Below are 94,157 nucleotides of genomic sequence, written 5' to 3'. Positions count from 1 at the left end.
CTATATCAGGACTAGTCAGTGTCATTCAGACTACTTGATCTGGATATTGTTGGTGACGGAGGTGACGCCTTTCACGCCGCGGGTGATTTGCACTGCACGGCTGGCTGAGGTCGGGCTGGAAACGAAACCGCTCAGCTGAACGCGGCCTTTAAAGGTCTCTACGTTAATCTCGGTAGATTTCAGCGAGTCATCCTTCAGCAGCTCGGACTTGACCTTAGTGGTGATCACCGTGTCATCAATATAGCCGCCGGTGCCTTCCTGAGTTGCCGTCGGGGCACAGGCGCTGACTGAGATAGCCACAACGGCCGCAATGACCATACCGGTTAAAACTTTAAACAACTTCATTATCTTCTCCCTGTCATTCAATGATTGGCGAAAGCCGGATGTACAGAATCACTCTGCTTCAGAAGCTTAGCCCTGTGCAGAAAAAATTCCAGCTCTGGAGGTAATAAGGAGTGAAAAAATAATGCCTTACCCGGTCGGATAAGGCATTCAGGCGGTATTAACGCGTGGCGGCCTTCAGGGCGCTGACGAACGACTTCAGTTCGGCGAGCATCACCGGCGGATTATCAACGTTCTTCTCAATGATTTTCACGATAGCGGAGCCGGAAATAGCCCCCGCAGCGCCAGCGCTCAGCGCTTCTTTTACCTGGCCCGGTTCTGAGATACCAAAGCCCTGCACCGGCGGCGCGGCGTGATATTCACGCAGCTTGTCAACCAGGTGCTGTAACGAGTGGCTGACGCCGCGAGTTTCGGTGCCGGTGACGCCAGCACGCGACAGCAGGTAGGTATAGCCCCGGCCGTGCGAGGCAATTTCACGCAGCAAATCATCACTGGCATTCGGTGGGCAGATAAAGATCGGCGCGATGTTATGACGCAAGGCGGACTGACGGAAAGGGGCTGATTCTTCCACCGGCACATCAGCAATCAACACGGAGTCGACGCCAGCCTGCTGGCAGCGGGCATAGAAGTTATCGATGCCGTTGGAAAACACCAGGTTGGCATACATCAGCAGACCAATGGGGATATCCGGGTATTTCTGGCGAATCGCGGCCAGCATTTCGAAACAGTGTGACGGTGTCACGCCAGCCGCGAAGGCGCGCAGGGCAGCGCCCTGGATGGTTGGGCCATCGGCCAGCGGATCGGAGAAGGGTATCCCCAGTTCCAGGGCATCTGCTCCCCCTTCGACCAGCGCATCAATAATCTGTAAAGAGAGCTCTGGAGTCGGATCGCCAAGCGTAACGAAAGGAACAAAAGCGCCTTCTTTCGCGGCATCAAGACGTTTAAAAAGCTGATCGTAACGCTCCATCAGATTTCTCCCTTAGCTGTCAGAATATCGTGAACGGTGAAAATGTCTTTATCGCCGCGACCGGAGAGATTGACCACCAGAAGCTGCTCTTTTTCCGGGGCTTCCCGCATCATTTTTAACGCGTAGGCCAGTGCGTGAGAAGACTCCAGCGCCGGAATGATGCCTTCGCTACGGCAGAGGATCTTGAAGGCGTCCAGCGCTTCATCATCGGTGATCGAGACATATTCCGCCCGCCCAATGCTGTTGAGATAGGCATGTTGCGGGCCGACTGAAGGGAAGTCCAGACCGGCAGAGATCGAGTAAGACTCTTCAATCTGTCCATCTTCGGTCTGCATCATCGGTGACTTCATGCCGAAATAGATGCCTAAGCGACCATGCTTGAGCGGCGCGCCGTGTTCGCCGGACTCAATGCCGTGACCGGCCGGCTCCACGCCTATCAGGCCGACGGACGCCTCGTCGATGAAATCAGCAAACATGCCGATGGCGTTTGAGCCCCCGCCTACGCACGCCACAACGGCATCCGGCAGACGACCTTCCTTTTCGAGGATCTGCGCTTTGGTCTCTTCACCGATCATGCGCTGGAATTCGCGGACGATTGTCGGGAACGGGTGAGGGCCAGCGGCAGTACCGAGCATGTAGTGCGAGTTAGCATAACTGGCGGACCAGTCGCGCAGGGCTTCGTTGCAGGCATCTTTCAGCGTGGAGGAGCCGCTGTGCACCGGGATCACCTCTGCACCCATCAGCCGCATTCTGAAGACGTTAGGCGACTGACGCTCGATATCCTTGGCACCCATGTAGATCCGGCACTTCAGCCCCAGCAGCGCGCTGGCGAGCGCCGAGGCTACGCCGTGCTGACCGGCGCCGGTTTCGGCGATAATCTCCGTTTTGCCCATGCGCTTAGCCAGCAGTGCCTGGCCTAACACCTGGTTCGTTTTGTGCGCGCCGCCATGCAGCAGGTCTTCACGCTTCAGGTAAAGGCGAGTTCTGGTGCCCGCCGTGAGATTTTTACACAGCGTCAGCGCCGTCGGGCGTCCGGCGTAGTTTTTCAACAGGTCGGTAAATTCCGCCTGGAACGCCGGGTCGCTCTGGGCGTTGACGAACGCTTCTTCCAGCTGGCGCAGGGCTGGCATCAGGATTTGTGGCACATACATGCCACCGAACTCGCCGAAATAGGGATTTAATAACGTCATATCGCTTCTCTTTTCGCTACGAGGCAGCCGTGGCTGCCTCAACGGTCAGTACGCCTTCAGCGTGTTAAACACCGAGGCAATCTTCGAGGCATCTTTAATTCCAGGCGAGCTTTCCACCCCGGAATTGAAATCCAGACCGGCACAGCCGAGCTGCGCGGCTTCAACGCAGTTATCAGCCCCCAGGCCACCGGCTAACAGCACGTTGTCCAGCTGCTGTCCTTGCAGCAAAGACCAGTCAAAGCGCTGACCGCTGCCGCCGTTGCCGTTATCAAAGACGTAACGATCGACCTGTTGCCAGTCGCGGGCAGGAAGCGTTTCTTTAATGCTGAACGCTTTCCAAATCTGCACGTCGGCCGGAAGCTCAGCGCGCAGCGCCGCCACAAAGGCCCGATCTTCATCACCATGAAGCTGAACGGCCCTCAGCTTCAGCGTGTTGGCATAGGTGACAATGTCACTTATGCTGCTATTGCGGAACACGCCGACGTACTTGAGCGGCGCGCCGGCCATCACCTGACGGGCTTTCTCCGCGTCAAGCTGACGAGGGGAGCCTGCAGCGAAGATCAGGCCGCCGAATATCGCGCCGGATTGATGGGCGATGCGGGCATCTTCAGCGCGAGTCAGGCCGCACACTTTGTTGTCTCCAAGGATCACCCTGCGCACGGCGGCGGAGAGGTCATCTTCGGCCATCAGCGCCGAACCAATCAGGAAACCGTTGGCAAACTTGCTCAGCTCCCGCACCTGCGCATAGCGGTTAATGCCGGACTCGCTGATCACCGTTACGCCGTGGGCGACTTTCGGCGCCAGACGCCGGGTTCTGTCCAGATCGATCGACAGGTCGCGCAGGTCACGGTTATTGATGCCAACGACCTTCGCGCCCAGCGCGGTAGCCCTCTCAAGCTCTTCATCGCTGATCACCTCGGTCAGCACGCCCATGTTCAGGCTGTGCGCCACGGCGGCCAGCTGGCGATACTGTTCGTCGTTGAGCACCGAAAGCATCAGCAAAATGGCATCGGCCTGATGGAAACGCGCCAGGTATACCTGATACGGATCGATCATAAAATCTTTGCACAGCACCGGCTGAGTAGTCGCGGCGCTGACGATGGGCAGGAAATCAAAACTTCCCTGGAAATATTTCTCGTCGGTGAGGACCGAAACCGCAGAAGCGTAGTGCTTATAGACCCCGGCAATCGCGGCGGGATCGAAGTCATCGCGGATCAGCCCTTTGGACGGCGAAGCTTTCTTACATTCAAGGATGAAGACGGTTCTGGCTCCCTGTAGCGCGTGATAAAAGCTGCGGGTAGACGGCTTCACTTCGTTCTGGAAGGAGGACAGCGGCTGCTGCCGCTGGCGTTCTGCCAGCCAGACGGCTTTGTCCTGCACAATTTTCTTCAGTACGGTTTCCTGCATGATTATCCTCTTGCTGCAAGGGCGACAACGCGCTCGTAAGCCTGACCGCTGCGGATGGTGCGCAGCGCCTGCTGGGCATTCTCGCGTAAATCTTCATGACCAAATATCTTCAACAGCAGGGCGACGTTAGCGGCAACCGCCTCTTCGTGGGCGCGTTCGCCATTACCCTGGAGTAATCGCGCCAGAATGTCACGGTTTTCTTCCGGCGTGCCGCCTGCCAGCGCTTCCTGCGGGTAGCTGCTCAGGCCGAAATCTTCCGGCGTCAGCTGGTAGCTGGTGATCTCACCGTCGCGCAGCTCCGCTACGTGGGTCGCGCTGTGCAGCGCCACCTCATCCATCCCGCCGCCATGTACCACCGCCGCGCGCTGATAGCCTAATACTTTCAGCGTCTGCGCGATCGGCAGAACCAGCTCTGGACTGTAGACGCCAATCACTGCCAGCGGCGGGCGGGCCGGGTTGATCAGCGGGCCAAGCACGTTAAACAGCGTGCGGGTTTTCAACTGCTGGCGAACCGGCATAGCGTGACGGAAACCGCTGTGATACTGCGGCGCAAACAGGAAGCAGACATTCAGGTCATCCAGCGCCTGGCGTGCCTGTTCCGCAGGCAGATCCAGGCTGATGCCGAAGGCGGCCAGCAGATCGGACGAACCAGACTTGCTGGAGACGCTGCGGTTGCCGTGCTTGGCGACTTTCAGCCCGCAGGCGGCAGCGACAAAGGCGCTGGCGGTCGAAATATTAATGCTGTTGCTGCCGTCGCCGCCGGTGCCGACGATATCCGCGAAGGCATAATCGGGGCGGGGGAAAGGTTTCGCGTCCTCCAGCAAAGCGGTTGCCGCGCCGGCAATCTCTTCCGGGCGTTCGCCGCGAACCTTCATCGCAATCAGCACCGCTGCCAGCTGGGTTGGTTCCAACTGACCGGTAATGATCGCCGAAAACAGCTGGTGGCTTTCCGTCTGGGTCAGAGGTTTCGCCTGGTAAAGTTTTTCAAAAATAGCGTTCATCAATGTCTCCTTGTATTACGCCAGCGCCCAGGCGAGCGTTTGTTCCAGCAGGCGTGCGCCCTGAGTGGTCAGAATGGACTCCGGATGGAACTGGAAACCACAAACCCGATCCCTGTCGTGACGCACCGCCATTACCATGCCGTTAAAGGTGGCGTTCACCGTCAGCTCTTCGGGAACGTTACTGCCAACCAGCGAGTGATAGCGCGCCACCGGCAGCGGGTTGGTCAGCCCGGCAAACATGCCGATATCGTCATGCGCAATCGCCGACGCTTTACCGTGCAGGATCTCGCCAGCCTGGCCTACGTGGCCGCCGTAGGTTTCCACAATGGCCTGATGGCCTAAGCAGATGCCGATAATCGGCAGGCGGCCGCGCAGGCGGGTGAGCAGCTCCGGCATACAGCCCGCCTCGGACGGCGCGCCGGGGCCAGGTGACAGCATCAGCACCGGATTTTCCATCGCCTGTAGACGCTCAATCAGCGTTTCGGCCGCTACGCTATTGCGGTAGATCACCACGTTATGGCCAAAGGCGCGTAACTGGTCGACGAGGTTGTAGGTAAACGAGTCAATGTTGTCGAGCAGCAGAATATCGGCCATCAGAAAATCTCCTTGCAGTGATGTGCGGTAGCAATGGCGCGCAGCACGGCGCGGGCTTTGTTACGGCTCTCATCGGCTTCCGCCTGAGGAACAGAATCCAGAACCACGCCAGCGCCCGCCTGGACGGTAGCAACACCGTCTTCGACATAGGCCGAGCGAATGACAATACAGGTGTCCAGATCGCCGCTGGCGGTGAAGTAGCCTACCGCGCCGCCGTAGCTGCCGCGGCGCGTGCCTTCAGCACCGGCAATCAGCTGCATGGCGCGAACTTTAGGCGCGCCGCTCAGGGTGCCCATGTTCATACAGGCGCTGTAGGCGTGCAGCACGTCAAGATCTTCGCGCAGCGTTCCCACCACGCGGGATACCAGGTGCATTACAAATGAATAGCGGTCGACCTTGGTCAAATCAGCAACGTAGCGGCTGCCGGGTTGGCAAATGCGCGCCAGATCGTTACGCGCCAGGTCAACCAACATCAGGTGCTCGGCCAGCTCTTTATGATCGGTGCGCATCTCCAGCTCAATCCGGCTGTCAAGGTCGCGGTCCAGTGAACCATCGGCATGGCGGCCGCGTGGGCGGGTCCCGGCAATCGGATAAATTTCAATCTGGCGGTTGGTGGCGTCATATTTCAGCGAGCTTTCCGGCGAGGCGCCAAACAGGCTGAAATCCTGGTCCTGCATAAAGAACATATAGGGACTTGGGTTACTGTTTTTCAGCGTATCGTAAGCGGCGAGCGGAGAAGGGCATGGCAGTGAGAAACGGCGTGACGGAACGACCTGGAAGATCTCGCCGATACGAATCGCTTCCTGCATCTGGCGAACCACCGCACAGTACTCTTCATCGTTCTGATTAACGCTCAGCGCCATCTTTTCCACCCGCTGAACCGGCAGCGGGGGCGCTGGTTGCAACATCTGCGCGTGCAGTTGCTCGATGCGGCTTTGCAGGCGCAGGAATTCAGCGGGCGCGGGGGTGAACAGCGAGGCCTGAAGGCGAGCGGTCTGGCTCTGATGATCGATGACCAGCAGCGTTTCCGCCAGATAAAAGCAGTAGTCCGGGCAGCGCTGCTGGTTGTCCAGCGCCGGCAGATCCTCGAAACCCGCTACCAGATCGTAGGCAAACAGGCCGCCGAGCAACAGGGCTTCACGCTCCTCTTCCGGGCTGTTGACCAGCTGCGGGATCAGGCGCAGCGCGTCAAAAACGGAGGCTGCCTTGAGGCGGGAATCTTCGTCCTGCACGGCGGTATTTTTCGGGAAGGTCAGCTCGCGACCGTCCGGTCGGGCTGCGCTGATCGCTGTCGCAGGCAGCGCCGCGTCCAGCAGCGGTAAAATGGCGCGGCCATTCTCCGACAGCGCCTGGACGGTGACGGTATTGCCCAGCGCCCTGATGCGCAGCGCGCTGTCAACAATCAGCAGACTTTTCAGGTTCCGCTTGCTGTCGATATCAGCAGACTCGAGCAGTAGCGTGGCCGGACGCGCGCCGCACAGCTGGTGGAAAACCGCTGCCGGATCTTCGCGGTAGGGGGCGTTGCTGGTGATCAGCTTCACTGTATGTTTGGCATTTGGCATGAGGTCAGTTCTCTAAATTTTCCTAAAAAAAAAGCCCGCTTTCGGCGGGCCTGGGTATCTGCACAACGTCTGGTGACGTGCATGACTCCTTCGCCCGTTCAGGGTGAAGTGTGCCACCAACCAGTCATCATAGTCTTTGTCATAGTCATGATTCCGATACCCTTGCGTGTGAACTTGCGTACTAGTTAACTGGTTCGCAGTAAAAAAGTCAATACTCTTTTTCCCCACGCCGGGAATTCTGGTTATCATGCTGCGATAATTATCCGCCGACGCCGGAGTCGCCTTGACCGATTCAACCCCGCAAAATCCTTATCCCATCTACGACTTACACAGCCATACCCGCGCTTCGGATGGATTTCTTACCCCGGAAGAGCTGGTACTGCGGGCAGTGGAGCATCGTGTTGGGGTGCTGGCTATAACCGATCACGACACCACTGATGGCGTCCAGCCAGCTCGCGAAGCGGTGGTAAAGCATCAGCTGCCGCTAAAGATTATTGCCGGGGTGGAAGTGTCGACCCTGTGGGAAAATCATGAAATTCATATCGTCGGGCTGGGTGTTGACTGTGAGCATCCGCTGCTGATCGCTTTTTTGCAGGAGCAAAGCGAACGGCGCAGGGCCAGAGCGGAACTGATCGCTGACCGCCTCGAGAAGGCGCATATCCCCGGTGCGCTGGCCGGAGCGCTGGCGCTGGCGGAAGGCGGAGCCATTACCAGAGGGCATTTCGCCCGCTTTCTGGTGGCGCAGGGTAAGGCCGATACCATGGCTCAGGTTTTTAAAAATTACCTCGCCAGAGGCAAAACCGGCTACGTGCCGCCACAGTGGTGTACAATTAAACAAGCTATTGATGCCATTCATCATTCCGGCGGCCGGGCGGTGCTGGCCCATCCCGGACGCTACGGGCTTTCCGCCAAGTGGCTGAAACGGCTGATTGCTCACTTCGCTGAACAGGGCGGTGATGCAATGGAGGTAGCGCAGTGTCAGCAGGCGCCTGATGAGCGTACCCGGCTGGCTCGCTATGCCCAGGATTATCAGCTGGCGGCTTCGCAAGGTTCTGATTTCCATCAGCCCTGTCCGTGGATCGAACTGGGCAAAAAATTATGGCTTCCGGGAGGCGTTGAGGCGGTCTGGCTTCGCTTTCCGGAAATTGCATCCGGGTGATTTGACCCGGTTGCGGCAGACAAGAGGTTAGTAATGAGTCAATTTTTTTATATTCATCCGGAAAATCCGCAGCCAAGGCTGATCAAGCAGGCCGTGGAACTGCTGAATAAAGGCAGCGTGATTGTTTATCCGACGGACTCAGGCTATGCGTTGGGGTGCAGGCTGGAAGATAAAAATGCCATGGAGCGCATCTGCAAAATCAGAAAGCTGGACGGTAATCACAACTTTACGCTGGTGTGCCGCGATCTGTCCGAGCTGTCGACCTATGCGCATGTGGATAACACCGCTTTCCGGCTGATCAAAAATAACACGCCGGGAAACTACACCTTTATCCTCAAGGCGACAAAAGAAGTGCCGCGTCGTTTGATGAACGACAAGCGTAAAACGATAGGCTTAAGGGTGCCGTCGAACCCCATTGCGCTGGCGCTGCTGGAGTCACTGAATGAGCCGATGATGTCGACATCGCTGATGCTGCCGGGGAATGATTTTACCGAATCCGACCCTGAAGCTATTCAGGACAGCATTGGCAAGCTGGTGGATTTGATCATTCACGGTGGCTATCTGGGGCAGCAGCCGACCACGGTGATCGATTTAACTGAAAACACCCCGGAAGTGATACGCGAAGGGGTCGGCGACGTTCAGCCTTTCTTATAACCGCTTCACGCTCGCCAACCGACCAATTGTGGCGAGCGTTTCCGCATTAAGATTCATTTCGATCTCTGTTGCCGCCATTCAGCGCCTGACGGCCTGAAGCGGATCGCTGGCTACGTGAGTAGCCAGTCTCCGGGCGTTCGCGCCTGGTAAAATTACTGAAAAACTGGCTGTATAACAACCAGGGTTACACGGTGGTGAAAAGGATGTATAATAGCAGCGGCAACAAAGATTAAGTTATTGAAAATAAAAGATATTTTATTTTCGCCACGACGCCTGGGAAGGCGACACAGAGGTAGCGCCATGAGCGAAAAATTACAAAAAGTCCTGGCACGCGCCGGGCACGGTTCCCGCCGCGAAATCGAAACCATGATTTCAGCCGGGCGCGTCAGCGTCGACGGTAAGCTGGCCACGCTGGGTGACCGCGTGGACTCAAGTCCTGCAATTAAGATCCGTATTGATGGCCATCTGGTCTCCGTTGCGGAATCCACCACTGAAGTTTGCCGCGTGCTGGCTTATTACAAGCCGGAAGGTGAACTGTGCACGCGTAACGATCCCGAAGGGCGTCCTACCGTATTCGACCGTCTGCCTAAACTGCGCGGCGCGCGCTGGATTGCCGTTGGCCGTCTTGACGTCAACACCTGCGGTCTGCTGCTGTTCACCACCGATGGCGAGTTGGCTAACCGCCTGATGCACCCCAGCCGTGAAGTAGAAAGAGAATATGCCGTGCGCGTGTTCGGCGCCATTGATGACGACAAAATCAAGCAGCTGAGCCGCGGCGTACAGCTTGAAGATGGTCCGGCCTCCTTTAAAACGCTGAAGTTTACCGGCGGTGAAGGTATTAACCAGTGGTATAACGTGACGCTGACAGAAGGACGTAACCGTGAGGTTCGTCGTCTGTGGGAGTCGGTAGGCGTCCAGGTCAGCCGCCTGATCCGTACCCGTTACGGTGATATTACGCTGCCGAAAGGTTTGCCTCGCGGCGGCTGGACAGAGCTGGAACTGGCGCCAACCAACTATCTGCGGGAGCTGGTCGGTCTGCCGCCGGAAATCACCAGCAAAGTCGCGGTTGAGAAAGATCGCCGCCGCACCAAGGCGAATCAAATTCGCCGCGCCGTGAAGCGCCACTCTCAGGTGAGCAGCGGCAGCCGTCGTACTTCCGCTAAGCCTTCAGCAAAACGCGGCTAGATTAGATTACCCGCAGGCCGGAAGGTAAAAAACACCCGATGTTGTTCAGCATCGGGTGTTTTTTTATCTGCACCACGGGCCGTCCGGTTACCAGTCAATACCTTGCTGTGCCTGAATACCGGCGTCAAAGGCATGTTTTACCGGGCGCATTTCCGTCACCGTATCGGCGAGATCGAGGATTTCGCGGTGGCAGCCCCGGCCAGTGACAATCACGCTTTGCTGAGCAGGTCGGTGATTCAGCGCGCTCAGCACCTCTTGCAGCGGCAGGTAGTCAAAGCTGACCATATAGGTCAACTCGTCCAGCACCACCAGATCCAGCGTCTCATCCTGTAGCATTCGCTTACCGTGCTGCCACACTTCCAGACAGGCCCTGGTGTCCGTTTCGCGGTTTTGCGTATCCCAGGTAAAACCGGTCGCCATCACCTGAAACTCTACCCCCTGAGGCTCAAGCAAATTTCGCTCGCCGTTAGGCCATTCTCCTTTTATAAACTGAATAACCCCGACGCGCTTTTGATGACCAACCGCCCGCGTGGCCGTGCCGAAGGCGGCGGTAGTTTTCCCTTTGCCATTGCCGGTGAAAACCATCAGGATGCCGCGAACTTCAGTCGCGACGGCAATACGCGCATCAACTTTCTCTTTCAGCTTTTGCTGGCGCTGCTGGTGCCTGTCCTGCGCCATTACTCTGCCGCTCCGGGCTTACGTCCCGGCTGGGCATCGAAGCTGGTGCAGGTTTTTCGCCTGCTATCGTCGCCCATCAGGTAGAGATAAAGCGGCATGATATCGGCTGGCGTTTTCAGCTTGTTGGCATCCTCATCCGGGAAGGCGCTGGCGCGCATCTTAGTCCGGGTGCCGCCGGGATTGATGCAGTTGACCCGCAGATGCTTGCTGTCGTACTCATCGGCTAGCACCTGCATCATGCCCTCGGTAGCAAATTTCGAGACGGAGTAGGCGCCCCAACCAGCGCGGCCCTTACGGCCAACGCTGGAGGTGGTGAAGACCAGCGAAGCGCAGGACGATTTCAGCAGCAGCGGCAGCAAAGCCTGAGTCAGGAAGAAGGTGGCGTCGATATTCACCCGCATAACCCGCTGCCAGACCTGCGGATCCTGCTGGTCCATGGTGGCGATATCGCCGAGCAGCCCCGCATTATGCAGCACGCCATCCAGACGGGGTACGAATCCAGCCACCTCGCTCGCCAGTTGCTGGCAGCGTTCCGGCGTGGCTTGCTCTAAATCGAAGGTGAACCAGCGGGGCGCTTCTTTGCCGGTAGCGGCAATTTCATCGGCCACGGCCTGGAGCTTTTGCGCATTACGCCCCAGCAGAAGAACCTGCGCGCCATAGCGAGCGTAGGTCAGAGCGGCTTCCCGGCCAATGCCGTCGCTGGCGCCGGTGACAAGAATAATACGGTCGTTGAGCAGATCGTCTTTAGGCTGATAGTGCATGTCGCATTCCTCTGGCGGTGGTGAGGGTCAGTCACGGCGGCCTTGCCGCTAAGCCCTTGCCCGCAATCAATAATGTGCTTTATGCCCTAAAAAGGGGCGCAGTTCAATGTTCAGTAAAGGTAAAAGCGTGCGCTGCGGTGGGGATTCTGACGACGCCAGCCAGCGACTCGGCTACAATAGCTGCTGATATAATACGATGTTAAATAAGGCGGAATGAGTGGAATTACTCTCTTATTATGGGCTTTTCCTGGCCAAAACGGTCACCGTTGTGGTTGCCATTGCGGCAATTGCCGTCATCATCACCAATCTGGCGATGCGCAAGCGCGCGCAGGGCGGACAGCTTAAGCTGACCCATCTTGGCGACCGCTATCAGGAAATGAAAGATGACATGGTGCTGGCAAAAATGAAGCATCAGGATCAGAAATTATGGCACAAGGAGCAAAAGAAAAAGGACAAGCTGGAAGCGAAAGCGGCGAAGCAGCGCGCCAGGCAGGGCCTGAAAGCGGAAAGCAGCAAACCCACGCTGTTCGTGCTGGACTTTAAAGGCAGCATGGATGCCCATGAGGTCAGCTCGCTGCGTGAAGAAATTTCTGCGGTGATGGCGGTGGCGAAGGCGCAAGACGAAGTCCTGCTGCGGCTGGAAAGTCCTGGCGGCGTGGTGCACGGCTATGGTCTGGCCTCATCACAGCTCCAGCGTCTGCGTGAAAAGGGAATTCGCCTGACCGTGGCCGTCGATAAGGTGGCCGCCAGCGGTGGTTACATGATGGCCTGCGTGGCGGATCGCATCGTTGCCGCACCGTTTTCTATTATCGGCTCGATTGGCGTGGTCGCGCAGATCCCGAACTTTAATCGCCTGTTAAAGCGCAATGAAATTGACGTTGAGCTGCACACCGCCGGTGAGTACAAACGGACGCTGACCTTGTTTGGTGAAAATACCGAGCAGGGAAGGGAAAAATTCCGTGAAGATCTGAACGAAACTCACCTGCTGTTTAAGCAATTTGTTCATCAGATGCGTCCTGCTCTGGATATCGACAGCGTCGCCACCGGCGAGCACTGGTTTGGCACCCAGGCGCTGGAGAAGGGACTGATTGATGCTATCGGCACCAGCGACGATTTGATTATCGACCAGATGGCGAATCATGAAGTGATTGCCGTGCGTTTTAGCCGTCGTAAGAAAATGATCGACCGCTTTACGCAGAGCGCGGCTGGCAGCGCGGAACGCCTGCTGCTCCGTCTCTGGCAGCGGGGTGAAAAGCCGCTGCTGTAGGCGGTCTGGCGCTCGCTGAGCGGGCGCTAGTTTTCAACACAATAGACGGGAGAAAGCTCAACGGCCAGATACTTAAATACGTTAAAGACTACGGTGCTTTTCTCTCCTGGCAGCCCCTGTTCGTCTAAGAAATAATTGCCGCGAAAAATCAGCACGTCGGCTTTTTGCTCAACGTCCGTCGCTTCCAGACCAACAAAATAATCCTGATGTTCGACAATCAGCTCGTTAGCAATCCTGAGCAGGGCTTCACGATCTATCAGCTGAGGCTGAATCACGTTTTCTCTCCTTTATAGTACGCGTGCGAAAAAGAGTATATTACCCCCGCGCTGAAGAAAACCACAAACTTTATACTGACTTGCGCCAGGTAACTCTTTTTAGCGTAGTTTCTGGCGTAAACGGCGGCCAGATGCTAATTAAGTTGCGTATCAAATTTTATCAGGTAGAGTGTGGGCGTTTCGGGTTCCGGGCGTAAAACTGGCTTTACGCAGTGTTTGAAATGCACAGAACAGGTTGTAAAAGGTGTCGTTAATCAGCGAGTTGGCTCTCTGAGTTAGCGGAACGGCAGGGCGGAATTTAACCGGGTTGAAAATGCTTTCCCCGGTAGCCATATCGTTAATGCATCTCGCTTGCCCAGGCAAACGGCACAGTTTACTCTCGGATGTTTTAATCAGGTAAAGGTAAATATGGGCAAAGCTCTCGTAATAGTTGAGTCCCCGGCAAAAGCCAAAACAATCAATAAATATCTCGGTAATGACTACGTGGTGAAGTCCAGCGTCGGTCACATCCGCGATTTGCCGACCAGTGGATCAACGGTTAAAAAGAGCGCTGACTCTACAACCAGTAAACCAGCAAAAAAAGTGAAGAAGGATGAGAAAGCGGCGCTGGTCAGCCGCATGGGCGTCGATCCTTATCACGGTTGGGAAGCGGACTACCAGATTCTGCCAGGCAAAGAAAAAGTGGTTTCAGAGCTGAAATCGCTGGCAGAAAACGCTGACCACATCTATCTCGCAACCGACCTTGACCGCGAAGGGGAAGCCATTGCCTGGCACCTGCGGGAAGTGATCGGCGGAGATGATTCACGCTTCAGCCGCGTGGTGTTTAACGAAATTACCAAAAATGCGATTCGCCAGGCGTTTGAAAAGCCGGGCGAGCTGAATATTGATCGGGTGAACGCCCAGCAGGCGCGTCGGTTTATGGACCGCGTGGTGGGGTATATGGTCTCCCCGCTGCTGTGGAAAAAAATTGCCCGTGGGCTTTCCGCCGGGCGAGTTCAGTCGGTGGCCGTGCGTCTGGTGGTGGAACGCGAGCGTGAAATCAAAGCGTTTGTGCCCGAAGAGTACTGGGAACTCCATGCCGATCTGAACACGCCGAAAGGCGTCGGCCTGCCGATGGAAGTCACCCATCATCACGACAAGCCATTCCGTCCGGTCAACGGCGAGCAAACTCACGCGGCGGTCAGCCTGCTGGAAAAAGCCCGTTACATGGTGGCCGATCGTGAAGACAAGCCAACCAGCAGCAAGCCTGGCGCGCCGTATATTACCTCCACGCTGCAACAGGCGGCGAGCACGCGGCTGGGTTTCGGCGTGAAGAAAACCATGATGATGGCGCAGCGTCTGTACGAAGCCGGGCACATCACCTATATGCGTACCGACTCAACCAACCTGAGCCAGGACGCGGTGAGCATGGTGCGTGGTTACATTGAGAGCGAATTTGGCACGAAGTATCTGCCAAAAGCGGCCAACGTCTATACCAGCAAAGATAACTCGCAGGAAGCGCACGAAGCGATTCGCCCTTCGGATGTGGCTATCGAGTCCGGGCAGTTGAAGGACATGGAAGCCGATGCGCAAAAGCTGTATCAGCTGATTTGGCGCCAGTTCGTTGCCTGCCAGATGATGCCTGCCCAGTACGACTCCACCACGCTGACCGTTGCGGCGGCGGATTTTAAACTGAAGGCCAAAGGACGCACGCTGCGTTTTGACGGCTGGACTAAAGTGATGCCAGCCCTGCGTAAGGGAGATGAGGATCGCACTCTGCCGCCGATTGAAGTGGGTGAAGAGCTGACGCTACAGCAGCTGAAGCCAAGCCAGCATTTCACCAAGCCCCCGGCCCGCTTCAGCGAAGCTTCGCTGGTTCGCGAGCTGGAAAAGCGCGGTATTGGCCGTCCTTCTACCTATGCTTCAATCATTTCGACCATTCAGGATCGTGGCTATGTCCGCGTTGAAAGCCGCCGTTTCTACGCGGAGAAAATGGGGGAAATCGTCACCGATCGTCTGGAAAACAATTTCCGCGAATTGATGAACTACGACTTCACCGCGCACATGGAAGACAGCCTGGACCAGGTGGCGAATAACGAGGCCCAGTGGAAAGGCGTACTGGATAAATTCTTTGCCGACTTCAGCCAGCAGTTGGAAAAAGCGGATAAGGAACCTGAAGAGGGCGGTATGCAGCCTAATCAGATGATCCTGACCTCCATCGACTGCCCAACCTGCGGCCGTAAGATGGGGATCCGTACGGCGAGCACCGGCGTTTTCCTCGGCTGTTCCGGCTACGCGCTGCCGCCGAAAGAGCGCTGTAAGCAAACCATTAATCTGATCCCGGAAAATGAAGTGCTGAACGTTCTGGAGGGGGATGATGCTGAAACCAACGCGCTGCGTGCCCGTCATCGCTGCCAGAAGTGTGGCACTGCAATGGACAGTTACCTGATCGACAATCAGCGTAAGCTGCACGTTTGCGGCAACAATCCGGGCTGTGACGGCTATGAGATCGAACAGGGCGAGTTCCGCATTAAAGGCTATGATGGGCCGATTGTGGAGTGCGAGAAGTGTGGCTCGGAAATGCACCTGAAGATGGGGCGCTTTGGCAAATACATGGCGTGTACCAACGACGAGTGCAAAAACACCCGTAAGATCCTGCGCAATGGCGACGTCGCGCCACCGAAAGAAGATCCGGTCCCGCTGCCAGAGCTGGCTTGTGAAAAGTCGGAGGCTTATTTTGTTCTGCGCGATGGCGCAGCAGGCGTGTTCCTTGCGGCTAATACCTTCCCTAAATCAAGGGAAACCCGCGCGCCGCTGGTGGAAGAGTTGCAGCGTTTTCGCGATCGTTTGCCGGAAAAACTGCGCTATCTGGCCGATGCGCCAGCCAGTGATGAAGAGGGCAACAAGTCGGTGGTTCGCTTCAGTCGTAAAACCAAACAGCAGTATGTCAGCACCGAGAAAGACGGTAAGGCGACCGGCTGGTCGGCGTTTTACGTTGAGGGTAAGTGGGAAGCTGCCAGCAAAACTGCTAAAAAGTAACCGACAGGGTCAGCATTCGCTGACCCTTCTTTCTTTTCTCCACCCCTGCTGAACTATACATCCTTGCCATATTTGATATAGTTGTTATAGATATCCCTTTCTTTATTATAAAATCGCATTAGGCCGGATTTCTCAGTACTGCGGCGGTGTTATCACTGCGCTCAGCACGGACAGGCGTACGGCGCGTGGCTTCAAACCTCAGATGGAATGAAAAATGAAATTGCAGCAGCTGCGTTACATCGTTGAAGTGGTTAATCACAACCTGAACGTATCCTCTACAGCCGAAGGACTTTATACCTCGCAACCTGGTATCAGTAAGCAGGTTCGTATGCTTGAGGATGAGCTGGGGATTCAGATTTTCGCCCGCAGCGGCAAGCACCTGACCCAGGTCACTCCTGCTGGACAGGAAATTATCCGTATCGCGCGGGAAGTGCTTTCGAAAGTGGACGCGATAAAATCAGTTGCCGGTGAGCATACCTGGCCTGATAAAGGCTCTCTTTACGTGGCAACTACCCATACCCAGGCGCGCTATGCGCTGCCTGGCGTCATCAAAGGGTTTATTGAACGCTATCCTCGCGTCTCGCTGCATATGCATCAGGGGTCGCCTACCCAAATTGCCGAGGCCGTTTCCAAGGGGAACGCCGACTTTGCGATAGCGACAGAAGCGCTGCATCTGTACGATGATTTGATCATGCTGCCTTGCTATCACTGGAATCGGGCCATCGTGGTCACGCCTGACCATCCGCTTGCCGGTAAGGCTAAAGTGTCGATTGAGGAGCTGGCAGAATATCCGCTGGTCACCTACACCTTTGGATTTACGGGCCGATCTGAACTGGACACTGCGTTCAATCGTGCGGGACTGACACCGCGGATTGTCTTTACAGCAACCGATGCTGACGTGATTAAAACCTATGTTCGTCTGGGACTGGGAGTAGGGGTGATTGCCAGCATGGCGGTCGATCCGGTCTCCGACCCCGACCTGTTCAGAATTGAAGCAACGGACGTGTTTAGCTTTAGCACCACCAAGATCGGCTTCCGCCGCAGTACCTTCCTGCGCAGTTATATGTATGATTTTATTCAGCGATTTGCCCCCCACCTGACGCGGGATGTGGTTGATACTGCTGTAGGTTTACGCTCGAATGAAGATATAGAAGCGATGTTTAAAGACATTAAACTGCCCGCCAGATAATTAACCGTGTAAAAAGCAGGGTTATCTTCAGGGCCGCTAATGCGGCCTTTATTATCAACTGGTCCTTTCTATTCATCCCATCGATAAACGCTTTTTGTTCTTTTACATAAATGAAACATGTATCACATGTTTTTTAATTGTTATTCATTAAATGAGAAATGGTACACACTTTTCACCGACAGCTTTTGCGTCTTGTTAGGAAGATTCTCATACTCTGGTTATGGAAGGGCTGAAACGGGCGGTTCTTAAGGACAGGTAAAGATCTCTCCAGAAATAAATGGAACTGTTACCCGGTGTTATCGTTGTTATTTGACTTACTGCCTAATTAATTGACTTAAGTTTGATTAATAACAAAGGAAATAGTTTTTCTGCTTTGATTAATGCTATTTATCGTTTTGCTCAATAAAAATAACTGGATTTCGCCCTGAAGAATGTTTAGGATTCATCCTAATTTCTGATTGCTCAAAACAATCGTTATCAATGCGAGTGATTATCAAAAACTATGGATACTAGATTATCAGTACAACCCGACTTCGGGCATAAAACCATCAAGGTTCAGCGTACCAGCGATCTGAAACGTAGGGCCTGGCAGGCGGTATTCGCGGGTTCAGCGATTTTCTGGATGGCCGTTGCACTGCTGATTTGGCGCGTATGGGGCTGAGTATGCATCTACAAACGCTGAATCAGAAAACGCCGCAGGCTACCAAGATGAAAGAGCGCTACTGCAAAGGTAAATCCACCGATGTCGTCACTGTTCCTGACTCGTGGGGACTGAACGAATTGCAGCGCAGCTTTATCGATTCAATGATCGATAAAAAAACCAAATAAATAAGCGTGTTATTCTTTGCTGGTCCTCTGACCAGACATAATTATCAAAAAAACTGCTTTCTCAATTGCCGGGTTATCTGGCTGGGCACCTTGCTGCCTGAATGATGGGACAACCATCATAAAACGGTGAAACCTTTCTCATTTAGACAAGGTTTATATGCGGTACGTTTTGGGTCGCTCAGGCCTGAAGGAGTGTAAAAAATGAATTTAACTCAAATTACCTGGTTCAGTACCTGGACATTTTCCGCTTTATTCTGGACCAGCGCCCTGTGGATGGGAATGATGATGCATTAATAATGCATATTTAATCCAATGAATTTATATAGAAACGCCCCGCAGTTATTTCTGCGGGGCGTTTTTGTTTTCGATTGTTTCTGGTGTTGTCATTTCGTGTTGTTATCAAAACGTTACCTTCTATGTGGTCTATCTTTAAAGCAGACCCTGTAATCACTCAGGTTATGATAAGTGCCCGATGAAGGAGGAGTAATGTCGTCTACCCTACATAATAAAGCCAGGGCAACACTGGATGTGAAAGGCCAACGCTACCACTATTACAGCTTGCCCCGTGCCGCTGAACAGCTGGGTGACCTGTCCCGCTTACCCAAATCACTGAAAGTTTTACTGGAAAACCTGCTGCGCTGGCAGGATGAAGACTCCGTAACGGGTGAGGACATTGCCGCGCTGGCTGGTTGGCTGGAACAGGCTCATGCCGACCGTGAAATTGCCTATCGTCCGGCACGCGTTTTGATGCAGGACTTTACCGGCGTACCGGCGGTGGTTGATCTGGCGGCCATGCGTGAGGCGGTAAAGCGCCTAGGTGGTGACGTCGCGAAAGTAAACCCTCTGTCGCCCGTCGACCTGGTGATTGACCACTCGGTGACCGTTGACCGCTTTGGCGATGATAACGCGTTTGAAGAGAACGTCCGCCTCGAAATGGAGCGCAATCATGAGCGCTATGTTTTCCTGCGCTGGGGCCAGAAAGCGTTTAATCAGTTTAGCGTCGTCCCTCCGGGCACCGGCATCTGCCATCAGGTGAATCTTGAGTATCTGGGTAAAGCCGTGTGGCATGAAAAGCAGAATGGGGAGGAGCTTGCCTATCCCGATACGCTGGTGGGAACCGATTCCCACACCACCATGATCAACGCCCTGGGCGTTTTGGGGTGGGGCGTGGGGGGGATTGAGGCCGAAGCGGCAATGCTGGGACAGCCCGTCTCAATGCTGATCCCTGACGTGGTGGGATTTAAGCTGAGCGGCAAGCTCAGACCCGGCATTACCGCCACCGATCTGGTGCTTACCGTGACGCAAATGCTGCGTAAGCATGGCGTGGTGGGCAAGTTTGTTGAATTTTATGGTGACGGGCTGGACGATCTTCCCCTGGCGGACCGCGCTACAATCGCCAACATGGCGCCGGAATATGGTGCCACCTGCGGATTCTTTCCGCTGGATCATGTCACCATCGGCTATATGACGCTGACCGGACGCAGCAGCGAACAGGTATCGCTGGTAGAAGCCTACGCTAAGGCTCAGGGGCTGTGGCGTAACCCGGGCGATGAACCGCTCTTTACCAGCTCGCTGGCGCTGGATATGAACGATGTTGAGGCGAGCCTGGCCGGGCCGAAGCGCCCGCAGGATCGCGTCTCGCTGGGCGACGTACCAAAGGCGTTTCAGGCCAGCAACGAGCTGGAAGTTAATCAGTCCCAGAAACAGCACAAGGCGGTGAGCTACCAGGACGCCACAACCGGCCTGCAACACACGCTTAGCGACGGGGCAGTGGTTATCTCGGCTATTACCTCCTGTACCAATACCTCTAACCCCAGCGTACTGATGGCCGCCGGACTGCTGGCGAAGAAAGCGGTGTCGCTGGGTCTCAAGCGCCAGCCGTGGGTCAAGGCCTCACTGGCACCCGGCTCTAAGGTGGTTTCCGATTATCTGGCAACGGCGGGGTTGACGGCCTATCTGGATCAGCTCGGCTTTAACCTTGTCGGTTATGGCTGTACCACCTGTATTGGTAACTCTGGCCCGCTGCCGGATGAAATTGAAAGCGCGATCAAAGCGGGCGATCTTACGGTCGGCGCTGTGCTTTCCGGCAACCGTAACTTCGAAGGGCGAATTCATCCCTACGTGAAAACGAACTGGCTGGCCTCGCCGCCGCTGGTGGTAGCCTATGCGTTGGCCGGAAACATGAATATCAACCTTCAGCAGGAAGCGATCGGCAAGGATCGGGCCGGAAACCCTGTTTATCTGCAGGATATCTGGCCTTCGCCTGAAGAGATCGCTGAAGCGGTGCAGATGGTTTCCACCGACATGTTCCATAAAGAGTACGCCGAGGTGTTTGAAGGTACGCCTGAATGGCAGCAGATTAAGGTCAGCGAAGCGGCAACCTACGACTGGGATGAAGGTTCCACCTACATACGCCTCTCGCCGTTCTTTGATGAAATGGGGAAAGAACCTGCTCCGGTTAAAGATATTAAAAATGCGAGGATTCTGGCGATGCTGGGCGACTCGGTCACTACGGATCATATTTCACCAGCGGGCAGCATTAAGGCCGAAAGCCCGGCGGGGCGGTACTTACTGTCCCACGGGGTTGAGCGTACCGATTTTAACTCTTACGGCTCCCGCAGAGGGAACCATGAGGTAATGATGCGCGGTACCTTTGCCAACATCCGCATCCGTAACGAGATGGTGCCGGGTGTAGAAGGGGGCGTGACCCGTTTTGTTCCGGGCAACGAGCAGTTCGCTATCTATGACGCGGCGATGAAATATCAGCAGCAGTCGGTGCCGCTGGCGGTGATTGCCGGCAAAGAGTATGGATCCGGCTCCAGCCGGGACTGGGCAGCAAAAGGACCGCGCCTGCTTGGGGTGAGAGTGGTGATTGCCGAATCTTTCGAGCGCATCCATCGTTCGAATCTCATCGGCATGGGCATCCTGCCGCTGGAGTTCCCGCAGGGCGTTACCCGCAAAACGCTGGGGTTAACCGGTGACGAGCTGATTGACGTGGCAAACCTGAGTCTGCTGCAACCTGGCGGCACGGTGAATGTCACCCTGACTTACCCCGATGGCAGGCGGGAGACGCTGGCTACCCGCTGCCGCATCGATACTGGCAATGAGCTAACCTATTATCAGAACGACGGCATTCTGCACTATGTCATCCGTAACATGCTGAGCGAAAAGAAGTAGCCTGACCTGGCAGCGGGGCGATTTTCCCGCTGAAAGAAATAAAAAGGGCCGAACGGATTCGGCCTTATCTCTGTTCAGAATAGCGTTAGTCTTTGGACAGCAGATGGCCCATCTTGGCCGCCTTGGTATCCAGGTAGTGGGCGTTCTCTGGGTTGCGCCCAACGATCAACGGCACGCGTTCCACAATGTTAATGCCCGCCTCGCTGAGAATTTCGACCTTACGGGGGTTATTAGTCAGCAGACGGACTTCGTTCACGCCCAGCAGCTTAAACATATCCGCACACAGAGTGAAGTCACGCTCGTCGGCGGCAAAGCCAAGCTGGTGATTGGCTTCTACCGTGTCATACCCTTTATCCTGTAGCGCATAGGCGCGGATTTTATTCAGCAGGCCGATGTTACGCCCCTCCTGACGGTGGTAGAGCAGAACCCCCCGACCTTCTTCCGCGATATGATTCAGCGCGGCTTCAAGCTGGAAACCGCAGTCACAGCGCAGACTGAACAGCGCATCGCCGGTCAGACATTCGGAATGTACGCGTGCCAGTACTGCTTCGCGGTTTGTAATATCTCCATAAACCAGCGCCACATGATCGTGACCCGTTGCCAGTTCTTCAAAACCAACCATCAGGAAATCTCCCCATGGCGTGGGCAGTTTGGCTTCTGCTACCCGTTTAAGCTGCATGTGACTCTCCAGAACCATCAAGTGTTGCGCTATCATCATGGTAGCGCGCTGTCAGCTAACTGACATAATTCATCCTGCGTATTTTGCCACAATCGGGACGAAGGCAGTTAACGAGTTAGAGCGATTGTTGCGATACCGCACAATTATCACCTTCTTCGCCAGTATGTTATTATTTTTTATCATAAACTTAGTCAAAAATGAGTCAAACGCCGGACCGGTAAGGGATGACGATGAAAGAGATTGCACTTCGCACGACGCTGGCGGCGCTGCTGCTGCTGGTGATGCCGACCGCGGTATGGCTCTCTGGCTGGCGCTGGCAGCCGGTAGAGATGGGAAGCGGCCATAAGGCGCTGTTCTGGCTTACCGAAACGGTAACCAGTCCCTGGGGGACGTTGAGCAGTGCCATTCTGTGCGCATGGTTCCTCTGGTGTTTGCGTTTTCGCCTTAAACCTGCGCTGCTGCTGTTGGTCATTATGGTTGCGGCGATTCTGGTAGGGCAATATTCCAAGACCTTTATTAAAGAGCAGGTGCAGGAGCCACGCCCCTATGTTCTGTGGCTCGAGCAGCATAGCGGGCTTGATGAAAAAAACTTCTATCAGCAAAAACGGCCCGAGCGCAGTACGCTGGTACGCAATGCCCTGATTGATAACGTTCAGCTGCCAGACTGGTTAAAACGACACTGGGAGTTTGAAACCGGCTTCGCCTTTCCTTCCGGCCACACCATGTTCGCCGCCAGCTGGGCGCTGCTTGGGGTAGGGCTGCTGTGGCCTCGCCGACGGGTGGTAACCATTGTGGTACTGGTGATTTGGGCCGTTGGCGTGATGGCCAGTCGCCTGGTGCTGGGGATGCACTGGCCCAGAGATTTGATCAGCTCTACGCTAATCAGTTGGCTGCTGGTGACGGTGGCCACCTGGCTGGTGCAACGTTATTGCGGCCCGCTTACCGTGCCGCCGGACGAACAGCGAGAAATAGCCTCTCGCGAACAGGAGTGATTGTGTTTCTGCCTTTTGCCCCCATAACAGGTGCATGGGCAGAATTTTTCACGGTCGCCGCGTTTGCCGAAGCATCAGGCAAGCAACCGCGCTTTTTTTTTGGCATAATTCATCTGGTTAACATCAGACTATGGGATGGACTGTGAAATATTTGCTGATTTTTTTACTGGTATTGGTGATTTTTATCATCTCTATTACGCTTGGGGCGCACAACGATCAGGTCGTCTCATTTAACTACCTGTTAGCTCAGGGGCAATACCGCGTGTCAACGCTGCTGGCCACGCTGTTCGCGGCCGGATTTATCCTTGGTTGGGCTATTTGCGGCCTGTTCTGGCTGCGCGTACGCGTCTCTCTGGCCCACTCGCAGCGTAAATTAAAACGCCTGCAGCAGCAGTTGGGGCAGGCAGAAGAGGCCGTGACGGTGTCACAAGTCCCTGCCATTAAGGAATAATCTCTCATGTTGGAACTGCTGTTTCTGTTATTGCCCGTTGCCGCCGCCTATGGCTGGTATATGGGGCGCCGCAGCGCGCAGCAGGACAAGCAACAGGAAGCGAGCCGGCTCTCCAGGGACTATGTGGCGGGCGTCAACTTTCTGCTCTCCAATCAGCAGGATAAGGCCGTCGATCTGTTCCTTGACATGCTTAAAGAGGATAGCGGGACGGTGGAAGCGCACCTGACCTTAGGAAACCTGTTTCGTTCCCGCGGCGAAGTCGATCGGGCTATCCGCATTCATCAGGCGCTAATGGAAAGCGCCTCGCTGACCTACGATCAGCGTCTGTTAGCGGTGCAGCAGCTGGGCCGCGATTATATGGCTGCCGGTTTTTACGACCGGGCCGAAGAGATGTTTAGCCAGTTGGTGGATGAAACCGACTTCCGCATCGGCGCATTACAGCAGCTGCTCATCATTCATCAGGCAACCAGCGACTGGCCAAAAGCGATTGAAGTGGCCGAACGGCTGGTCAAGCTGGGCAAAGACAAGCAGCGGATGGAGATTGCCCACTTCTACTGCGAGCTGGCGCTACAGGCGATGGGCAGTGACGATCTCGACAGGGCAATGAGCCTGCTGAAAAAAGGGGAATCTGCCGACAGGCAAAGCGCGCGCGTCTCGATCATGATGGGTCGCACTCATATGGCGAAAGGCGAATATGGCAAAGCCGTAGGTTTTTTGCAGCGGGTTCTGGAGCAGGACAAGGAGCTGGTCAGCGAAACGCTGGAGATGCTCGAAATTTGTTATCAACAGCTTAATCAGCCGCTGGCCTGGGCTGAATATCTCAAGCGCTGCGTCGAAGAAAATACCGGCGCCGCCGCTGAGCTGTACCTTTCCGACGTGATTGAGCGTGAGGAGGGGGGAGAGGTGGCACAGGTCTACATTAACCGCCAGCTTCAGCGACATCCGACGATGAGGGTATTCCATCGCCTGATGGATTATCACCTGCACGAAGCGGAAGACGGCAGGGCGAAAGAGAGTCTGATGGTGCTGCGAGACATGGTTGGCGAGCAAATTCGTACCAAGCCGCGCTATCGCTGCCACAAATGCGGCTTTACCGCCCACGCGCTTTACTGGCACTGTCCTTCCTGCCGTGCCTGGTCTTCCGTAAAACCGATTCGTGGCTTAGACGGTCAGTAACACCATAAGGGTGGCTGGCCTTTTAACAGACTCTATTTTAGTTACAACATACTAATTAATTTATTTGTTGAGGTTACAGAAAGATCGGCGTCTTCTGCCGTCAGGCAGGGGGAAGAATGAAAACCCGTGCGGCAAACTGTGAATTTGCCGGTGCCACAGGTAGAATGCTTGCCGTTTATCTCTTGTGCCAAATGCGCATCACTTTAAGAGGGTTCTCCCATGCAATCACCTCAGGTAACCGGTTCCCCCATCCTGGTCGCGCTCGACTATAACGATCGCGCCGCCGCTATGGCTTTTGTGGACCGGATTGACCCGCAGAGCTGTCGTCTTAAAGTAGGCAAGGAGATGTTTACCCTGTTCGGCCCGGATCTGGTGAGAGATCTGCACCAGCGTGGTTTTGAGGTGTTTCTGGATCTGAAGTTCCACGATATCCCAAACACCACCGCCCATGCGGTAGCCGCCGCGGCTGAGCTTGGCGTGTGGATGGTCAACGTCCATGCCAGCGGCGGAGCACGGATGATGACGGCCGCCCGCGAGGCGCTGCTGCCGTTTGGCAAAGAAGCTCCGTTATTGATTGCCGTCACCGTGCTGACCAGCATGGAGGCGGCGGACCTTAAAGATCTCGGTATTGAGGCTTCGCCCGCTGACTATGCGGAGCGGCTGGCGCGCCTGACTCAGCAGTGTGGCCTCGACGGCGTCGTCTGCTCGGCACAGGAAGCGGTTCGCTTTAAGCAAGCCTTTGGTACAGACTTCAAACTTATCACGCCGGGTATCCGCCCGGCAGGCAGCGATGCTGGCGATCAGCGCCGGATTATGACGCCGCAGCAAGCGCAGCAGGCTGGCGTAGATTATATGGTGATCGGGCGTCCAATTACGCAGTCTGCGGACCCGGAAGCCACGCTCAAAAGCATCCTTACATCTTTACAGGAGGCATAATGGCCGACAGTAACAGCCGTCTGGTTTATTCCACTGACGCCGGTCGGATTGACGAGCCAAAGCAGGAAGTGCAGCGTCCAAAAGGGGACGGTATAGTCCGTATTCAGCGACAGACCAGCGGCAGAAAGGGCAAAGGCGTTTGTCTGATTAGCGGGCTGGACCTTGCTGATGCCGGGCTGGAAAAACTGGCGGCGGAATTAAAGAAAAAATGCGGCTGCGGCGGTTCAGTCAAAGAGGGCGTGATTGAGATTCAGGGTGACAAGCGTGAGCTGCTTAAATCGCTGCTTGAAGCGAAAGGGCTGAAGGTGAAGCTGGCGGGTGGTTAGGCCAGAAATAAGGCCGCGAAACCTCACCAGCTCATCCAGAGCACCGTAGTTTGCCAATTTCTCCACCCACCAGAATACCGCTTCGCCAGCATCGTCAAGCCGGTGGGAAAACTGATATCCCAGCAGCCAGAACAGGCCAAAATAATATCGCTGGTACCAACTATGTCTGTCATGATCTCAACAGGATTCAGCCCAGTCTGCTGCTCCAGAAGTCCTTACAGAACAAAAAATGCCTTTGCCAGAGCCGTCTTCATGCATCGTCTTGGTGAAATAAGGGATCGAGGTCTGGAAAATCAGAGTTACCGGGCCAGCGGACTGACGCTGATTACCGCCGCGATCACATTGTGGAATACCGTATATATAGAAAACGCCATTAACCTGCTGAAAAGAAGGGGCTACATCTCAATGAACAATTGTTGTCACGTTAGCTTGGATATCGAATCGATGGTCACTCCCGTTTTTGCATCACAGAGGCATCACCCAATCGTCTAATCTTGAATCAAAATTATTAATTTTACTTAAATTTAAAAAAAATTAAGTGGTTTTTTCTATTTGAAGTTAGTTAAATGTACGCCTATACCCTAAAATTTATATGCGAAAAAAATGAACAAGAAGACAAAATTAATTGCAATATTGTTGTCGTTGCTTTTTTGTGGGTTAAATATAAGTACTTCAGGAGCCGAAGAAGAATCAGCGAAGTTAACAGGATTTAACGTCGCGGATGATATGAAAAAAAGGTTTTATGATACCTCAGACACCTGCGGAGATGACCCGGCTTGGTTTTGTAATGGAATATTAATACGGGCTGCAAACGCCAGTCCAAATTATCATGCTTGGGAGCCTAGCCCGTCTTCTGCCATACGCGGAGGAATACCGTTCTCTTATTTTAGAAACGACCTGAATACTACACGTTTACAAGCTTCCCGCTCTCAGGGATTCACATTAAAAAGCGGAAGATACGGCACTTCATCCCCATGGCCTATAAAGGTGCTGTGTTCATTTCCCTATGATGCAGGCACTAACATTCGCACTCATCAAGGATGTGGTGCAGCAAGTGATTATCCGGAAGAAAGCAGGGAATGCGAGTCTCAAGGGATCACGACCGCAGAACAATGGCTTGATCATTTCAACTCAGTGGATCCTGTCAGTCCAAAACGCTATCACCACCAGTGTTCGTTTGACGCCAGTACTGACGCTTTTGCTACTAGCCTGAAGGCCAGGCGCCTGACGAATGTACAGGACCAAATGGAGGCCTGGAGTCAGAACGAGCTATCCATTGCTACCTGGCCAGCCGGTATTGGGGAACAATTACCGATCGAATCCTTTTTTTATATCGATGGATTACATAACGATGGGTTAACGGGTCTGGAAGCAGCTAAATACATGCAATCAGACTATTTTAAACAAACAGGCATCCGTATACCTGTGATTAAAATCACTCTCCCAGAAAAAGAATCAGAAAACGTCGACTTCACGTTTGTTGAGTCTGACCAGGGGCCATTTGACGATAACTATCTTAAGGTTATAGATATTTTATCTATAATTTTATTGGGATAAGCTGCGCATAAAATATGCATAATTATGTATTACTGGGACTTATTGATGAAAATAAAACTGCTAGCCGTTTCTCTATCACTGGCATCCTCACTTTGCTTTGCAGGTAATCCTTTGAACCATAATAACTCTTGTGACGGACAATATTATGAAGATGTATATATATCTGCAATAAATAACACATCAAACTGGTTGGGTCGTGGGCCGGGATTTAACGTTAAGATTAATGGCACATGGTACGGGAAATCAATATCCGATGATAGTAAAGGCCATTTGAACGGACTTTATCAGACTGCACTGATCGCTTATCTGTTAAAAAAACCAGTTAATGCCTGTGTTCTTAATACTGCATGGTTGAGAGGACTAGAATTTAATTAATGTCATACCGGAGGGTTGTGTTGCATTAAGGCTCTGTCGCGTTAAGGGCACTGTTGCAAAGAGCGGCCAGTTGATACGCTTTGTCGATAAAACTTGCCAATGGTGCTGCGCATGAACGTAGCCCCCTTATCCTGAGTTAGTTAGGGATCTGAAGCCCAACTGTACGAAACTGTACGCTAAGCTCCGCAAGTGCGCATAGCCGTGCGGAACTATGATCCGAATCAGTTAGAGCAGCAGTTGCTTACGGGGCAAATCGATGCCGTCATTGCCACTCCGGGAGCGCTGCAAACCCATCTGAGAGTTCATCATTTGTTTTATGAAACCTATGTGCTTATCGGACGTTCAGGACATCCTGCACTCCAGGAAAATCTGAGCATGAAGGATTTTGCAAAACAGAAACATATTATCGTTTCACCAGCCGGTGGGGGATTTACCACGCCTGTTGATGCTGTACTAGCTGCGTCAGGGCTTCAACGCCAGATCGCGATGTCTGCCGCTTCATTTCTGTTTATTCCCGGAATGGTGTCAGCGAGTGACCTGGTGGCGCTGGTCCCGCGACGTTTAATTCAGCAACCTTTTAATCAACTCAGCGTGGTGGAACTCCCCTGGCTTAAAGAGCGCTTTGAAGTCAGCCTTATCTGGCACGAGCGCGGCCACGGACATGCCGGCCAACGTTGGCTGCGGGATTTAATTATCAGCCTAAACGCGATGAATTAAACGTATTAAATGCCAAGCCGATCATTATCAGATAAGCAGGTTGAAAGTGAATAAAATACACTGTGCCGTATTCTTAACGCTGAGTGCGTCAGCGAGATAAAGGGGGGCATCTAAAATACAGGAGGAAAGCTGAATGATGATAATATCGCCCGGCTTTCACCCCTCATTACTCCTTATCGGCTGATTTGGTGACCTATGATGCCGCCTACCGCTGCGCCACCAACGGTGCCCAGACCGCTGCCGTTAGACAAGATCGATCCGCCAATTGCTCCAGCCCCGGCACCAATAGCCGTATTGCGGTCGCGTTTAGACCAGTGTGAGCAGGCGCTCAGAGAAAGCACCAGAGTTGCAGCGAGCAGGCCTGCTGTCAGCCGTTTTGTAGTCATTGACATACTCATTTCTCCATTTCTTGTACTGCAGAGATATCCTGGTAAGTATAGTGATATCCCTGCGTTATCGGCCCAGCTCCAGCGAATTTATGCGTGGTTTATCTCACATAAGGTAAATAAACCCCGATAAAATAGCGCGCCAGTCGGAATGACAGGCCTTCAGGAGCAGAACAGCAATGGCGCCTGGAAAGTTAGAGTTCTAACTATCACTCCTTGGTTCTATTGCTTAACTCTATTGTATGCAACGCTGCCAATCTTCACAGGTAAAAACTCCTAATCGCTCACGCATTTTTGGTTCTACCGCCAAATCCTGCCCCGCATCCAGCAATAATCTCCATACCCGCTGCCCGTGCCTGCCGTGCTGGACTCCCACGGGCCTTTCTGCTGAGGGAAAGGGCGGAGGGTGTCGCGCACTCTGCTGTGCTCTCGATCCTGTTTTATCTTAAAAATCAAAACCAGATTTTGTGATCACACACTCTGGATTACGCTGAAAAAGCGCTTATGCGCTCCCATAACCAGAGGATAAGATAATGACAGTTATTAATCAGACTACATGCAGGTTGTTTAACGAAGTTGGACAAACCACACAGCTCTCTGCTTATTACGAAGAGGGTCGCCGCACCATGTGGATGCTGCTCCGTGCGCAGCCACGTCCGAGCTTCAACCATGAGCTTATCGAAGAGATCATGAACCTCAGCTATGCCGCCCAGCGCTCCGGCTTGCCCATCGATTTTTGGGTGACCGGCTCGCTGGTGCCGACCATGTTTAATGCCGGCGGCGATCTGCGGTTCTTTGTCGAATCAATTAAAAACGGACGGCGCGAAGCGCTGAGGGCCTATGCCCGCGCCTGCGTGGACTGCATTCATGCTGCTGCAAGAGGGTTTGATACCGGAGCGGTGAGCATTGCCATGATTGAAGGCAGCGCGTTAGGCGGCGGATTTGAAGCCGCGCTGGCCCATCATTTTATTCTGGCGCAAAACACCGCCCGCATGGGCTTCCCCGAAATTGCTTTTAATCTGTTTCCTGGCATGGGCGGCTATTCGCTGGTTGCCCGTCGCTCAGGAATGAAGCTGGCCGAAGAGTTAATTTGTGAAGGGGAGTCCCATACGGCGGAGTGGTTCGAGCAGCGCGGCCTTGTCGATAAAGTGTTCCAGCCGGGGGAGGGATATCAGGCGACGCGCACCTTTATCGATACCCTCAGGCCTAAGCTGAACGGCGTAAAAGCGATGCTGAAAGCTCGTCAGCGGGTGTTGCAACTGACGCGCGCTGAGCTGATGGATATTACGGAGGATTGGGTTGACTTCGCGTTCTCCATTGAGCCGAAGGATATTGCCTATATGGAACGGCTGGTACAGTTGCAAAATCGCCACAGCGCCCAGGCGCTGCGAAAAGTGGGTTAGCTTCTGCTTCTGTCGGCCAGCCAGTGCTCGATATCACCGGCGGGCATTGGTCTGGCATAAAGAAATCCCTGGCGGGAAGTCACTCCGCTCGCCAGGACAAAAGCCTCTTCTTCTTCGGTTTCGATGCCTTCCGCTATGACCTGTAGCTCCAGCGCATTAGCCACCGCCACGATAGCCCGCACCAGCGATTGCGAAACAGGACGATCGTTGACGCCGCGCACAAAACTCTGATCGAGTTTGATCGCGTTAATCGGCACCCGCGCCAGCTGTGAAAGCGATGAATATCCCGTACCAAAATCGTCAAGGTGCACCTCTGCCCCCAGCTGTTGGAACTGCTCCATCAGCGCCAGCGCCTTCTCTTCATTTTCGATCAGGCAGCTTTCAGTCAGCTCAATATCAATCGGGCAGCGATCGAGCCCGGCCTGCGCCAGCGCCAGTTTCAGATCGCCATAGATACTTTGATCGATAAGCTGACGGGGAGAAACGTTGACGGCCACCCGCAGGTTAATGCCTTTCTCACGCCAGCGAATAATCTGCGCAAGCGCGGTCAGCATCACCCAGCGGCCAAGCGGCACAATCAGGCCGGACTCTTCGGCGTAGGAGATAAAATCTCCCGGCGGCACCAGACCGCGCTCTGGCGAAAGCCAACGCACCAGCGCCTCAACGCTATTCACCACGCCACCGGCATCGATTTTGGGCTGATAGTGAATAATTAACTGATTCTGATCCAGCGCTTTACGCAGATTGGTATCCAGCCACAAATACTCAAATACGCGCTGATTCATTTCAGCGGAGAAAATACAGAATTTGCCGCGGCCACTCTCTTTGGCGGTGTACATGGCGGTATCGGCGTTGCGGATCAAACTCTCGCGATCTTCGCCGTGCTGCGGACTGACGGCTATGCCGATGGAGCAGCCGGAATAGACTTCGATCAGGCCGATGCGGAAGGGCAGCTTCAGCCGATCGAGAATACGTGACGCCATTGCCTCAAGCGAAGCCTGGCTGGCGGCAGTGGCAAGCACAATAAACTCATCGCCGCCGAGTCTTGCCAGCGTCTGCTCCTGTTCAAGACAGCTCAATATAGCCAGCGACACCGCCTGTAGCAGCTGATCGCCAAACATATGCCCGTACGCATCGTTCACCTTTTTAAAGTTGTCGAGATCGAGATAGACGAGGCCCACCTGCTGGTCCACCCGATTCTCCAGCGCTTCGGCGATGGCGTGGTTAATGGCGTTGCGGTTGGGCAGGCCGGTGATGGTATCGGTATTGGCCAGCACGCGCAGGCGCTCCTGGGCGCGACGCTCTTCGGTAATGTCCGTGCCAGAGCAAATCAGATAGATTTCGTTTTTACCGCTGCCGCTGTGAACGAATTTATTGCGGAACAGAAACAGGCGCTGCCCCTTTTTGGTTTTAATCCAGCGTTCTACTTCGTAGGAGCTGCCGTTGCGGAAAAAACTGCTGATATTCCGTCGGGAGGCCGCGGCCTCCTGCTTAGTCATAAAAAGTTGAAACACATTACGGCCGATCACTTCCTGTTCTTTCAGGCCAGTGTACTCCTCGCTCAGCCGGTTAAAGCGCTGAATGTTGCCGCGCTGATCGACGATGACGATTACCGAATTAGCCTCCGAGACCACCTGTTCGGCAAAAGAGAGCCCCAGTACCAGATCGCGCGCCACGGCGGAGGTATCTCCCCAGGCGGAGGCGCTGCCAGCCCATGAGGATTGGTTAACCTTTCTACCGACCAGATGCACAGAAATCGGCTCGCCATACAGCGAGAGCGTCAGGTTGATGCTGGAGGTAATGACCGTCATGCTGCGGACCAGGTTGGCCTGCGGCCCCGTCAGCGCAACGGCAATGTGGGTGCTGGACTTTTCGTCCTCAGCAAAAAGAAGTGCATCACTATCGGCCAGCAAACGCCAATGAGGGCTGGTGGTACCAAAATAGGTATAAAGTAACGATTGCCCTTGTTCATCGGTCATCAGGTGTCTCCTTGAAGGATGCAGTACAAGCTGTATCTTCTTATTTTAGCAACAGTATTCGGCAACCATGAGAATCTCAAGATGTATATGGAATATATTTTGGCAGCGAAAATTACCGGGGAGAATAAAATGCCCCGATCTGGCGATCGGGGGCGTGGATTAGCAGGGGCATTTGCCTAACTTACCGGCTTTACTCGGAAAGCGCGCTTCCAGACAGTAACGATGAAACTCTTTTTCCGTCATTGGTTTGGTTTCAGGATGTTGCCGCTGCATATGCAGCAGATAGGTTGGATAATGCTGGACGCCAACCATCAGCCTGAAGCTTTGCGCCAGCCGTGACATTAGCAGGCGTAATGTGAGCCTTTCCGGGGGCTTAGCCGCTTCAATCGGCACGCAGCGCCTCACGATAAACCGGGTTCGTCCCGGAACGGCGCGGATCGCATCAGACATGGCGGGCCTCGCTTCTCAAGGAGATTTCGGATTCATGTACCGTAGGCTGCTGGCTGTTCAGAGCGCGGCGAATGACAAAGAAAGCCGCTATCAGCATGGTCACCGCCACCAGCATAAAGAAGCCGCACAGCGCGGCATTAATCTGATTGCTGAAGACGATGGTTTCCATATCGGCGACGGTTTTGGCCGGGGCGATAATGATGCCGTCCTGGATGCCTTTCGAAAATTTATTGGCCTGCGCCAGAAAGCCAATGGCAGGCTTTTCATGGAATATTTTCTGCCAGCCCGCGGTCATTGAGGTGATAAACAGCCAGACGGTGGGGAGGATGGTGACCCAGGCATAACGCTGTTTCTTCATCTTAAACAGCACCACGGTGCCCAGAATCAGCGCCATTGACGCCAGCATCTGATTGCCGATGCCGAACAGCGGCCAGAGCGTATTGATCCCGCCCAGCGGGTCAACCACTCCCTGATAGACGAAGAAGCCCCAGCCAGCGACGGCGACGGTTGTTCCGGCCATATTGCCAAACCATGAGCGGTTATTCGCCAGCGAAGGCACCACCGTACCTACCAGGTCCTGCACCATAAAACGGCAGGCGCGAGTCCCTGCGTCAACGGCGGTCAGAATAAACAGCGCTTCAAACAAAATCGCAAAGTGATACCAGAAGGCCATCATCACCCGGCTGTTAAACACCTCGGTAATAATGTGCGCCATGCCGACCGCGAAGGTAGGGGCGCCGCCTGCGCGTGAGAGGATGCTGGACTCGCCAACGTCTCTGGCAATGCCGGTCAGCATTTCTGGCGTAACGACAAAGCCCCAGCCGTTAATAGCCTGCGCAGCCGTTTCAACCGTGGTGCCAATCAGGGCCGCCGGGGAGTTCATGGCAAAGTAAACGCCAGGATCGATCACCGAAGCGCAAATCAGCGCCATAATCGCCACGAAAGACTCCATCAGCATCGCGCCGTAGCCAATAAAACGGATATGGCTTTCTCGTTCGATCAGTTTCGGCGTGGTGCCGCTGGAGACCAGCGCATGGAAACCGGAAATCGCGCCGCAGGCGATGGTGATAAACAGGAACGGGAACAGGCCGCCAGCGAAGACCGGGCCAGTGCCGTCAATAAAGCGGGTCACCGCCGGCATTTTCATCTCCGGCATGGCGAAAAGAATCCCGACCGCCAGTCCCAGAATGACGCCGATTTTCAGGAAGGTAGAGAGGTAGTCTCGCGGCGCCAGCAGCAGCCAGACCGGCAGGATTGAGGCGACAAAACCGTAAATCACCAGCACCCAGGTCAGGGTTGTCCCTTTCAGCGTAAAGAAAGGCCCCCAGTAAGGATGCTGGGCGATGTCGCCGCCGTAAATAATTGCCGCCATCATCAGCACAAAACCAATTAGCGAAACTTCAGCAATTTTCCCGGGACGAATAAAACGCATATAGACGCCCATCAGCAGGGCAATTGGGATGGTCGCCGCAATGGTGAACAGGCCCCAGGGACTGTTGGTTAGCGCTTTAACCACGACCAGCGCCAGCGCGGACAGGATGATGATCATCACGCCGAGCGCCCCCAGCATGGTGACCACGCCGGCGAACGCGCCCAGCTCCTGGCGGGCCATTTCTCCCAGCGAACGCCCGTCGCGGCGGGTGGAAATAAACAGGATCAGGAAATCCTGCACCGCACCGGCCAGCATCACGCCGACAAGGATCCAGATTGTTCCGGGAAGGAATCCCATCTGCGCCGCCAGAATCGGGCCCACCAGCGGCCCGGCACCGGCAATAGCGGCAAAATGGTGGCCGAACAGCACCCATTTATTGGTGGGAACGTAGTCCAGGCCGTCGTTATTCCGTTCGGCTGGCGTACGGCGACGATCGTCAAGCTCGAAAATGTTTTTAGCGATAAACAGGCTGTAAAAACGATAAGCGATGCTGTAGCAGGCGACGGAAGCGACCACCAGCCACAGAGCGTTGACATGTTCGCCGCGGCTGAGGGCCAGCATGGCAAACGCTCCGGCGCCGACTAACGCCACAGCGGTCCAGATCACGCCGGTTTTGACGTTTTTCATCACATTACTCCTTCCAGGATCCATAAGAGAGGCTGAATAACAGCTTCAAAGTAATGTAATTATTTGTTAATGAAAGCGAAGGCAGGGAGAAGTGTGAGGCGACAGATGTTTTTTCGATCGGCGGGGGGAGAGCAGGCGGGATAACCAGCGTTATCCCGCCTGAAAAGCGCTTAAGCTACCGGACGGGCTACCACGCTGCGGGTTTCCATACGCACCTCAGCAATGGTGACTTCGATCAGGTCAGTGACGCGGAAGACCACTTCACCTTTAATCTGGACAGTACCGTTCTCCTGGCTGCACACCAGCTCATCGCGCACGGCGTGGATGAACGGGGCAGGGATAAAGGCCACCGCGCCGTTATCGGTCAGACGCACGCGCATACCGCCGCGTGAAACGTCAATCACTTCGGCATTGAAGCGCTGGTCCGTTCCGGCTGCGCTCTGGAGGAAGCGTGAATAGAGCCAGTCACCGACGTCACGTTCAGCCATCCGGTTCTGACGGCGACGTTCACCCATTTTCACCGTGATCTCATCGTCTGGGCGGGTTGCCTGTTCCCCTTTGATCATCGCTTTCAGCAGGCGATGGTTAATCATATCGCCGTACTTACGAATCGGGGATGTCCAGGTTGCGTAAGCTTCCAGACCCAGGCCGAAGTGCGGCCCCGGCTCGGTGCTGACTTCCGCAAACGACTGGAAGCGGCGAATGCGGCTGTCGAGGAACTGGGTTGGCTGCGCATCCAGCTCACGGCGCAGCTCGCGGAAGCCGGACAGGGTGGCGATAGTCAGCGGATCTACCTTCATGCCGTGATTTTCCAGCATGGCCGCGGCCAGCTCGGCTTTCTCGGCGTCAAAGCCCAGGTGAACGTTATAGATGCCAAAGCCCAGTTTGTCTCGCAGCACGGTGCCAGCGCAGATGTTGGCGGCGATCATCGCTTCTTCGACGATGCGGTTAGCAATCCGGCGATGCTCGGCAATGATATCCAGCACTTCGCCTTTCTCGCCCAGCAGGAAGCGGAAATCAGGGCGATCCTTGAACACCAGCGCGTGGGTCTGGCGCCACTCGCTGCGCGCCAGGCACAGGCGATGCAGCAGGCGGATCTGCCTGGCGATAGCGTCATTCTCTGGCTGCCAGTCGCCGGTATTTTCCAGCCAGTCGGAGACGTTATCATAGGCCAGCCTGGCTTTAGACTCGATCCAGGCCGCGAAGAAGTGAATCTCTTCGCTCAGGGTGCCATCGGCCGCGACGTTAACGCGGCAGGCCAGCACCGGACGGCGTTCGTTCGGGCGCAGCGAGCAGATATCGTCCGACAGCTGGCGCGGCAGCATTGGGATATTAAAGCCGGGCAGGTAGTTGGTGAACGAGCGCTCGGCGGCAATTTTATCCAGAGCGCTGTCGGCAGCGACGTACGCGGTCGGGTCGGCGATGGCGATAGTCAGGCGAAGCTGGCCGTCTGCGGTCTCTTCCACAAACAGCGCATCATCCATATCTTCGGTGCTGGCGCTGTCAATGGTGACGAATTCCAGAGCGGTAAGATCTTCACGCTCAAGCTGCTCATCCATCATCTCGCCGGTCACGGCTTGCGGGGCTTCACGCTCAAGATTATGGCGGGAAAGCGTAACCCACCATGGGGCAAGGTGATCGTCCGCAGTGGTGATGAAAGCGGTCAGTTCGGCATAGAACGTGCGGTCACCCTTCAGCGGATGGCGGCGCATTTCGGCTACGGCCCAGTCACCATTCTGAAAATCATGGGTCACGCTACGATCGGCACGGCACTGAATAGCGTCTTTGATGAGCGGATGATCGGGCACGATCGACAGGCGATCGTCCTTGCGCTGCACGCGGCCCACAAAGCGCGACAGAAAAGGTTCAACCAGCTTTTCGGGATCGGCGACTTCACGATCCTTATCGGTTTGCAGCACCGCAATCACGCGATCGCCATGCATGACTTTTTTCATGAACGGCGGCGGAATGAAGTAACTTTTTTGCGCGTCGACTTCCAGGAAGCCAAAGCCTTTTTCGGTGCCTTTCACTACTCCTTCAACACGCGGCGTCTGGGAGTGGAGTTTCTCTTTGAGCTGCGCGAGCAGCGGGTTATCCTGGAACATAATCTCAACAGTTTTTGTGGCCTAAGAGCGGCAGACAGTTTTACGCGATTAACCGCCTCGCGGCAAGTAAAAAGCCGGGAAACCCGGCTTTGTTTGATTCAGCTGTCTTATCTGACTCAGGCAATACGCAGGCCCGGTTTCACTTCAGAAAGGGTGATGGTAACCGGAACCGATTTGGAGGTAGGCGTTCCGCTTCCGTCGCCAAAGCTGGAGAGGGGAACCAGCGGGTTAGTTTCAGGATAGTAGGCGGCAAGGTTGCCTTTAGGAATATTGTAAGGCACCAGCTTAAAGCCGAATACTTTGCGGGTGATGCCGTCATTCCACAGCGTTTCGATATCCACATCGTCCCCGGCGGCAAAGCCCAGACGCTGCATATCTTCAGGGTGGATAAACAACACTTCACGCTGACCGTAGACGCCGCGATAGCGGTCATCGAGGCCGTAAATGGTGGTGTTGTACTGGTCATGTGAACGCAGCGTTTGCAGCGTGAACGGCACTTCCACGCCTTCGCCAAGCTGTGGGAACAGCGAGTCGGGCAGGCGGGCGCTGCTGAACTGAGCCTTGTTGTTCGGCGTATTAAAACGGTACTCCGCCGCCGCATTGCCCAGATAGAACCCGCCCTTGATATCGCATTTCTGGTTGAAATCGCTGAAGCCAGGAATCGTCGCGGCAATATGGTCACGAATTTTATGGTAATCCGCCGCCAGCGCGAGCCAGTCCAGCCGCTCGCTGCCGAGCACTGCGTTAGCGATGCCTGCCACAATGGCCGTTTCGGAACGCTGAGTGTCGGCGATCGGTTTACCCACGCCTTCAGAGGCGTGAACCATGCTGAAGGAGTCTTCAACGGTAATAAACTGCGGGCCGCTGGCCTGAATATCCTGCTCGGTACGGCCAAGCGTGGGCAGGATCAGCGCGTCAACCGCGCCAGGGCAGAGGTGGCTTCGGTTCAACTTGGTGCTGATTTGCACGGTCAGTCCACAGCGACGCAGCGCTTCTTCCGTACGTGGGCTGTCCGGCGCGGCAGCGGCCAGGTTGCCGCCTAACGCGATCAGCACCTTGATTTCATCACGCAGCATCGCTTCCAGCGCCTGAACGGTGTTATGGCCGACATTGCGCGGCGGCTCAAAGCCGAAGTGCTTAGCCATGCTGTCGAGGAATGCCTGTGAAGGCTTTTCATCAATGCCCATCGTGCGGTTTCCCTGCACGTTACTGTGGCCACGGACCGGGCAAAGGCCAGCGCCTTTCTTGCCTAGCTGGCCAAACAGCAGTTGCAGGTTAACGATTTCGCGCACCGTATCAACGGAGTGTTTGTGTTGGGTGATCCCCATTGCCCAGGTGCAGATAACGCGCTCTGCGCTCTGGTAGATGGCAGCAGCTTCACGCAGCTGTTGCTCGCTCAGGCCTGACTGCTGCACGATCTGCGACCACTCCGTCGCCTCAACGGCGGCCAGGTAGGCTTCCATTCCTTCGGTTTTAGCGTTAAGGAACACTTCATCGAACAGGCCTTTTTGACCTTCGGCAATCAGTTCGTAATGAGTCTGGGCAAGGGCTTTCACCATGCCGCGGACCGCCGCCATATCACCGCCGAGATTCGGCTGGTAATAGGTTGAGCTGATGGTCCCGGCTTTGCTGGTCACCACTTCCAGCGGCTTTTGCGGATCGGCGAAACGTTCAAGTCCGCGCTCACGCAGCGTATTGAAGGTGACTATTTTAGCGCCGTGATCGGCAGCATGGCGCAGGCTGTGCAGCATACGCGGGTGGTTAGTTCCGGGGTTCTGACCGAAGACAAAAATCGCATCCGCGTGGTCGAAATCATCCAGGCGAATAGTCCCTTTACCTACGCCAATGCTGCGCTTAAGACCAGTACCGCTGGCCTCATGGCACATATTCGAGCAGTCAGGGAAGTTGTTGCTGCCATTCATGCGGCCAAACAGCTGATAAAGCCAGGAAGCCTCGTTGCTGGCGCGACCGGAGGTGTACAGCTCCATCTGGTCTGGGTTATCCATCGCTTTGATATGCCTGGCGATCAGCTTAAAGGCGTCATCCCAACTGATGGGCTCATAACGGTCTCTTTCGCGGTTATAGCGCAGAGGCTCGGTCAGACGACCCTGATACTCCAGGAAGTAATCGCTTTGCTGATAGAGGGCGGAAACGCTGTATTTTTCGAAGAAGCTGGCGTCGACGAAGCGGCGGGTGGCTTCCCAGGTGACCGCCTTCGCGCCGTTTTCGCAGAAGCTGAACGTGCTTTTATTATCGTCTCCCCATGCGCAGCCTGGGCAGTCAAAGCCTTTGGCTTTGTTCATGCGCATCAGGTTGCGCATGTTTTTTAACACCTGTTTGCTGTCAAAAACAAAGCGGGTGGTGGCTTCAAGAGATCCCCAGCCGCCGGCCGCTGCCTGGTAAGGCTTGATCGCAGTTTTAAATTTCATATCGCTTCGCAGGTAATTTAAATGTTTTGGAGTTGTTAGGAAATTATTGCTTCTTTTATGCAAATAGTGTGCGACCCGGTAAAAAAATTGTCTAATTGATTGGTTTAATGGTGCGATAGGCGCGGTTTATCGCAAAACCGTGAACTAACTCAAAGATTTGCCCGTAACGTTCTGCTTCTGCAGGCCCGGGAAGCAAAGCTGACTAATAATTAGGCTTTCTTCCATTATAACGAGGTGCCTGTGAAAGAGTTTGCCAGCAAAATCCATGCCTTCGGCAAGGCGCTGATGATGCCGATTTCGGTGATTGCCGCCGCAGGGATCTTCCTTGGCGTGGCCGCCGCGATGCAGAATCCGGCCATTACCGGCGATGCCTTTGCCAGCCTGCATACGCCGCAGCTGGTCATTGGCTTTATCCGCAAGGTGGCAGGAGCGCTGTTTGCCAATCTGCCGGTGTTTTTTGCCGTAGCCAGCGCGATTGGCCTGGCGAAAGCGGAAAAGCCTACTGCCGCCTTTGCGGCGGTCATCGGCTTTATCGCCATGCACGTTGGCGTTAGCGCCACGCTGGCGGCGCAGGGGCTGACCGTGGCGACCACTACGCCAGAAGCGCTTCAGGCGAAAGGCATGGCTCAGACCGCCGCGATGATGACCTCTGCCGAATACATCGAAATGCTGGGGATCTTCACCTATAACATGAGCGTGCTGGGCGGGGTAATCGCCGGCCTGCTGACGGTGACGATCCATAACCGCTTCTATGCTACCCAACTGCCCACGGCGATTGGTTTCTTCGGCGGGCGGCGGCTGGTGCCGATCGTTACCGTGCTGGTACTGCCGCTGGTCGGCGTGCTGCTGGCGTTGATCTGGCCAGCCATTGGCGCGGCTATCGCCTGGGTTGGCGAGCTTATTGGTCGCAGCGGCCAGTACGGCGCTTTCCTTTACGGAACCAGCGAGCGGCTGCTGATCCCTACCGGGCTGCACCATATTCTTAATGAAACGGTCCGCTTTACGCCCATTGGCGGCATTGCCACGGTAGACAATCAGACCGTGGTCGGGGCGCTGAACATCTTCAACAGCGCGCTGACTCATCCGGGCGCGCTTTCGGACGACACGGTAAGGAGCGCTACTCAGTATCTTGCCCAGGGAAAAATTCCGGTCATGATGTTCGGCCTGCCTGCCGCCGCGCTGGCGATGTATCACACCGCAAGACCAGAGCACAAGCAGCGGGTCAAGGCGCTGGTGATGGCGGGCGCGCTAACCTCGTTCACTACCGGTATTACGGAACCGCTGGAGTTCTGTTTTATCTTTGTCTCGCCGGTGCTGTATCTGTTTCACGCGCTGCTCAGCGGCCTCTCATTTATGCTGATGTCATTAATGCACCTGATGATTGGCAACATTCAGGGCGGCGCCATCGATCTGGTGGTGTTCGGCATCCTCGGCGGCAGCAAAACGCAGTGGTGGTGGAGTATTGTGCTGGGGCTGATTTATCTGCCGGTCTACTACTATGGCTTCAAATTTATCATTACCCGGATGCGCGTTGAAACGCCGGGCCGCGAGTCAGACGAGATCGACGCATCGCCGCAGATCGTTTCCGCCAATGAGCGTACCAGGGTCATCATTAGCGGCCTGGGGGGCGAAGCCAATATAGAGGATGTCGATTGCTGCTTTACCCGGCTGCGCGTCAGGGTGAAAGAGATGAAGGAAGTGGTGGATCAAACCTTGCTCAGCACCGGCGCTAACGGCGTCAACCGCGTCAGCGAGCACGATGTGCAGGTGATTTATGGCCCGCAGGTGGAAAAAATTGCTAACGAGGTGAAAACAGCGTTAGGGGTAGCCTGAATGCTGCCGATAAACCTGAGAGCGAAAAGGCCACGATGGCCGCTCCTAAAGGATAATCAGGGTAATAACATCGTGATAATATTGCCTTTACTTTGACGATCACAGCAAGCCATGTCCTCAGGTTTTATCGGGTTAATAAAAGAATTATGGATATTAAGCAGCTTATCTATTTGTGCAACCTTGAACGTGAGCGCCATTTTGGCCGGGCGGCCGAAGCCAGCTTTGTCAGTCAGCCTACGCTATCGATGCGGTTGAAAAACCTGGAAAAAGAGCTGGGTCTTTCGTTGATTAATCGCAGCAATAACTTTGATGGCTTTACCGTGGAAGGTGAAAGGGTGCTCTCCTGGGCGCGGGAAATCGTTTCCGTCTATCAGGGGCTGAAGCTGGAGGTGGAATCACTCAAACACGGCGTAAACGGCACGCTGCGGATTGGCGTTGTGCCTCAATGCAGTATCTCCCTGCCGCTGATGCTTAAAGGGATGAGCGATCGCTACCCGCAGCTAAACTATCGGGTGGCGGTGCTGAGTGCCGACCAGCTGCTGGAGGCGCTGAACAGCCATACCGTTGACGTCGGCATCGGTTTTTTTGAGCTGGCGACGCTACGGGAGCTGCATTTTCAGGCCGAACCGCTGCAGGATGACGGCGTTGAGGTGGTTTTTCATCCTCAACATTTTCCGCAGCTGGCTGGCACCACGCCGCTGGCGCTGGGCCAGCTTGCTGCGCTCCCGCTCTGCCTGGCGGAGCAAACCCGCTACTTTCGCCGCTATCTGGACTCACATTTTCGCGAGGCCGACGTCATGCTGCGGGTGATTCTGGAAACTACCTCGGTTTTTCAACTGATTCAAGGGGTTCAGGTGGGATTAGGTTGCCTGATTTCGCCGTGTGGTCATTTGCTGCCGGACATGATGTCGGGGCTACACAGCCGCAGGCTGGCGATTGCGCCGATGTCGCGGCAGGCGGCGGTGGTGGTAGCCGAACCGGGCAGAGCAACGCCGCTCTCTCAGCATTTCTTTGATGAAGTGCGACGCTGGCTTAGCGAGGAGCGGGGTGGAAGATAACCCCCGCCAGTTGATTACGCGTCGTCGGGTATGGAAGGCGGCTGCATGGAACCCAGCGAACGCCTCAGCCTGTTGTTCCAGCCGGACAGCGCGATAGTTTGTAACAGCGCCACAATGGCGCGATCGCTAAAGCCTGCCGCCTTCAGCGGTTGGATATGGGCGGCGCTAAATCGCTCAGGCGAACGCGTCAGCTGTGCTGCACAGTGAATAATGGCTTTCTGCGCGGGCGTCGCCACTTCTGACGCCCGATCCACGCCTTCAAGTAATGCCTCACGGAGTTCTCCGCTCGCGGCGCGCTGAAAACAGAGCGGGCTGCCGTTGATTCGTGCACAGACCGCAGCAGCAAGGCGGCTTTCGTCGCTGGCGCAGGCTTCCTGCAAGGCATTTTGCAACTGTCCCCAGCCGTAAAGCGCATCGCTATCGTGAGCCAACAGCCAGGCGCAGTTGCGCAGCGTTTCCTGAGGCTGACACCACTCTACCGCTGCCTGCTGGTCGGCAGAGGCATAGCGCTGCTCCAGCGGTAGCAGCAGCGGACGCCAGCTGCCAGGCTGGCTGAAACCTTCGTCGCTGGCATCTTCAGGCAGCGTCACGCCAGGGATCCAGCGAACCGGCAGCGCCAGCAGGGCATGAATCCCGGCAACCATCCGGGCCTGGTAGCTGACAAAGCCAATCAGCTGGTGGAAGGTGATGATATCCGGCGCGGTTAAGCCAACTTCATCAAGACGCAGCAGGGCAGCCGCGTCGATAAGCGTTGGCTGGCTGGCCAGCTGGCGGGCGTGTTCCGTGATTTGCGTCAGGCGGCGATTGCTTTCGCGTGACGAGTCCGGTCCCGAAAGGGGGTTCAGCCGCGCGGCATAATGGTTGCACAGGCGCTGAATACCGGTCACCTGAGCAACGGTTAACGCCGTGCTCAGACGATCGTAAATCGTTAGCGTATGGGTTCTGCTGGTGCTCAACTGCTGAGGCAACAGCAGCTGATAAAGATCTCTTGAGGCCAGCAGTGCAGGCTGAGACTCACGCAGTAGCGGCCCCAGCACATCCTGATGCTGCTGAGCTAAACCCAGAAGAAAGCGGTCTTCAATCTCTGCCGCTTCGGGGACCAGTGGGGCAGTATGCGGCGTGAGGGAAGACTGCGTTTCATGATACCAGTGGCTGTTGCCGGGAAAACGGCGCTGTTCCATGGTCATTCCTTTTCAAGTTAACCGGCCCGGCGAAGCAAAATGGAAGAGCAAGTCCGTCAGCGGGCCTGAAGAGCTTCACTATCCTCTCCCAGGCGACCAGGTGAACAAAAGAATGATCGGTGCTATATCATAGCGGAATGGTATAACGCGGTGAAAAAGCGGGAAAAACGTACGGCAGGAAGATACCGTACGATTCTGGCATGGCGTAGCGACAGGATCAGCGATCTTTGCGCCAGGCATCGGCGGTTAACGCTTCGCCAAAATGACTGTTGATCAGCCTTTTGGTCAGCTCATGCAGCGGGCTGGCGAGCACGTCGGCGGTGCTGCCTCGCTCCACCACTTCGCCCTGGTGCATCACCATCACCTGGTCACTGATGTGCTTCATCATACCCAAGTGCTGCGTCACGTAAATATAGGAAATCCCGTGTTTGTCCTGCAATTCCAGCATCAGGTTCACCAACTGGGAACGCATCGACATATCCAGCGAGGCCATTGCCTCATCGGCGATGATCACCCTGGGTTGCAGGATCAGCGCGCGAGCCAGGCCAACGCGCTGTTTCTGGCCGGGCGCCAGCATGTGCGGATAATAAGCCGCATGGTCGCGCAGCAGGCCAACCTGACGCAGCGTGGCGATAATGCGTTTCTCCCGCTCTTCGGCGGACAGTTCGGTGTTCAGCCGTAGCGGAAAGTCGAGGATCTGGCTGATGCGCTGGCGCGGATTGAGCGAGGTTGACGGGTCCTGAAAAATCATTCTGATCCGCTGGCTTCGGTAGCCGTAATCGCCGTATTGCAGCGGATGATCGTCAATAACAATGTCGCCTGAACTCGGCTTGATCATGCCGCTAAGCATTTTCGCCAGCGTCGATTTACCGGAGCCATTTTCGCCGATGATCGCCAGCGTTTGCCGCTCACGCAGCATAAAACTGACCTCTTTCACCGCCTCAACGTGCTGACGGCGAAACAGCCCGGTACGGTAGCGGAAGGTTTTGCTGAGATTGCGCACTTCCAGCAGCGATTCAACCATTACTGATTCTCCATGTTGAGCGGGAAGTGGCAGGCGAACAGGTGGGATTTAGTGCCGGTTAACCTCGGCGTTTCGATGCATTTTTTCTGTGCGTAAGGACAGCGCGGCCCAAGGCGACAGCCGATCGGCAGGTGCTCCAGCGACGGAATTGCGCCGTTCAGCGTATTCAGTCGGCTTTTATGCGGCAGCGAGCGCCCGAAATCTGGCATCGCGCGGATCAACGCCTGGGTATAAGGATGATGGGGCGCCACGATCAGCTCGTCGCTCGGGGCGGTTTCAACCGTCTGGCCGCAGTACATCACATTTACTTTATCCGCCCACTGGCTGAGCATCTGCAAATCGTGACTGATCAGTAAAATCGTCGTGTTGTTGTTCTGGTTCAGACGGGCCAGCAGGCGGAAGATTTGCGCCTGGGTCGTGGGCTCCATCGCGTTGGTTGGTTCATCGGCAATCAGCAGGCGCGGCTGATTAGCCAGCGCAATGGCGATCATCACCTTCTGGCATTCGCCATCGGTCAGCTCATAAGGGAAGCTGCCCATAATATCTTTATGGTCTTTGATGCCGACGCGGTGCAGCAACTCAATCGCCCGCCGGTGACGCCAGCGAAAACGCTGATACCAGCGGCCTTTGTAGGTCCAGCCGGGAATAGCCTGCACGATCTGCTGACCGATGCTTTCAGAAGGATCCAGGCAGGACTGCGGCTCCTGAAAAATCATCGATACGTTATGGCCGATAATTTTACGCCGCTCGCGGGGCGTGAGGTGCAGCAGGTCAATATCGTCAAACCGCATCCGGTCTGCCGTCACCCGCCAGTTCTCTTTGGTTACCCCGCAGATCGCTTTGGCTATCAGGCTTTTACCCGATCCCGACTCGCCGACCAGGCCCCGCACTTCACCCTCCGTCAGCGTAATGCTGACGCGATCTACCGCCTTTACCGGCCCGTCGGCGGTCATAAACTCAATGGTCAGGTTACGAATATCGAGCAGCGGCATTTATTCAACTCCCGCAACGATGGCCCGGCGGATGCCGTCACCTAACAGATTGACAATCAGCACGCTGAGCATAATGGCGGCTCCTGGCAGCATCACGGTCCACGGCGCCACGTAGATCAGTTCGAGGGCGTCGCCAAGCATGGCGCCCCATTCGGGTGAGGGCAGCTGTGCGCCGAGGTCGAGGAAGCCTAAAGCGGCGATATCAAGAATAGCCATCGACAGCGCACGGGTGACTTCAGACACCAGCAGGGCAAGGATATTGGGCAGAATGGCGTGCCAGAGAATATTCAGACTGCTGGCCCCATCAAGCCTCGCGGCGATAACGTAATCTTTTTCCAGCTCATCATACACCGCCGTGTAAATTGCGCGAACCAGGCGCGGGAGGATCGCCAGAAATACCGCCAGCAGCGCATGTTCAAGGCGTGGCCCTAAAAAGGCCACCACGATAATAGCCAGCAGCAGCGAAGGAATAGAGAGCAGCGTATCCAGTACGTGGTTAAGGATCGCCGAGCGTAGCCCTTTAGTCAGCCCGGCCAGCACGCCCAGCACCGTGGCGCAGAGCGTGGCAAAAAGGGTGACCAGGATCGCGGAGCCGACCGTTGGTCCGGCTCCGCTCAACAGGCGGCTGAGAATATCCCTGCCCAGGTCATCGGTGCCGAGAAAGAACGAAACGTCGCCGTAGCGGGACCAGGAGGGCGGCAGCAGCTGGTAGCCAAGGAATTGCTGATCGAGGCCATAAGGGGCCAGCAGGCGACCAAAAATGCACAGTAGCAGCAGCGCGATAAACGCATAAAGGCCCACCATCGCGGTAGTGTCATGGTAGAACAGGCGCCAGGCATTGCGCAGCGTGCTGGGCAGCTGCTTTTCAGCATAAATATTATCGGCGGGCATACCATTCCTTATGCTTCAGCGGCGTCATCATTGCTCCGAGAATATCGGCCAACACGTTAACCGTAATCACCAGACCACCAACCATCATTACCCCGGCAGAGATCGCCGCGTAATCCTGCTGGCGGATCGCATCCACCAGCCAGCGGCCAAGACCGGGCCAGCTGAACACAACTTCAGTGATCATCGCCAGCGTGAGCATGGTGGAGAATTGCAGTCCCAGACGGGGAATCACCGGCGGCAGGGCATTATGCAGTACGTGGCGGCGAATGATCGTGAAGCGGGAAAGGCCCCTGATCGCCGCGGCCTTAATATAGTTTTGCTCCATCACCTCGCGGGTGCTGATGCGCAGCAGGCGAACCACCTCGGTCGTTGGCGCAACGGCCAGCGCGGTAACCGGGAGGATTAGGTGCACAAGGGCGCTTTTCAGCATTTCATGCCGCCAGGGAGAGGGGCTGAGCCAGGCATCGATCAGCGCGAAACCGGTGATATTGTTCACCGGATAGAGCAGGTCGAAGCGGCCGGAGACCGGCAGCCAGCCGAGATCCAGCGAGAAGAACAGCGTCAGTAGCAGCGCCAGCCAGAACACCGGCATAGAAAAGCCAAGCAGCGCCAGCGCGCTGATCGTTTTATCCTGCCACTTATCGCGCAGTACGCCGGCGGCAATGCCCAGCGGAATGCCGATCAGCATCGCCAGCGCGAAAGCCATAATGCACAGCTCCAGCGTGGCGGGGAACACTTCGCGGATTTGCTGCACGATCGGCTCGCCGTTGATGCTGGAAACGCCAAAATCGAGCTGGAACAGCCCTTCATACCAGAACAGGCAGGCATCGGTGAACGATGCGCCCTGAAGCGGAGCATGAGGCGTGAAGTAGCAGAGGCTGAAGCCCACCAGCGTCAGCATAAACAGCGTAACCAGCCACAGCACCAGGCGACGCAGGGTATAAATGATCATTTACTTATCCTCGCCTGAATCGCGGTGCACACCGGCAAATGAAGCGTTGCCAAACGGGCTCAGCACCAGCCCCTGAATGTCGTGGCGGTAGGCCTGCAAACGGAGAGAAGATGCCAGCGGGAGCACCGGCAGCGACTCTGCCAGCATTCTTTGCGCCTGGTCGTAATAATCAATACGGGAGGCAAGCTGCTGCGACAGCAGCGCTTTATGCAGCACTTCGTCCAGGCCGGGATCGCACCAGTGAGCATAGTTGGTCTGCGAGCCAATCGCCGCACAGCTCAGCAACGGGCGGAAGAAACTGTCCGGATCGTTGCTGTCGGTCGACCAGCCGGTCAGCGTCAGATCGTGATTCATCTGCATCAGGCGGGCCTCCTGAAAGCGGCCCTCAACCGGCACGATTGTCACCTTAACGCCAACCTGCGCCAGGTCAGCCTGAATCAGCTCGGCGGTTTTCAGCGGACTGGGGTTCCAGGCCTGAGATGAGGAGGGCACCCACAGCGTCAGGCGCAGATTTTCCTGGCCCAATGCTTTCAACTGCTCACGGGATTTCTTCGGATTGTATTCGGTCACTTGCGCCGCATTATCATAGGCCCATGACGCGCGAGGCAGGATCGAAGCCGCCGTCTCCGCCGTGCCGTAATAGATGGATTGCATCAGGCGCTCGTTGTTAATGGCCAGCGCCAGCGCCTGGCGAACCGCAACGCGATCCAGCGGCGCCTTGCGGGTGTTGAACGCCAGATAGGCCACGTTCATACCCGGACGCAGCGTCAGGCGCAGGCGCGGATCGTCGCGCAATATCGAAATCTGGCTGGCGGCGGGATAGGCCAGCACGTCGCACTCGCCGGTCAGCAGCTTGGAGAGCCTGCCGGTGCCGCCTGCACCCATATCAATCACCACCTGCGGCATTCGCGGCAGGCCTTTCCAGTAATCAGGGTTGCGCGCGAGGCGGATATACTGTCCGGTCCGGTAGCTGTTCAGCAGGAACGGCCCGGTGCCTACCGGCTGGTGATCCATCTGCTCCTGACGATCTTCTTTGGTCAGGCGTGCGGCATATTCGGCAGACAGCACCGGAGCATAGTGGGTGGCGATGTGCCAGAGGAAAGAGGCGTCAGGGCTGTGCAGGCGGATCTCAACGGTGTCTTCATCCAGCTTCTTTACGCTCTGAACAGCATCGGCAAACTGGAGGCTGTCGAAATAGGGATAGCTGCCGCCGTTGACGTTATGCCAGGCTGAAGTGCGGTCAAAAATGCGCTGGAAGCTGAACACCACGTCGTCAGCATTCATCGTGCGGCCGGGGGTGAACCAGGCCGTTTTCTGGAAATGCACGTTATGGCGCAGATGGAAACGGTAGGTTGCCCCGTTATCGCGGACTTCCCAGCTTTCCGCCAGCTCCGGGATTAGCCTGTAAGTGTAGGGATCCACATCAAGCAGACGGTCATAGAGCTGAGCCGCCAGCGTATCCACCACCAGCCCACCGCTGGCCAGCTGCGGATTGAACGTTGTCACTGCGCCGTTGACGCAGTAAACAAAGCCGCTCTGGCGAATATCGCCGGGCGTGGCGGACCAGGATGAGGCGCTGAACAGGCTCAATCCCAGCAGAACGGTGGAGAATAGTGTGCGCATAAGTCATCTGAAATATCAGGCAATAGTCAGAGTGTACCGCACTCTCCGGTCTGGCCCAAAGTTTGCCGCGGCAACTGGCGTTTTTTCACACGAAAGCAGCCAGAAAGGTTCCCACAGCGCGATTGGGGTTGTTCATAATACGCCCAAAGTTGCTGTGGTAATGAGAAAAATTCTCAACAAACTGCTTTACAGCACATACTGAGAATGATTACTATTCTCCTGCGCTTCGACGGTGGCTCTACCGAAGAAGAGCACGACATTGCTCACATTGCTTCCAGTATTTTAGCCCGCCTTGAGCGGGCTTTTTTTTGCGCTGAAGCAGGCAGTCAGCGCTCGCCGTCGGCATTGATCCCATGCTTTTTCATCATGGCGCGCAGCTGGTGATAGGTTACACCCAGTAATTCTGCCGCGCGGCGCTGGTTGAAACGGGCCTGGGCGAGGCTGGCCTCTAGCAGCTCTTTCTCCTGCTGATGCTGCCAGCGGCGCAGGTCTAAGGGTAAGGCGGGAAGGGCAGCCGCCTCCGGCGCTTCAGACCTGACCGCTGGCTGGCGGGACTGGAAAGGATTGATCACAATGTTGTCCAACTGCTCATCAATCTCGCCGTGACGGTAGACCGAACGTTCAACCACGTTCTTCAGCTCGCGCACGTTGCCGGGCCAGTCATAGTCCAACAGAATCTGTTGCGCTCTGGCGGTGAAGCCCGGAAACAGAGCCAGACCAAGTTCCCGGCACATCTGAATGGCAAAATGCTCCGCCATCACGAGGATATCGCTGCGACGTTCACGTAGCGGCGGCAACTGGACCACGTCAAAGGCCAGGCGGTCCAGCAGGTCGGCGCGGAACTTTCCCTGCTGCGCCAGCAGCGGCAGATCGTCGTTGGTCGCGCAGACCAGGCGCACGCTGACCTGCAGCGGCTGGCTGCCGCCGACCCGCTCCAGATGGCCGTACTCAATCACCCGCAGCAGTTTTTCCTGCACCAGCATCGGTGCGGTTGCCAGCTCATCCAGAAACAGCGTACCGCCATCCGCCCGTTCGAAGCGGCCCTGGTGGCGTTTTTGCGCGCCGGTAAACGCCCCGGCCTCGTGGCCGAACAGCTCGGAATCCAACAGATTTTCATTCAGCGCGGCGCAGTTAAGGGAAATAAACGGCCCCTGCCAGCGCGCGGAAAGGTAGTGCAGACGGCTGGCGATCAGCTCTTTCCCGGTGCCACGCTCACCAATCACTAACACCGGCTTGTTGAGCGGCGCCAGGCGCGAAACCTGCTCAAGGACTTCAAGAAAGTTGTTCGACTCACCCAGCAGCGTGTCGTTATTTTCGCTCATGAAATTCACCAGATGTTAGTTATTTACGCCACACTAGCCAATTTTCCTGGTCCTGTAAACCCTTAGATTATCGTAAAATCAATAAGATAAAAGTTGGCACGACAATTGAATAGATCCTCGCGTAGCCGCATCTGATTGCGCATATCCAACAAGTAATGAGGACAGTGATTATGGGTATTTTTTCTCGTTTTGCCGACATCGTGAACGCCAATATCAATTCGCTGCTGGAGAAAGCAGAGGATCCGCAGAAGCTGGTTCGTCTGATGATTCAGGAAATGGAAGACACGCTGGTAGAAGTTCGCTCTACTTCAGCTCGTGCGCTGGCGGAAAAGAAACAGCTGGTGCGCCGCATCGATCAGGCCGACTTGCAGCAGGGCGAATGGCAGGAAAAGGCCGAACTGGCGCTGCGTAAAGACAAAGACGATCTCGCCCGCGCGGCGCTGATTGAAAAGCAGAAGCTGACCGATCTGATCGCCTCGCTGAAGCGTGAAGTTGAGCAGGTCGATGAAACCTTAACCCGCATGAAAGGTGAGATTGGCGAGCTGGAGAATAAACTCAGCGAAACCCGCGCCCGGCAGCAGGCTCTGACCTTACGCCATCAGGCGGCCTCGTCTTCACGCGACGTCCGTCGTCAGCTGGACAGCGGAAAAATTGATCAGGCGATGGCGCGTTTCGAATCGTTCGAACGCCGCATCGATCATATGGAAGCCGAGGCAGAAAGCCAGAGCTTCGGTAAGAAGAAAACGCTGAATCAGGAATTTGCCGAACTGCAGGCTGATGATGAAATTGGCGAGCAGCTGGCGGCATTAAAGGCCAAAATGAACCGCAGCGAGTAATGCCCTGCGACCGGCATCCCTGGCTGGATGCCCATTCCTGACGTCATCAGGTGAAATTTCAAGGAGAGTGAATGAGCGCGTTATTTCTGGCCATACCCCTGACAATTTTCGTGCTGTTTGTGGCGCCAATTTGGCTATGGCTCCACTACAGCAACCGCCAGAACGGCGGCGCTGAGTTGTCACAAAGTGAATTGCAGCGCCTGCAACAGCTGACCGAGGAAGCCAAACGGATGCGCGAGCGCGTCCAGGCGCTCGAAGAGATTCTGGATGCCGAGCATCCAGACTGGAGGCAGTCATGAGCGGAGCGATCGTTAAGGGCAAAAAGCTCTATCGCATTCCGGCACGGGGAAAAGTGAAGGGCGTCTGCGCGGGAATTGCGGAGTACCTGGATATCCCGGTACGGCTGGTTAGGGTTATCGTGGTGCTGTCGATGTTCTTTGGCCTGTTCTTTTTTACCCTGGTGGCCTATTTTGGCCTGGCGTTCCTGCTGGACGAGATGCCGGAGAGCGTGAGCCGCAGCCAGGGCGAGAGATCGCCAACGGCGCAGGAGCTGCTGGATCGGCTGAGTCAGCAACTGAAGGGTAGCGAGGCGAGCCTGAGGAATATGGAGCGCTACGTGACTTCAGAAACCTTCAGCGTCCGCAGCCGTTTTCGTCAGCTTTAACCCTCTGAGCGGGCTCGTTCGCGGGCCCTGATTTCTTGATCGGGAGTACATTTATGCGTAACTGGCAGCAATCCGTTAAAAATAATGCCGCGCCCGCGTTAAAGAGGGCCGGTAAATTTGTGCTGATCAACGCGCTGACCTACGGGCCTGGCGGCGTGGCTGGCTGGGCGGTGAAATCGGTTGCTCATCGTCCGCTGAAACTTTTCCTTGCGTGGGCGCTGGAGCCGATCCTGCGCCGTGCGCTGCGCGGAGCCACCGCGCGCTGGAATAAACCTTAACCCACTTATTTTGCCGTAATTTGCTACACTGGCCGTCTCGATTATTGCCGCAAACAGAATAAAAAAAGGTGCCGACACCACCATGAAACGACTTCAAAATGAATTGCTGTCGCTGGTGAACCGGGGCGCGGATCGCCACCTGCGCCTTGCGGTTACCGGCCTCAGCCGCAGCGGGAAAACCGCTTTTATCACCTCGCTGGTCAACCAACTTCTCAACGTCAATTCCGGCGCGCGCCTGCCGCTGTTTTCAGCCGTCCGTGAAGATCGGCTGCTCGGCGTGAAGCGCGTGCCGCAGCGGGATATGGGCATCCAGCGTTTCACTTACGATGAAGGATTGTCGCAGCTTTACGGTTCACCACCCGACTGGCCAACGCCAACGCGCGGCGTCAGTGAAATGCGTCTGGCGTTGAGATATCGCTCGCGTGAGTCGTTGTTACGCCATTTTAAAGACACTTCTACTCTCTATCTGGAGATCGTTGACTATCCCGGCGAATGGCTGCTCGATCTTCCGATGCTGGCTCAGGACTATCTGGGCTGGTCACGGCAGATGACGGGCCTGTTGCAGGGCGACCGCGCCAGCTGGTCCGGGCGCTGGAAAACGCTGTGCGAGGGGCTGGATCCGCTTGCCCCTGCGGATGAAAATCGTCTGGGAGAGATTGCGGCGGCCTGGACCGATTACCTGCTGAAGTGTAAGCAGGAAGGGCTGCATTTTATTCAGCCCGGTCGTTTTGTGCTGCCTGGCGATATGGCCGGGGCTCCCGCGCTGCAATTCTTCCCGTGGCCGCAGCTGGGTGAAACCAATGAAACCCGACTGGCGCAGGCCGATGCCACAACCAATATCGGTATGCTGCGGGCTCGCTACAACTATTACTGTCAGCACGTAGTCAAGGGGTTTTATAAAAACCACTTCCTGCGCTTCGACCGTCAGATTGTGCTGGTTGACTGCCTTCAGCCGCTTAACAGCGGTCCGCAGGCTTTTAATGACATGCGCCTGGCGCTGACCCAGCTGATGCAGAGCTTTTCCTACGGGCAGCGCACGCTGTTTCGTCGCCTGTTTTCGCCGGTGATCGATAAACTGCTGTTTGCCGCCACCAAATCCGACCACGTAACGGCCGATCAACATGCCAACCTTGTCTCCCTGCTACAGCAGCTGGTGCAGGACGCCTGGCAGAACGCCGCTTTTGAAGGTATCACCATGGACTGCCTGGGTCTGGCGTCGGTGCAGGCCACCGAAAGTGGCCTGGTCGACCATCAGGGAGAGAAGATCCCAGCGTTACGTGGTCACCGATTGGCCGACAACCAGCCGCTAACGGTTTATCCAGGCGAAGTCCCTCCGCGCCTGCCGGGTAATGCTTTCTGGCAGCAGCAGGGGTTCCATTTTGAACAGTTCCGGTCACGGGAGTCGGACGTGGATCGTCCTTTACCGCACATCCGGCTGGATGCCGCGCTGGAATTTTTACTGGGGGATAAGCTGCGATGACGACACCGATTAAGCCGCGTATTGATTTTGCAAGATCGCTGGAAGTGGAAAAAGAGCCCGATTTAAAAGCGGCTCGCGCTTTTGAACAGCAGAGCGCGATATTTGTCCCGCAGGGGCCTGAGGTTGAGCCTGAAGAAGAGGGAGAAGGCGAACGGGTTGTCGAAGCCGCACTGCGGCCGAAGCGTAGCCTGTGGCGCAGGATGGTCAAGGCTGGCCTGGCCGTGATGGGCGTCAGCGTGGTGGCGCAGGGCATACAGTGGGCGCACAACGCCTGGCTTCAGCAGGACTGGATAGCCATGGGGGGCTGCGTGGCTGGCGGGCTGATTGTCGTGGCCGGCGTCGGGTCGCTGATCGCCGAGTGGCGCCGTCTCTGGCGTCTGCGCGAGCGTGCCGAAGAGAGGGACGTTGCGCGGGAGCTGCTGGGTAGTCACGGCATGGGCAAAGGACGTGAGTTCTGCGAAAAGCTGGCCAGGCAGGCCGGACTGGATCAGGGACATCCGGCGCTACAGCGCTGGCACGCCTCGCTGCATGAAACCCATAACGACCGCGAGATTGTCGGCCTGTATGCACAGCTGGTTCAGCCGGTGCTGGACCGCCAGGCGCGGCGCGAAATTGGCCGCAGCTCCGCCGAGTCGACGTTGATGATCGCCGTCAGCCCGCTGGCGCTGGTCGATATGGCCTTTATTGCCTGGCGCAATCTGCGGCTGGTGAACCGCATCGCGGCGATTTACGGCATTGAGCTGGGCTATTTCAGCCGTATTCGCCTGTTCCGCCTGGTGTTGCTTAATATTGCTTTTGCCGGTGCTTCAGAACTGGTGCGCGAAGTCGGCATGGACTGGATGTCCCAGGATCTGGCCGCGCGTTTCTCCGCTCGCGCCGCCCAGGGCATTGGAGCTGGATTGCTGACCGCCCGGCTGGGTATCAAGACCATGGAGCTGTGCCGTCCGCTGCCCTGGATTGAGGGGGATAAGCCAAAACTCGGCGATTTCCGCCGTGACCTGATCGTTCAGCTAAAAGAAACGCTGCAAAAAGGCCCGGCTCAGGCCGGTAAATAGCCGCAGGTTTACGCGCCAGCCCGGTTATTTGCTGGGTTGGTGCGCATTCCGCACACTCTCTGTCAACTTTTCCTTCCAGAGCACTTCTGGCAGCCACGACGATCGGGTATCATCAGCTTAAGCCCGCAATAACGGAAGGTTGTCCCTCATGCGTCTGGAAGTCTTTTGCCAGGATCGTCTTGGTCTCACCCGCGAACTGCTTGATTTACTGGTTGAACGGAGCATCGATCTGCGCGGCATTGAAATAGCCGCGATTGGCCGCATTTATCTGAACTTCAGCCCGGTGGAATTTGAACCCTTCAGCCAGCTGATGGCGGAAATCCGCCGCATTCCCAGCGTGACCGACGTCAGAACCGTCGCCTTCCTTCCCTCTGAACGCGAGCATCGCGCGCTGAGCGCGCTGCTGGTAGCGCTGCCGGAGCCGGTTTTCTCCATCGATATGAAAAGCAAAGTGGAGCTGGTCAACCCGGCGGCGCAGCTGCTGTTCTCGCTGAATGAGGAGAAAATGCGCAGCTTTAGCGCCGGGGCGCTGATCGCCGGCTTCAATTTCCAGCGCTGGCTGGAAAGCGAACGCATTGAGCCTCAGGCGCATCACGTAGTGATTTTAGGCCGTGATTTCCTGATGGAAATCAGCCCGATTTACGCCGCTGGCGATAACGACCAGCCTGCCACCCCGGTTGGTGCGGTGGTGATGCTGAAATCCACCGCCAGGATGGGCCAGCAGTTGCAGAATCTGGCGGTGAATGACGATAGCGAGTTTCAGCATATTGTGGCGGTTACGCCAAAAATGCGCCAGGTTGTCGACCAGGCGCGCAAGCTGGCGATGCTCGATGCGCCGCTGCTGATCGTCGGCGATACCGGCACCGGCAAAGATATGCTGGCTCGCGCCTGTCATCTGCGCAGCGCGCGCGGCAAAAAGCCGTTCCTGGCGCTGAACTGCGCTTCGCTGCCGGACGACGTCGCGGAGAGCGAACTGTTCGGTCATGCGGCTGGCGCTTATCCTAACGCGCTGGAAGGAAAGAAAGGCTTCTTCGAGCAGGCCAGCGGCGGCTCGGTGCTGCTGGATGAGATTGGCGAAATGTCGCCGCGGATGCAGACCAAGCTGCTGCGTTTCCTCAACGATGGCACTTTCCGCCGGGTAGGGGAAGAGCATGAGGTGCACGTTGACGTGCGGGTTATCTGTGCCACGCAAAAGAACCTGACCGAGATGGTTCATCGCGGTGAGTTCAGGGAGGATCTGTTTTATCGTCTGAATGTCCTTACCCTGAACCTGCCGCCGCTGCGCGACCGCCCGCAGGATATTCTCGCGCTGACCGAGATGTTCGTCGCCCGCTTCGCCGATGAGCAGGGGCTGGTCAGGCCAACGCTCTCGCCGCAGCTGAATGCGTTTCTCAGCCGCTATACCTGGCCCGGCAACGTGCGCCAGCTGAAAAATACGCTTTACCGTGCGCTCACGCAGCTGGAGGGGCCAGAGCTGCGTCCGCAGGATATCGTCCTGCCCGAGTTCGCGATGGAACTGCCGCTGGGCGAGGAAGTGATGGAAGGATCGCTGGACGAGATCACCAGCCGTTTCGAGCGCTCGATCCTCACCAGGCTTTATCTCTCTTATCCCAGTACCCGCAAGCTGGCAAAGCGGCTTGGCGTTTCGCATACCGCGATTGCCAACAAGCTGCGTGAATACGGGCTGAGTCAGAAAAAAACGGCAGACAAATAAAAAAAGGGGCGGAAGTGATTCCGCCCCTTTTACACTAACAAGCAAGGTGCTTATTTCAGCGAGGCCAGCGCCGCGTCATAATCAGGCTCGGTGGTGATCTCATCAATCAACTGGCTATACAGCACGTTATCTTTCTCATCCAGCACCACAACCGCACGCGCCGCCAGCCCTTTTAACGGGCCATCGGCGATCGCTACGCCGTAATCCTGTTTGAAATCACTGCCACGCAGCGTGGAGAGCGTTACCACGTTGCTCAGGCCGTCAGAACCGCAAAAGCGGGACTGGGCAAAAGGCAGATCGGCGGAGATGCACAGCACGACCGCATTATTAATGCTGCCGGCCAGCTGGTTAAATTTGCGGACGGAAGCGGCGCAAACGCCGGTGTCAATACTGGGAAAAATGTTCAGCACTTTACGCTTGCCAGCGTAGTGAGTAAGGGAAACGTCAGAAAGGTCTTTCGCGACCAGGGTAAAAGGCTTTGCGGTCTGGCCCGGTGCAGGAAACTGGCCTGCAATGGCAACGTTGTTGCCCTGAAAATGAACGGTCTGAGACATAGCTTTTCCTTATAAGCGCAGTGAACACTGCACTGAGTGTATGTCATGCTGACGCACTCAGACAGAAAAAACCGTAACAAAGCCCGAACGTCAGCGGGAGCATGTCGCTAAGCTCGTGCCGACATTGCCAAAATGTCCTGGTCAGGACTATGTTGTGAGTGTACTTATCTTTCTTCCCGCAATAAGGATTCGTTGATGAGAGCAGTAAAGGTCTACCCGGAAGCCTGGCCGCTGCATACGCCTTTCGCCATCGCTCGCGGTACGCGAAGCGAGGCGGGCGTGGTGGTGGTTGAGTTGGAGGAAGGAGGGATTAAAGGCGTGGGGGAATGCACTCCCTATCCGCGCTATGGTGAAACTGTGGCATCGGTCATGGCGCAAATTGCCGCGCTGTTCACCGAACTTGAGCAGGGCATGACCAGGGAACAGCTCCAGCAGGCGCTGCCAGCGGGCGCGGCTCGCAACGCCATCGACTCGGCCCTGTGGGATTTGCAGGCGCGGAAGTTGGCAACGGATCTCTGGCAATTGACCGCAACCGCCCGGCCTCAGGCGATTGAGATGGCCCAGACCGTCAGCATAGACACGCCGGAAATGATGGCCAGCTCGGCGCTGGCGCTGTGGGAAAATGGCGCAAGGCTGTTGAAAATTAAGCTGGATAATGCGCTGATTACCGAAAGGTTGGTAGCGATCAGAACAGCCGTGCCGCAGGCGACGCTGATTGTCGACGCCAACGAGTCCTGGCAAAGCGAAGGGCTGGCCGCCCGTTGCCAGCTGCTGGCCGATCTTGGCGTGGTAATGCTGGAGCAACCGCTGCCCGCTGCCGATGACGCCACGCTCGCCAATTTTATCCATCCGCTGCCGATTTGCGCTGATGAAAGCTGCCACACGCGGGAAAGCCTGCCTGGGCTGAGAGGGCGCTATGAGATGGTCAATATCAAGCTTGATAAAACCGGCGGGCTGACCGAGGCGCTGCTGCTGGCCGGGGCGGCAAAAGCGGCCGGCTTTGCGGTGATGCTGGGATGTATGCTGTGTACCTCAAGAGCAATTGCCGCCGCGCTGCCGCTGGTCAATTCGGCCCGTTTTGTCGATCTCGACGGGCCAACCTGGCTGGCGGTGGACGTTGAGCCATCGCTCCCTTTCCGCTGTGGGCGGATCGATTTTTCAGGGCTGCCAGCTCAGTAAATCGACCATGGCGCCAAGGTATTTCTCCGTCGACTCGTCGGCGGAGATGGGCGGCAGTTCTGCGGTGATCACCGGTAAACTGAGATCGGCGCACCAACTGCCGAACGAACCGGGCGTGGCGTAGCCAACGCTGGTAACTAACGGTAAATCCATCTCCTTCGCCAGCCAGTGGCCCAGCGGGCTGGTATCTGGATCCTCAATACAGGCCAGCGGCTCATGGAAGGTCACGATCCAGCTGGGTTTCAACGTGTGGATAAGATCGCACAGCGCCTGCGTTTCGGGTTCAGAGCCGGCACGATCGCCGGTTGATAACAACACGTCACGCTGATCCGCCGCGCTGTTCCAGCGATAGACGGTATCACCAGCCTGCCAGTTGGCGGCGGGAAAGTTACGGTTCAGATCGACGCCACGAACGTTGGCCCGCAGTCCTAACTGACAGCCGTCCGGGTTGACGGCCAGCACCACATGATGCCGACGATGAGGTTCAACCAGCGTGCGCATTGCGCAGGAGAGGGTGACCACCGCCGCCGTTTCATCACCGTGCGTTCCCGCCAGGATAAGCCCGCTTTGTTCATCAGCCGCCGGAGCCGGGAACCATAGCAGGGGGGCGCCGAGTACCGAAGCGCCATAAACCTTACTTTCTGCATCGAGCTTGCCGCGTAACGGGCGCGGATGGATCGGGGACATGGTTATTCACTCCTGAATTGTTTTCCCTAAAGCTAACGTAAACCGACGGGGAACAAAAGGTCTGCGCCGGTCACGTTTCTGCGAGCGGACGGGAGAGGGTGCGAAAAATGCTATTTACCGATCAACGATTTGCGTTAGAGTGCGGTTAATCAGTCCGTTTAATCGTCCTTACGCTGGAGTGTGCTGTGAACAACTCTTCCCGTTTTACGCTGGCGCTGCTGGCGCTGGTAGTGACTGCCGCCGTTTCTGCCGCTGAGGTGCCGCCGGGTACGGCTCTGGCCTCCACGCAGGAAATTGTCCGCCATATAAAAGATGAGCCAGCTTCTCTCGATCCGGCCAAAGCGGTCGGACTGCCGGAAATTCAGGTGATCCGCGATCTGTTCGAAGGGCTGACCAATCAGGATGCCAAAGGCAACATTATTCCCGGCGTGGCAACGCAGTGGCAGACCAGCGATAACAAAACCTGGATTTTTACCCTACGTAAGGATGCGAAGTGGTCGAACGGCGAGCCGGTAACGGCCAGCGATTTCGTCTACAGCTGGCGCAGGCTGGTCGACCCGCAGGTCGGCTCTACTTTTGCCTGGTTTGCCGAACTGGCCGGGATTCAGAACGCTGGGGCGATTACCAAAGGGCAGATGACGCCGGATAAGCTGGGCGTGACCGCGCTGGACGACAGGCGCCTGAAGGTGACGCTGGATAAACCCGTACCGTATTTCGTCAGCCTGACCGCCAATTTCAGCCTCTACCCGGTGCCGGAAAAAGTGATTGAGGCGTCGGGAAAAGAGTGGACGCAGCCGGGGAATCTGGTGGGCAACGGGGCCTACAAACTGCAGGAGAGGGTGGTTAATGAAAAGCTGGTGCTGGTGCGCAATGACCAGTACTGGGATAACGCCCACAGCGTGTTGAATAAAGTGACGTTTGTGCCGATCAATGAAGAGTCCAGCGCCACCAAGCGCTATCGTGCAAACGACATTGATATTACCGAATCCTTCCCCAAAAACATGTACAGCATGTTGAAAAAGGCGTTGCCTGGCCAGGTCTATACGCCTGACCAGTTGGGCACCTATTATTACGCGTTCAATACCACCAAGGGTCCGACGGCAGACGTGCGCGTACGTCAGGCACTCTCATTGAGTATCGACCGCAAAATTATCGCGGAGAAAGTGCTGGGCACCGGTGAAAAACCGGCGTGGCACTTTACGCCGGATGTCACCGCAGGCTTCCAGCCTAAGCGTGGCTTCCTGCAACAGCATTCGCAGGAGGAGTTGAACGAGCAGGCAAAAGCGCTGCTGGCGTCCGCTGGCTATGGGCCAACGCACCCGCTGGATTTAACCCTGCTGTACAACAGTTCTGAAAACAACCAGAAGATTGCCATTGCCGTAGCCTCGATGTGGAAGAAAAATCTGGGCGTAACCGTGAAGTTGCAGAACCAGGAGTGGAAAACCTACATCGACAGCCGCAATAGCGGCAATTTCGACGTGATCCGCGCGTCCTGGGTCGGTGACTATAATGAACCTTCAACCTTCCTCAGCCTGCTGACCTCTTCCCACAGCGGCAATATCGCCAAGTTTAAAAGTGCGGAGTATGATGCGGTCATTGCAAAGGCAAGCCGTGAAACCAACAGCACCGTTCGCAACGACGACTACAATCGGGCAGAGCAGATCATCGCCGACCAGGTGCCGATTGCGCCGCTGTACCAGTACACCAATGGCCGGTTGATCAAGCCCTGGGTGAAAGGCTACCCGATCACCAATCCGGAAGACGTAGCCTATAGCCGCACGCTGTATATTCTTAAACATTGAGTATGTTCAGATTCTGCACCGTGTTTGCCGTTGTCCTGCTGCTTTATGGCTGCGCGCTTAAGCAGTATCCCGCTTCACCTCCAGTAAGCGTGGTTCAGACCACGCAGCTGGACTGCGGGGGCGTACGGAAAGAGATTGCCAGCCAGCAACAGGTCCAACTGAAGATTGACCAGACCGGGAAATTTGATGGTTTAACGGTCCTGGGCTTCCTTGGTGATTTCGGCATCGGTAACGGCGTGGCGAAAAGCGTGGCGCAAAAACACGCTGATCAACGTATGGCGCAGCTTAAAGCTCTGGAGAAAACCAGGTGCCAACCCCGCGTTTGAGGCTGCGCTGAGCAAAGGGCTATTTTATTTGCACAATGACACGGTTTTTAACGGATAGCGTTAACAAGCCTGTTTTGCAACGGCTGGCGCTCAGGCTAGACTGTATCGTATTGATAATGCTTAGTGCGGAGCGGCTGTGGACGTGATTGAAGGCAAGGCTTTACAGGTTTCGGACGCCATAATTTCCTGTCAGCTTGACGGAAAGGGCGGATTAATTCCCATCGATGACAAAGACGTCATTCATTGTGACCGGCCCTGCTGGCTGCATCTGAACTATACCCACCGCGAAAGCGCCGACTGGCTGACTTCCACGCCGCTACTGCCGGATTCGGTGCGCGATGCGCTGGGCGGCGACAGTATGCGACCCAGGGTAAACCGCCTGGGCGACGGCACTATGATTACGCTGCGCAGCGTTAATCTTAACAGCGAGTCGCGCCCCGACCAGCTGGTTGTTATTCGGGTATTTATCAACGAGAAGCTGATTGTTTCAACGCGTCAGCGGAAAGTGTTCGCCATTGATGAAGTGCTGACCGATCTGCAAAATGGCAACGGTCCGGTCAACGGCGGCAGCTGGCTGGTAGAAGTGTGCGATGCGCTGACCGATCATACCAGCGAGTTTATTGAAGAACTGCACGATAAAATTATCGATCTGGAAGACGCGGTAGTGGATCAACAGGTGCCGCCGAGAGGCGAGCTGGCGCTGATCCGTAAGCAGCTGATCATTATGCGACGTTACATGGCGCCGCAGCGGGATGTATTTTCACGTATTGCCAGCGAGCGGCTGCCGTGGATGAGTGATGACGAGCGCCGGAGAATGCAGGATATCTCCGACCGACTGGGGAGAGGGTTGGATGACCTGGACGCCAGCGTAGCCAGAACCGCCGTACTGGCCGACGAGATCAGTACGGTTATGGCTGAGGCGATGAACCGCCGCACCTATACCATGTCGCTGCTGGCAATGGTCTTTCTGCCGACCACCTTTCTTACCGGCCTGTTTGGGGTCAATCTTGGCGGGATACCCGGCGGCAACTGGGGATACGGGTTTGGCACCTTCTGCTTTTTGTTGGTGGCAATGGTGCTTGGTGTTGCGTGGTGGTTACGACGGCGTAAATGGTTGTAAAATGAGGCGATAAAGGGCTAAAAGGACGCTTAAAAATGACCAAAATCAATATTCTTGCGTTGTCATTGGGGCAAAATCTTCTTCGCAGGTGAATGCAACGTCAAGCGATGGGCGTTGTGCTCCATATTGTCTTACTTCCTTTTTTTGAATTACTGCATAGCACATTTAATTCGTACAAGCCGGGTAATCCCGGCTTTTTTTTGCCCATTTGCCAGCGGTGAGCTGCGTGCCTATGCTTAAGGTTCATGCCAGTTTTGAGGAGGAAGAGATGGTATTCACCCCAATTGACACTCCACGCGCATCCGAACCTATCCCAACCGACCCGGTTCCCATCCCGGAACCGCTGCCTGTACCGCAGCCGTTGCCCGATCCGCCGCTCGACCCCGATCCTATTCTGGACCCACCGCCCACCTATAATTAGCCACGGACCAGCAGAGCAGGGCCAGACCCTTTGAGAGACAGGGAAGTCAGGCTGATGTTATCGCCGCCGGGCCGCGGCGATTATTTCAACCTTTGGTAAAAACCCGTATACTCCCCGCCATAAAAGGGTCTAACCAGGAAATCGACAGTCGATCCCGATCGGCGGTGTGAGAAGTAGCTATGAATCAGACAGATACCAGAAAAGAATCGCTTGAATACAACAAGCTTCAAAAGCGGCTGCGCAGAAACGTCGGCAACGCTATCACCGACTACGGCATGATTGAAGAGAATGATGTGGTGATGGCCTGCATGAGCGGCGGCAAAGATTCCTTCGCTATGTTAGATATCCTGTTGAGTTTAAAGAAGGTTGCGCCGATCCATTTTGATGTGGTGGCGGTCAACCTCGATCAAAAACAGCCTGGGTTCCCTGAGCATATTCTGCCTGAGTATTTTGAAAGTCTGGATATCCCTTACTATATCGTCGACAAAGACACTTATTCGGTAGTGAAAGAGAAAATTCCTGAGGGGAAGACCACCTGCGGGCTGTGCTCAAGACTGCGCCGGGGCACTCTGTACTCTTTCGCTGAGCGTATTGGCGCGACCAAAATTGCGCTGGGGCATCATCTGGACGATATCGTTGAGACACTGTTCCTGAACATCTTCCACGGCGCGCGCATGAAGGCGATGCCGCCGAAGCTGCGCTCCGATGACGGGCGTAACGTGGTGATTCGTCCGCTGACCTACTGCCGCGAAAAAGATCTGATTAAGTTCGCTGAGCATAAAGACTTCCCGATTATTCCCTGCAACCTGTGCGGCTCGCAGGAGAATTTGCAGCGTCAGGCGATCAAAGCGATGCTAAACGAGTGGGATAAGAAAGAGCCGGGCCGCGTAGAAAGCGTGTTTAAATCTCTTCAGAATGTCAGCCCAAGCCAGTTGGCCGACCGCAATCTGTTTGATTTCGTTAATCTGCCGCTGGCTCGTGAAGGTGAGAGAGAAGAGTACGCGTTTACTGAAGCGACGATCTCTTCCAGCAATATTGATAAGTCCATGTTCATCGACGTGACCAATCTTTAATCGTTGTCGGTACTGGCCGCGCTCAGCCGACAGTAACGGCTGAGCGCGGTTTTCTGCTACACTCAGCGCCAATCCGCCCGCCGGTTTTATCAGAGAGTAATTCGTGACCGCTTTTGCAACCCTGACATCCCTGCCAGCCAGCCAGATCGCCAATCTGAACGAGCTGGGCTACCACACTATGACCCCAGTCCAGGCAGCAGCACTGCCCGCCATTCTGGAGGGGAAAGACGTTCGCGCGCAGGCTAAAACCGGCAGCGGTAAAACGGCCGCGTTTGGCCTTGGCGTGCTGAATCGCATTGATGCCACGCAGTTTGTGACGCAGTCGCTGGTGCTTTGCCCCACGCGTGAGCTGGCCGATCAGGTGGCGAAAGAGCTGCGCCGTCTGGCCCGCTTTACCGCCAACATCAAAATACTGACCCTGTGCGGCGGACAGCCAATGGGCGCTCAGCGCGATTCGTTAGCTCATGCCCCGCATATCGTGGTTGGGACGCCAGGGCGTATCCTTGATCACCTCAAGCGTGAAACCCTGAAGCTGAACAGTATCACGACGCTGGTACTCGATGAGGCTGACAGGATGCTGGAAATGGGTTTCCGTGAGGATATCGATGCGATCATCGGGCACTGTCCATCGTCGCGCCAGACTTTGCTTTTTTCCGCCACCTGGCCACAGGATATTGCGCAGATCAGCAAGAAGATTCAGCGCGAGCCGCTAACGGTTGAAACCGACGTTGTCTCGGATTTACCGGCCATTGAACAGCAATTTTACGAGGCCGGTCCGCGTGAGAAGCTCACCGCGCTGGTCGGCCTGCTGAGCGAGCGCCAGCCTGCCTCCTGCGTCGTGTTCTGCAATACAAAACGCGAATGCGACGATGTGGCCCATGCGCTGGAAACTAGCCGCATCAGCGCGCTGGCGCTGCACGGCGATTTAGAACAGCGCGATCGTGATCAGGTGTTGATTCAGTTTGCCAACGGCAGCTGTCGCGTACTGGTTGCCACCGACGTTGCGGCTCGAGGTCTGGACATTAAAGCGCTGGCGATGGTGGTCAACTATCAGCTCTCCTTCGACCCGGAAGTCCACGTTCACCGCATAGGACGCACGGCGCGCGCCGGGGCAGAAGGGTGCGCGATCAGTTTTGTCGCCCCTGACGAGATGGTACGCGCTCATGCGCTGGAAGATTTTTTGCAGATGAAGCTGAACTGGGGCAGCGTATCCGCCCTGAAATCCGTGGCGGCGCAACCGCTGCCCGCAGAGATGGCAACGCTGAGCCTGGACGGTGGCCGCAAGGCGAAAATCCGCCCTGGCGATATTCTGGGTGCGTTGACCGGTGAGGGCGGGTTAAGCGGCGATCTGATCGGCAAAATTGATATTGCCCCAACTCAGGCTTACGTAGCTATCCGTCAGGAGCGCGCGCGCCAGGTCGTGAAGCAGTTGCAGCAGGTAAAGATTAAAGGTAAGTCCTGCCGGGCGCGTTTGCTTAAGTAGACCGTCGCGGGCTAAGGAGTCAAAGAAAGGCCAGATAATCTGGCCTTTCTTCCTGAACTTAGTTCAGAATTTATGAATTTCCGGCGGCTGAGCCAGCAGCGGTTCGGCGTCGGCCATCATGGTTTTGAAGTGCGGCTGGTCGCCGTGGATCTCGACGGCCTGTTCATTGCGCCAGGTTTCATGGAACAGGAAAACGTTGCCGTCCTCCACGCTGCGATAAAGATCGTAATGCAGACAGCCCGCTTCAGCACGCGCAGGCTTCACGCCGTTATTCAGCACCTTTTTCAACTCGTCCGCTTTACCGGGGCTGGCAGTGAACTTCGCCACGATGGGGATATTTTTATCTGTCATCCACTTCTCCTTACTGTTTACCTTGCACATCAGGCCGGAAAACCCGCCCCGAATACCTTACTGCATCTCAACTGACTGGACGCCTTTTATCTCCAGCAGTGCATCATAAATTTGATGCTGGGCGACCTTGCGAGACATGGTCACCTCGATCAGCATTTCGCACATTCCTGACTCTTGATCGCGGTTCACTACTGAGACCTGCCCGGTGCGAACATGTTCCTTCTCAAGCGCAATAAGCACCAGCGGCACGCTTTTGGGCTTGAGGTGGAAGATAAGCGTGTAATGGCGACCAATAAGCCAGTGGCTGATGCGGCGAAACGTCTCCAGTACGATCAGCGCCAGCAGGGTGCCGTAGATGCCAATTTCATACAGGCCGCTACCAATGACCAGGCCGATAGCGGCAGTGACCCAGAGACCGGCCGCCGTGGTCAGGCCTTTGACCACCTGTTTTTGGATAATGATGGTGCCGGCGCCTAAAAAGCCCATGCCGCTGACAACCTGAGCGGCAATACGGCTAGGGTCCAGGCCAATATGCGTCTGCGACAGGATATCGTCAAAGCCATATTTTGACACGATCATAAACATTGCGCTGCCTAAGCCTACTAGGATATGGGTGCGCAAACCGGCTTCTTTTGCCCGCAGCTGGCGTTCCAGGCCAATCAGACCGCCTAACGCGCCCGCCAGGGCTATTCGCAGCAGAAGATCCATTAACATAAATTATCCTTTTGATTTCGGGTGACTTTTAGCAGAAAACCTCGTTTGGTTATAAAATGAGACGACAGGCTATTGCTATTTCTTTCATTTTAATTTGGTAAATATTCGTGACAGCTCTCGACCCGCCTCAAATCGTAGCTTATGCTGGCTTTCTGCATAGTTATCATCCCCGGAGAACCAATGAAAGCAGTGACCTTTCTGCTTGCTGGCTGTGCGCTGTTGCTGTCAGCCTGTAGCAGTAGCGAAGCCGACAACGAACCGCCGCAGCAGGCTACCAGTGCGCACGTCATGCCAAGAGTGGTGATGTCGGAGTTTGCCGCCAGTACCTGTGCAAACGCCGGAGGCACGCTGGCCTTATCGCGCCAGCTGGACGGCAGCTCCGTCGGCATGTGCCAGATGGCTAACGGCCGCCGCTGTAGTGAAAATGCGCTGGCAAGCGGCACCTGCGCACGCTGAACCGGTCAGATTATGACCGGTTAGCATGACAATAATTATGCAGTCAGCTCGTTCGGGCAGGGCTGATTATTGGTTAATTGCTTAAGGTTTTCCAGCGTAGTCTCACCAATACTGGTCAGCGCTTCGGCGGTCAGGAAGGCCTGGTGTCCGGTAAACAGGACGTTATGGCAGGATGAGAGGCGGCGGAAAATATCATCCTGAATCACTTCGTTAGATTTGTCCTCAAAGAACAAATCGCGCTCGTTTTCATACACGTCCATCCCCAGCGCGCCAATTTTTTGCTGCTTAAGCGCATCAATGGCCGCCTTAGAGTCAATTAATCCGCCGCGGCTGGTGTTAATGATCATCACACCGTCTTTCATTTGCTCAAATGCCGACATATTCAGCAGGTGGTGGTTCTCCGGCGTCAGCGGGCAGTGCAGTGAAATCACATCCGCTTGCTGAAATAACGTTTTGATGTCGACGTATTCCGCGCCCAGCTCCAGCACCTGCGGGTTCGGCCAGGGATCGAAGGCCAGCTGCCGCATACCGAAACCTTTCAAAATACGCAGCGTAGCGAGGCCAATTTTCCCCGTTCCCACAACGCCGGCCGTGCGGCCGTGCATATTGAAGCCGATCAGCCCTTCAAGCGAAAAGTTGGCCTCGCGCGTGCGCTGGTAAGCCCGGTGGATATGGCGGTTTAGCGTCATCATCATGCCAACGGCGTGCTCGGCAACGGCTTCAGGAGAGTAGGCGGGGACGCGCACAACTTTGAGTCCCAGCGCTTTGGCGGCGTCCAGATCAACGTTATTAAACCCGGCGCAGCGCAGCGCGACAAATTTGATGCCCAAATCCGCCAGCGCTTGCAGCACGGCGCGGCTACCGTCGTCATTGACAAAAATGCAGACACCGTCGCAGCCCTCCGCCGTTTTCGCCGTGCGCTCGGTCAGCAGGAAATCAAAAAACTCCAGTTCAAAGCCGTAGTCTTTATTCACCTGCTCAAGATATTTCCGGTCGTACTGCTTGGTACTGTACACCGCAAGTTTCATGATCTCTCTCCTGTGATCGTAAAAGGGATGCTGCTGCCACCATAGTAACAATAATTCTCAACAAGCGGCGATAGCGACGGGGCAGGCGGTGAAAATTCCAGCGGAATACGTTGAATATTCGTTAAAAACTTCTCCCTTATGCCATTCCGTGCCATCATTTCCCTAATGATATTCACGGATGGAACTGAATGTTGACTGGCCTCTCACGCGGCTGGAGGGTGGCTGCGGCGGCTGTGCTGGCCGTTCTGCTACTCCTTGCCAGCCTGCTGCTGACCGTAACCCACTGGCTACCCAGGCTGGCAGGGCTGTGGCTTCCCGCCGGGACAACGCTGGCGCTGGACGGTCGTCCCCGCTGGCACTCTGGCGAGCTTGTTCTGCCCGCTATTCGCTACCTGGCGGCTGACTGCGAGCTGGCAACGGTTCAGGAGCTGGCGCTGGGACGTGTGGCGGGGCGCTGGAGGCTGAACGCTGCGCGCGTGAATATCGCCACCCCCTGCGCCAGCAAACTCCCCGCGAGCGAACAAACCAGCGCGCCTCGCTCGATCGCCGAGTGGCAGGCAATGCTGCCGCCGGTTGATCTGTCCATCGGCAGGCTATCCATTGATCCCTGGCAGACGTGGGCCGGTACGCTGACGTTAAACCTGGACGAGAACCGGCAAATCCTTCGCTATAACAGTCAGAATCTCTCGCTGGAAGGTGAGCTTCGTGGACAAGAGCTGACTATTCAGGCCCTCAAACTTAACGCGCCTGGCGTAGCCGATCCGATCGTGATTGCCGGTACGCTTAGTCTGCCCGCCATTCCTGATGCGCTGCCGGAGGCGGGAAAACTTACTGGCGACATGACCCTTCAGGGCGTTCCCGCACCGCTTAAAATTAACCTCGACTGGCAGAAACAGCAGGGGCAACTGGTGGTTCATCAGCAGGGCGATGACATTCCGCTGGCCACCTTGCCGTGGCAGCTATCAGATCGACAAATACTTATTCAACAGGGACAGTGGCGCTGGCCCTATGCGGCACAGCCGCTATCCGGCGGGGTAAACCTGACCGTTAACGACTGGCAGCAGGGGATCCCGAGGGCGGAAGTTAGCGGGCGGCTGAACGTGTTGACACAGGGACGAGGCGGCAAGGGCAACGTGGTATTGACCTTAGGACCGGGCCACCTGGACTGGAACAACAGCCAGCTGCCGTTTCGCTTAACGGGCGAGAGCAAACTTGCTCAGCTACAATTTTACGCCGGGCTGCCTGGCGAGATTCAGGGACCGCTGCTGGACCCCCAACTGCTGCTTAAGCCCGGCGCACTGCTGCGTATGCGCGGAAGGTTACTTTCCACGCTGGAAGTCGACGAGGCGCGCTGGCCGCTGGCGGGCGTGACCGTTTCCTCCGCCGGCGTTGATGGACGCCTTCAGGCGATCCTCACCGCCCATGAAACGCAGATGGGGCGATTCAGGCTGCACATGGACGGTCGCGCCAGCGATTTCTGGCCGGACAAAGGGCAGTGGCGATGGCGATACTGGGGGGAAGGTTATCTGACGCCGCTCTCCGCTAAATGGGATGTTAACGGGCGAGGGCGCTGGGAGGATCAGCTGATCGAACTCTCCTCGCTTTCTACCGGTTTTGACAAAATCAGCTATGGCAGCGTCAACGTTCAGGCTCCTCGCCTGACGCTGGAAGCGCCCATAAGCTGGCAACGGGATGACGCCAACCCTTCTTTTGCGGGCAAGCTACGCCTCAATGCTCAGCAGACCCGTTTTAGCAGCGGCGGCTACCTTCCACCTTCCGCACTGACGCTGGCGCTGAAAGGCCACGATCCTTCTGCCTTTATCTATAACGGCACGCTTCAGGCGCAGGCTATCGGACCGGTTCGCGTGCAGGGGCGCTGGGATGGTCAACGGCTGCGCGGCCAGGCCTGGTGGCCCCAACAGTCGCTTTCGGTCTTCCAGCCGCTGCTCAGCGACGATCTGAAGATGAAAATTCAGGGCGGCACGCTAAAAGCGCAGGTCGCCTTCTCCGCCGCTACCAACCAGGGTTTCGAGGCCGGAGGACATTGGGTGGTCAGCAACGGCAGCGTCTGGATGCCCGATAACGAAATCAACGGAATTGATTTTTCCCTGCCGTTCCGCCTGAAGGCGCAGCAGTGGTATTTCGGCGCCAAAGGGCCGGTTTCACTGCGCATTAAAGAGGTCAGTAACCAGTTTGCCATGCACAATATCACGGCCGATTTACAGGGCTGGTATCCGTGGAACGACGTTCAGCCTCTGCGGCTAAGCAACGTGGCGGTTGAGGTGCTGGGCGGGCAGCTGAGGCTGGAAAGCCTGCAAATGCCGCAGAAGGAAGCCGCCACGCTGCGGCTAAACAACATCAGCATGAGTGAACTGGTAACGGCGATGAAGCCGAAGCAGATCGCGATGTCCGGTCACATCAACGGCGCGCTGCCGCTATGGCTGAACAACTCCCGCTGGCTGATCAAGGACGGATGGATAGCCAATAGCGGTCCGCTGACGGTGCGGCTGGACAAAGATTTTGCCGATGCGATTGCCAGCGGCAATATTGCCGCCGGCGCGGCGATGGACTGGCTGCGCTATATGGAAATTTCCCACAGCTGGGCGACGATCGACATTGATAATCTGGGCGCGATGACCATGAAAGCGCAGGTCAACGGCACCAGCCGCTTTAGCGATAAGGATCAGCGCGTGACGCTGAACTATACGCAGCAGGAAAATCTCTTTCAGCTGTGGCGCAGCCTGCGCTTTGGCGATAATTTGCAATCCTGGGTAGAGCAAAATGCCGCGCTGCCGACTAAAAAGGAAAACTCCCATGAAAAGCATTAGCCTGCTGATGCCTGCCGGAATACTGCTGCTTAGCGGCTGCGTGCCGCGTATTGAAGTCGCCGCGCCGAAAGAGCCGATCACCATCAATATGAACGTTAAGATTGAGCATGAAATTCATATTAAGGTCGATAAAGACGTCGAGGCGCTGTTAAAAAACCAGAGCGGTCTGTTCTGAGGAGAAGACTATGAAGCAGATGAAAAGCATCGCGCTGTGCCTGCTGTTGCTGTCGCCGGCCGCGATGGCGCTGACGCTGGATGAGGCGCGCCAGCAGGGGCGGGTTGGCGAAACGTTGTCCGGCTATATCTCGGCGCGCGCTCAGGACAGCGAAACCCAGGCGCTGGTTGAACGCATTAATCAGGGGCGGCAGCAGCAGTATCAGGCGCTGGCTCAGCGCAACAACACCACCGTCGCAGAAGTCGGAAGAATTGCGGGACAGAAGCTGATTGAGCGCGCGGCGGCTGCCGGGCAATATGTTCGTGGCATCAACGGGCAATGGATGAAGAAAGATCCGTAAACGGCGGCCAGCTTGCGCGGCCATAAAAAAAGGGTTTATGCGTACGCATAAACCCTTTTACACTCTTTTCGGTTCACTCAGCTATAGCGCTGAGCATTTCCGATGCTAAATACCGCTGTGTTAAGCAGCAACGATCTGATTCAGCACTTCTTTAGCGTCGTTAGCCGCTTTGGTAGCCACTTCCGGGCCGTAAGCGATGCCTTCCGCGAAGACAAACTTGACGTCTGTCATGCCCAGGAAACCAAGGAACAGTTTCAGGTAAGGGGTCAGCAGGTCGCTTGGGGTATCTTTATGCACGCCGCCACGGCTTGAAATCACTACCACTTTCTTTCCGGTGACCAGGCCTTCAGGGCCATTCTCGCTGTAGCGGAAGGTCACGCCAGCGCGGGCAACCAGGTCAAAGTAGTTTTTCAGCTGGGTAGGGATGTTGAAATTGTACATTGGTGCCGCAATAACAATGGTGTCATGCGCCTGTAATTCAGCAATCAGCTCATTGGACAGGTCCAGCGCTTCCTGCTGACGCGGGGTCAGGGTAGCATCGGAAGGGCGCAGCGCACCTACCAGTTCTCCATCCAGTACCGGAATTGGATTAGCAGCCAGGTCGCGAACGGTAATGTCGCTGCCACCGTGAGCGGCTTTCCACTCTTTAACAAAGTGATCGACCAGCTGATTTGACTGAGAGTAACCGGCCAGAATACTGGATTTCAGAACTAAAACTTTGCTCATGATAATTTCCTGTGTGATTGCGAAAGGGGTTCCGCTCAATGATTTACACTTTAGGGGGAAATATTCCTCAGTGATAGCGCAATATTCTGAGGCCTATGTTCGAAATTACTGAACAAGCTTACCTGACTGGTTCCCCGGCTAAGTGGTTGTCTGTGCTACACTACGCAAAATTTTATTCATCCAAATCATCTGTTGTTTGCCGTAATGACGGCAGTTAGCGAGCTTATTAGCCTATGTCGACGACACCACAATCCCCTCTTGCCGCACTCTTTCCACGCCTGGAGTCGCTGATGCTGCGCGACCGCCAGCGTCTGCAAAAGCGGCTGCACGGGGCCAAAAAAGTGAGCAAGCCCGCCGCGCTTCAGGCGATTGCGGAGGAGCTGGCTGCAGAAATTAATCTTGCTGAGCAGCGGGTTGCCTCGCGCCGGGCGGCGACGCCGACCATCAGCTACCCGGAAAATTTACCGGTCAGCCAGAAGAAGCAGGATATCGCCGACGCGATCCGTGACCATCAGGTGGTGATTGTTGCCGGGGAAACCGGCTCAGGTAAAACCACTCAGCTTCCCAAAATCTGTCTGGAGCTGGGCAGAGGGATTACCGGGCTAATCGGCCACACCCAGCCAAGGCGTCTGGCGGCGCGTACGGTGGCTGACCGTATTGCCGATGAGCTGAAAACCAGCCTGGGCGGCAGCATTGGTTATAAGGTGCGCTTTAACGATCAGGTTAGCGAAACCACCCAGGTGAAGCTGATGACCGACGGCATTCTGCTGGCTGAGATCCAGCAGGATCGCCTGCTGATGCAGTACGACACCATCATCATTGATGAAGCCCACGAACGCAGCCTGAACATCGACTTCTTACTGGGCTACCTGCGCGAGCTGCTGCCGCGTCGCCCGGACCTTAAAGTGATCATCACCTCGGCGACTATCGATCCGCAGCGTTTTTCCAGACATTTTCACAACGCGCCGGTAATTGAAGTGTCCGGAAGAACTTATCCGGTGGAGGTTCGCTACCGGCCGGTAGTGGAAGAGGCCGACGATACCGACCGCGATCAGCTTCAGGCCATTTTTGATGCGGTAGACGAGCTGGGTCACGAGAGCCGGGGCGACATCCTGATCTTTATGAGCGGCGAGCGGGAAATCCGCGACACCGCCGATGCGCTGAACCGTCGCGATCTGGCCCACACGGAAATTCTGCCGCTGTACGCGCGGCTGTCAAATGCCGAACAGAACCGCGTGTTTCAGTCCCATACCGGCCGCCGGATTGTGCTGGCGACCAACGTCGCGGAAACCTCGCTTACGGTGCCGGGGATAAAGTACGTGATCGATCCGGGGACGGCCCGCGTCAGTCGCTACAGCTTCCGTACTAAAGTGCAGCGCCTGCCGATTGAGCCGGTTTCTCAGGCCTCCGCCAACCAGCGCAAAGGCCGCTGCGGCCGCGTCTCTGAAGGGATCTGTATCCGGCTTTATTCAGAACAGGACTTCCTCGGACGCCCTGAGTTTACCGATCCGGAAATTCTGCGTACCAACCTGGCTTCGGTCATTTTGCAGATGACCGCGCTGGGGCTGGGCGATATCAGCGCTTTCCCCTTTGTGGAAGCGCCGGATAAGCGCAACATTCAGGACGGCGTGAAGCTGCTTGAAGAGCTGGGCGCTATCACTCAGGGCGAAAACCAGCACTACAAGCTGACCTCTTCCGGCCGCTCGCTGGCTCAGCTTCCGGTCGACCCGCGGCTGGCAAAAATGGTGTTGGAAGCCCAGCGCTATGCCTGTATGCGTGAAGTGATGATCATCACCGCCGCGCTCTCTATCCAGGACCCGCGTGAGCGGCCGGTAGATAAGCAGCAGGCCTCTGACGAAAAGCACCGTCGCTTTGCCGACAAGGAGTCAGACTTCCTGTCGTTCGTCAATCTCTGGGACTATTTGCAGGAGCAGCAGAAAGCGCTGTCCTCCAGCCAGTTCCGCCGGCTGTGTAAAATGGAATTTTTGAACTACCTCCGGGTGCGGGAATGGCAGGATATCTATACCCAGCTTCGCCAGGTGGTCCGTGAGCAGGGCATCCCGTTGAACAGCGAACCGGCGGATTTCCGTGGCGTGCATACGGCACTGATGACTGGCCTGCTCTCCCACATTGGGCAGAAAGATGCCGACAAGCAGGAATTCACTGGCGCACGCAACGCGCGCTTCTCGATTTTTCCCGGCTCCGGCCTGTTCAAAAAGCCGCCTAAATGGACTATTGTCGCCGAACTGGTGGAAACCAGCCGCCTGTGGGGGCGCATTGCCGCCCGCATCGATCCTGAATGGATTGAGCCGGTAGCACAGCATCTGATTAAACGCAGCTACAGCGAGCCGCACTGGGAAAAAGCCCAGGGGGCGGTGATGGCCAGCGAAAAAGTGACCCTTTATGGGCTGCCGATTGTTGCTGCGCGAAAAGTGAATTACGGTCAGATCGATCCCGCTTTGTCGCGCGAGCTGTTTATCCGCCACGCGCTGGTTGAGGGCGACTGGCAGACGCGCCATGCTTTCTTCCGCGCTAACCTTAAACTGCGTGAAGAAGTTGAGGAGCTGGAGCATAAGTCGCGCCGCCGCGATATCCTCGTGGACGATGAGACGCTGTTTACCTTCTACGATCGGCGCATTCCGCAGGAGATTGTTTCGGCACGCCATTTCGACAGCTGGTGGAAGCAAACCGGCCGCGAGCAGCCGGAACTGCTTAACTTTGCTAAAGAGATGCTGATCAAAGAGGGGGCAAACCACGTTAGTCAACTCGACTATCCCAACTTCTGGCAGCAGGGCAACCTGAAGCTGCGCCTCAGCTATCAGTTTGAGCCGGGAACCGACGCCGATGGCGTGACGGTGCACATTCCGCTGCCGCTGCTGAACCAGGTAGAAGAAAAAGGGTTCGAGTGGCAGATCCCCGGCATCCGGCGCGAGCTGGTTATTGCGCTGATCAAATCGTTACCGAAGCCGGTGCGCCGTAATCTGGTGCCTGCGCCCAACTATGCCGATGCTTTCCTGGGGCGCGTAACGCCGCTGGAACTGCCGCTGCTGGAAGCGCTGGAACGCGAATTCCGCAGAATGACCGGCATAACCATTGACCGCGAAGCGTGGCAGTGGGATCAGGTGCCCGATCATCTTAAAATCACTTATCGGGTGGTCGATGAAAAGAACCGCAAACTGAATGAAGGACGCGACCTTGCCGGGCTTAAGCTACAGCTGAAAGATAAAGTCCAGCAAACGCTGTCGCTGGTGGCGGATGACGGGCTGGAGCAAAGCGGCCTGCATATCTGGAGCTTTGGCGATTTGCCCGATCACTTCGAACAAAAGCGCGGCAACTACAGCGTGAAGGCCTGGCCTGCGCTGGTGGATGAGAAAGACAGCGTGGCGATCCGCCTGTTCGACACGCAGCATGAGCAGCAAAAGGCGATGTGGCAGGGACAACGACGCCTGCTGCTGCTGAATATTCCGTCGCCAATAAAATACCTGCATGAGAAGCTGCCGAACAAGGCCAAGCTGGGGCTCTATTTCAACCCTTACGGCAAGGTGCTGGATCTGATTGACGACTGCATTGCCTGCGGCGTGGACAAGCTGATTGCCGAACACGGCGGCCCGAGCTGGCTGGAAGAAGGCTACGCCAGGCTGCATGACAAGGTGAGGGCGGAGCTGAACGACACGGTGGTGGACATTGCGCAGAAGGTGGAGCAGATCCTGAGCTCGGTGTTTGCGATTAACAAAAGGCTGAAAGGCCGGGTGGATATGACCATGGCGCTGGGGCTGTCTGATATTAAGGCGCAGATGAGCGGACTGGTTTACCGTGGCTTCGTCACGCAGAACGGCTGGAAGCGCCTGTCGGATACCATACGTTATTTGCAGGCAATTGAGCGCCGTCTGGAGAAACTGCCGGTCGATCCGCACAGCGATCGCGCCAGAATGTTGAAAGTTGAGGCTATCCAGCAGGCCTGGAACGTCTGGTTCACCAGGCTGCCGCCGGTGCGACGGGAGGATGAGGACGTGAAGGACGTGCGCTGGATGATTGAGGAGCTGCGGGTAAGCTATTTTGCCCAGCAGCTTGGCACGCCCTATCCGATATCGGAGAAGCGTATCCAGCAGGCGATGGATGAGATCGTGAGCTAACAAAGCAGGACGGCGTAAAGCCGTCCGTCTTTTTTATTCTTGCGCCAGCGCTTCCAGATTGTCGCGGAAAGCGGTAACGGCAATGGCGCGGTTATCCGCCTGATAGCGATCTTTAGCCGCCGGAGCCGAGCTCTGTACGGCGATCAGCTGCCACGCACGATCGACCTGAAGCAGCAGCGGCGAGCCGCTATCGCCGGGGAGCGTGTCGCACTGGTGCGACAGCACGCCTTTCTGCGCCCAGCCGGTGACCAGGCAATCGCTGTGAGAGTAGAGCGTATCGAGGTGATCCAGCGGATACCCAGCCTGCGTCACTTTGCGGTCCTGCACCTTCAGCGCGGCCGTTAAATCACCGCGGCTGCCGTCGAACAGTGGGATCGGCGTAATACCCGAAGGGGGATTGCGTAAGATGATCAGACCATAGTCGTAGGGCGCGGCGGAAGAGGGCACGATCCAGCCGTCACCGTCGGCCTTGAGCTTTTTACCCAGCTCGGGATCAACACGGGTTTCAATATCATGAATATCGTAGCGCCAGCGGCCCTTGCCGTTGGCAATAAACCGCAGGGCGACAGCCTGGTCAATTTTGCCTGGCGGCGCCAGCAGGCAGTGCCCTGCGGTTAACACCAGGTGAGCGGAGATGAGGGTTGCGCTACAAAGGTTGCCGCTCGCCGTTTCCAGCTGACCAATCGCTTCCCAGGGCTGGCTGGCGGTATCCGCCACCGCTTTACGATCGTCCTTACCAAAGAAGAGTGTTTTGACGTCGGCCGCGCTCGGGCTTTCATCATCATCATCCGCGTGGGCATACAACGAAAAAGCTAAACATCCGATCAAAAATACAGCTGTCAGGCGCATGTTTCTCTCTGAGTGGAGAATAAAAAATAGGGGTTAACCACGGCGTGATAATAACTATAGACGGATCGTCGTAAAAAAGGGAGTTTAATTCGGAATATCAGCACGCTACAAAAACTACAGGTAGAAGCTGACGGCAATCACGCCGCAAATGATCATACAGCCCAGGATAATTTCGAATAAATAGCGACGCACCATCATCCGATACTCCAGGAAAGAAACACCCGGAAAGATCCGGGTGTTTGAGTTGAACCATGATGAGGGAAGCAAGGCCCCCACTTCATAAATTACGCTTTAGGCGCAGCGGCTTTCTTGGTCACTTTCTTGTGATGCACTTTTTTAGCAGCCTGGGCTTTCTGAGCTACTGGCTTCTTAGCAACTTTCTTGTGATGCACTTTTTTAGCAGCCTGAGCTATCTGAGCTACTGGCTTCTTAGCGACTTTCTTGTGGTGTACTTTTTTAGCAGCCTGGGCTTTCTGAGCTACTGGTTTCTTAGCGACTTTCTTGTGGTGCACTTTTTTAGCAGCCTGAGCTTTCTGAGCTACTGGTTTCTTAGCGACTTTCTTGTGGTGCACTTTCTTGGCAGCCTGAGCTTTCTGTACGGTCGCTTTCTTATGTTTTTTGTGGTGCTTAGTCGTGGTAGCTTTAGCAGGAGCCGCAGTAGTAGCAGCAGGCGTAGTGGCTGGCGCGGCGGTGGTATCAGCGGCAAAAGCAACTGAAGACAGACCCATAGCAGCGGCTACAACCAGAGCAAATAATTTTTTCATTGCAAAACCCTCAAATTTTAGTTCATGTGTCAGCCCACTGCGGGGCCGGTGAAGCCACTATATGAGAAGCAGGAAGGGCTTTCAGTGAGTGATTGGTATCGGCATGTAACGGATTGTACGAACGATTCTGTAGAAAAAAGGAGGTGGCGGCCGCTGGTTTTAACACTGAACGGCCGCAATGTTGCACAGGATCAGAGGCCGTTCAGATAACGGTTTTCAAGGTGCTGACGGAAGTATGCCGGATTGAGATCTTCGCCGGTAGCGTTCTCAATCAGCTGGCGGGTGCTGAAGCGACTGCCGTGCTGCCAGATGTTCTGTCGCAGCCAGTCGAAGACCGGCTCCAGATTTCCCCTACGCAGCAGATCGTTGACCTGAGGCAGCGCCTTCTTCATCCCCTGGAACAGCTGCGCGGCGTACATCGCGCCCAGCGTATAGGTGGGGAAGTAGCCAAACGCGCCGTCGGTCCAGTGGATATCCTGCATACAGCCGTCGCGATAGTTGCCGGTGGTATCCATTCCGAGCAGCGACTGCATTTTTTCCTGCCACAGCGCCGGAATATCGTCGACGTCAATATCACCGGCGATCAGCGCCCGTTCGATTTCGTAACGCAGAATGATATGCGCCGGATAGCTTACCTCGTCGGCATCAACGCGGATCAGACCCGGTTTCACCCGCTGGTTGAGGGCGATAAAATTCGACTCATCCAGCGCTGGCCCGTCGCCGATCAGCAGCTTAACCTGCGGCAGCAGCAGGCTGAGAAAGTCAGCGCTGCGCCCCAGCTGTTTCTCAAAGAACAGGCTCTGCGATTCGTGAATAGCGGTAGAGCGCGCGTGGGAAACCGGTTGGCCTGCCCACTGTTTCGGCAGATTTTGCTCATAGCGCGCATGGCCCGTTTCATGGATAACGCCCATCATGGCGCTGATAAATTCGTTCTCGTTGTAACGCGTGGTGATGCGCACGTCCTCCGGCACGCCGCCGCAGAAAGGATGCGCGCTGACGTCAAGGCGACCGGCGTTGAAGTCAAAGCCGAGCTGCTTCATCACCGCCAGGCTGAGCTGCTTTTGCGATTCGATGGCAAATGGGCCGACCGGCACATCCACCGTTTCCTGAGCCTGTTTCTCAACAATGCGTTGCAGCAAAGAAGGCAGCCACTGTTTGATCTCGCCGAAGGTCTTATCCAGCTTCTCGCTGGTCATGCCTGGCTCAAAGATATCCAGCAGCGCGTCATACCGCGAGCAGCCGTTGGCCTGGGCGCGGATCTCGGCTTCCTGACGGCTCAGCTTCACCACCTCTTTCAGGTTTTCCGCAAACCCCTGCCAGTCATTAACCGGGCGCTGCTGACGCCAGGCGTGTTCACAGCGGGAACCGGCAATCGATTTGGCCTCGACCAGCGACGCTGGCAGCAGGGCGGCCTGCTGCCAGGCCCGGCGCATCTCGTCCAGATTGGCGCGCTCAACATCATTAAGCGGGTCCTGAGCGGCCTGGTCCAGCCACTGACCGACCTCCTTCGCCGTCAGGATCTCGTGCTGTAGTACGCTCAGTTCGGCAAGGGCCGCACCGCGCGCCGCGCTGCCTCCTGGGGGCATCATGGTCATCATGTCCCAACCGCTGATGGCGGAAAGATGGCTGAAACGGGAGAGGCGGGTAAAGGTGCGGGTTAAATTCTCGTAGGCAGATGACATAAAGTTCCCTTAAATAAGTGACGCGCCGTCAGGAAACGCGTTGAGAAGTTAAAGGTAAATTAACTGGCCAGCAAAAGCGAACGCTGGCGCCGCCAAGCGGGCTGGCATCAATCAGTACGTAGCCGCCAAACGCCTGGGCGATAGAGTGGACAATCGCCAGCCCAAGGCCGCAGCCGCCGGTCGCACGATCGCGGCTGGGGTCCAGACGAACAAAAGGCTCAAACACGCGCTCGCGTTCGTCAGGCGGAATGCCCGGTCCGTCGTCCTCGACCTGCAGGCAGGCCATGTTGCCGTCAAACCACAGCCCAACGCGCAGACGCTGGCTGGCGTAGCGCAGCGCATTGTTTACCAGGTTGTCGAGCACTCTCTCCATCAGCCGGGTATCCGCCACGCCGTAATTCTGCCGCTGGGGCATATCCAGCTGAATATCGAAATCCGGCTGCACAGAGCGCATATCCTCCATCCGCTCCTGTAGCCACCCGGCCAGATCCAGCGATTGCAGGTTCAGATCGACTTTCGGGCGGTCGAGTCGGGCATAGGTTAACAGCTCTTCAATCAACGCCTCCAGCTGACCAATATCCCGGTTCAGTGCCGACGCTTCGGCGTCGGTCAGGTTATCGCTCATCTCCAGGCGATAGCGCAGTCGCACCAGCGGCGTTCTCAGCTCGTGCGCGATGCCGTCAATCAGCTGTTTCTTACTGGCGACCAGCGTGTTGATATTATCCGCCATCTGGTTAAAGGCGACGCCAAGACGCAGCAGGCTGGAGGTGCTGTCAAAATGAATACGTTCATTTAGGTGCCCCTGACCGAAGCGCTGGGCGGCTGTCTCCAGCCTCAGCATGTCCTTCCAGTGCGGGCGCATCCAGATAAAGACCGGCAGCGCCAGCGAAATACCGATAAAGGCCAGCAGCGCGATATCAAGGATGCGCATCTCGTGCAGGAAGAACAGATAGGGGATTGGTCCGACGGCCAGCACGTAATGGCTGCGGGGAATGTGCTGGAGGAAAGTGTACTCATCCTCCAGCGCCACAATCTCGCCCGCGCGCAGGCGGTGGAGGGTGACCGGGTCCAGCTGATAGTTGCTCATTGGCTCAATGTGCAGCTTGAACGACAGGTTCAGATCCAGGTTATCAATGGTTTTATTCCAGTCGCGAGGCGGGATTTCACGCAGCTCGCTGCGCATCAGATAGAGCGAACTTTTCATCAGATCGTCCATCGACTGGCGTCCGGCACGCTCGGCGGTGAACTTGTACACCAGGCCAACCAGCATCGCCATCACCAGAAAGCAAACGAACAGCAGCAGGTAAAACTGAATAAACAGCTTCTTCATTTAGCGTCCCAGGCGTGTGGTGCAAACAGGTAGCCTTTGTTGCGAATGGTTTTGATGCGATAGGGCTCGGTGGCGCTGTCCAGCAGCTTTTTGCGCAGCCGCGAAATGGCCACGTCAATACTGCGATCCATGCCGTCGTAGCTGACCCCGCGTAATGTCTTCAGCAGCGCGTCCCGGTTGAGGATCGATCCTGCATGGGTTGCCAGCTCCCACAGCAAATCAAAATCGGCCGTGGAAAGGGCAATCACCTCGCTTCCCAGCGTCACCTGGCGGTTAACCGGATCGATAGCCAGGGTGCCAAACCGCAGCGCGTTCTGGCCTGCGACCTTAGGCGCGATTTCATCGTTCTGACCACTGCCGCTGCCAGCCTGGCGCAGATGCAGCCTCAGCCTTGCCAGCAGCACGGCGGGGGGCGTGGTTTTCAGGATGTAATCGTTAGCGCCCATTTCCAGCGAAAGAATATGGTTCATATCGCTGTCCAGCGAAGTCAGCAGGACGATGGGACCGGACCACGCCTGTCCGGCTCGGAGATCCCGGCACAAGGTCATCCCATCTTTTCCCGGCAGCATAATGTCCAGCATCACCAGATCCGGCCTGGCGGCAGCGATAGTCGCTTCCGCGCGATCGCCGCGGCTCTCTACAATCACTTCAATATCATGACGACTCAGGTAGGCGGCAATCAGCTCGCCAACGTCCTGGTCATCCTCAACGAATACAATTTTGTTCATTGGGGCGTTCTTCTTGAATGGAACGGCAAGATTACTCTTTGTTAAACTTAACTACTATTACCCGCCGCTAAATAACACCAGATGTATAGTATAAGCACCCTATATTATGCCATTATAGCCGCCGGGCTGCCGGGGCGGCTCAGGGGAATAATCTTGAGTGAAAGGAGAACCAGAGTGTCTGATAAAATGCTGGCTGCTGCCGGGCATAATGATTATATCTGCCTCAATTATATCGATTTTCTCTCTGCATCCTGCAAAAAGCGCTGGAGCTTTATGGATGCCATCTACGGGGTTATCCCGATCTTCGGCGTGGTGACCAGAAACTCCCGCAACCTGCCGGAAGTCCCCTCGGAAAGACTGAAAGCGCTGGCGTTACAAATCATTTCTACCCAGGTCAGCGACGAGATTAACATTGCCCGATTGATAACCCTGGCTGAACAACAACGCATTGAGCAGTTTGATATTTTGTTGCCTTATCCGCTCTCGGATCGCCAGCTTGAGCTGGTGCGTCACGAGTACGTCAAGCCGCTGACGCTTCAGCAGCATGACGATCGGTTAACCATCAGCATCCCCGCTTTTTCGCACTAGCGGATCAGCAGCCACAGCGCCGGAGCCGCGCCCGTCACCAGCAGTGCCATCGTTGCTTTTTCTAGCGTATTCAGCTTTTCGCTGCCTCGTCCGCCGCGCCGTGCAAACAGAAACAGCACGATGCCGGGTGCATAAAGCACCACCGAAAGCAGCAGGTGCAGGGGGCCGGAAGCGTAAAGCAGCCATAATCCATAAGCGCCAGCTCCGCAGGCAACCGCCATCACAACGGGACGACTCATCGCCTGAGACACCTTAAAGAGGTAGGCGCCCACCAGCAGGTAGGGAACGAGGATCATCTCGGAAGCGATGGTCAGCAGCGTGCTGTAGTCTGAACCGGTCAGCCAGATTAGCATCAGGCATACCTGCACGCTGATCGTGGTAAGCCACAGCGAGGCGGAAGGGGCGCCGCGCGCGTTTTGCCTCGCCAGCGATCGTGGAAAAGCACCGTGCTCTGCGGCCAGCAGCGGCACTTCAGCCGCCATAATTGTCCAACTGAGATAGGCGCCGCAAACTGAGACTATCAGGCCGATGGCGATAACCATATCGCCCCAGGAACCGATCAGGCGGGTCATCAGCCCGGCCATGGAAGGATTGCGCATTTCTGCCAGTTCAGCCCTTGGCACAATGCCCAGCGAGAGCAGGGTAACCAGCAGGTAAACGACCAGCGCAGCAATTACCGCCAGCAGGGTGGCTCGTCCGACATCTTTCTTATTACGTGCGCGGGCGGAAACCACCACGGCTCCCTCAACGCCAATAAACACCCACAGCGTAATCAGCATGGTGTCTTTCACCTGCTGCCAGACAGGCGTGCCCAGAGCCAGCCCGGTGAAGTCGAAATGGAAGCGCTGATAATTGAACGCCAGCGCGGCCAGCACGATAAACAGGCCCAAAGGCGCCAGCTTGCCGAGCGTGGCGACCAGATTAATGCTGGCCGCCGTCTGCACGCCGCGCAGTACCAGCCAGTGAACCAGCCACAGCAACACAGAGGCGCCAAGTACCGCCTGCCAGGTGTTACCGTCGCCAAATATCACATGACCCGGTGAATCAGTGAAGAAGCTCAGCGCTGAGAAAACGATGACCAGATAGGAGACGTTGGCAATCACCGCGCAGAGCCAGTAGCCCCAGGCCGAACAGAACCCCACCAGTTCACCAAACCCAGCCCTGGCGTAGGTGAAAATACCGCCGTCCAGCTCTGGCTTGAGGCGGCTCAGCAACAGCAGCGCCAGCGAGAGCAGGACGATCCCCACACCGGTAATGGCCCAGCCAATCAACAGCGCGGCCGGGCTGGCTACCGCCGCCATATTCTGCGGCAGGCTGAAAACACCCGCGCCGAGCATTGAGCTGAGCACCAGTGCGGTGAGGGCGGTAAGGCCTAATTTTTTGTCCAAAAGAACGTCCTGATAGCAGAATAAAAAGCCAGCCTGGCGGCAAACCTTCGCGTTTAATACGCGTAATTAGCCAGTGTATCGGTGGGAACCACTGAAGCCGGCGGCGATTCTACGGAGTGAGCGCAGCAGATGCAATGTGAACAGGCAGGTTTGTGACTGGTTATGCAAATTAGTGGCGGGGATTATGCGGGAAGAGGGACGGCAGCGGCCGTCCCTTTAGCGATTACTTGAACAGGTCTGCGGAGACGGTAAGGTTGCCGCCGCTCTGGTTAGACCATTGACGCGTCACATGGTAGTACTTGGCGCCTTTCTTGATGGCGGCCTGACCTACCGCCTCAGACACTTCCGTTGGCGAGCCGAAGTGGCCGGTAAAGGTCACGCTGTCGAAGGGCTGCATCTGAGCCGCAGTGATGGCGTTAACTTCCTGCACGCTTTTCCCGTCTGGAGTTTTGATGGTGTAACGCTGGCCGGTTGAGGTTTGCGTTTCAAAGAAACGGCCTACGCCTCTGCTTGGGGTTTCTGAGGACGCCACGCCAGGGATTTGCACCTTCCGCGCTTCTGCACCGCCAGCTGCCAGTGCGGCTTTACCCGCTTCGGAATCCGCAGGGATCAGGTTCGGGGACTGCACCTTACGCTCCGGCGCATCCGCTTTATAGATGTAGGCAGTGATGTACTGGTTGCCGCCGCTGTTGGCATCGATCTGGCGGATAATATAGAAGGACGCGGCGCCTTTTTCCTTCGCGGCTTTGGTAATAGCGTCATTCACGTCCGGCTGGCTGCGGTAGAAACCGCTGATGGAAACCGTGTCGTAAGGTTCAAGCTTGTAGGCCTCGTCCTTCTTCAATTCGCGAATGCCATTGATAATACGATCGTCGGAGGCGCTGGCTTGAGGAGCGTCGGCGTGATAAACGTCCGCCACCACGCGCCAGTTGCCGCCGTTACCGTTGCTATCGTTGATGCTCTGAATGTAGTAGGAAGCCGCGCCTATCTCATCGGCACGTTTAGACACAGCGGCGCTGGCATCGTTAATCGCATTAAAGCGGCCTGAAATCGCAATACGATCGAACGGTTTCAGCGCGGCTGCTTTTTCTGGAGAGAGCTCCTGCGCCGCATACGTGGATAATGATGTGAGTGACAACAGGGCTGACGCCAGAATGGTGTTCTTCAGCTTCATAAAAATAATCCTTCGCCTTACGCAAAAAATGAGTACGAAAACGTGCTGGACTCTTGATGTGTAACAGATTAGCAATCGATTATTGCATGTAATAATGCCTGCTGTCTCAGCCATTTTGAGCGATCGTTGTCAACGGTCGGGGCCAGCCAGCGGCAGGATATTAAAAAATTGTTAAATTACCGCTTTATCTCCCCGCTTACCACCTGAGCAGGTTATTGATATCACTTATTACGTTAATTCATTGTTAAATAATGTTTTTTCTATTTCACTAATCGTTAAATGTTGTTTTTTTGCTAGCAGATTATGCGTTATTGTCGAATAAATTCAGTATCAAAGTGGTGCTTTTGCCACTTGCCTCTGAATTTTTATATGAAAAGCACGCAACTCTCCTGCTGTGGCTGGATCGCAGCACATATTTTCAGTAGGTTATAAACAGTTTGAAACAGATCCTGCGGCGGTCATCCGGGCCACCGCAGTCAGGACTAACCATCATCTTACCTCTGATGAAAGGGAATACTATGCTAATTGGAATAACCAAAGAGCGGTTGCCCAACGAAGCCCGAGTGGCGGCGACACCTAAAACGGTAGAGCAGCTTTTAGCCCTGGGTTTTACCGTCGCCATTGAGCGCGATGCGGGGAAACTGGCCAGCTTTGATGACGCAGCTTACCAGGCCGCCGGGGCCACGCTGGTTGATACGGCCACCGTCTGGCAGTCGGATATCATTCTTAAGGTCAACGCGCCGGAAGATGAAGAGATTGCGCTGGCCCATGAGGGCAGCACGCTGGTGAGCTTTATCTGGCCAGCGCAGAATCCCGAGCTGCTGGAGAAACTGGCGGCGCGTAAAGTGACCGTCATGTCGATGGATGCCGTGCCGCGTATTTCACGCGCGCAGTCGCTTGATGCGCTGAGCTCCATGGCTAACATTGCCGGCTATCGCGCCATCGTTGAGGCCGCGCACGAGTTTGGCCGCTTCTTTACCGGCCAGATCACCGCAGCGGGTAAGGTTCCGCCGGCTAAAGTGATGGTGATTGGCGCTGGCGTGGCTGGCCTTGCCGCTATCGGCGCAGCCGGTAGCCTGGGCGCGATCGTCCGCGCGTTCGACACCCGCCCGGAAGTGAAAGAGCAGGTGCAAAGTATGGGCGCCGAGTTTCTGGAGCTGGACTTTGAAGAGGAAGCGGGCAGCGGCGACGGCTATGCAAAAGTGATGTCTGAAGCCTTTATTAAGGCAGAGATGGCGCTGTTTGCCGCGCAGGCGGCGGAAGTCGATATCATCGTCACTACTGCGCTGATCCCAGGACGCCCGGCGCCAAAACTGATCACCGCAGAAATGGTGGCCTCGATGAAGCCGGGCAGCGTGATCGTCGATCTGGCAGCCCAGACCGGCGGTAACTGCGAGCTGACCGTGGCCGACCAGGTTACCATCACCGAAAACGGCGTGAAGATTATCGGCTATACCGATTTGCCAAGCCGCCTGCCGACCCAGTCTTCTCAGCTTTACGGCACCAACCTGGTCAACCTGCTGAAGCTGCTGTGCAAAGAGAAAAACGGCGAAATCACCGTTGATTTCGAAGACGTGGTTATTCGCGGCGTAACGGTGATCCGTGACGGTGAAGTGACCTGGCCTGCGCCGCCGATTCAGGTCTCTGCCGCGCCGAAAGCGGCTCCGGCAGCGGCAAAAGCGTCCGAGCCGGTTGAAAAGATACCGGCCTCGCCGTGGCGTAAATACGCGCTTTTTGCGCTGGCTATTATCCTGTTTGGCTGGTTCGCTAACGTGGCTCCTCCTGCTTTCCTCTCGCATTTTACCGTTTTCGCGCTCTCCTGCGTGGTGGGGTACTACGTGGTCTGGAACGTGAGCCATGCGCTGCACACGCCGCTGATGTCGGTGACCAACGCCATCTCAGGGATCATCGTGGTAGGCGCCGTACTGCAAATTGGTCATGGCGGCTGGGTTAGCTTCCTGTCCTTTGTCGCGGTGCTGATCGCCAGTATTAATATCTTCGGTGGTTTCACCGTGACTCAGCGTATGCTGAAAATGTTTCGTAAGAACTAAGGGGTAATCAATGTCTGGCGGATTAGTGACTGCAGCATACATTGTTGCCGCAATTCTTTTTATATGCAGCCTGGCTGGGCTGGCGAAACACGAAACGGCTAAGCAGGGCAACCTGTTCGGCATCAGCGGGATGGCTATTGCGCTACTGGCGACCTTGCTCGGCCCGGACAGCGGTAACGTTGGCTGGGTGCTGCTGGCAATGGTTATTGGCGGCACCATCGGTATCCGGCTGGCGAAGAAAGTTGAAATGACCGAAATGCCAGAGCTGGTTGCCGTGCTGCACAGCTTTGTGGGGATGGCAGCGGTACTGGTGGGCTTTAACAGCTATCTCGACCATGGCCCAGGGCTGGATGCGGTGCTGGAAAACATCCATTTGTCTGAGGTATTCATTGGGATCTTTATCGGTGCGGTGACCTTTACCGGCTCGCTGGTCGCCTTTGGTAAACTTCGCGGCAAAATCTCTTCGCGTCCCTTGATGTTGCCTCACCGGCATAAGCTGAACCTGCTGGCGCTGGTGGTCTCTCTGTGCCTGCTGATTGCCTTTGTTCGTACCGACAGCACCGGCGTGCAGATCTTTGCTCTGCTGATTATGACGCTGATTGCGCTGGCGTTCGGCTGGCATCTGGTGGCGTCTATCGGCGGGGCGGATATGCCAGTGGTGGTCTCAATGCTGAACTCCTACTCAGGCTGGGCGGCGGCGGCGGCGGGCTTTATGCTCAGCAACGACCTGCTGATCGTCACCGGGGCGCTGGTCGGGTCCAGCGGTGCGATCCTCTCTTACATAATGTGTAAGGCGATGAACCGTTCGTTTGTCAGCGTGATCGCCGGTGGCTTTGGCACCGACAGCAGTTCTACCGGCGAGACGGAGGAGGTCGGCGAACATCGCGAGATCGATGCACAGGGCACGGCAGAACTGCTGAAAAACGCCAGTTCGGTGATCATAACCCCAGGCTACGGCATGGCGGTGGCGCAGGCACAGTATCCGGTAGCGGAGATCACCGAGAAGCTGCGCGCTCGCGGCATCAAAGTGCGTTTTGGCATCCATCCCGTTGCGGGTCGCCTGCCGGGGCATATGAACGTACTGCTGGCGGAGGCACGCGTGCCTTACGATATCGTGCTGGAAATGGATGAAATCAATGAGGACTTCAGCGACACCGATACGGTGCTGGTTATCGGCGCTAACGATACGGTAAACCCGGCAGCTCAGGAGGATCCGCGTAGCCCAATTGCCGGCATGCCGGTGTTGGAAGTGTGGAAGGCCCAGAACGTGGTGGTGTTCAAGCGATCAATGAATACCGGTTACGCTGGCGTGCAGAACCCGCTGTTCTTTAAGGACAACACACAGATGCTGTTCGGCGATGCGAAAGCAACTGTCGATGCGATTCTGAAAGCACTGTAAAAAAGAAGCGGAGAGAGTCGCAGGACTTTCTCCGCTACTCTATTCACTGGCAGACTTAATCGTCCTCATCATCATCCCGCTCAATTGGCGAAGTAAAACCATCAGGTTTAATGACCAGTAAATCGCAGCGCAGATGATCGATAACCTGCTCAGCCGTGTTGCCGAGGAAGGCCGCAGAGAGTCCGGTTCGGCCAATCGTGCCCAACACCACCACGCCAGCATCCAGATGCTCGGCCAGGCTCGGGATCACCTCTTCAGGCAGCCCTTTGTCTACGTGGGTAAACTTCTCATCGATGCTGAATTTCTGCCGCAGCGCCTTCATCGCCAGCAGATGCTGGCCGCGGATCGCGTCGTTGTAAACGCTGGGGTCAAAGTCAGGCAGCTCAATAGCAATGTTGATCGGGGTGATTGGGTAGGCGCCAACGAGATGAACTTCAGTATGGTTAACCATCTCAGCCAGTTCCAGCGTCTCTTTCACCAGCTTGGTATTCAGCGGATCGTGATGCGGCTCTTCGCTGGCAAGGTTTACCGCCACCACAGCGCGACCGCCTTCAGGCCAGGGCTGGTCCTTCACCATCCATACCGGGCAAGGGCACTTACGCAGCAGATTCCAGTCGGTTGGGGTAAAAACTACCGCCTGTAAACGATCGTGCTGGTGAGCCATTTTTAACACCAGGTCGTAGCGACCGTTGAGCACTTCCTGAATAATCGCCTCGTAAGGACGGTTATGCCAGATCACCTTAATATCAATGTCCACGCCTGCATCCAGGTAATACTGGGCCTGCTCGCGGATCCATTCGGTACGCTGGCTGACAACGCCTTTACGCATGGTGGTGCGTTCATCAGGGGAAAGCAGGGTGGTCATTTCATAGGAGAAGTCATAAATAGGCAGGAAAGCCGTGATCCGTCCGCCAAGGCGTTGATTCAGATACACAGCGCGGCGGAGCGCAGGCTGGTCATCTTGCTGAGGATCAACAGCCACGAGAATATTTTGATACTTAGCCATAAAGGGATCTCCATACGCTGAGCGTGTTAGCTTAAAGATAGCCCAATCGAGGCCGCTGAAGAAGGAAAAAGTTTTAGACGGATCAATATTATAACAAATTGAATCGCCACGGGTAATTCTGGCGCTTATGAGACGTTTTGCCTGCTGATGGGCAGGCGCCAGATCCACCGCTTAGTGATGTGAACGGTGACGTAGCTCAGGGAGCGAGGATCTCTCACGCGGGGTGCGAAATGACAGGCAGGCTGGGGCTTCAATGAAGGCCCCAGCCACGGTTAATCACGCTTCTCAATGAGCAGGGTGTTCTTTTCGCTGAAAACCGTGTGATTAGAGGGAATATCTTTATTAATGAATGACAGTGCGCCGATGGTGACATTATTTCCAATAACAATGTCATCTGAGATGATGCAAGAATTTGCGCCAATTGAAACATTGTCACCGATAATTAACGAGGGTTTTATACTTTTATTCTTTACATTGCGGCCAGAAATACCAATGGTCACATTCTGTCGGATGAGAAAAGAGTGTCCAATTACGCTGGCACCGTTAACGACGATCCCCTGATGATGGCTAACCACCATGCCCGGACCAATCGTTGCGCCAAGTTGGATTTCAGTACCGTATTTGGCGATAAGGCTTCGTTGTAAGTAGCGGGCAATGACTCGCAGGATGATGTTGTTTTTACTGTATAAATACGAAGCAATTCGCCACCAAAAATTGTACCTTCGCGAATGACACTTAACGGCTCTGTGAAGCGTTTTTGACCAGGAAAAAGGCTTTTGTGACAACATCACCTCACGTCTAAGGCATTCATGCAGGTGAGATAAATGATGCTGCTGTGATGTTTTCATCAATGATTCTGTATTATAAAAAGGCGTTGTTACTGTTAATAGATTGACCATAAGTTACAGTGCCTCGTCAAAATAAACCATGATGATAATCAATAAAGATATATAAGATCCACTCAGTTGAAATGACCTATATTGATATTATCTGATATTTTTTATGAAGCTATTTTTTGAATGAAAGACAAAAAAAAGAATAATTTATTAAAATAAAAGAAACTTTGCCGATCGTGGCATCATGCTGACGTGAATATCGTGCTTTAGCACTCACTGAGGTATCCACTTGGAAAAATAAGTGGATACCTTGCGCAGGTGATTGTCCATGAAAATGAGGCAATTCTTCTGGAACGCGCCGCAGATCCCGCATCTCCGTCCGCTATGTCCAGAAAGGTCATGATACAGAGGCTTGCCGTATTCTATGCCTTACAGCACAACGACTGCACACATGTCAGAAACAGCCACTACCCCAACTGATTTCTCTTCATGACTGGTTCCATTCACTTAAACCAGCCGCCCGGATACATGGGGGGATTCTAAAGCAGTGTGCTGAACTATCTGAACTATAAAACTGAACGGGAAGTTACGGTTAACATTTGTGATTCAATGCTGCTAGCAGGAAGGTGAGGGAGGAAGGAAACAAGGTCAGGCAAATGCAGCCGGGTCAGCAGGCTAACCCGGCCGTGGATCAGGCTATAGCGCGGCTCTGTCCGGCCAGCTGCGACAGCACGTCATGATCTTCAATCGTGATGTATTTGCCTTTAACGGCCAGCATACCGCTTTTCTGGAAACGGCCCAGCAAACGGCTGATGGTTTCGACCGTCAGGCCCAGGTAGTTACCAATGTCGCCACGGGTCATGGTCAGGCGGAACTCACGAGGTGAGAAGCCACGTTCGGCAAAACGGCGGGAGAGGCCATAAATAAAGGCCGCCAGGCGTTCTTCGGCATTTTTCTTGGAAAGCAGCAGGATCATCTCCTGGTCGCCTTTGATCTCACCGCTCATCAGGCGCATCATTTGCTGACGCAGGCTCGGCATCTTGCCTGAGAGGTCGTCGAGCGTTTCGAACGGAATCTCGCACACCATCGCGGTTTCCAGCGCCTGCGAAAAGCTGGGGTGCTGCCCACCGTTAATGGCGTCAAAACCTACCAGGTCACCGGCCAGGTGGAAGCCAGTGATTTGCTCGTCACCCTGTTCGGTAATGGTATAGCTTTTTATGGTCCCGGAACGAATAGCGTACAGTGATTTCAACTCGTCCCCAGCTTTGAACAGCGTCTGGCCCTTTTGGATCGGCTTTTTGCGTTCGATGATATTATCCAGCTGATCGAGTTCATGCTCGTTCAGCGTGAAGGGAATACAGAGCTGGCTGATGCTGCAATCCTGACAGTGAATCGCACAACCGCCAGACTGGATACGTCTGTTGATAACACGCTTTTCTGGGATCATAGAGTTACGCTCGAATGATTATTGACTGGGGTCAATTTTAACATTTTTTCGTAACGGAAGGGAACTGATCCGAGCAGTTTTGGCCATATAAAAGCAAGGGATGCTGGTCAAAAATGCATCCCGTTGAAAATATTGATTTTAATCAATCTTAAGATTTGTTCTCTGCGCGAATAGTCGCACGATAGTGGTTTGTTTTGCCATGGGTTTCTAAACGAGCAGGTTGTTCTACTTTTATGATCAGCGTCAAAATTCCTGCAAAAAGATATAAACCGGTATAGGTCCAGACCACCCCGACGATATCAAAGAACGGTAAAACCAGCGAGGCAATTGCCGGAGCAAGGAAGTTGCTCAGCCCAGCAGACAGGTTATAAATGGAGATCGCAGCGCCTTTGTGTTTAGGTTCCAGCACCGGGAAAACGGCGGTCATTGGCACAAAGGCTGCCACGGTAATGCCGAGCATCAGCGCCGGGATCATCGCCATCCAGTAATTGTGGCCGAAGGTGACCGGAAGATAATAGAAGGCGAGGCTGGACAGGGCGCAGCCAAGGCAGCCAAACCAGCGAACCTGACGGATCCAGCCGATATACTCGCCCAGCACGCCCCACATGATGTTGGTAAAAATAGTGACGAAGAAGAACACCGCCCAAATTTGCAGCCATTCGGACATGGTGAAGCCGAGGCGTCCGACAAACAACATCGGCATCACTACGGCAAAGCCAAACAGCGACAGGGTGTTAATAATGCGAATCAGACAGGCAAGGAAGATATTGCGGTTGGTGAACAGAATGGTCACGGCTCTGGAAAGTTCGGTGATCTTTTCCCGCGTTGAGAGGTTAGCTTTTTCGCTTTCACCGCCCGCATTGCGCAGCAATACCATCGCCATAATGCCACCCACCATGACCCAGGCAATTGCAAACCACAGCGTGCCCGTTTCGCCGATCCACGGAATGGTAAAGCTCGGCAGATAGCTCCCTATGCAACCAATGCCAATTGAATACATGGCCCAGAACCAGCCCATCGCGGACGAGAGCTGATGCTTTGGCACGTTCTGCACCACCAGCATGACGAAAGAATAGATAAAGAGCGGGTAGGCCAGCCCCCGAATGCCGTAGAACAGCAGCATTAGCGGGTAATTACGCATACCCAGTCCCAGCGTCATAAACAGGATATGCATGACTACCCACAGAATAAAGCCAATCCGCATGGCCCGCTGAGGGGTGATGATCTCCGCTACAACGCCTGAACTCCAGGCCGCCAACGCGGCGGCAGCGCCGTAAATAGTGAAAACGAGAGCGGATTCGGCGGGGCTGAAACCCAGGTCGGTGATATGTTTTGACAAAAATGCCATCTCAAACCCGTCGCCACTCATAAAGATGGCGATGGCGATATAGCCCCAGACCAGGGACATGGGAAGGCCAAACCAGTTTTTTGCTGATTTCATCATAATTCCTTAAAGTCATGCAAAACCCGGACGGTTGCTGCGTCCGGGGTTAAATTAGAAACCGAGCGCACGAGCCTCGAGCTGCTGCTGGTATAGCAGCCGGAAATGGCCAAGTCGTTTCTGTAAAGCGTGGTGACGACCGGCATCAGGCAGGTAGTGCTTAAGCTCCGGGGGTTTTTGGCAAACGATGGCTTCATCGCCGCCATCGGCCAGCCAGCCGAGTCTGGCGGCGCCTAATGCGCCGCCGGCCTCACCGCCCTGGTGGGTCACAATCGGCATATTCAGTACGTCAGCGATCAGTTGAGCCCACCACGGGCTGCGAGCGCCGCCGCCAATCAGCGAGCAGCTGCTGAGCGAGGTGCCAGCCTCTTCGAGCACTTTCAGTCCGTCGGCCAGACCAAAAGTCACGCCCTCAAGCACCGCATAAGCCAGCGAGGCGCGCTGAGAGGCATGTGTCAGCCCGTGGAACGAGCCAGTCGCCAGCGGATCGTTATGCGGCGTGCGCTCACCGGAAAGATAGGGCAGGAACAGTGGGGCGCTGCGTTGTTCCGCGCTGCTGAGCGTTGCCACTTCAGCCAGCAGCGTGGTTTCAGACGCGCCAAGCAGATCGCACAGCCAGCGCAGGGCACTGGCTGCCGTCAGCATGACGCTCATCTGATGCCAGCGATTTGGCAGCGCGTGGCAAAAAGCATGGACGGCGGAGTCTGGATTAGGACGGAAGCGGTCATTAACGGCGAACAGCACGCCGGAAGTGCCAAGAGAGATAAAAGCATCGCCCGGATTTACCGCGCCAATGCCAACCGCGCTGGCTGCATTGTCGCCGCCGCCGCCGGCAATAATAACGTCCTCATTCAGCCCCCACTGGCGGGCCAGTTCGGCTTTCAGTTTCCCGGCCGGTTCGGAACCTTCAACCAGCTGCGGCATATGGTCACGCGTTAAACCGCAGGCGGAGAGGAGGGTGTCTGACCAGTCGCGCTTAGCCACGTCAAGCCATAGCGTGCCCGCTGCATCAGACATATCGCTGAGCTTTTCACCGCTCATTTTCCAGCGCAGATAGTCCTTGGGCAGCAGCACGCTGGCGGTCTGAGCAAAGATAGCCGGTTCGTGACGGGCAACCCACAGTAGCTTAGGCGCGGTAAAACCCGGCATCGCCAGGTTACCGGAAATATTGTGCAGCTCAGGGGCCTGCGCGGTCAGTTCGCGACACTCTGCGGCGCTGCGGGTGTCATTCCACAGGATGCAGGGGCGAAGTACCCGATTGTCGCTATCGAGCAGCACAGCGCCGTGCATCTGACCTGACAGACCGATAGCGCGAATCTTGCTCCAGCGCTCGCCTACTTTAGGCCGCAGATCGCTAATAGTCTGAAGCAAAGCCTGCCACCACTCGGCCGGGTCCTGTTCCGACCAGTGCGGATTAGGGCGCTGCACGCTGAGTTTAGCCCCTGAGCTGGCAACAATTTCGCCACGATCGTCAATCACCAGCGTCTTGATTTCCGACGTTCCCGCATCAATTCCGAGGTACATACCCGGCTCCTTACTCGTTAACAGGCTGTGGATGTTCCGCCCAGCTCTGCAAGCTGGCAACCGATCTTTCCAGCAGGGCGGCGAAATCGGCCCTCGTGGCTAGCGGCCCGAACAGACTGGCATCCGCCGCAAAGCGGGCCAGTGCGTCGCTGTGGCTCAGCATCTCGTGGCGAGCCTCAGCATCCAGCGCACCGTCCTGATAGGCGTAAGGTAAATCCTGCGTATGCCAGCGCTGCAGGAACAGGAAGAACAGCGCCGGGAGCAGTGCAGTCGCGCGAGGGATCGCGCCGCGCTGAAAAGTTTCCATCAGGGTTGGCGTAATAAAACCGGGAATTTTAGAGAGTCCATCCGCCGCAACGCGCTGGTTAGTGTCGCGA

85 protein-coding genes, 3 pseudogenes and 1 other annotated feature (1 of these 89 cut by a window edge) are annotated in these 94,157 nt (G+C 55.8%); of the genes and pseudogenes, 44 read left to right on the top strand and 44 right to left on the bottom strand.

Annotation, left to right across the window (positions count from 1 at the left end; all coding sequences use genetic code 11):
- Positions 1–30 precede the first annotated feature (30 nt).
- From NG99_RS20930 to NG99_RS20900, 6 genes and pseudogenes are all read right to left on the bottom strand, one after another.
- Positions 31–345 carry a BON domain-containing protein gene (locus NG99_RS20930; protein ID WP_034897279.1) on the bottom strand — a complete coding sequence of 105 codons (315 nt, stop codon included), beginning with the start codon at positions 343–345 and terminating at the stop codon, positions 31–33.
- Positions 346–502: 157 nt separating this feature from the next.
- Complete coding sequence (gene trpA, locus NG99_RS20925) at positions 503–1,309, bottom strand: tryptophan synthase subunit alpha (protein WP_034897277.1); 807 nt, start codon at positions 1,307–1,309, stop codon at positions 503–505.
- Positions 1,309–2,499 carry a tryptophan synthase subunit beta gene (trpB, locus tag NG99_RS20920; RefSeq protein ID WP_034897275.1) on the bottom strand — a complete coding sequence of 397 codons (1,191 nt, stop codon included), beginning with the start codon at positions 2,497–2,499 and terminating at the stop codon, positions 1,309–1,311. The genes trpA and trpB overlap by 1 nt, the downstream gene beginning before the upstream one ends.
- A gap of 45 nt (positions 2,500–2,544) precedes the next feature.
- The gene (gene trpCF / locus NG99_RS20915; protein ID WP_034897273.1) at positions 2,545–3,906 is read right to left on the bottom strand and encodes a bifunctional indole-3-glycerol-phosphate synthase TrpC/phosphoribosylanthranilate isomerase TrpF; all 1,362 of its coding nucleotides are present in this window, start codon (positions 3,904–3,906) and stop codon (positions 2,545–2,547) included.
- A gap of 2 nt (positions 3,907–3,908) precedes the next feature.
- Positions 3,909–5,501, bottom strand: a pseudogene (gene trpD / locus NG99_RS30055) (bifunctional anthranilate synthase glutamate amidotransferase component TrpG/anthranilate phosphoribosyltransferase TrpD).
- On the bottom strand, positions 5,501–7,063 hold the full coding sequence (locus NG99_RS20900) for an anthranilate synthase component 1 (RefSeq protein ID WP_034897267.1): 1,563 nt from the start codon (positions 7,061–7,063) through the stop codon (positions 5,501–5,503). Before NG99_RS20900 ends, trpD begins: the two are co-directional and overlap by 1 nt.
- A gap of 25 nt (positions 7,064–7,088) precedes the next feature.
- Positions 7,089–7,188: a sequence feature (Trp leader region), on the bottom strand.
- A 158-nt stretch (positions 7,189–7,346) separates the two neighbouring features.
- On the opposite strand from NG99_RS20900, the gene rnm reads away from it, so the two are divergent.
- From rnm to rluB, 3 genes are all read left to right on the top strand, one after another.
- Positions 7,347–8,222, top strand: coding sequence for an RNase RNM (rnm, locus tag NG99_RS20895; protein ID WP_034897266.1), 876 nt, complete (start codon positions 7,347–7,349; stop codon positions 8,220–8,222).
- A gap of 33 nt (positions 8,223–8,255) precedes the next feature.
- The gene (locus NG99_RS20890; protein ID WP_034897264.1) at positions 8,256–8,876 is read left to right on the top strand and encodes an L-threonylcarbamoyladenylate synthase; all 621 of its coding nucleotides are present in this window, start codon (positions 8,256–8,258) and stop codon (positions 8,874–8,876) included.
- 300 nt (positions 8,877–9,176) lie between these two features.
- A complete protein-coding gene (gene rluB / locus NG99_RS20885; RefSeq protein ID WP_034897262.1) occupies positions 9,177–10,061 on the top strand; it encodes a 23S rRNA pseudouridine(2605) synthase RluB in 885 nt (294 codons plus the stop codon).
- A gap of 87 nt (positions 10,062–10,148) precedes the next feature.
- Here the strand turns inward: rluB and cobO are convergent, their stop codons facing one another.
- Both cobO and NG99_RS20875 read right to left on the bottom strand, forming a co-directional pair.
- On the bottom strand, positions 10,149–10,739 hold the full coding sequence (gene cobO, locus NG99_RS20880; RefSeq protein ID WP_034897260.1) for a cob(I)yrinic acid a,c-diamide adenosyltransferase: 591 nt from the start codon (positions 10,737–10,739) through the stop codon (positions 10,149–10,151).
- On the bottom strand, positions 10,739–11,500 hold the full coding sequence (locus tag NG99_RS20875; RefSeq protein WP_034897258.1) for a YciK family oxidoreductase: 762 nt from the start codon (positions 11,498–11,500) through the stop codon (positions 10,739–10,741). Before NG99_RS20875 ends, cobO begins: the two co-directional genes overlap by 1 nt.
- A 217-nt stretch (positions 11,501–11,717) precedes the next feature.
- On the opposite strand from NG99_RS20875, the gene sohB reads away from it, so the two are divergent.
- On the top strand, positions 11,718–12,767 hold the full coding sequence (gene sohB, locus NG99_RS20870; protein ID WP_034897256.1) for a protease SohB: 1,050 nt from the start codon (positions 11,718–11,720) through the stop codon (positions 12,765–12,767).
- Between the two features lie 26 nt (positions 12,768–12,793).
- On the opposite strand, the gene NG99_RS20865 is transcribed toward sohB, so the two are convergent.
- On the bottom strand, positions 12,794–13,042 hold the full coding sequence (locus NG99_RS20865; RefSeq protein WP_034897255.1) for a DUF2498 family protein: 249 nt from the start codon (positions 13,040–13,042) through the stop codon (positions 12,794–12,796).
- Between the two features lie 408 nt (positions 13,043–13,450).
- Between NG99_RS20865 and topA the strand changes: the two genes are divergently transcribed.
- The 5 genes from topA to acnA all read left to right on the top strand — a co-directional run bounded on the left by topA (position 13,451) and on the right by acnA (position 21,254).
- On the top strand, positions 13,451–16,060 hold the full coding sequence (topA, locus tag NG99_RS20855; protein ID WP_034897251.1) for a type I DNA topoisomerase: 2,610 nt from the start codon (positions 13,451–13,453) through the stop codon (positions 16,058–16,060).
- Between the two features lie 214 nt (positions 16,061–16,274).
- A complete protein-coding gene (gene cysB / locus NG99_RS20850) occupies positions 16,275–17,249 on the top strand; it encodes an HTH-type transcriptional regulator CysB (RefSeq protein ID WP_034897250.1) in 975 nt (324 codons plus the stop codon).
- A gap of 502 nt (positions 17,250–17,751) precedes the next feature.
- Complete coding sequence (locus NG99_RS28440) at positions 17,752–17,910, top strand: YmiA family putative membrane protein (RefSeq protein WP_072017635.1); 159 nt, start codon at positions 17,752–17,754, stop codon at positions 17,908–17,910.
- A 2-nt stretch (positions 17,911–17,912) separates the two neighbouring features.
- Positions 17,913–18,077, top strand: coding sequence for a hypothetical protein (locus NG99_RS29415; protein ID WP_157032670.1), 165 nt, complete (start codon positions 17,913–17,915; stop codon positions 18,075–18,077).
- A gap of 486 nt (positions 18,078–18,563) precedes the next feature.
- Positions 18,564–21,254 (top strand): aconitate hydratase AcnA, encoded by a 2,691-nt coding sequence (gene acnA, locus NG99_RS20845; RefSeq protein WP_034897249.1) that lies wholly within the window; start codon positions 18,564–18,566, stop codon positions 21,252–21,254.
- Between the two features lie 85 nt (positions 21,255–21,339).
- On the opposite strand, the gene ribA is transcribed toward acnA, so the two are convergent.
- Complete coding sequence (gene ribA / locus NG99_RS20840; protein ID WP_034897248.1) at positions 21,340–21,933, bottom strand: GTP cyclohydrolase II; 594 nt, start codon at positions 21,931–21,933, stop codon at positions 21,340–21,342.
- A gap of 230 nt (positions 21,934–22,163) precedes the next feature.
- Here ribA and pgpB point away from each other — a divergent pair, with 230 nt between their 5' ends.
- From pgpB to yciH, 5 genes are all read left to right on the top strand, one after another.
- Positions 22,164–22,925, top strand: a complete 762-nt coding sequence (gene pgpB / locus NG99_RS20835) for a phosphatidylglycerophosphatase B (protein ID WP_034897247.1) — start codon at positions 22,164–22,166, stop codon at positions 22,923–22,925.
- Positions 22,926–23,067: 142 nt separating this feature from the next.
- On the top strand, positions 23,068–23,376 hold the full coding sequence (locus tag NG99_RS20830) for a LapA family protein (protein ID WP_034897246.1): 309 nt from the start codon (positions 23,068–23,070) through the stop codon (positions 23,374–23,376).
- 6 nt (positions 23,377–23,382) lie between these two features.
- Positions 23,383–24,552 (top strand): lipopolysaccharide assembly protein LapB, encoded by a 1,170-nt coding sequence (gene lapB / locus NG99_RS20825; protein WP_034897245.1) that lies wholly within the window; start codon positions 23,383–23,385, stop codon positions 24,550–24,552.
- Positions 24,553–24,771: 219 nt separating this feature from the next.
- A complete protein-coding gene (gene pyrF, locus NG99_RS20820; protein ID WP_034897244.1) occupies positions 24,772–25,488 on the top strand; it encodes an orotidine-5'-phosphate decarboxylase in 717 nt (238 codons plus the stop codon).
- A complete protein-coding gene (gene yciH, locus NG99_RS20815) occupies positions 25,488–25,814 on the top strand; it encodes a stress response translation initiation inhibitor YciH (RefSeq protein WP_034897243.1) in 327 nt (108 codons plus the stop codon). Before pyrF ends, yciH begins: the two co-directional genes overlap by 1 nt.
- Positions 25,815–25,835: 21 nt before the next feature.
- Here the strand turns inward: yciH and NG99_RS28435 are convergent.
- Positions 25,836–26,029: pseudogene (locus NG99_RS28435) on the bottom strand (Tn3 family transposase); the annotation flags it as partial.
- 10 nt (positions 26,030–26,039) lie between these two features.
- Here NG99_RS28435 and NG99_RS29410 point away from each other — a divergent pair.
- The 4 genes and pseudogenes from NG99_RS29410 to NG99_RS20805 all read left to right on the top strand — a co-directional run.
- Positions 26,040–26,210, top strand: a pseudogene (locus NG99_RS29410) (Tn3 family transposase); the annotation flags it as partial.
- Positions 26,211–26,417: 207 nt separating this feature from the next.
- Positions 26,418–27,371 carry a hypothetical protein gene (locus NG99_RS29405; RefSeq protein ID WP_157032669.1) on the top strand — a complete coding sequence of 318 codons (954 nt, stop codon included), beginning with the start codon at positions 26,418–26,420 and terminating at the stop codon, positions 27,369–27,371.
- Between the two features lie 45 nt (positions 27,372–27,416).
- Positions 27,417–27,746, top strand: coding sequence for a hypothetical protein (locus NG99_RS29400; RefSeq protein WP_157032668.1), 330 nt, complete (start codon positions 27,417–27,419; stop codon positions 27,744–27,746).
- Between the two features lie 189 nt (positions 27,747–27,935).
- Positions 27,936–28,463, top strand: a complete 528-nt coding sequence (locus NG99_RS20805; RefSeq protein WP_072017634.1) for a LysR substrate-binding domain-containing protein — start codon at positions 27,936–27,938, stop codon at positions 28,461–28,463.
- A 173-nt stretch (positions 28,464–28,636) separates the two neighbouring features.
- Here the strand turns inward: NG99_RS20805 and osmB are convergent, their stop codons facing one another.
- Positions 28,637–28,855, bottom strand: a complete 219-nt coding sequence (gene osmB, locus NG99_RS20800) for an osmotically-inducible lipoprotein OsmB (RefSeq protein WP_034897241.1) — start codon at positions 28,853–28,855, stop codon at positions 28,637–28,639.
- 527 nt (positions 28,856–29,382) lie between these two features.
- Here osmB and NG99_RS20795 point away from each other — a divergent pair.
- Positions 29,383–30,252: a crotonase/enoyl-CoA hydratase family protein gene (locus NG99_RS20795; protein ID WP_034897239.1), complete on the top strand. Its 870-nt coding sequence runs from the start codon at positions 29,383–29,385 to the stop codon at positions 30,250–30,252.
- Here NG99_RS20795 and pdeR read toward each other — a convergent pair.
- The 5 genes from pdeR to NG99_RS20770 all read right to left on the bottom strand — a co-directional run bounded on the left by pdeR (position 30,249) and on the right by NG99_RS20770 (position 39,274).
- Positions 30,249–32,231, bottom strand: a complete 1,983-nt coding sequence (gene pdeR, locus NG99_RS20790; RefSeq protein ID WP_034897236.1) for a cyclic di-GMP phosphodiesterase — start codon at positions 32,229–32,231, stop codon at positions 30,249–30,251. The two genes, NG99_RS20795 and pdeR, sit on opposite strands and share 4 nt — an antisense overlap.
- Positions 32,232–32,390: 159 nt before the next feature.
- On the bottom strand, positions 32,391–32,681 hold the full coding sequence (locus tag NG99_RS20785; RefSeq protein ID WP_034897232.1) for a YbdD/YjiX family protein: 291 nt from the start codon (positions 32,679–32,681) through the stop codon (positions 32,391–32,393).
- Positions 32,674–34,740, bottom strand: coding sequence for a carbon starvation CstA family protein (locus NG99_RS20780; RefSeq protein ID WP_034897229.1), 2,067 nt, complete (start codon positions 34,738–34,740; stop codon positions 32,674–32,676). Before NG99_RS20780 ends, NG99_RS20785 begins: the two co-directional genes overlap by 8 nt.
- Before the next feature lie 170 nt (positions 34,741–34,910).
- Positions 34,911–36,845, bottom strand: a complete 1,935-nt coding sequence (locus tag NG99_RS20775) for an exoribonuclease II (RefSeq protein WP_034897226.1) — start codon at positions 36,843–36,845, stop codon at positions 34,911–34,913.
- A 116-nt stretch (positions 36,846–36,961) separates the two neighbouring features.
- Entirely contained in the window at positions 36,962–39,274 is a 2,313-nt protein-coding gene (locus NG99_RS20770; RefSeq protein WP_034897223.1) for an FdhF/YdeP family oxidoreductase, read from the bottom strand.
- A 285-nt stretch (positions 39,275–39,559) separates the two neighbouring features.
- On the opposite strand from NG99_RS20770, the gene NG99_RS20765 reads away from it, so the two are divergent.
- Together NG99_RS20765 and NG99_RS20760 are read left to right on the top strand one after the other, a co-directional pair.
- Positions 39,560–41,107: a PTS transporter subunit EIIC gene (locus NG99_RS20765; protein WP_408606425.1), complete on the top strand. Its 1,548-nt coding sequence runs from the start codon at positions 39,560–39,562 to the stop codon at positions 41,105–41,107.
- A gap of 146 nt (positions 41,108–41,253) precedes the next feature.
- On the top strand, positions 41,254–42,165 hold the full coding sequence (locus NG99_RS20760; protein WP_034897216.1) for a LysR family transcriptional regulator: 912 nt from the start codon (positions 41,254–41,256) through the stop codon (positions 42,163–42,165).
- Between the two features lie 14 nt (positions 42,166–42,179).
- Here NG99_RS20760 and NG99_RS20755 read toward each other — a convergent pair whose 3' ends face one another.
- From NG99_RS20755 to pspF, 7 genes are all read right to left on the bottom strand, one after another.
- Entirely contained in the window at positions 42,180–43,346 is a 1,167-nt protein-coding gene (locus NG99_RS20755; RefSeq protein WP_034897212.1) for a CMD domain-containing protein, read from the bottom strand.
- Positions 43,347–43,563: 217 nt separating this feature from the next.
- Complete coding sequence (gene sapF / locus NG99_RS20750) at positions 43,564–44,370, bottom strand: putrescine export ABC transporter ATP-binding protein SapF (RefSeq protein WP_034897209.1); 807 nt, start codon at positions 44,368–44,370, stop codon at positions 43,564–43,566.
- Positions 44,370–45,362 carry a putrescine export ABC transporter ATP-binding protein SapD gene (gene sapD / locus NG99_RS20745; RefSeq protein WP_034897206.1) on the bottom strand — a complete coding sequence of 331 codons (993 nt, stop codon included), beginning with the start codon at positions 45,360–45,362 and terminating at the stop codon, positions 44,370–44,372. The genes sapF and sapD overlap by 1 nt, the downstream gene beginning before the upstream one ends.
- Positions 45,363–46,253, bottom strand: a complete 891-nt coding sequence (gene sapC / locus NG99_RS20740) for a putrescine export ABC transporter permease SapC (RefSeq protein WP_034897204.1) — start codon at positions 46,251–46,253, stop codon at positions 45,363–45,365.
- The gene (sapB, locus tag NG99_RS20735; protein WP_034897201.1) at positions 46,240–47,205 is read right to left on the bottom strand and encodes a putrescine export ABC transporter permease SapB; all 966 of its coding nucleotides are present in this window, start codon (positions 47,203–47,205) and stop codon (positions 46,240–46,242) included. The genes sapC and sapB overlap by 14 nt, the downstream gene beginning before the upstream one ends.
- Complete coding sequence (gene sapA / locus NG99_RS20730) at positions 47,206–48,828, bottom strand: ABC transporter substrate-binding protein SapA (protein WP_034897198.1); 1,623 nt, start codon at positions 48,826–48,828, stop codon at positions 47,206–47,208.
- A 326-nt stretch (positions 48,829–49,154) separates the two neighbouring features.
- The gene (gene pspF, locus NG99_RS20725) at positions 49,155–50,150 is read right to left on the bottom strand and encodes a phage shock protein operon transcriptional activator (protein WP_034897196.1); all 996 of its coding nucleotides are present in this window, start codon (positions 50,148–50,150) and stop codon (positions 49,155–49,157) included.
- Positions 50,151–50,320: 170 nt separating this feature from the next.
- Here pspF and pspA point away from each other — a divergent pair, with 170 nt between their 5' ends.
- The 7 genes from pspA (at position 50,321) to tyrR (ending at position 56,177) form a co-directional block, all read left to right on the top strand.
- Entirely contained in the window at positions 50,321–50,986 is a 666-nt protein-coding gene (gene pspA / locus NG99_RS20720) for a phage shock protein PspA (RefSeq protein ID WP_034897193.1), read from the top strand.
- Positions 50,987–51,057: 71 nt separating this feature from the next.
- Complete coding sequence (pspB, locus tag NG99_RS20715; protein WP_034897190.1) at positions 51,058–51,285, top strand: envelope stress response membrane protein PspB; 228 nt, start codon at positions 51,058–51,060, stop codon at positions 51,283–51,285.
- Entirely contained in the window at positions 51,282–51,650 is a 369-nt protein-coding gene (gene pspC / locus NG99_RS20710; protein WP_034897187.1) for an envelope stress response membrane protein PspC, read from the top strand. Before pspB ends, pspC begins: the two co-directional genes overlap by 4 nt.
- Positions 51,651–51,703: 53 nt before the next feature.
- Positions 51,704–51,928 (top strand): phage shock protein PspD, encoded by a 225-nt coding sequence (pspD, locus tag NG99_RS20705; protein ID WP_034897184.1) that lies wholly within the window; start codon positions 51,704–51,706, stop codon positions 51,926–51,928.
- A gap of 82 nt (positions 51,929–52,010) precedes the next feature.
- Entirely contained in the window at positions 52,011–53,408 is a 1,398-nt protein-coding gene (locus NG99_RS20700) for a YcjX family GTP-binding protein (RefSeq protein WP_034897181.1), read from the top strand.
- Positions 53,405–54,463, top strand: a complete 1,059-nt coding sequence (locus tag NG99_RS20695; protein WP_034897179.1) for a TIGR01620 family protein — start codon at positions 53,405–53,407, stop codon at positions 54,461–54,463. Before NG99_RS20700 ends, NG99_RS20695 begins: the two co-directional genes overlap by 4 nt.
- 148 nt (positions 54,464–54,611) lie before the next feature.
- Positions 54,612–56,177, top strand: coding sequence for a transcriptional regulator TyrR (gene tyrR, locus NG99_RS20690; protein WP_034897176.1), 1,566 nt, complete (start codon positions 54,612–54,614; stop codon positions 56,175–56,177).
- 50 nt (positions 56,178–56,227) lie between these two features.
- On the opposite strand, the gene tpx is transcribed toward tyrR, so the two are convergent.
- On the bottom strand, positions 56,228–56,731 hold the full coding sequence (tpx, locus tag NG99_RS20685; RefSeq protein WP_034897173.1) for a thiol peroxidase: 504 nt from the start codon (positions 56,729–56,731) through the stop codon (positions 56,228–56,230).
- A 195-nt stretch (positions 56,732–56,926) separates the two neighbouring features.
- Between tpx and ycjG the strand changes: the two genes are divergently transcribed.
- Entirely contained in the window at positions 56,927–57,910 is a 984-nt protein-coding gene (ycjG, locus tag NG99_RS20680; RefSeq protein ID WP_034897170.1) for an L-Ala-D/L-Glu epimerase, read from the top strand.
- Here ycjG and mpaA read toward each other — a convergent pair.
- Entirely contained in the window at positions 57,890–58,597 is a 708-nt protein-coding gene (gene mpaA / locus NG99_RS20675) for a murein tripeptide amidase MpaA (protein WP_034897167.1), read from the bottom strand. The two genes, ycjG and mpaA, sit on opposite strands and share 21 nt — an antisense overlap.
- Positions 58,598–58,782: 185 nt before the next feature.
- Here mpaA and NG99_RS20670 point away from each other — a divergent pair, with 185 nt between their 5' ends.
- The 6 genes from NG99_RS20670 (at position 58,783) to dbpA (ending at position 64,822) form a co-directional block, all read left to right on the top strand.
- The gene (locus NG99_RS20670) at positions 58,783–60,399 is read left to right on the top strand and encodes a peptide ABC transporter substrate-binding protein (protein WP_034897165.1); all 1,617 of its coding nucleotides are present in this window, start codon (positions 58,783–58,785) and stop codon (positions 60,397–60,399) included.
- A 20-nt stretch (positions 60,400–60,419) separates the two neighbouring features.
- Entirely contained in the window at positions 60,420–60,725 is a 306-nt protein-coding gene (locus NG99_RS20665) for a hypothetical protein (RefSeq protein ID WP_408606423.1), read from the top strand.
- A 136-nt stretch (positions 60,726–60,861) separates the two neighbouring features.
- Positions 60,862–61,845 carry a zinc transporter ZntB gene (gene zntB / locus NG99_RS20660; protein WP_034897159.1) on the top strand — a complete coding sequence of 328 codons (984 nt, stop codon included), beginning with the start codon at positions 60,862–60,864 and terminating at the stop codon, positions 61,843–61,845.
- Between the two features lie 226 nt (positions 61,846–62,071).
- On the top strand, positions 62,072–62,266 hold the full coding sequence (locus tag NG99_RS29395) for a hypothetical protein (protein WP_157032667.1): 195 nt from the start codon (positions 62,072–62,074) through the stop codon (positions 62,264–62,266).
- A gap of 179 nt (positions 62,267–62,445) precedes the next feature.
- Positions 62,446–63,339: a tRNA 2-thiocytidine(32) synthetase TtcA gene (gene ttcA, locus NG99_RS20655; protein ID WP_034897156.1), complete on the top strand. Its 894-nt coding sequence runs from the start codon at positions 62,446–62,448 to the stop codon at positions 63,337–63,339.
- 103 nt (positions 63,340–63,442) lie between these two features.
- Positions 63,443–64,822, top strand: coding sequence for an ATP-dependent RNA helicase DbpA (gene dbpA / locus NG99_RS20650; RefSeq protein ID WP_034897153.1), 1,380 nt, complete (start codon positions 63,443–63,445; stop codon positions 64,820–64,822).
- Between the two features lie 63 nt (positions 64,823–64,885).
- Here dbpA and NG99_RS20645 read toward each other — a convergent pair whose 3' ends face one another.
- Together NG99_RS20645 and NG99_RS20640 are read right to left on the bottom strand one after the other, a co-directional pair.
- Positions 64,886–65,173 (bottom strand): putative quinol monooxygenase, encoded by a 288-nt coding sequence (locus tag NG99_RS20645; protein WP_034897150.1) that lies wholly within the window; start codon positions 65,171–65,173, stop codon positions 64,886–64,888.
- Positions 65,174–65,230: 57 nt separating this feature from the next.
- The gene (locus tag NG99_RS20640) at positions 65,231–65,887 is read right to left on the bottom strand and encodes an MgtC/SapB family protein (RefSeq protein WP_034897147.1); all 657 of its coding nucleotides are present in this window, start codon (positions 65,885–65,887) and stop codon (positions 65,231–65,233) included.
- A 180-nt stretch (positions 65,888–66,067) separates the two neighbouring features.
- Between NG99_RS20640 and NG99_RS20635 the strand changes: the two genes are divergently transcribed.
- On the top strand, positions 66,068–66,343 hold the full coding sequence (locus NG99_RS20635; RefSeq protein WP_034897144.1) for a putative hemolysin: 276 nt from the start codon (positions 66,068–66,070) through the stop codon (positions 66,341–66,343).
- A 35-nt stretch (positions 66,344–66,378) separates the two neighbouring features.
- Here NG99_RS20635 and NG99_RS20630 read toward each other — a convergent pair whose 3' ends face one another.
- Positions 66,379–67,371 carry a 2-hydroxyacid dehydrogenase gene (locus NG99_RS20630; protein WP_034897141.1) on the bottom strand — a complete coding sequence of 331 codons (993 nt, stop codon included), beginning with the start codon at positions 67,369–67,371 and terminating at the stop codon, positions 66,379–66,381.
- Positions 67,372–67,559: 188 nt separating this feature from the next.
- On the opposite strand from NG99_RS20630, the gene NG99_RS20625 reads away from it, so the two are divergent.
- The 3 genes from NG99_RS20625 to NG99_RS20615 are packed head-to-tail and all read left to right on the top strand — an operon-like array spanning position 67,560 to position 70,714.
- On the top strand, positions 67,560–70,199 hold the full coding sequence (locus tag NG99_RS20625; protein ID WP_034897139.1) for a YdbH family protein: 2,640 nt from the start codon (positions 67,560–67,562) through the stop codon (positions 70,197–70,199).
- Positions 70,186–70,374: a YnbE family lipoprotein gene (locus NG99_RS20620; RefSeq protein WP_034897137.1), complete on the top strand. Its 189-nt coding sequence runs from the start codon at positions 70,186–70,188 to the stop codon at positions 70,372–70,374. Before NG99_RS20625 ends, NG99_RS20620 begins: the two co-directional genes overlap by 14 nt.
- A 10-nt stretch (positions 70,375–70,384) precedes the next feature.
- Positions 70,385–70,714 (top strand): YdbL family protein, encoded by a 330-nt coding sequence (locus NG99_RS20615; RefSeq protein WP_034897135.1) that lies wholly within the window; start codon positions 70,385–70,387, stop codon positions 70,712–70,714.
- Positions 70,715–70,834: 120 nt separating this feature from the next.
- On the opposite strand, the gene NG99_RS20610 is transcribed toward NG99_RS20615, so the two are convergent.
- Positions 70,835–71,440: an FMN-dependent NADH-azoreductase gene (locus NG99_RS20610; RefSeq protein ID WP_034897132.1), complete on the bottom strand. Its 606-nt coding sequence runs from the start codon at positions 71,438–71,440 to the stop codon at positions 70,835–70,837.
- Between the two features lie 233 nt (positions 71,441–71,673).
- Between NG99_RS20610 and hrpA the strand changes: the two genes are divergently transcribed.
- Complete coding sequence (hrpA, locus tag NG99_RS20605) at positions 71,674–75,573, top strand: ATP-dependent RNA helicase HrpA (RefSeq protein WP_034897129.1); 3,900 nt, start codon at positions 71,674–71,676, stop codon at positions 75,571–75,573.
- A gap of 33 nt (positions 75,574–75,606) precedes the next feature.
- Here the strand turns inward: hrpA and NG99_RS20600 are convergent, their stop codons facing one another.
- The 6 genes from NG99_RS20600 to rstA all read right to left on the bottom strand — a co-directional run bounded on the left by NG99_RS20600 (position 75,607) and on the right by rstA (position 80,926).
- On the bottom strand, positions 75,607–76,422 hold the full coding sequence (locus NG99_RS20600) for a trypsin-like serine peptidase (protein WP_034897126.1): 816 nt from the start codon (positions 76,420–76,422) through the stop codon (positions 75,607–75,609).
- Between the two features lie 114 nt (positions 76,423–76,536).
- A complete protein-coding gene (gene ydgU / locus NG99_RS30510; protein ID WP_456297743.1) occupies positions 76,537–76,617 on the bottom strand; it encodes a small membrane protein YdgU in 81 nt (26 codons plus the stop codon).
- An 89-nt stretch (positions 76,618–76,706) separates the two neighbouring features.
- Positions 76,707–77,186 (bottom strand): acid resistance repetitive basic protein Asr, encoded by a 480-nt coding sequence (asr, locus tag NG99_RS20595; protein WP_034897123.1) that lies wholly within the window; start codon positions 77,184–77,186, stop codon positions 76,707–76,709.
- A 191-nt stretch (positions 77,187–77,377) separates the two neighbouring features.
- Positions 77,378–78,868 (bottom strand): carboxypeptidase M32, encoded by a 1,491-nt coding sequence (locus NG99_RS20590; RefSeq protein ID WP_034897120.1) that lies wholly within the window; start codon positions 78,866–78,868, stop codon positions 77,378–77,380.
- 28 nt (positions 78,869–78,896) lie between these two features.
- Positions 78,897–80,198, bottom strand: coding sequence for a two-component system sensor histidine kinase RstB (gene rstB / locus NG99_RS20585; RefSeq protein ID WP_034897117.1), 1,302 nt, complete (start codon positions 80,196–80,198; stop codon positions 78,897–78,899).
- Positions 80,195–80,926 (bottom strand): two-component system response regulator RstA, encoded by a 732-nt coding sequence (gene rstA, locus NG99_RS20580; protein ID WP_034897114.1) that lies wholly within the window; start codon positions 80,924–80,926, stop codon positions 80,195–80,197. Before rstA ends, rstB begins: the two co-directional genes overlap by 4 nt.
- Positions 80,927–81,100: 174 nt before the next feature.
- Here rstA and NG99_RS20575 point away from each other — a divergent pair, with 174 nt between their 5' ends.
- Positions 81,101–81,514 carry a hypothetical protein gene (locus NG99_RS20575; protein WP_034897111.1) on the top strand — a complete coding sequence of 138 codons (414 nt, stop codon included), beginning with the start codon at positions 81,101–81,103 and terminating at the stop codon, positions 81,512–81,514.
- On the opposite strand, the gene NG99_RS20570 is transcribed toward NG99_RS20575, so the two are convergent.
- The gene (locus NG99_RS20570; protein ID WP_034897109.1) at positions 81,511–82,902 is read right to left on the bottom strand and encodes a basic amino acid/polyamine antiporter; all 1,392 of its coding nucleotides are present in this window, start codon (positions 82,900–82,902) and stop codon (positions 81,511–81,513) included. The genes NG99_RS20575 and NG99_RS20570 overlap by 4 nt on opposite strands.
- Before the next feature lie 223 nt (positions 82,903–83,125).
- Positions 83,126–84,076: a DUF1471 family protein YdgH gene (gene ydgH, locus NG99_RS20565; RefSeq protein ID WP_034897106.1), complete on the bottom strand. Its 951-nt coding sequence runs from the start codon at positions 84,074–84,076 to the stop codon at positions 83,126–83,128.
- 518 nt (positions 84,077–84,594) lie between these two features.
- On the opposite strand from ydgH, the gene pntA reads away from it, so the two are divergent.
- Positions 84,595–86,127: a Re/Si-specific NAD(P)(+) transhydrogenase subunit alpha gene (pntA, locus tag NG99_RS20560; protein WP_034897103.1), complete on the top strand. Its 1,533-nt coding sequence runs from the start codon at positions 84,595–84,597 to the stop codon at positions 86,125–86,127.
- A gap of 10 nt (positions 86,128–86,137) precedes the next feature.
- The gene (gene pntB, locus NG99_RS20555) at positions 86,138–87,526 is read left to right on the top strand and encodes a Re/Si-specific NAD(P)(+) transhydrogenase subunit beta (protein ID WP_034897100.1); all 1,389 of its coding nucleotides are present in this window, start codon (positions 86,138–86,140) and stop codon (positions 87,524–87,526) included.
- Between the two features lie 55 nt (positions 87,527–87,581).
- On the opposite strand, the gene uspE is transcribed toward pntB, so the two are convergent.
- Positions 87,582–88,532: a universal stress protein UspE gene (uspE, locus tag NG99_RS20550; protein WP_034897097.1), complete on the bottom strand. Its 951-nt coding sequence runs from the start codon at positions 88,530–88,532 to the stop codon at positions 87,582–87,584.
- A gap of 272 nt (positions 88,533–88,804) precedes the next feature.
- On the bottom strand, positions 88,805–89,380 hold the full coding sequence (locus NG99_RS20545; protein ID WP_034897095.1) for a serine acetyltransferase: 576 nt from the start codon (positions 89,378–89,380) through the stop codon (positions 88,805–88,807).
- Positions 89,381–89,739: 359 nt separating this feature from the next.
- On the opposite strand from NG99_RS20545, the gene NG99_RS28420 reads away from it, so the two are divergent.
- Entirely contained in the window at positions 89,740–89,940 is a 201-nt protein-coding gene (locus tag NG99_RS28420) for an aminoglycoside phosphotransferase family protein (RefSeq protein WP_332308363.1), read from the top strand.
- Positions 89,941–90,059: 119 nt separating this feature from the next.
- Here the strand turns inward: NG99_RS28420 and NG99_RS20540 are convergent, their stop codons facing one another.
- The 4 genes from NG99_RS20540 to dalD all read right to left on the bottom strand — a co-directional run.
- Complete coding sequence (locus NG99_RS20540) at positions 90,060–90,815, bottom strand: FNR family transcription factor (protein WP_013202029.1); 756 nt, start codon at positions 90,813–90,815, stop codon at positions 90,060–90,062.
- 148 nt (positions 90,816–90,963) lie between these two features.
- Positions 90,964–92,256 (bottom strand): MFS transporter, encoded by a 1,293-nt coding sequence (locus NG99_RS20535; RefSeq protein ID WP_034897091.1) that lies wholly within the window; start codon positions 92,254–92,256, stop codon positions 90,964–90,966.
- Positions 92,257–92,310: 54 nt separating this feature from the next.
- On the bottom strand, positions 92,311–93,780 hold the full coding sequence (xylB, locus tag NG99_RS20530; protein ID WP_034897088.1) for a xylulokinase: 1,470 nt from the start codon (positions 93,778–93,780) through the stop codon (positions 92,311–92,313).
- Positions 93,781–93,790: 10 nt separating this feature from the next.
- On the bottom strand, positions 93,791–94,157 hold the end of the coding sequence (gene dalD, locus NG99_RS20525) for a D-arabinitol 4-dehydrogenase (protein WP_034897085.1). The gene runs 1,028 nt beyond the window's last position; only the last 367 of its 1,395 coding nucleotides appear in the window; its start codon lies beyond the right edge, outside the window — the gene reads right to left on this strand; it ends in the stop codon at positions 93,791–93,793.

Origin of the sequence: Erwinia typographi (assembly GCF_000773975.1) — a bacterium.
Lineage (GTDB): Bacteria > Pseudomonadota > Gammaproteobacteria > Enterobacterales > Enterobacteriaceae > Erwinia > Erwinia typographi.
Note: the sequence above shows the minus strand (reverse complement) of the source record. Positions and strands in the feature narration are given on the sequence as shown.

Bases quoted from the DNA above. Each gene is read 5' to 3' on its own strand.
- ycjG (WP_034897170.1), top strand. From the start codon at position 56,927: ATGAGAGCAGTAAAGGTCTACCCGGAAGCCTGGCCGCTGCATACGCCT.
- yciH (WP_034897243.1), top strand. From the start codon at position 25,488: ATGGCCGACAGTAACAGCCGTCTGGTTTATTCCACTGACGCCGGTCGG.
- xylB (WP_034897088.1), bottom strand. From the start codon at position 93,780: ATGTACCTCGGAATTGATGCGGGAACGTCGGAAATCAAGACGCTGGTG.
- sapA (WP_034897198.1), bottom strand. From the start codon at position 48,828: ATGCGCACACTATTCTCCACCGTTCTGCTGGGATTGAGCCTGTTCAGC.
- NG99_RS20590 (WP_034897120.1), bottom strand. From the start codon at position 78,868: ATGTCATCTGCCTACGAGAATTTAACCCGCACCTTTACCCGCCTCTCC.
- NG99_RS29400 (WP_157032668.1), top strand. From the start codon at position 27,417: ATGAAAATAAAACTGCTAGCCGTTTCTCTATCACTGGCATCCTCACTT.
- NG99_RS20600 (WP_034897126.1), bottom strand. From the start codon at position 76,422: ATGCGCCTGACAGCTGTATTTTTGATCGGATGTTTAGCTTTTTCGTTG.
- NG99_RS20765 (WP_408606425.1), top strand. From the start codon at position 39,560: ATGATGCCGATTTCGGTGATTGCCGCCGCAGGGATCTTCCTTGGCGTG.
- NG99_RS20930 (WP_034897279.1), bottom strand. From the start codon at position 345: ATGAAGTTGTTTAAAGTTTTAACCGGTATGGTCATTGCGGCCGTTGTG.
- sapC (WP_034897204.1), bottom strand. From the start codon at position 46,253: ATGCCCGCCGATAATATTTATGCTGAAAAGCAGCTGCCCAGCACGCTG.
- pspF (WP_034897196.1), bottom strand. From the start codon at position 50,150: ATGAGCGAAAATAACGACACGCTGCTGGGTGAGTCGAACAACTTTCTT.
- cysB (WP_034897250.1), top strand. From the start codon at position 16,275: ATGAAATTGCAGCAGCTGCGTTACATCGTTGAAGTGGTTAATCACAAC.
- NG99_RS20535 (WP_034897091.1), bottom strand. From the start codon at position 92,256: ATGAAATCAGCAAAAAACTGGTTTGGCCTTCCCATGTCCCTGGTCTGG.
- rstA (WP_034897114.1), bottom strand. From the start codon at position 80,926: ATGAACAAAATTGTATTCGTTGAGGATGACCAGGACGTTGGCGAGCTG.
- topA (WP_034897251.1), top strand. From the start codon at position 13,451: ATGGGCAAAGCTCTCGTAATAGTTGAGTCCCCGGCAAAAGCCAAAACA.
- NG99_RS20635 (WP_034897144.1), top strand. From the start codon at position 66,068: ATGAAAGCAGTGACCTTTCTGCTTGCTGGCTGTGCGCTGTTGCTGTCA.
- mpaA (WP_034897167.1), bottom strand. From the start codon at position 58,597: ATGTCCCCGATCCATCCGCGCCCGTTACGCGGCAAGCTCGATGCAGAA.
- pdeR (WP_034897236.1), bottom strand. From the start codon at position 32,231: ATGACCGATGAACAAGGGCAATCGTTACTTTATACCTATTTTGGTACC.
- NG99_RS20610 (WP_034897132.1), bottom strand. From the start codon at position 71,440: ATGAGCAAAGTTTTAGTTCTGAAATCCAGTATTCTGGCCGGTTACTCT.
- ydgH (WP_034897106.1), bottom strand. From the start codon at position 84,076: ATGAAGCTGAAGAACACCATTCTGGCGTCAGCCCTGTTGTCACTCACA.
- ribA (WP_034897248.1), bottom strand. From the start codon at position 21,933: ATGCAGCTTAAACGGGTAGCAGAAGCCAAACTGCCCACGCCATGGGGA.
- NG99_RS20780 (WP_034897229.1), bottom strand. From the start codon at position 34,740: ATGAAAAACGTCAAAACCGGCGTGATCTGGACCGCTGTGGCGTTAGTC.
- pyrF (WP_034897244.1), top strand. From the start codon at position 24,772: ATGCAATCACCTCAGGTAACCGGTTCCCCCATCCTGGTCGCGCTCGAC.
- NG99_RS20640 (WP_034897147.1), bottom strand. From the start codon at position 65,887: ATGTTAATGGATCTTCTGCTGCGAATAGCCCTGGCGGGCGCGTTAGGC.
- NG99_RS20785 (WP_034897232.1), bottom strand. From the start codon at position 32,681: ATGTCTGATGCGATCCGCGCCGTTCCGGGACGAACCCGGTTTATCGTG.
- NG99_RS20760 (WP_034897216.1), top strand. From the start codon at position 41,254: ATGGATATTAAGCAGCTTATCTATTTGTGCAACCTTGAACGTGAGCGC.
- sapF (WP_034897209.1), bottom strand. From the start codon at position 44,370: ATGGTTGAATCGCTGCTGGAAGTGCGCAATCTCAGCAAAACCTTCCGC.
- rstB (WP_034897117.1), bottom strand. From the start codon at position 80,198: ATGAAGAAGCTGTTTATTCAGTTTTACCTGCTGCTGTTCGTTTGCTTT.
- cobO (WP_034897260.1), bottom strand. From the start codon at position 10,739: ATGGCGCAGGACAGGCACCAGCAGCGCCAGCAAAAGCTGAAAGAGAAA.
- pspB (WP_034897190.1), top strand. From the start codon at position 51,058: ATGAGCGCGTTATTTCTGGCCATACCCCTGACAATTTTCGTGCTGTTT.
- tpx (WP_034897173.1), bottom strand. From the start codon at position 56,731: ATGTCTCAGACCGTTCATTTTCAGGGCAACAACGTTGCCATTGCAGGC.
- NG99_RS20775 (WP_034897226.1), bottom strand. From the start codon at position 36,845: ATGTTCCAGGATAACCCGCTGCTCGCGCAGCTCAAAGAGAAACTCCAC.
- sapD (WP_034897206.1), bottom strand. From the start codon at position 45,362: ATGCCGCTGCTCGATATTCGTAACCTGACCATTGAGTTTATGACCGCC.
- NG99_RS29405 (WP_157032669.1), top strand. From the start codon at position 26,418: ATGAACAAGAAGACAAAATTAATTGCAATATTGTTGTCGTTGCTTTTT.
- NG99_RS29415 (WP_157032670.1), top strand. From the start codon at position 17,913: ATGCATCTACAAACGCTGAATCAGAAAACGCCGCAGGCTACCAAGATG.
- NG99_RS20770 (WP_034897223.1), bottom strand. From the start codon at position 39,274: ATGAAATTTAAAACTGCGATCAAGCCTTACCAGGCAGCGGCCGGCGGC.
- NG99_RS20695 (WP_034897179.1), top strand. From the start codon at position 53,405: ATGACGACACCGATTAAGCCGCGTATTGATTTTGCAAGATCGCTGGAA.
- NG99_RS20630 (WP_034897141.1), bottom strand. From the start codon at position 67,371: ATGAAACTTGCGGTGTACAGTACCAAGCAGTACGACCGGAAATATCTT.
- NG99_RS20645 (WP_034897150.1), bottom strand. From the start codon at position 65,173: ATGACAGATAAAAATATCCCCATCGTGGCGAAGTTCACTGCCAGCCCC.
- trpA (WP_034897277.1), bottom strand. From the start codon at position 1,309: ATGGAGCGTTACGATCAGCTTTTTAAACGTCTTGATGCCGCGAAAGAA.
- pspA (WP_034897193.1), top strand. From the start codon at position 50,321: ATGGGTATTTTTTCTCGTTTTGCCGACATCGTGAACGCCAATATCAAT.
- trpB (WP_034897275.1), bottom strand. From the start codon at position 2,499: ATGACGTTATTAAATCCCTATTTCGGCGAGTTCGGTGGCATGTATGTG.
- NG99_RS28440 (WP_072017635.1), top strand. From the start codon at position 17,752: ATGGATACTAGATTATCAGTACAACCCGACTTCGGGCATAAAACCATC.
- ydgU (WP_456297743.1), bottom strand. From the start codon at position 76,617: ATGGTGCGTCGCTATTTATTCGAAATTATCCTGGGCTGTATGATCATT.
- NG99_RS20625 (WP_034897139.1), top strand. From the start codon at position 67,560: ATGTTGACTGGCCTCTCACGCGGCTGGAGGGTGGCTGCGGCGGCTGTG.
- osmB (WP_034897241.1), bottom strand. From the start codon at position 28,855: ATGTCAATGACTACAAAACGGCTGACAGCAGGCCTGCTCGCTGCAACT.
- trpCF (WP_034897273.1), bottom strand. From the start codon at position 3,906: ATGCAGGAAACCGTACTGAAGAAAATTGTGCAGGACAAAGCCGTCTGG.
- NG99_RS20755 (WP_034897212.1), bottom strand. From the start codon at position 43,346: ATGGAACAGCGCCGTTTTCCCGGCAACAGCCACTGGTATCATGAAACG.
- pntB (WP_034897100.1), top strand. From the start codon at position 86,138: ATGTCTGGCGGATTAGTGACTGCAGCATACATTGTTGCCGCAATTCTT.
- NG99_RS20545 (WP_034897095.1), bottom strand. From the start codon at position 89,380: ATGAAAACATCACAGCAGCATCATTTATCTCACCTGCATGAATGCCTT.
- rluB (WP_034897262.1), top strand. From the start codon at position 9,177: ATGAGCGAAAAATTACAAAAAGTCCTGGCACGCGCCGGGCACGGTTCC.
- NG99_RS20615 (WP_034897135.1), top strand. From the start codon at position 70,385: ATGAAGCAGATGAAAAGCATCGCGCTGTGCCTGCTGTTGCTGTCGCCG.
- uspE (WP_034897097.1), bottom strand. From the start codon at position 88,532: ATGGCTAAGTATCAAAATATTCTCGTGGCTGTTGATCCTCAGCAAGAT.
- NG99_RS20540 (WP_013202029.1), bottom strand. From the start codon at position 90,815: ATGATCCCAGAAAAGCGTGTTATCAACAGACGTATCCAGTCTGGCGGT.
- ttcA (WP_034897156.1), top strand. From the start codon at position 62,446: ATGAATCAGACAGATACCAGAAAAGAATCGCTTGAATACAACAAGCTT.
- pntA (WP_034897103.1), top strand. From the start codon at position 84,595: ATGCTAATTGGAATAACCAAAGAGCGGTTGCCCAACGAAGCCCGAGTG.
- NG99_RS20890 (WP_034897264.1), top strand. From the start codon at position 8,256: ATGAGTCAATTTTTTTATATTCATCCGGAAAATCCGCAGCCAAGGCTG.
- NG99_RS20700 (WP_034897181.1), top strand. From the start codon at position 52,011: ATGAAACGACTTCAAAATGAATTGCTGTCGCTGGTGAACCGGGGCGCG.
- pgpB (WP_034897247.1), top strand. From the start codon at position 22,164: ATGAAAGAGATTGCACTTCGCACGACGCTGGCGGCGCTGCTGCTGCTG.
- hrpA (WP_034897129.1), top strand. From the start codon at position 71,674: ATGTCGACGACACCACAATCCCCTCTTGCCGCACTCTTTCCACGCCTG.
- pspC (WP_034897187.1), top strand. From the start codon at position 51,282: ATGAGCGGAGCGATCGTTAAGGGCAAAAAGCTCTATCGCATTCCGGCA.
- NG99_RS20875 (WP_034897258.1), bottom strand. From the start codon at position 11,500: ATGCACTATCAGCCTAAAGACGATCTGCTCAACGACCGTATTATTCTT.
- asr (WP_034897123.1), bottom strand. From the start codon at position 77,186: ATGAAAAAATTATTTGCTCTGGTTGTAGCCGCTGCTATGGGTCTGTCT.
- lapB (WP_034897245.1), top strand. From the start codon at position 23,383: ATGTTGGAACTGCTGTTTCTGTTATTGCCCGTTGCCGCCGCCTATGGC.
- NG99_RS20795 (WP_034897239.1), top strand. From the start codon at position 29,383: ATGACAGTTATTAATCAGACTACATGCAGGTTGTTTAACGAAGTTGGA.
- NG99_RS20900 (WP_034897267.1), bottom strand. From the start codon at position 7,063: ATGCCAAATGCCAAACATACAGTGAAGCTGATCACCAGCAACGCCCCC.
- NG99_RS20620 (WP_034897137.1), top strand. From the start codon at position 70,186: ATGAAAAGCATTAGCCTGCTGATGCCTGCCGGAATACTGCTGCTTAGC.
- tyrR (WP_034897176.1), top strand. From the start codon at position 54,612: ATGCGTCTGGAAGTCTTTTGCCAGGATCGTCTTGGTCTCACCCGCGAA.
- sapB (WP_034897201.1), bottom strand. From the start codon at position 47,205: ATGATCATTTATACCCTGCGTCGCCTGGTGCTGTGGCTGGTTACGCTG.
- pspD (WP_034897184.1), top strand. From the start codon at position 51,704: ATGCGTAACTGGCAGCAATCCGTTAAAAATAATGCCGCGCCCGCGTTA.
- acnA (WP_034897249.1), top strand. From the start codon at position 18,564: ATGTCGTCTACCCTACATAATAAAGCCAGGGCAACACTGGATGTGAAA.